Genomic DNA, 115343 nt, shown 5'->3' with positions numbered 1-115343 from the left:
TCTCGGTCTGTCTCAGCTGAATCCTGCCCAATTTCCGCTGGCGGCAGCAGCGTGGACCGGCAAAACCACAAATTTAGCACTCCGCAACCCCTCTTGACATTATTTTTCTAAAAAGTTAAGACATCTGTGCTGTTCATCACCCTTACCTATCACACCCAGTGAAATCACCAGTCGCCCCGTCCCTCTGGATGTGCCTGCTGCTACCAGCCGTAGCAGGTGTCCCCGAGCCGCCCAAAACCAACTCCTCCGCCCCAGTCGCTTCCGGAGAGCTGTCCAGTAGCCCCTTTGTCTTCAATGGCATGGTCGAATCCGACTTTGGCCAGGGTAGTGGGGTTGTCGCCGGACATCCGAAAGTTTTCTTCACCGCAGCCCATGTCCTGTTCGAGACCGAGATGTTCGGTTGGTCGTCGCCGCCGTTCTGGCATGGAGGCGGCAATTCGACACCCTTGCCGCCGGAAATTGTATCCGAGCCATCGCGCGGATTCTTCCGCTGGAGCAGCTATTCAGGTCACGCGCTGGCGGGCGGGCAGGATTCTTATCCCGCGTTTTCCAACGACATTGCCCTCGCTTGGGGCCTGAAGCCCTTCATCAACGGCGAACCGGCGAGCATCGAATTCAATGGCTACAAGAAGCTGAAGAAGCACGCGAACCCCTCGCGGATCACGGGCTTCCCCGCTTTCCTGGACTACGAACAGCTTGAGACTACCGGCCAGATGTACTCCACGGCCGAGGAGATCACCGTCTTCAAGGAAGATGCCGAAAGGTATCTCCATGCCACCCACCTCTCCACGGGCCCCGGTAATAGCGGCGGGCCGGTCTGGCTGGGAGAAGATGAAGGCGATTGGGAAGCCGCCGGCCTCCTCATCTCCGGTCGTCCTTCGGAAGCCGGCATCTACGGCTTCACGCCATCGATCAAGAGCCTCCTAAAGGCCACCTCACCGCTGGTCGGCGATGTCCGCAAGTCGATCAACAACTCCACCCGGAGCGTGACCACCAATGTGGGGCGCTACGTGCTGGCCAAGCCGAAGAAGATTCCGGACGGCGTGCACAAGTGGACGAAGATTCCCTTCAAGGTCCAGCGCTTCGAGCCGAACACCACGGTCTCCGTGGTGACCCTCGACCTCACCATCACCACGGAGCACGTGGGCGACCTGATGGTGGCTGTGATGTCTCCGACCGGTCACATCGCGATGGTCCACGACGGTGAAGGTGCATGGGATGACAATCTGGTCCTCGACAATTTCCGCGTGGAGTTCGACGACGACGATTGGGGTGACGTTCAAGCGATGCCGAACGGCACTTGGGCGCTGCTGGTGCAAGACCGCCTGACAGGCGACATCTGCACGGTCACTCGCCTCGAGCTTGAAATCAGCACCGACGACTCCATCGACAGAGGAGGCGAACAGCCTTGAAGGATCGTGTCAGGTGGCGCCCTTGGCTGGTCGCGGCTTTTACAGCCGTGGCGGTCTCGGGCGCCCTGTTCTTGCGGCTGGGCAGCCCTGCTCCCGCGCCGCAAGCAGCGGCCATCGCGCCGCGGGCTGCCGAAACGGCGGCCCCGCGCTCGGCCCGCGCACGCATACAAGAAGAGTGGCAGACGATCCTGTCCGCCTGCGAGAACGGCGCTAGCCCGGAAGATACCCGCCGCCAGCTCATCGCCCTGAAGCGCCGCTGGATGCAGGAAGATGATTTGCATCTGGTCGCAGAGATGTGCGGCCACCTGCTGCGCGGTGGCGCGGACGCGAAGACGGGCATTCCCTTTCAAGTCGGCGGCAGCTCCTTGAAGGGTTGGCCTACGATGCGTGTGTTCCTGCTGGATACGATGTGCATGGCCGATCCCGACCTGGCCTGTGCGATCGCGCGCGAGGTGCTGGCGACGACCGGCTCCGCGGAGGAATACGCGGTGGCGCTGAAGCCGCTCACCTTGAAAGGCCCTTGGCGCGCCTCCGATGCTGAACTCGAAGGCCACTTCGCGACAATGCTCAGCAAGCCCGAATGGCAGAGCAGCGATGGCTTGGCCGAAGGCTTGGACCTTGCCCGCAATCTCGGCACCTCTGCCGCAACCGAAACTCTCGCCGCCTGGCTGAAGACCTCGCCCCCGGCTCGCGAACTGGGACAGATGGCCATCCATGAAACCGCGGCCGAGCACCCGCAGCTTGTCGTGGACCTGATGAGCCACCAAGCGGGGATGCTGGAAGGACAACCCGCGCTGCGCGCCAGCCTGATCGCCCGCGCCTCAGTCTCTGAACAAGCGCAAGCGGGGATGGTGGAAGACTATCTTCAAAATCCCGCCGTATCCGTGCAGGAGAAACGCGAGTTCCTGAATCTCTATCCCCTGCGCAGTGCGAGCAGCGGCTACCGTCTCTATGGCAAGCCACCCGCTCCTTATGAGCATGGTGCCGTGGTGCAGGATGACCAAGCCGCCTTGGCTGCGGTCACCCGCTGGAAAGCGGATCCCGCGTTGGCGGAGCTGCTGCCCGATATGAACAAGCTCGAGGGACGCTTGCAGACCTGGGTGAAGCAGGCGGAGCAGGACAAGGAATAGCCGGCTAGCCAGCCTCTTCGACCTTGCTTGGGTTCGAAGCAATCCAAGCCATATCGGTTTCGATCAGTATGTGGTGACCGGCAAGATCCGGATACCTCGAGGACTCGAGGATCACGCCGTAGTAATAGCGGAGGTCGATCCGGGCGTGCTGGTCCCAGTCAAAATACTCGTGGAAGGCAATCACCGCCTCCCCTTTCAGGAGCATCTTGATCGGGTGGTCCCAATAGCCGCTCGCGCCCTTGTCGCGGGAGATCATGGCGGGAAAACCTCCGTCCGCAGGCTCAATCAGGAAGTATGACGTATCCTTCCAATTCTTGGCCTGCTGATAGTGGCCTTCTGGTAACCGGTACAGCACCAGCCTCTCGAAGAGAACTGTGCTTACCGCTTCGAAATCCTCGACGACGCCCCAATCCTGACTGGCCCTCGTGTCGAACGCGGTGTTCCGCAGGTGCCGAGCATGTTCCCGATACTCCTCGAATAGATGGGTTAGGTATTCGGCCATTTGCTGCCTCTCGCAATCGCCCGATCCAAGCCGGGCAAGTGCAGGACGACAAGCCTGTCTCCAAGTGGTCGACCTTCGCACTCCCACCTCCGCGAAGAGGGACGGCACGATCCAGCGGATCTGGCTGCGTGCGCCCTGAGGAAGAAACGAAAAGCCCGCGACCTCTGCTGGGAAGAGGTCGCGGGCTTCCCGTAATGGGAGCTAGGGTGAACAGCTAGGGCATCCCGGGAGGGATAGCTGGATCTTGGCTGCTGGCCACCGCCCGGATATTACGTGATCGCGTAGGGCGGTGAAGCTCGCAACGCTCCCGCTGAAAAAGGAAAAGCCGCGCTTTCTCGCGAAAGCGCGGCTCTGGGGACAGAACCCGTCATCCCCTTCGCCGGCGGACCAATGCCAGCAAACCGATACTCCCGAGCAAGGCGGCTACCGCGACCGACGGTTCCGGGACCGCGGTGGTGCTGAAGGAGCCGTCTCGCGCTCCGGGAGCTTGAAAATCTTCGACGCCGTTTGGGCTTGGCGTCGTTTGCACGTGATTCAGGCAAGAGCGATCGCAGGAATCAGCCCTGTCGTTTCCATCCAAGGCCCCGCTCGCACCAAACGCGCTTGAGGACAGGATGAGGATACACAGTACACCAACGGACACGGGCTGCTGCCAGGTCGTCATCAGAGGTTTTTAAAGGGAGGGAGGGTTTGGGTTTGAGGAGGTTTTCTTGGGAAACCTGTTTGCCATTACAAATTAGCACCGAACGGAAGTCGAGCCAAAATGTCAAAAGCGTCACCTGCAAATTGTCATAGGTTGCTTGGTATCAAGACGCCCGGCGTCGCTTTCGTCATAGCAGCCCCGCCAGCCTTCGCAGGTGGTTGACTGGTGGTCCGGGACATCTTTGCATGCGCGCATGTCCTTCATCGCCCTCCTCTTGTTGATCGGGCCGAACATCGGCTTCTGGATCGGCTTGATGGGGCTGCGAGGGAGTTCCCGCCGTGGCTCGTGGTGGTTGATGGCGAGCGGCATTGGCGCCTTCACGCTCGGACCGATCCTGGCGGCGGCGGTCTATTTCAACTGGTTCGGCCGGATCGGCCCTGGAGGTCCGTCGACGCCGCTGGAACCCTTGGACACCCTCATCATCGGTGGGGTGCTCGCGGTCCCCGTCGGCATGCTTCTCTTCGCTGCGGGCTTCGTCCTGCATGGCATGGAGATGGCCCGTGCCCAGCAGCGCGCAAAGGAGCTTGAGAACCTGGCCGCGGCGATGGGAGAGGAGCTGAACCGCTTCAGGGGGGCTTGAGTTCCCCATTCAGGGTCCGAATGCTACTAGATACTCCGTACTTGAAAACCCTTCCGGCCATTAGGCGGCACGAAGCGCGCCAGGAAGCGCTCCGCTTCCCGTCGGCGGTTGACGGCACGGCACTCCACGGGTTTTGATCGGGCATGGTCCTTCCAATGTGGTTCACCTTGAGCGCCTGGCTCACCGGCACCCTGATCGTAAGTGCCCTATGGCTTGGCGTGACCTGCATCGGCCGGGGCCGGCGCAGCGGTGCCTGGTGGACCATGATAAGCGGCGTGAGCCTGCTCACTGTCGGCCCGCTGGCCTGGGCTTACGGAAGCTACTTGATCGAACACACCCCAAGGCCTGATCCGTCGAAAGTGCCGTCCTACACCTACCTCGGCCCGAGCCCGAGCGGTGTCATGATGGCGGGCACCGGCGCCGCGCTGACCACCCTCGGAATTTTGCTCTTCGGAATCGGCTTCGCGATCCACGGCCAGAGCATGACCCGGACACGGGCGCGGCTGGTGGAACTGGAGCAGGTGACTGGAGCGATGTCGGAAGAACTAACCCGGATCCGGCAAGGAGGGACAAGGGCATGATGGACTCGATCGCATTCCTCGACCTGCCGGATGGCAGGCGGCTGACGGGCTACGGGCCCTTTCGTACGACAGACGTCGTACCAGCCTCCGGAGTGGCCTTTTACCGGAATGACTTCGGCCTCACGGCAGCGGAGCCCTGGTGGATTCCGGAGCGCTGGGAAATCGGCCAGCGCCCCGAGCCGCAAGTCACAGTGGAGGAGCTCATCCCCTGCGAATGGGAAGCACCCGATGCCTCGGCCTTCGCCGGAGTTTTCCAGGAAATCAGCGCGGCGATCCGGGCTGGGGCTTTCGAGAAGACGGTGCCGGTGGTGGTGGAGCGTGGCACCCTGGAAGCACTGCCGGGCCACGCGCTGCTGGAGACGGCCGCTGCCAGTGCCGCCCCACTCTTCGGCTATGGTTTCTCCGATGGCGAATCGGGCTTTGCCGGTGCTTCGCCGGAGACGCTTTTCTCCCTCGCCGGTGATACCTTGCGCACGATGGCACTCGCCGGTACCGCCCGCGCGGAGGAGCGCGAGGTGATGGTGGTGGACGAGAAGGAGATCCGCGAGCACGAGTATGTCGCGCAGGCCCTGGTCTCGAAATTGGGCGACATCGGCCGGGTGCGCCGCGGGCCGCGGGTGATCATGGAGCTCGGCTCGATCGTCCACTTCCACACGCCGATCGAGGTGGAGCTGGCCGGTGATGAAAGCCCCACCTCGCTGATCCGACGCCTGCATCCCACGCCTGCGCTGGGTCCCCTGCCCCGCACGCCGGAGACGATGGAACAGCTCATCGACTGGCGCCGCCGCGTGGGCACGCCGGAGGACTTCGGCGCGCCCTTCGGGGCGATCATGGAAGGTGAGTTCCACGCCATCGTCGCGATCCGCGGACTCTGGTGGGAGGGCTGCAACCTGCGACTGCCGGCCGGATGTGGCGTAATCGAGGCCAGCCGTCTGGTGAACGAATGGCGCGAGCTACGGCTCAAGCGCGAGGCGGTGAAGGCGCGGTTTGGATTCTAGCCGGTGAGCTTCCGGATTCACCTCGCGGCGGCGGTGAGGCATGCTCGCCAAGCGCAACGCGGGCTACAAATACCTAGGCTAGGCCGCTCCTGCGCGGGCAACAAAAAGCCCGAGGCTGGCGAAGCAACCTCGGGCATTTCAAGTTGGAATGGACTTGGGATTAGACCACCATGTCCTTGAGCGCCTTGAGCGGGCGGACCTTCACCGCGACAGAGGCGGGCTTGGCCTTGAACATGACTTCTTCCTTGGTGAAGGGATTGATGCCCTTGCGAGCCTTCACGGCGGGCTTCTTGATGGTCGAGATCTTCAGCAGGCCGGGGAGGACGAATTCGCCCGCGCCCTTGCTGTGAAGATGGCCGCCGATGATGCCGGTGAGGCTCTCGAGGGCTGCACCTGCTTGCTTGCGGGTGAGGCCAGTCTCAGCGGCGATCTGGTCGAGGATCTGGGTCTTCGAGTACTTGTCTTTGATGGGAGCTTGCTTTTTAGCCATGGCGACGCCGAGTAAATTACAGAGTTCTTGAATGTCAAGCCCCCGGGAGCTAGTTCCGCGAAGTACGTGAAAGCTCGTATCAGAGTCCCGACTGCTGAAAAGCACTGTTTTTTGAGGCTGGCGAGGCCCTCGGTGCGATTGAGAGAGTGTCCGGCCAGCGCTTGTCGGGTGCTTCCACAATGATCCCTTTCTACCTCCAACTCGCCGCCTGCGCCGCGCTGCTGATCGCCGCCATTTACCGCATCGCCACCGCTGGCAAGGAAGCGGCGAAGTCGCACCGCTTCCTGCTGCCCTTCATTGTGGTGGCTTTCGGCTTCGGGGTGATTGTGGCTTATTTGCTCGGGGCGGAGCTGTTCGTGGCCTGGTACAGCGGCGCCAGCTACTCCGGGAAGGGCTCGCCCCTGCAGCCGGGCGGCACGCTCGAGTGGCTCACTCCGGCCCTACCCTGCTTGCCGCTGCTGGTCGGCTTCGGGACCATTCCGGCGATCGGACGGAGACCGCTGGTGGTCGCAGTGCCGACCTTGCTTGCCTCCGTGCCGGCACTGATGATGATATTCCTCCAATGAACGCCATCACTCGGATCGTCTTGGCCTGCGGGTTCATGATCGCCGGAGTCACCGTCATGGCGATCGCATGGGAATTCATCTTCCCCGGGCGGATCTACTTCTGCACCGACGATGTCGGTTTCGGCTTCTTCACACCCGGCGAGTGGGTCCATGGCAGCATCGAGTATGTAAACAAGATCGACACGCTCCGATCCATGTCCGAGCCCGATGTGATCAAGGCCGGCTGGTCGGAGGGCGGCTTGTGGATCGCATGGTGGAGCATGCTCGCGGGCGCGGCGGTCTTCGCCTTCGTCTTCCCCTTGCTGCTGGGGCGCGCGGGAGGAGCGCTCGCCAAAAGATGATCTTCAGGATAACTAATTCACCATGTTCATCCGCGAAGACGCAAAAGACCTGGCCAAGGATCTGGCCGCCAAGGGCCTCAACAAAACGAAGATCAAGAAGGAGCTGGAGAAGCAGGGCATGGCCGGCCTGCTGCAGGACTACGACCTGGAGGTCATCATGGCCCAGGCGGGTTCCGCGCGTGAGATCATGCGCAAGTCGCCCGGCACCCTGATCTACCGGGTGGTGGGAGTGGCAGCGATCCTGGGTGGCCTCTGGATCATCTTCTGGATGTATGGCGGGAACTTCAGCAGCCGCGGGATCATGCTGCTGATTGCGGGCTTGGTGCTTACCTTCAAGCCGGAGTACGCCAACGACAAGCTGTGAGAAGATGAATGACCTCAGCCGTCCTGACTCAGAACGGGAACTCATCGCCGCCGCGTGGCCACTGGTGAGGCCCTTGACTCTCGGTCGGGCGGATCACGATGCCGCGACGGTGGCTGCGGCGATCCGCACGGCCACGGGAAACATCTACACCGGCGTGTGCATCCACGTGAGCTGCGGCATGGGCTTCTGCGCGGAGCACGCCGCCGCCGCGAAAATGATCAAAGCGCAGGAGACGCAGATCGAGATGATCGTGGCGGTGGCGGGGGATTGCATCCTCGCGCCCTGCGGCCGCTGCCGGGAATTCCTGATGCAGATTGATCCGCGGAATGCAGAGGCGGTGGTGCTGCTGGAAGGCGGGCGACGCGCGAGCTTGCGTGAACTCTTGCCAAATTGATTCGGCGAGGCAAAAGAAGCCGGGGATGGCACGGTGGCCAACCCCGGCTGAATAATTTACTAGATTAGCCGTACTTAGCTCAATCCCCGAAGAGATTGCCGAGGCCGCCGATCACCGACCCGGAATCCTTACCACTGGCATACATGCCGGTGATGCGCTGGGCGAGGCGCGAGAAGGGCATGCTCTGGAGCCACACCGAGCCGTGGCCCTGCAGGGTGGCGAGGAAGAGACCTTCACCGCCGAAGACCATCGACTTCAAATTCCCCGCACGCTGGATGTCGTAGTTGATGCCCTTGGTGAAGGCGACCAGGCAGCCGGTATCGACGAAGATCTTTTCGCCCTTCAGCTCCTTGCGCACCACGGTCCCGCCGGCATGCACGAAGGCCATGCCATCGCCATTGAGGCGCTGGAGGATGAAGCCCTCCCCGCCGAAGAGGCCGGCGCCGAGCTTCTTGTTGAAGGCGATGCCGAGCTGGGTGCCGAGCGCGGCACAGAGGAAGGCATCCTTCTGGCAGAGCAGCTCGCCGCCGTACTGGCTGAGGTCCACCGGCACCACGGTACCCGGGTAGGGCGCGGCAAAGGTGACACGCTTCTTGCCGCCGCCGCGGTTGGTGAAGTGGGTCATGAAGATCGACTCACCGGTCAGCGCGCGCTTGCCCACGGCCATGAGCTTGCCCATCAGGCCGGTGTCCGGCGTCGAGCCATCGCCCATCTTGGTCTCGAAGGAAATGCCATCGTCCATGTAGTTCATGGCACCACCTTCGGCGATCACGGTCTCGCCGGGATCGAGCTCGATTTCTACCATCTGGATCGACTCTCCGATGATCTCGTAATCGATCTGGTGCGAGCGCTTGCCGCCAAGAGCAGCGCCGCCGGGTGGCAAGGGCGGAGGCGGCGCGCCTTGGCCTTGGAACAGCTCTGGCAACACCTTGGCCGCCGGCTCCCAGCCAGCCATGCCTTGGGTCCACATGAAGGTCGCGGCGGTGATGGTTCCCGCGCCGACGAGTTCAGGCAGGTTTTCATCGGAAGTGGTGGCGGTGGAACCGGAGGAGCTGTGGTAATGCCAAGTCTTCATGGTGCTGGGAAGGGTAGTAGGCGGAGGATGAGGTGCAAGAATGCAACGCGCGCGGGCGGTGACGATTACAGCTTGGCCCCGGATTTCCAATGGGCCCGCGAGACAAGGGTATGTAGTCCCGCGCTTTAGCCGGACGAAGCAACCAGAAGAGCGGGCCTCACCAAGTGCCCCCGGGTGAATGCACCACACCGGGGTAGCCAGCTCCCCGGACCTCTAATCGGGCCGCAATCCAAGGGCACGTAGTCCCGGCCTTCAGGCGGACGAAGCGACCCTCGACGCCTGCTACACCCTTGCACCTCTGGGATCCTATAGGTTATAGCACGATCATGTCCTACCAGTGGCGCAAGCTCAGCCCCGCCCAGCGGGAGGCTTGGCTTGCGCGCCGGAAGCTATTGAAGCGTCCTTGGCATCGTCCGCCTCATTTCGACCAAGGCAACATCCACTCTCACATCTCGGCTGCCTGCTATGAGCACCGTGATCATATCGGTTATTCGGAGGATCGTTTGGAGACCTTCTCGCGCATGCTTGTGGAGCATTTGCCCGTCCAACCCGTCGCTTGGTGCGTGCTGCCGAACCACTATCATGTCCTCGTTCCCAGCGCAGATATCCGCGCCACGGTGAAGCTGCTCGGCGAACTTCACGGCAAGACTTCCTTTCAATGGAATGGCGAGGAAGATACCCGCGGACGACAGGTGTGGCATTCCGCCTCAGATCGCGCGATGCAGAACAGCGATCACTTCTGGGCGACGATCAACTACATCCATCACAATCCGGTGAAGCATGACTATGTGGAATCCTGGCTGGATTGGCCATTCTCGAGCGCCCTGGATTTTCTCGAGTCGGAGGACCGGGAATCGGCGGTCAGGATCTGGAAGCAGTATCCCGTGCTGGATTACGGGAGAGGCTGGGATGACTGACCGGCGCGCCTGAAGATCCTCTGGGGGGAGCATTCACCCGGGGGCCCGGGGTAAAGACAGCTCTTCACTTACTTCGTCCGGCTAAAGCGCGGGACTACGTGCCCTTGGAAAGCAGCCGCTCCCGTCACAAGAGCTGCGTCTCCGCCAGCAGGTGATAGGTCCCCTGCTTCTCGATCAGCTCGGCATGCGTGCCGCTCTCGACGAGCTTGCCGTGATTCATCACGAGAATGGTGTCCGCATGGCGAACGGTGGACAGCCGGTGCGCGATGACGAGGCTGGTGCGGCCTGCCATCAGGCGCTCGAGAGCTTCATTCACGAGGCGCTCGCTCTCGGTGTCCAAGGCGCTCGTTGCCTCGTCCAAAAGAAGGATCCGCGGGTCCGCCAGGATCGCGCGGGCGATGGCGATGCGTTGCCGCTGACCGCCGGAAAGCTTCACCCCGCGCGGGCCGACGGTGGTGTCGTAGCCCTCGGGTAGCTTGGAGATGAATTCGTGAGCGTTCGCCTGTTTGGCAGCGGCTTCGATCTCCGCAGAGCTGGCACCGGGGCGGCCGTATTCGATATTCTCGCGGATCGAGCCGCCGAAGAGCAGGACCTCCTGCGGCACCACCGCGATCTGCTTGCGCAGCGCCGCCAATTCGAAGTCCGCGGCATCGTGGCCATCGAAAAGCACTTGGCCGCTTTCCGGGCGGTTGAAGCCGAGGATCAGCGAGAAGACCGTGGACTTGCCCGCACCCGAGGGACCGACCAGTGCAACGCGCTTGCCCGGCTCCGCGGTGAAGGACAGCTCGTGCAGCACCGGAGCCTCCGGCCGCGAGGGATAGCGGAAGCTTACATTGTCGAAGGCCAGCGCGCCTTCGAGCCTGGCGATCTCGCGGCTGCCGCTGCTTTCCGGCTTCTCCGCCATGATCTCGCGCAGGCGCTCGGTCGCACCGGACATCGCCTGGAGCTGCGAGACGACCTCAGGCATAGAGCCCAGCGAAGCGCCGACGAAGACGCTGAAGATGATGAAGCCAAGGAAGTTGGTCTGGTCAATCGCGTGGCTGGCCAGCATGTGCGAGCCATACCAGACCACGCAACCGATGGTGCCAAACATCACGAAGATGATGAAGGACAAGAAGGCCGCGCGTGCCGCGGCGCCACGCAGCGCCACGCCCAAGAAGCGGTCGAGCGCCCGATCGTAACGGGTCTTCTCGAAGCCCTCGTTCGAGAAGGCTTTCACATCAGCAATGCCCTGCACGCTCTCCTCCATGACCATCCCGGCCTCAGCGAGTGAGTCCTGGGCATCGCGCGAGAATTTGCGGACCTTGCGCCCGGAGATCGCCACCGCCAGCACCACAAGGGGCACGCACGCCAGCATCACCAGCGAGAGCTTCCAGGACAAACAGAAGACGGCGATGACGCTGCCAGTGAGAATCACGCTGTGGCGCGCGGCCTGCGGCAAGGTGTTCAGAAAGGTCTCACGGACCGTCACAAGGTCGGCGGAGACGCGATTGCTGATCGAGCCCGAGCGCTGGTCCTGGAAGAAGGGCACCGGCAACTTGAGCAAGTGCCCGAAGAGATCGCGACGCAGGTCATTCAGCGCGGACTCCCCGGCCCGCGAGAAACCGCGCACCCGCAGGTAGGCGACGAAGGCTTGGACCGCGAGGATCCCCATCAGCCAGAGGATCTTCTCGTCGGCCTTCTTGCGGGTGGCCACCGCGTCCACGCCCTTCCTCCACGCATCCGCCGGGTCGCCGACGAGATCTTTCAGGAACCAAGGAAAGGCCAACGAGAGCCCGGCGGTCAAAAAGAGCGCGATGACCGAGGGAATGAAAATCCCCCGATAGGGCCGCACATAGGAAAGCACCCACGCGAGTCCACCCTTGATGTCACTTCTCTTCTTCTCCGCGCCCGCCTTCGCCTTCGGCATGGCGGGGATGGGAGACGTGGGAGCGCGGCTTTGCAAGCCGCAAGAACTTGGGAATGTGCCCTCAGGGACAGGTGTTCTCTGGCATCCTTGGAAGGCTAGCCGAGTGGGGCGTCGGATTGATTTTGCAGGGAACTGCTGCCAATCCGCCCGGAAACTTGCAATGCTGGCGAAGAAATGAAGCCAATGTTGGTCATCATTGTGGCATTTTGCCTATCACTGCTCTTTAGCGGTGGGATGGTCTGGGTTGCTTGGCAGCATTCCCCGACAGAAATATATGAGGGCGGGAAGATGGACTACGCCTATCTTGCCACGATTTTTGGAACGTGGTGGTTTCTTTCGATCGGATTCCTAAGTCCTCCAATTCTAATTTGGATGATTGTTCGATCTAGAAATCTCAAGTTCAAACCTTGGGTGCGTTTCAGATGAAACCGGCCTTAAGTTAGCGCCATTCTTCCTATGTCCCCTAGGGACATAGGAAGCCGTTGAAACCATCCACAAGACCACGCTCACTTCGCCACCGCCCCTAGACGACCGCTCGCCTCGCGGCGCGCCCACGCATCCGCCATGATCGTGCTTTCCAGCGACGAAGCCGGCATCACCTCGTGCGCGTGCATGGTCTCAGCGACCACTCTCCAGATATCCGGGAAGCGGATTGCTCCGGCGATGAAGGCATCCACGGCAATTTCGTTCGCGGCATTGAAAACGGCAGGCAGGGTGCCCCCGGTAAGACCCGCGTCGCGGGCCAGCTTGAGTGCGGGGAAGTCGGCATGGCGCGGTTCCTCGAAGTCGAGCTTGGCCAGCTTGACGAAGTCCAGTGGCTTCAGCCCACCGGCCAGGCGCTCGGGCCAAGTGAGCGCATACTGGATCGGGAAGCACATGTCGGTCGTGCTCAGTTGCGCGAGCACCGAGCCGTCAATGAACTCGACCATCGAGTGAACGATGCTCTGCGGATGCACCACCACATCGATGCGCTCCATACCGATGCCGAAGAGCCACTTGGCCTCGATCATCTCCAGGCCCTTGTTGAAGAGCGTGGCGGAATCGATGGTGATCTTGCGACCCATCTCCCAGGTGGGATGCTTGAGGGCCTGGGCGAGGGTGACCTCCGGCAGCTTCTCCGCAGGCAGGCAACGGAAGGGTCCGCCGGAAGCCGTTAGAATCAGCCGCGAGACTTCCTTCTCACCGCCGCGGTGGCCGTCGAGGCACTGGAAGATCGCGTTGTGCTCGCTGTCCACCGGGATGAGTTTCACGCCCTTGCGCGCGGCGGCGGCGGTGACGACTTCACCCGCCATCACGAGAATCTCCTTTGAGGCAACGGCCAAATCCTTGCCTGCTTCGATCGCTGCCAATGCCGGCCACAGACCTGCGGTCCCGATAATGGAGACCAGCACCATCTCCGCGTCTTCGAGCGTCGCGAGTTCCGCGAGGCCCTCAGGCCCGGCGTAGATCTTCACGTCGGAAGGGACGGCGGCGCGCAGTTGATCGAGCTTCGAGATATCGTAGAGCGCGGCATGCTTCACGCCGGTCTCGCGAACCTGCTTGGCGAGGGCATCCACGCTGCCATTCGCGGCGAGGCCGATCAGCTCAATGCGCTCCGGCAGCAGTCGCGCCACTTCCAGGGTCGAGCAGCCGATCGATCCCGTCGAGCCTAACAGCACCACCTTCTTGCGCCTTCCGGCGGCGTTCAGAGCGACATCCATTTGAGATAGAAATACAAGACGGGAGCGGTGAAGCAGAGGCTATCGATCAGGTCGAGCGCGCCGCCGATGCCCGGCAGCATGTGGCCGGAGTCCTTCACATTCAGGCTGCGTTTCACCACACTCTCCGCGAGGTCACCCACAACGGCCAGCAGGCAGAGCACGATGCTGAGAACAAGGACATTCACCCAGCCACCCAGCACATGCAGCCCCGCCGCAAAATGCGGCATGTCGTCCTGAAAGAACCCGTAGAGCCCGCAGCCCGCGAGCAGGGCAAAGAAGATCGCGCCACCGAAGCCCTGCCAGGTTTTCCCCGGGCTCACATGAGGGATCATCTTGTGCTTCCCGATCATGGAGCCGACGATGTAGGCGCCCATGTCGCTGAACTTGGTCACTGCGATCATCCACAGCAGGACCATCGCGCCGGGAACCTGGCCAGGGCCAGGAACGAGGAAGACAATGCGCGCGGCGAAGTTGAAGAGAAAGGCGATGTAGACGAAGCCGAGGACATTGCTGGCTACCGCCTGCAAGGGTTCCGAGCCGCGGATCGGGTGACGGAGTTGCAGGATGAAGGTGCCGGCAAGGGCGGCGAAGATAGCGATGCCATCGATCCACTCACGCAGGGCGAGGAATTTCGGCAGCATGCAATGGGACAGATCGATGCCCTCTCCGCTGAACGGCGCAGCGGCAAGGCCGCCGGTATTCAGGAGAATCCAGTAGAGCGCCCCCGAATACGCCACTGCCAGTAGCATGCCGTAGCGAGGGAAGCACTTCACCCCACCCGCCTTGAGCATCTGGAAATACTCCAGGGTGGAAATCAGCGTGAGCACTCCGACCAGCCCGACATAGGCCCATGCCTGGCGGCTGGCGAGGGCGATGGCGACCACGGCCCAGAGGCCCAGCGTGCTGGCGCTGCGGCGCAGGAAAGTCGTTCGTTTTGAATTATCCGGCGCGGCTTGCGACATCCGGGCGCATCCAAGCCCGCCGGGGGGCAGGAGGCAAATTCAATCCACCGCGCAACCTTGGCGAAAAAACCGGGTTCCCCTGCCATCAACGGCGGATCGGCCACCCGCCCTTGGAAAGATCGCAGATCAAACTGAACCAACCCATAGAACCGATAGACCGATGAAGACCAAAATCACATGGATCGCCCTCGCCCTCGCTGCCGGCACCCTCGGCGTCCACGCCCAGGAAGAGGGTGGCCAACGCCGCGGCCCGGGCAACCGCCAGCTCCCGCCCGAAATCATCAAGGAGTATGACAAGGACGGCGACGGCAAGCTGAGCGACGACGAGACCAAGGCCATGCGCGAAGCCATGCAGGCCCGCCGCGCGGAGCAGGAGAAGAAGGATCTCGAAGAGTTCGACAAGGACAAGGACGGCAAGCTCAACGACGAGGAAACCAAGGCCCTCCGCGAAGCCCGCCAGGCCAAGCGCAAGGCGCTGATCGAAAAGTACGACACCGACAAGGACGGTAAAGTCAGCCCTGAAGAAGCGAAGGCTGCCACGCCGGAAGAGCGCATGGCGCTCCGCGGTGGAATGGGCCCGGGCGGCCGTGGCGGCGAAGGCGGCCAAGGCGGTGGTCGTCGCGGTGGTCGCGGCGGCGAAAACCAGCCGAAGCCGGAAGAGAAGAAGGCAGGCGAATAATCAGCCAGCCCCTTCGTCAGGCGGACCAATCGAATAACGGATTTATCCCCGGAATTCCCTGACTCATGTAGCCCGGAGGCGCAACGCCTCCGGGTTTCTTGTTGATCGGAAGAGTGGCCAGGAAGGTCGCAAAAACGGACACTCCCTGCTGTGGATCCGGGTGGCCTGATTCTGGAGCACCCGATCAAAGATCCAGCTCCACCGACTTCAGCGCGATGTAGAGCGAATTCGAGCGCTCTAACCGCGGCTGGAGCAGGGCCCGCTCGGAGGCAAGGCGGCGGCGTACTTCCAGCAGGCTGCCGGAGTAGTCGCGGAAGAGGAAGCGGATCGCCTCGCCGTGGTGGGCTTTCAAGCCATCCGCAAAGGTCGGGGCACCGGCGAGCAGGCGCTCCTTGTAGTTCGCGGTGATGCGGGACCCGGTGACCCAGGCAATGACCGCCGCGAGGAAAAAGACCGCCACCGCGGCAATCAGGAGGCTTAGGGCGATGTGCTGCGAGCCGAAGGTACCGCAAGCCCCCGCGCCAATGACCAAGAGCAGGCCGATCGCAGTGAAGCCCTTGAGCGAGGAATTCCGGCGCCGGACCAGCGGATCCAGCACGCCGCGCACCCGCAGGCTGGCAAGCGCCTGCGGCACGGCCTTTTCCAAGCGGGCGACAAAGCGGGTGACAATTCCCTCGCGGGCTTCGCCGGCAATCGCACAGGGGCCGGGCTCAATGCCCATGCGCTCGCGGATCTGCGGGCGCACGCTTTCCCATTGCTGATTGCAGGCATCCACCAGGCGCGCGGCGTCATCCCGGCCGAAACCGATGGCGACTTCTTGCATCCGGGCGGCAAAGGCGGTCTCCACCTCTGCGGCGGTGCCATCCCCGCTGAAGAGGCGGGCCAGCGACCGCCACCACCCGAGCCGCGAGCGGAGATTGCGGAGCACCCGGTCAACCTCGCTGCGGTAGCGCTCCAGCGCCGCACCCATGGCCTCCGGCGCGGCCAGCAGCGAACTGTCGCGCAAGGCGTCCATCTCGCGCTCGATGTTGCCGAGAAAGTAGGAATCGTCCGCCATTCCGCGGCGCTGGCCGTCGAAGTGATTTTCCAGCCGCCGCAGGGTACGGGCGGCGTGGTGCCAGCCATCGTGCAGCACCTGGCGACGGTCCATCGACTCGCAGATGCGCTCGGAAATGTAGTTCTCGAAGTCGGAAAAGCGGCTGCTCCGCCACTGGTCCGAGTTGAAGGGCTCGGCCCGCTTGGCCTCCAGCGCGTGACGGGCGGCGACCGGGAAGATCGGGATCTCCTTGCCAAGCCGCTTCAACGAGAGATCCCGCATGTGCCCGAGGATGATCGGGATATCCTGCGGCTGCTTGAGATCAATGCGCTGGACCACCAGAGCGGTCCGCTCCAAGGCCTGCGGCGAGAGCCGCGAGACAGCATCCCAAGTCGCGGCGGTCCAAGGATTCTCCGCGGTGAAGACCACCAGGATCAGGTCCGCATGCTCCAGGAAGGGCTCGGAGATCGCAGCGTGGCCGTTCAGCTTGCTATTCGTGCCAGGGGTATCGAGCAGGTCGAAATTCCGGAGGTAGTCCAGTGGCCGGCGGAGTTCCACCAGTTGCTCCTGCACCGGATTATCGCTCTCCACGCCACCATGGCGGTAGAGCCGGACCTCCGCAGTCAGCGGCAGGGAGCTGGTGGGGCAGATCTCGGTGCCGGCGAGAGCATTCAGCACGGAGGACTTGCCGGCATTCACCTCGCCGATGGCGGCGATCAGGATCGGCCGCGCCAGTACGGGAGCCGGGCGGTCCGGCTCATCCTCCAGCGCAACTTCCCGGGACAGATCACCGATCCATCCGAGCAGTTCCGACAAGCGGTCCCGCACCGCGAAGTAGCGTTCGCCGGGCATCACGAATCCTGGGCCAGTCCGCGATTCACTGACCCGCCGTGGTCGGCTCTGGCTCCGGCGCCGCAGCCGAAGCCCCCCCCGCAGCCGGGGCTGCCGGAGCGGTGGACATGGCGAGCAACTGCGAAACCGTGACGAATTGATAGCCCTTGCGCAGTAGGCCATCGAGCGTGGCTGGCATGGCGTCCACGGTGCCGCCGTGCAAGTCGTGGGCGAGGACGATCGCCCCCGGAGTGGTCCCTGCGAGGATTCGGGAGGTAACCGCAGCCGGACCCGGGCGCTTCCAATCCAGCGGGTCCACAGACCAGAGGATGGTGGGGTAGCCAAGCTCCGCGTGGATCCACTCGCGCTGTCGCTGGAGCAGGGCACCGTAAGGCGGGCGCATGGTCCGCGGCTGGATGCCGGTGGCGCGGGCCACGGCGTCGCGGGTCTTGGTGAGTTGCTCGCGCACCGCGGAATCGCTCATCTTGCTGAGGATCGGGTGGGAGAAGCTGTGGTTGCCGATCTCGTGGCCTTCCGAAACGGTGCGACGCAGCACGTTCGGATAGAGGTCCACGTTCTGGCCGATCACGTAGAAGGTCGCCTTGATGTTGCGCTCGCGGAGCATGTCCAGCAGGCGCGGGGTATTCGAGGGATGCGGACCATCGTCGAAGGTCATCGCAATGTACGGCTGGGTCACCGCCACGCGGGAATAGGTGATCCCGGAGCCGCCGGAAGCCGGCAGGTTGTTCGAGGGATTGCGCGGCACCGGACCCTGCACCTTCGGAGTGCGGTAGCTGGTATTCGGACCGGTCTTGGCCGGGGCCGAGGCCGGATCGACCTTCGCGGTCGGGGCGGTATTGCCCGCTTCCGGCTTGGCCGAGGAAATCATCGAGCAGCTGCTCCCCAGCACCGTGCTCATGGCCATGAATCCGCGGCGGGAAAGAGTCGGGAACAGCGATGCGTCTGGGGCTTCGTTGACGGAAGAAGAGAGGAGCTTGTAGCCCAGCGTATCGAGCGGATTTTTCATGGGGAAATTGGCGACTTGGGGCGGGAAAACCGGCGGAAGATTAGCCTGAGGGGGCGGGATGTCACGCCTGCATTTCCAACAGCTTGACCACAAAGAAAGACTGAAGGATCGGGCTTGGCGGCACCTTGAAACCCAAGCCTCTGGGAGCTGGATCGTGATGCACGGGACGAGAGGATTTACCGCGATAGCACGGATATCGCGGAGGGGAAGATCCGGAGTTCTCCGCCCCTGCGGTCCGCGGTCCATCCCAGTCACAAGAAGCGCGAGAGAACCGGGCGCAGCTTCTCCTTGGTCTCGGGGGGCCAGAGGGAGGGCGGAGTCATGATGGCGCCGTCGAGCGAGCGGTGCTCGGGCCAGGTAGGCTCGAGCGGGATCGCGGGGATGGCGCTGGCGATAATGCGCTTGGCCATGGCGACATTCGCGCTCAGGTGGCCCATCACCGCCTCCGCGGTGACCGGCTCCTCCTCGATCTTCCAGCAATCGTAGTCGGTGACCATCGCCAGAGTGGCGAGGGCGATCTCCGCCTCGCGAGCCAGCTTGGCCTCGGGGAGATTGGTCATGCCGATCACGTCGAAGCCGAGCTTGCGGTTGGTCTCGCTCTCCGCGCGGGTGGAGAAGGCGGGACCATCCATGTTCACATAAGTGCCGCCGAAGTGAACCTTGGCCCCCTCCCCTTCCGCGGCCTCCAGCAAGATGCGGCGCATGCCCTCGCTGATCGGGTCCGCGAAGGCCACGTGGCCGACGATCCCCGAGCCGAAGAAGGTGTGCTGCTCGCGGCGGCTGGTGCGGTCGAAGAACTGGTCCGGCAGGACGATGTGCTCGGGGTGATATTCCTCCCTCAGGCTGCCGACGGCGGTCACGCAAATCAAATAGCGCACCCCCAGGGAGCGCAGGGCCCAGAGGTTCGCGCGGTGGTTGATCTCGGTCGGCAACAAGCGGTGGCCACGGCCATGGCGGGGCAGGAAGAAGACCTGCCGCCCGGCCAGAGTGCCCTCGACAATCAGATCCGAAGGTGGACCAAAGGGCGTCTCCACCGAGTGATTTCCCGCCTGCTCGAAGCCGTCGATTTCATAAAGACCACTCCCGCCGATGATGCCGATGGCTGCCATGCGGATGGTCTAGGGGCCTGAAGCGGTGGCGTCGAGTAGATCACGACGAATCACTGGACCTGCTCAAACTGCCCGGGCGACTTCTCAAAGCTCATCGTCTTCTCGTGGAGCTTCGACCAATATTGGATCACCACCGTGACCTCACCGCCTGCCGCGGAACCTTCGACCAGGAATGCAGGGTTCACGTTCTCGATCTTCTTGCCGCTGGCAATCACGTCGATCTTCGCGACTTGCAGGGGAATGGGCGCGACCGAGCGGCGATCGCCGAACGGACTCGCCACCACTTCTTCTTTTGCGGCACCAAGCTTGGGATCGCGGATGCGCACACTCAACTGCTCCTTGTCGCCGAAGGGATTCATCTGATCCACCTGAACTTCGAAGGGTCCGATTGCCGATTTCCCGCTCTTGATGTCGCCGCCCTTGGTGCCTTTGAGCTGCAACTTGGCATCGGCGGTTTTCAAGCCGGACCCGAAGACAGCCTGGACTGTCCCTTTCAATTGGGAGCTCTTCAGTTCGTCGGCGGAATGATCGCCTTCGATGAACAAGCGGAACTTCACCTCCCGCAAGCCACCGGCGCTCTTTGGCGTCGCCGGTGCCGGGTCGGCCTCTAACTTCCGCTTCGCGGACTTCCACTCCGCTCCGCCATCGACCTTGAAGCTGGCAACGGTCTCCCCCGCCGTTCTGATCCCCGCGAGGTTCTCGCCTACGGCCAAAAACCCGAAGGTGGCACCCGTGGGTGCTTCCTGCCCATCCGCAGCAAAAGGATCGTTCTCGCCCGGACGGGAACCCGAACCGTAGTCGTAGCGGATCTTCGCCACAGTGCGGGCCTTGAGCTTGGCTGCACTCTCAGGGGCCAGATCCAGCTCCTTCAGGGAAACCGTCTTACCTGCCCGGGTGACAAATTCGCCTGTCTTTGCCCCATCTTTTTCCTCGGCCGTGATCAGCTCTAGTTCGGCTTCCTTGCCGTCCTTGTTGGTCCATTTTTCAAAGTCCGCGGCGGCGGTTGTGACGAGGATGAGGCTGGCCAAGAGGAGGCGGGGGATCATCAGAAAACCCTGAGTGCTCCGGATTCCGGATGTCAAGAAACCCTAACTAGAAGAGCCTCCGCAGTTCACAGAATTTTCATGCTGGTTTTGTAGCATTTCAGGAATAAGCTGCGTAGAACATTCCCGTGCCTCCGGGCATCTCATGCAAAGCCACTCTGCCCCCGAACGGGATTCTCCCACCCGGCTCCAAGCATTCGTGTTCCACCTGAAGACCCGCGCTTTGCAGGTCAGGCGGGGCTTGCTGGAGCTTTCTTCGCGGCCGCCTCATCACGGACCGGCCACCGCGCTGATCGATCTGCCGGTGGTGGCGGAGAAGCGGGGGCCGCTGTGGCGGGCGCTGACGCCGGCGGAGTTTCCGCTGACGGCGGGCAAGGTGGAGAACCTGCGGCGGGCGCTGCGGGAATTCCACGGGGTCGAGGTGCCGGCCGGGCAGGTCTTCAGCTTCTGGCGGCAGCTGGGGCGGACGACCCGTGCGAGGGGCTTCACCCATGGCCGCGAGCTGCGCGAGGGTTGCCTAGTGCCGGCGCTTGGCGGCGGGCTCTGCCAATTGAGCGGCCTGCTCTATCAGGCGGCGCTGGCGGCGGGCTTGGAGGTGGTGGAGCGGCATGCGCACTCGCGGGTCGTGCCGGGATCGAGCGCGGAGCAGAATCTGGATGCCACGGTTTTCTGGAACTATGTGGACCTGCGCTTCCGCAGCGATGCGCCGTGGCGGATCGAGGCTGAGCTGAGCGCTTCAGAATTGATCATCCGCGTGCGGGCTGCACGGGCGGGCGTGGTGAAGGCCGCGGTCCCCGCCCCTGCCGTGCCGCGTGAGGCACCCTCCGGGGATTGCCTGACTTGCGGGATGATCGAGTGCTTCCGCCATCCGGCGGCGACTTCGGCGCATGCGGCGGCACTGGGGCACTCGGCATTTTTGTTAGACGGCGTCTGGCCGGAGTTTGACCGCTGGTGCCGCGGGCACTCGCGCGAGGGTGACCGCTGGTTCACGCCGCTCGATGGCCGCCGCTGGAACAAGCCGAACTACAAGTGGTCGCCGCCGCCGGGGGTGAGCACGCGGCATGCGACGCTGACGACGCTGCTGCGTTCCTTCCGCCAGCGGCGCTTGCCGGGGCAGGGTGCGGTGCGGCAGCTTGCCTTGTTAGACGGAGAGGCCGCACTGGCGCAGCGCTACGCGGAGATGCTCGATCCGCAGTGCCGCCACGTGGTGGTTTCACAGAACTTGCTGCCGCATTTGTGGAAGACCGGTGGACTGGGTGGCCGCAGTTTTGATGTGCTGGTGAACCGCTGGCCGATGGAAGAACTGCAGCGCCGGCTGGATCAGGCGAAGCAGGCACACCCGGAATCGACCACACTGGGCGACTTCCGCGCCGATCCGGAATTGCTGCGGGCCGAGCGCGAGGCACTCGCCGCTGCGGCGCGCCTGGTCACGCCGCACCGTGCGATTGCCAAGCACTTCGGCACGCGGGCTTGGTTGATCGATTGGGAGATGCCGCAACTGCAGGAGCGCAAGCCGGCGGACAAGCCGATGATCTTCTTCCCGGCCTCACGGCTCGGGCGCAAGGGCGCCTTCGAGCTGGCCGCGGCTTTCAAGGAAGGCATCGATGCCGAGCTGCGGATCCTGGGCCGTGCGAATGAGGGCGCGGCGGATCCCTTCGCGGGCATGGAGACTTCGCAAGGAAGCGCGGCGGACCTCGCGGCGGCGAGCGTGGTGGTGCTGCCGGCCTGGATCGAGCACCAGCCACGGCTGGCATTGCTGGCGCTGGCAAGCGGAGTCCCGGTAGTCGCCACGGAGGCCTGCGGACTGCCGGAGCATCCACAGCTTCACCTTTTGTCCTCGCCGGATGCCGCTGCCTTGCGGACAGTTCTCGCGGCGGTCCTGCAACCCGCCGCCGAGGTCACATGCGCCGCTTGCTGACAGCAATAGGGAGAGCCGCTTTGAAAGCCGCGCTGCCGATTGCACTCCTTTCGCCTTGCACGCCGGGGCAGGAAGTGGCGCAGGATCCCTTCGTGGTCGAGACCTGTGATAGTGGCACCCTGCCCGGACCGGAACGCGCCGCCGCGGCTGCAGCCCGGGTGAAGCCTGAGCTGGAACAAGCGCTGAAGGAGAAGGGCCTACACCTCGGTGACCCGGTTTTCCTGCGCGCCTTCAAGGAGGAGAACCAGCTTGAGCTCTGGGTGCTCAAGCGCGAGACCGGGAAGTACGATTTGTTCCGTACTTGGCCGGTCGCGCGGAAATCCGGCGTGCTCGGCCCGAAGCTCGCGGAGGGCGATGGCCAGGTGCCGGAGGGTTTCTACTTCGTCCCGCGCGCGGGCATGAAGCCGGACAGCACCTTCCACCTCGCCTTCAACATCGGCTACCCGAACGAATACGACCGTTTCCACGAGCGCACCGGCACCTTCATCATGATCCACGGCAATGAGGTCTCGATCGGTTGCCTGGCGATGACCGATGCGAAGATCGAGGAGATCTACACGCTCTGCGATGCCGCGCTCACGGGCGGGCAGCAGTACTTCCGCGTGCACATCTTCCCCTTCCGCATGAGCGCGGAGCGCCTCGACAAGGAGCACGCGAACCACTGGTATTCCTTCTGGCAGGAGCTCAAGGAAGGCTACGACTCCTTCGAGAAGAACCAGGTCCCACCGGAGGTCACGGTGGAGTTGGGGCGTTACCGATTCAAGTAAGTCGTCTCCCTGCGATTTCAGAGCTGCTCCTCCTCGACGACCGTTCATGCGCTACTACATCGCCCGCCGCAGTTCTGATCCCAAAGTCTTGGGTAACAACAGCGGCATCAAGCAGGCCAACATCAAACGGGCGGGCTTTCGCGACCCTTTGGAATACGACCGCCTGATGGCGGATCTCGGCTCCAACCACTATTGGGAAGTCCGCGATTCGATTCCGGGTGGCAACTATCAGGTTCAGGGCGTGGAGATGTGGAAGAAGTCCAAACTCACCGACTTCCTCCAATTCGGGCCTCACCTCATGTTTTGTCCCTTCCTGATTTCGCCAAAGGTGCAGCGGGTCCTTGACGGCTTCAAGGTAGCGGGCGCGACCAGCTTTCCGGCGGAAGTGAGGAAGGGAGAAGGCTCATGGCCCTATCATCTCTTCTACATCCTGCCGATGCCTCTCGGGATGATCCAGTTTCCAGCGTCCGCCTTTTATGAGGGGCTGGCCCTATCCGGAAACCCGACACTCGTCTTCCAGGACGAGGCGGAGTTTGCTTCCGCGCGAGCCAAAACCTCGCTGAATATTCGCGAGCTTGTCCTCAAACGCGAATTTGCCGACATGGATTTCTTCGCACTGCCAACCACAGATTTGGTCGTATCAGAAGCCCTTAAAGTGGAACTTGAGGAGAACCACGCGACATCAGGGCTCAATCTCCTGCCCGCATTCGGAATCGTGCCGTGGCCGGTGATCTCGGTAGGCGATTGAAAAAGTGCGGGCCTTACCGCTTCAAGTAGCCGCCGGGAGCTCGCCCTTCAAACAGCGCAATCACGCTCGGCCGGCAAAGCACGATGATGGTGAAGACCCCGAGCGCCGTACCGAAGGGGAATTTCAGGCAGGAGAGCGCGGCGACCACGATGCAAAAGCCCCGGCACTTCCGCTTGTTGAGGCATATTCCGCAGACAACCGGCAACAGCACCACACCCAGAATGCACAGCACCCAAAACAGCGTGGCAGCGCCTGAGGCGTGAAGTCGGCCAGTCCACTCTGACACCACACATTTGATCAAGGGCAAGGCGCCGAATGCGTAAAGGCCACCCGCGATGAAATAGGACAGCGACAGGATCCGCAAATGGTTCGCGTCCGTTTGAGCCCGGTAGGCCTCGGCTGCCTGGGGATCGTGCACGAGGTCAGCGCACCAAAACTTCACGGGCTCCGCCAGTGCAAAGCGGCCCGCGCTTTCCACTCTAACGCCTTGGGGAGAGGGAGCGATCAAACAGCGCGATCACGCTCGGCCGGCAGAGCACGATGATGGTGAAGACCCCGAGCGCCGTGCCCAAGGGGAAGCTCAGGCAGGAGAGCGCGGCGACCACGATGCAGAAGGTCCGGTTCTTCCGCTCCAGCAACCAGCGGCCGCAGAGGAAGTCCAGCAACACCACGACCGCCGAAAACAGCAGCATCACCACGCCGAAGCCGCCGAACAGCCAACCGACTTCCGGAGGGACGCCGGCACCCTGGGCATCCAGGCTACCCTGCATCCCCGCGTCCCCCATGAACTGGGCTCCGGCGATAAAGAAGACCAAGAACCCGAGCGTGCCCAAGACTCCCAGACCGGCGAAGATAAAGTAGAAGATCGCCAGTAACTTGAGGTGACTGGCATCCTCCTGGGCCTGATAGGGATTGGGCGGCGGCAGGTTTTCCATCCCGGTATCGCACCAGATGCGCCGCCGCTCAACCAGTGCAAAGCGCCCCGCGCTTTCTACCCATCCCGGTTTGACCTTCGCCGCCGGAGGGGCTAGAACGCCCCGCGGCCCATCAAAAAGCAATCAAAGCACCCGTAGCTCAGTTGGATAGAGCTCCCGCCTTCTAAGCGGGTGGTCACTGGTTCGAGTCCAGTCGGGTGTGCTTCTTCCGTCGGTGACTTCCCCCACCTGGCCGCGCCTCTTCCTCTTCAGGGCCAAAGGCCCGACCTATAGCGGCGGGTCTAATCAACGGCACAACCGTCGATGCCCCGATCCACACGGACGACCGCCTCTCACTCCCTCACAAGGTCGCTGGCTCGATCCTCTCTGGGCAAACGGCCCAGGAAAAGTATCGCCACAGGTCGAGGGCTGAAGGCCCGATCCAACCGCGGACGGCATCGCGAGACGGAGCTTGCTTTCGGCTATTTCATGGCCGCGGCGGAGAGATCCGCGCAGTCTGCGTTCAGCAACGCCTCCGCACAGAAGGGCACCGACCTTTTGTAGCTCATCGAATACCGCCAGCGAAAGAGCGAGCCGGACAAGTTCGTCATCTACAAACCATGAGCACCCTGCGTCTCCCGATGAATCCGCGTTTTCCCATCCTCGGCCTCGCCGGATGGATCGCACTGTGTTTTGTCGCTCCCGCGCTGGGTGCGTTTGCGATGCCCGACACCTGGTATGCATCGCTGCAGAAGCCTTCGTGGAATCCGCCGGCGTGGCTGTTCGGCCCGGTGTGGACCGCGCTCTACATCACAATGGCGGTAGCGGCCTGGCTGGTTTGGCGGCGCGGTGGCTTCGCTTTGCAACGGGTGCCGCTGACCTGGTTCCTCGTCCAACTCGCGCTCAATGCCGCATGGACGCCCCTATTCTTCGGCTTGCATCGGCCCGATCTCGCGTTCGCGGACATCGTGCTGCTGTGGTTGGCTATCATCGTAACGATCACGGTCTTCCGACGAGTGCATCGCGGTGCAGGCTGGTTGCTGGTGCCCTACCTCGCGTGGGTCAGCTTTGCTTCGGTGCTGAACTTCACCTTGTGGCGGATGAACCCGTAATCCATCGGACGACTTGGTCATGCATCGCCATCTCCCACGACCTCATCACCTCCCTTCACAATGAAAATCACGAGCTTGTCGCTTATCACCCTCCTCCTCGCGGGACCACTCCACGCGAAGCCGCTGAAGGTCTTCATCCTCGCCGGGCAGTCGAACATGGAGGGGCACGCGAAGGTCGAGACCTTCGACTATATCGGCGATGACCCGGCGACCGCGCCGCTCTTGAAAATGATGCGTGGGGCGGATGGGAAACCAAGCGTCTGCGAGCGTGCGTGGATTTCGTATTTCACCGGCCCCTACGATGGGAGTGCCAACGGCGAAGGCATTGGCAAGTTGACGGCGGGATATGGCGCGAGAGGCGATCATCCGACGCAGGACGGCGGGAAAATCGGGCCGGAGTTCACGTTCGGCCTCACGATGGATGCGGCGCTCGAGGAGCCGGTGCTCATCATCAAGACGGCATGGGGCGGGAAGAGTCTGCACACGGATTTTCGTCCGCCGAGCGCGGGACCGTATCAGCTCAATGATTACCAAAAGAAGCTCTACTACGGCCCGCCGGGGCACGGCGTCCCGAAGGACATGGATGTGTGGCTCGCCGAGAAGAAGAAGGACACGGGACGCTTCTACGGGCTGATGATCGAGCATGTGAAAAGGGTGCTCGCCGACCCCGCGCGCGTCGTGCCGGGCTACAACCCAGCGCAAGGCTACGAGATGGCGGGCTTCGTCTGGCTGCAAGGTTTCAACGACATGGTGGACGGCCACGTGTATCCGGATCACGGCATGCCCGGCCGCTTCGACCTCTATAGCGAGTGGCTCGCGCATTTCATCCGCGACGTGCGGCGTGATGTGGGCGCTCCGAAGATGCCCTTCGTCATCGGGGTCCTGGGCGTCGGCGGTGTGCACGCAGACAAGGACACCATCGAGTTTCGCAAAGCGATGGCTGCTCCTGCGGCGCTGCCGGAATTCGCAGGCAACGTCTTCGCCGTGGAGACCGCGCCGTTTTGGTCGGATGAACTCGACGCGATCGACAAGAAACGCGCGAAGGTAGCCCAGATGGAACATTTCCTGAACTCAAAGCACAAAGACCACGCCAACGCCGACGGCATGATGACCGAGGAGCAAAAGCGCGACTACCTGAAGAAATACGAAGCCGAGATCATCACCCCCGCCGAAGCCGCGTTGTGGAAGCGCGGCGCGTCCAACGCCGGCTACCACTACCTCGGCTGCGGGAAGACCTTCGCGCTAATGGGCCGGGCCTTTGCGGAAGCGCTGATCCAGAAGCGATGAGCGCGAAGGCATCGAAATCAAGCGACAACCCAATTCACTCACTGAAAGATATCACCGTGAAAGAACCGCTGATCACTCTTACCTGTGCCGCACTGTGAGGTCCTCAACCGGGCTACAGATTTTTATAAAATGCTCAAGGCCACTACCCACGCATCTCCCTCTTCAGGGCCAAAGGCTGGACCTATACCAGCCTGGGCCAACGGCCCAGGAAAAGCATCGCCATAAATCGAGGGCTGAAGGCCCGATCCAACAGAATGGAATAACGATGGAGCAGATACCCGAAATTCCGCTCGTTCCCTCTCCTCAGACGGATTCGGCCAAAGACGCGATCGGTTTCCGATGGGCGTCTCCAGTGGTGGGGACGCGGCACAAAGTTGGAGGCTTTCCTGATTGGCTTCAGGGAGATAATACTCCGCAATGCGATTGCGGTAAGCCAATGCAGTTCTATGGACAGCTGGATTCGATTGGCGATCGATTCTCTCTTGCTGATGTGGGCATGATCTACGTCTTTGTCTGCTCCGATTGCTGGACTACGAAAAGTGTCCTCCAAAGCGGCTGAGACGATGACTGCGGCAGGCACCACCGACCTTTTCAGGGCGAAAGGCCCGACCTAACAGAGTGGAATTCCGCTGACTTCACTTGGGTCAAAGCCCCTCAATGAAAGGATCCGCGTAGGGCCCCAGCCGCGGATCACCCTCCCGCAGCTCAAGAGCCGATAGAACCGGGACCAATTCCGCAGGATCGCCGTAAAGGACCGCTCTCCCGTAGGGCACCCGCAGGACCACGCCAATCCATTGCCTGGATGGAAGCACAAACGCCCACTGGTCCTCCTCGCCACCATAAGTGCGCATCCAATCCGTCTCGACGAAATGTGGTTCCCCCAGCATGGCACGCAATTCCTGGCGCTCAATGTGGAGTTCGGCCAAGGCCCAAGGCGGAGATGCAAAGGGTAGCGAAATTGGGGTCAGATTCATGGATTCCTTTTGGATCGCGACTGTCGCAATCGGATGACTCAACCCGTGGCTAGAACCCCACCTCCACCAACTCCCCAGAGTAGCTCACGCTCTTCCCCTCCCCCGAAGGCACCAACTCGCACCGAATCGTCTTCTCCCCCACCTTCCGCCCATACCGCCCAGCATCCTCCGGCTGGATCGTAAGCTTCCGCGCCTTGTCGTCCCAGCGGATCCCGGCAAGCGCCGCATCGCCCTTGAGATAGCCCAAGCTATCCCCATCATCCTCGTAGATCCGCGCGCTGCCATCCGCGCCCTCGTAGATCCGCAGGGTCAGCGGCTCATCCACTTTCTCCGCGGTGTATTGGCGGATCGGATCCACCGGCACGATTGCTCCCGCACGAACGAAAATCGGCATGGTGGCGAGATCCACCTGACGCGTGATCGTCGCCCCACCTTCGCGGCGCTCGCCGGTCCACCAATCATACCAAGTCCCGGCGGGCAGATAGACCTCCCGTGCGGTGGCGCCCTTTTCGAAGACCGGCGCGACTAAGAGGTCCCTCCCCCACAGGTATTCATTGCCGATCCCGCGGGCCTTCTGGTCCTCCGGATAATGCAGCCACAAGGCCCGCATGAAGGGCAGGCCCTTGTCCCGCGCTTCCCAAGCCAGCGTGTAGTTGTAAGAGAGCAATTGGTAGCGCAGCTCGGCATAGCGCTTGGCGATCGGCTCGATCGCCGGGTTGTTCAGCGCGGAGAGTTCCGGCGGGGTCTTGTCCTCGATCGGGCCGTGATGATCGAGGCCCCAGCCCCAGGGCAAACGCGTCCACCAAGTGCGGCCGTGCGCGCGGAAGGAAGGACAGAAGGCCGCGAACTGGAACCAGCGCGCGTAGAGTTCGCCGGTCAGTTCCGTCGTCGAGAGGAAGCCGGCGATATCCGAGCCCCAGTAGGGCGAGAGGCTGAGCGAATGATTGAGTCCGACCGCGATCTGCGCTTCCAGCGTCTTCCAGGTCGATTGGGTATCGCCCGACCAGACCCAGCCGCCCCAGCGCGCGATGCCAAGGTAGCCATTGCGGTGCAGGCTCCAAGGCCGCTGGTCCGGCGTGGTCGAGAGCGGCCCTTGGTAGTAGAGCTGGTGGCGCTTCACGCGCTCGTGGAGGTCGAACCAATCGCCTTCATCCGGCCACCAGGCATCCACGCCCATCTTCACCAGGGGCTCGTGCTGCTGCCAGTAGTCTAACAAATGGGATGGCCCGCGGGCCTCGCCTTCCTGCGGCGGGATATTGCCCTGCAAGGTCGGCAGCTTGTTGCGATCCCAAGGCACCATGTGCAGCACCACTTTCGCATGGCGGGCATGGACATCGGCGATGAACTCGGCGGGATCACGCTTCATGACCTCCGGATTGAACTCGAAGGAGGGCTGCGGTTTGTTCCAGCCGCGCGGCGTGAAGCCGGTGCCGAGGTAGATGACCGCATCGAGCGGGATCTTCTTCTCGCGGAAGCTATCGACGATGCCGAGCATCTGCTTGTCGTCCTCCAGGGTGCGGTGGGACTGCATGTAGCCCAGCGCCCACTTCGGCGGCATGACCGCGGGCCCGCTGATCTCCGCGACATCCTTCATGAAGGCCGCGGGCTCCTTGGCATCGAAGACGAAGAGATCGACCAGACCCGGCACCATGCTGTCCATCGGCGGGATGCCCTTGCCGAGCTGCTTGCCTTGGTCACCGAAGTTCTGGCGCATTTTCGCCGGGTCCTGCTTCGCGATTGGCAGGAAGCTCCCCTGCTCCGGCTTGCTCAGATCGATGCGGCCCCAAGGCGAGCTGAAGAAGAGCCCCCAGCCACCGGTGCCCACCAGCAGCGGCACCGGATTGCGCGAACCATAGGCATCGGACTGCCAACGCGGCTCCATCGTTTCCAAACGGCCGCGGCGGTCGAACTCAACGGGTTCCTTTTTCCAATCGCGGTCCTTCGGCGGCAGCGGTCCGCCCTCGCCGAGGCCGAGCACCGGCTGGTCATCGAGATGGAAGCGGACATTGCCATCGGGATCGAAGACGAGTTCCTGGATGAGATCGCCTTGGGGGCGGCGGACGCGGAGGGTGAGAGGCTCGCTGCTCACCTCGATCTTCAGATCTCCGGCAGATGCCTGCACCGGTGCCGTGATCTCTTTCAAGCGCAGCACTGGCTCCGGATAGGCACGCTCCGGCAACAAGGGACCTTCGGGAAAATCCTTCGTGTAGCTCAGCGGCTTGAGCGTGATGCGCAGCGCGCGGGCACCGGCAACACGAACATCGAGTTCAGCAGGCTGGCCAGCGGTGGTGAGCACCGCAGCCTTCGCATCGTGCGTGAGCGCGAAGACGACGGCGAGGCTTTGAATGAAGAATAAGGAAAGTCTCATGGGCGGCACCGTCGATTCACGTTTCAATAGAATAGAGCCGCGGATTCCGGGCAAGGTTTGGTTCTGACCGCAGCATCATCGTCTCGTGTCCAACAAACAGGACGGCCCACTGGGTGCGCCGGTCTTTAGCCGGCCGAGCGGTACCCGACGGCCCGCTCTATCTGGCTTACTCATCCTCCGCGGCAGCGCTATCCGCCCGTCCCGTCTCTTACGTTACCACTCTTTTGAAGGGGAGATTAGGCAGGCTTTGATGATGAGTTCGCTCGACCATCCAAGCCGGCTAAAGCGCGGCGCTCCCAGTGGGGCCGTCCGTTGTTGGTAACCTTGGGATGACCCGGCACCTCATTCTTATCCCATTCATCCTATCCATCCCGGTCCCTTCTTGGACCTAAATGCCCAGGACCGCCGCAGCGGCTTGCAACGCCGCTCTCCCTACTTCTCCTGCTTGTAAGCCAGGGGCGAAACCTTGTCCCGGTAGATCTCGCCCGCGGGTGTCAGCGAGCCGTCCTTGCGTTGCACCATGCGGCCGTCCTCGACCCAGTTGTAGAGGGCGTAACGCTCCACGAAGGGCGTCTTGTCGAGCATCTTGATCATCTCGTCCACGGCCTTCGCCTGGTCCTTCTCGGTCGGATCCTTGCCGCCGGTCCAGTTCGCGCCGTTGTTCCACTCGGTAATCCAGATCGGGCGGCCGGTGCGTTCGTGGATCTCCTTGATGAAGTTGTAGAACTGCGCCGCGGCTGCCTTGCCATCGCCTGGATCCGCGACGGCGCGGTAGTAGTGCACCGCCACGAAGTCCACGCGCAGCTTCGCCGCATCCGCCTTCTTCATGAAGTCGTAGAGCCAGCCCAAGCCGCCATCCGACACTGCGGGCGAGCCAAGCCGCAGGCCGGTGGCCAGCAACTGCGGCCACGCGGCGATCGCTTCATCCGTGGTCATCTTCGCCTGGTCCGGGCGGTCCGGTTCATTGAAGCCGAGCAGATGGGTCGAGCCGCGCGCCTTCCAATCCTGATCGAGGCCCGGCCAGTCCTTCTTCTGCTTGATCGGCACATACTCCAGCTCCGCGGTGGAGTTCTGGTTGAGGTTCCAATTGTAGTACCAGCCGACATTCAGCTTCTGATGGATGTCACCGGCGATGCCCTTCTTGCTGGTCCAGTGCCAGGGGAAGATGCGGACGAAGCGGACCTTGCCATCCAGCTCCTTGCCCAGATCCTTCACCTCGAGGTCCTGGTCCTGCGCGACGTAGTTCTTGCTGAAGCCGCTGCCGTTCTCGTTTTCCGCGAGCGTAGCCATGTAGCCATGCTTGAGCTTGAAGGATGTGATCGCACCCTTCATCGAGCCCAGCTTGCTGTCGTTGTACTTCACGTGGCACTCCAGCGACATCGATGGCCCGCTGAGCGACTTGCCATCATACACGGTCATCGCCGGGAACTTCGGTCCCTGTGGGATCACCACGCAGCCGGACTCATACTGTGCCACGCGGACGTTCGCGTTCAGCACCGCCGGCTCGTAGTTCACCAGCAGCCGGTCCATGTAGGTGGAGATCAGCTTCGCTGGCGGCAGGTCATCCACGAAGAGCCAGGCATCCGGCGAATCGAAATTGTAGGCGCTCTTGCCAAGCATCTCCGCCTTCTCGTGGACGGACTTGTTGCCCGTGAGCACCACCTTCCGCACCGCCGCGGTTTGCGCCGGGGCGACGGCGACCATCAGGAAGGACAGCAGGAGGGGCAGGCAGCGCATGGAGGGATAACCTGTAAGACAGGCTCCGGTTGCTCAAGGAACGAAAGTGCCAGCCCCCCGTTCGTGGGGGTGGCGTGGAAATGACGGATTCAGAATTTCCGAATGACGAATTCGGCATTCGTCATTGTCCGGGCAGTTTCAGCCGGGTACCGCCGAAGACATAGTCATTCCCCTTCCGGCTGAGGATCCAGATGAAGAAGATGGCCAACCAGTAGGCGCCAAATTCCAGGAACTTGAGGGAGTAGTTCATGGCTGGGCCGGTCGAATTCCCGTCGCAGCCGCAGGCGATATTGAGGTTCTCATGCCACGCGTGGCCGACGCCGAAGGCAAAGACCGCCACCAGGCCCGCCATGACCCAGAGTGCGCCGCGTTTCCACAAGCCGATCACCAAGAGGGCCCCGGAAATGATCTCCACCCAAGGGACAGTGTAGGCCACCACTGCATCCAGCGGCGGGTGGACCAGCTTGTAGTTCGCCACCGCACGGGTGTACTCACTCAACCCGGCCACGAAGATCTTCTTGTAGCCGCTATACACGAACCACCCGCCCAGCACGACGCGCAGAGCCAACGCCACATAGGCGGCGGGATCGGGTGATTTTCTGGGTGGCACGGTCGTTCCTTTAACACATTTTAACAATCCAGCCAAGTCCGGAAGCGCCGTGACTTCCCGTTTGGCCTGCGGCGGCAATGATGTAAACTAGCACGATCATGCCCCGTCGCTTCGCTTTTTCGCTATTGGCCGCAGCCTGTGCCTTCAGCTCGCCTTTCGCCCATGCCATTGAAGAAGGCGACTACGCCTTGAAGACCGGCGATGTGGTCTTCCAGAGCAGCAATGGCGAGCAAGCCGAGGCGGTCCGCAAGGCGACCGGCTCGCGCTTCACGCATTGCGGGGTGGTCTTCGAGCAGAATGGCGAGTGGAAGGTGCTGGAGGCTCCCAGCCGGTGAAGGTCACGCCGCTGGCCGAGTTCCGGAAGCGCAGCCTGCCCGGAACCTTCCAAGTCCGCCGCCTGAAGCAGGAGCTCAGTCCGGAAGCGATGGCCGCCGGCCGGGAGTGGGGCGCCAAGCAAGTCGGCCTGAACTACGACAAGCAGTTCCGCTGGGACGATGAGACCCTCTACTGCTCCGAGCTGGTCTGGAAGGTCTACAAGAAGGCTGGCGTGGAGCTCTGCCCCACCCGTCACTTCCGCGACTACGCCCTCGAATCCGAGGAAGTGAAGGCCATGATCAAGGAGCGCTACGGCTCCGAGGACAAGCTGCCGCAGGAGGAGCCGGTGGTCTCACCAGGGGATCTGGCAGATTCGCCGCTGCTGCGGGAGGTGCTGATTCAGAAGAGCTAGACGAGAAGAGCGGCTTGCAAAGCCGCTCTCCTAATCCAAATCAACCCGGAGCCCCGTTCTGGATGATATCCAGGAAGCTCTGCGGCTCCAGCGAGGCACCACCAATGAGGGCACCGTCGATGTCCGGGCAGGCCATCAGCTCGGCGGCGTTGCTCGGCTTGACCGAGCCACCGTATTGGATGCGGATCTTCGCGGCGCTGTCATTGCCGAATTGCTCGGCGACGAGGGAGCGGACGAAAGCGTGGGCTTCCTGCGCTTGGGCGGCGCTGGCGGTGACGCCGGTGCCGATGGCCCAGACGGGCTCGTAGGCGATCACGGTGTCGAGCAGGTCGCGCTCCGTGAGGCCTTGGAGGCCAGCGCTGACCTGGGTGCGGAGAACCTTCTCCAGACGGCCGGTTTCGCGCTCTTCGAGAGTCTCGCCGATGCAGAAGATCGGCTTCATGTTCAGCTCGCGGGCCTTGCGGACCTTGGCGTTGATCACCTCATCGGTCTCGCCGTAGATCGCGCGACGCTCGCTGTGGCCGAGGATCACGTAGTGCACGAAGAACTCCTTGAGCATCATCGCGCTGACCTCACCGGTGTAGGCACCGGAGTCAAACTGCGAGCAATTCTGCGCCGCGAGGGCGATGCTGGAGACATTCCCCATGATTTCCGCAGCCTTGGTCAGGGACACGAAGGGCGGTGCGATCACGATATCGCAAGGAAAGGTCCGGTTCTGGACCTTGGAGAGGAAGCTGCGGGCGAAGTCCTCCGTTTCGGAGGGCCCCTTGTTCATCTTCCAGTTGGCGGCAAAGATCGGCTTGCGGAACATGTGCGGACTGATGGGTGCGGATGAATAGCGGGATTCGGGCCAAGTCAAGCCTCAGTCAGTGCGGCCACGCCGGGAAGCACCTTTCCTTCAAGCAATTCCAGCGAAGCGCCGCCGCCGGTGGAGATGAAAGTCATGTCGTCGTCGAGGCCGTACTTGTTCACGGCGGTCACGGAATCGCCGCCGCCGACGATGGTCACGGCGTCGGCCTTGGCCATGGCCTCGGCCACGGCCTTGGTGCCCTTGCCGAAGCTATCGATCTCGAACACGCCCATCGGGCCGTTCCAGATGATGGTCTTGGCCTTGGCCACTTCCTTGACGAATTCCTCGATCGCGATGTCGCCGATGTCGATGCCTTCCCAGCCATCCGGGGTCTCGCCGCCCTTTTCGTAGGCGCCGGTGCACTTGGTTTCGGCACCTTCCTTGAATTCCTGGGTCACGCGGGTGTCGGCGGGCAGCAGGAACTCCACGCCCTTGGCCTTGGCGGTGGCGAGGATCTCAAGCGCGAGGTCCAGCTTGTCGGCCTCCACGCGGCTGTTGCCGGTCTTGTAGCCCTGAGCCTTGCGGAAGGTATTGGCCATCGCGCCGCCGATCAGGAAGGCATCGGCCTTTTCCATCATCTTGGAGATCACCTGAATCTTATCGGAGACCTTCGAGCCGCCCATGATCACCAGGAAGGGGCGCTCGGGGTTCTGGAGCTTGCCGTCCAGGTATTCCAGCTCGCGCTCCATCAGGAAGCCCATGGCGCTCTTGGGGATGAAGTGGGTCACGCCTTCCGTGGAAGCGTGGGCGCGGTGGGCGGTGCCGAAGGCGTCGTTGACGTAGATCTCAGCCTTGCCAGCCAGAGCCTTGGCGTAGTCGGCCTCATTGGCCTCCTCCGCGGGGTAGAAGCGGGTGTTCTCAAGGAGAAGGACTTGGCCGGGCTGGAGGGCGGCGCGCAGGGCCGCGGTTTCCTCGCCAATGCTGTCCGGAGCCAGCTTAACTTCCTGGCCGAGGATCTCGGCGAGGCGGGCGGCGGCGGGGGCGAGGGAGAATTTCGGCTCCGGTCCGCCCTTGGGACGGCCGAGGTGGGAGGCGAGGACCAGCTTGGCGCCGCCCTTGAGCAGATGCTGGATCGAGGGCACGGCCGCCTGGATGCGGGTGTCATCGGTGATGGTGCTGCCGTCCAGCGGGACATTGAAGTCCACACGCATGAGGACTTCTTTTCCGTTCACGTCGAGGTCGCGGATCGAGAGCTTGGCCATGCGGCGGGGTAGCTGCCCGAGGCCTTGCAAGTCAAGCATCGCTTGGGTGCGTTCCCGTCGGATTCCTCATCGCGGAAGATTTTTGTCCCATCCGGGCTGGATCCGGACACTTTGGTGCGAACGATGGAGATTTATTCCGAAATTTCCGGGGCGTCCGATGGGGAGCTCCTGCGGAACTGGCTGGAAGGCCAGCGGGAGGCGGCATTCCGGGCGCTGGTGCGGCGCTACTCCGGTTTGGCGCTAATGACCGCGCGGCGGAGCTGCGGTGGGGATGACTCCTTGGCGGCGGAGGCGGCCCAGCTCACCTTTATCCTGCTGGCGCGCAAGGCGCCGGAACTTCTGGGCTGTGCCTCGCTGGGCGGCTGGGTGCATCGCACGGCCCTGCTGCAGGCCCGCAATCTCCTGCGGACCGCGCAGCGCGAGCAGCGGAAGCGGAGTCAGCTGCTCCACGCCTCCATGGGTCCGGGCGCATTCTCGGCCGGAGACCGCTGGCAGGCGCTGCAACCGATGCTGGATGAGTCACTGGAGGCGCTGCCCGCGAAAGACCGCGAGGCGCTGCTGCTGCGCTTCTACCGGGCGCTCGGCGTGCGGGAGGTCGGCACCGCGCTGGGGATCTCGCGGGAGGCGGCACAAAAGCGGATCGACCGGGCCTCGGAAAAGCTGCGGGCCCAGATCCTGCGGCGTGGCGGGTCGCTCGCCGGGATCACGGTGACCTCGCTGGGGACGACCCTCGCGGCTGGCTTCGGGGCGGAGGCGCAGGCCGGGGCGGCACTGCCGCTGGCGGCGGGTTTTGCGAAGACGGCATTGGCAAGCGCGGGAGCGGCATCTTCGTCCACCGGCACATCACTTTTCCTAAGCAGCATGGGCATGAAGGCATCATCGATGGTCGCGGTGCCCTTGGTGGCGCTGCTGGTCGGCGGCGTGTGGTTCGCCAGCCAACGGCTGGCGATCGGCAAGCTGGAAGAGGAGAACGCGGCGCTGGCCGGGAAAATGACGCTAGCCAGCGGCGCCGCGAGTACCGCCGCGAAGCCCAAGACGCTGCTGCCCACCGCGCTGGACCAGCGGCCGGTGGACTGGAAGGCCGTGGGGGCGGCCTTGGCACAGGTCGGCGCGCCGAAGGGATCACTCCGCTACCTCAACGATTCCCTGGCTCTGCGGGAGCAGATCCGGGACATGAACCGGGAGCAAGTGCTGGAAGCGCTGGCGGAGGTGGACGCCTTGGTAGTCAAGGCGAGCTTCATGCACGATGACGATGTCGGCGAGATGACCTTTGCGTTCAATGCGCTCTACGCCTCGCTGGCGGCGAAGGATCCCCGAGCGGCTATCGAGCGTAGCATGGCGAAGGACCGGCCGGAACAAGTGCGCTACAAGGTGATCCTTGAGGAGTGGGTGAAGAAGGATGCTGCGTCTGCCGGAGAATGGGTGGATGCCCTCTTTGCGGAGAAAAAGAAGGGCGACTCCAAGGCGCGGAATGAAGCGAGGAGATCCGCCAGCGAGCTCTTCTACGCGCTGCTGCGGGACCACCCGGAAGACGCCAGCCGACGCGCAGCAGCGCTGCCCGAGGGCGAGCGGACCCTGCTGCTTCGCCAGGACTTCGAGGTGCTTGAACTGCCGGAAGAAGATCAGGCAGCCTTCGCCGGAATCCTGCGCGAGCACTTCGGGGATTCTTCCCGTCAGGCCGCGATCGCGCGGACCTTTCTGGGACGCGTTTACACCGACAAGTCGCAGACCCTGAGCTACGCGCAGTTGGAGAACTATCTCCAGCGGATCGAGGCGCGGCCGGATGAGATCGCAGCCTGCATCCGGGGACTAGCGGAAGCAGGACGCTTCGAGCGGAGCGGCAGCGGACCTGCGGGCTTGAAAGACATCGAGACGCTGCGGGCTTGGACGGAAGAGCACACAGCAGGGGAAAGGCCGAAAGTGATCGCGGCAGCACTAAGCAATAGCCTGACTCCGGCGAACTATGCGGAGCTGGCTGAATACGCGCTGGAACGTCATGCGGCGGGAGATGGCGACGCCGTGTTCCGGCCCTTCTTCCAGCCTCCCCTTTCCCGTAATCGCCGCGAGCTCGCGCAGAGGATGCTTGAGAAGGTCACGGACGAATCCTTGCGGAGCGAAGCTCAGGAGGGCTTGTCGCGATGAAGCGCATGCAGTCGGCCAGAAGGGTTGCGGCGGCGCTGCTTGTGCTATCGGCGCTGGTGCTGGCCGCGGCGTGGCGGGATCAGGGGCGCTTGGCAGCCCTGCAGGCGGAGCAGGCGGCACTGCGGGAGCGGGCGGAGCAAAGCAGCTTCCGGCAAGAAGCCGTGGGCCTCGCACTGCCGGCCAAGCTCGCGCTGCGGCCGGATCCGGAGGCGGAGGGCCGGCGGGTGGCGGCCAGCTTCATCGCGCACGTGCGGGAAATGGAGGCGCTGCAAGACGCAGCCTTGAATCGTCCGGACAAGGCTCTGCGCGAGCAGATGATCTCGCGCTTGGATGAAGTGGTCCGGCTCGATGGGCAGCAGTTGCGGATCTTGATCATCGAAGTGCTGGCATCCGGCGAGATCGATACCCGGCAGCGGGAAGATCTGATCGCTTACGTCTTCCCGAAGCTGCTCACGAAGGATCCGCGGGCGGCCTTCGGGCTTTTGTGGGAGAAGCCGGACCTGGATGCCATGTCCACGCTGGGCAAGCCCATGCGCCGCGTTTGGCTAAGCTACGCCATGAGCCAGTGGGCGGAGCAGGAGCCACAAGCTGCGCTGAGGTGGTTGCGGGAACATTCTCCCGGCCCGGATGCCGGAGTAGAGAACCTGCCGGACTTCACGCGCTCGGTGATCTACGGAACATCTCGTAGCAATCCGCGACTCGCGATGGAACTCGCCCGCGAATACGGCTTGGACAGCACAGAGATGGTCACGAGCATGCTGCAAGAGCATGGATACACCCGCACTCCCGAGCAACGCACGGAGGCCCTGATCCTCCTGCGCGAGTGGACCGCGACCACCACTGAACCGGCAGAGGCGCGGTGGAAGCCGGTGACGAATATGATGAGGGCGCTGGCCTTCGGCACCGCTCGGGAAGGTTACGAGCCGACCATGGCTTGGATCGAGGCGCAGAACTTCTCTGCCCAGGAACTGGTCACCATCGCGGAAGATGGTTTCGGCCCTGACGGCTACTATCGGGTGCGGGACGAAGACCGCGGCCGATGGTCGGAGTGGCTGGCAAAGGTGCTGCCGCCGGACAAAGCGAGGAAACCGATTCAAGAAGTCTTCAATGGTTGGCTGGGGGATGATCCCGAGGCTGCGAACCGCTGGCTGAGCGCCACGCCCGAGAGCCCGGCGCGCAGCGTGGCGATGGGCGTGCTCGTAGAGCGAACCATCTACACGAACCCGGAGGAGGCGCAGCGTCTCGTGTTTGCCTTGCCCGAGGGGGCGGATCGGGCCGAGCTGCTTGTGAAACTCTATCGGAATTGGCCCGGGGGCAGCGAGGAAGCGAGAGCCGCCGCGGAGAAGATGGCGGAGGTTTATGGGGTGGGACGGTGAGAGGCGGAAAACGAAGGGCGAAGTGAGTGCCGCCTTGGCGGAGGACAAGAAGCGGACTCGGCGGCCCTGTGGAGAGCGGGAATCGAAGGTGTGGGATCTATAGCTCAGCCCTGCCGCGCCCCGGCCAGCGCCGCCGGATCCGCCGCGATATCCGGCACCGCTCCGGGAATCACTTCCACAGCCACCACGCAGACGTCGTCATCGTGGTGCTTGCGTTTCTGGAAGGCGGCCACTTCGCAGACGATCTTGGCGGGCATGGCGGCCAGCGGACCATCGAGCGCTTCGTCGAAGGTGGTGACCAGGCGCTGGATGCCGAAGTCCTTGCCGCTGGGGTTCTCCGCTTCCACCACGCCATCGGTGTAGAGCAGGAAGACATCGCCGGCGCGGATCGGCGAGGTGGCGGTCTGATAGACGGAATTCCCCAGCAAGCCCAAGGCAGGCTGGCGCTGGGCGCCGCTCCAGAGGAGCTGCGGCGGATTACCGGTGCTGCGGCGGGCGCGCAGCGGCGAGGGATGGCCGGCCACGGCCCAGCTCACCTTGCAGTCCCGGGTGTCCATCACCATGAAGAAGGCGGTCACGAAGAGCGTCTGGTGGCTGCGTTCGATGACCTCGCAGAGACCGCGATTGAGCAAGCCGAGGAAGGCCCCGGGATCGGCGGCGGCGCTGACATGGTTGCGAACCAGCGCGCGGAGGATGGCCGTGACCAAGGCGGAGCGCGCGCCGTGGCCCATCACATCCGCGATGAGGACGCCGGTGCGGTGCTCGTCGAGCTCGACCAGATCGAAAAAGTCGCCACCGACGGTCGAGGCAGGCTGATAGAAATGCGCGAAGCCAAGGCGCAGGGGGTCCTTGGCGAGGTGGGCCGGGGTTTCCGGGAAGCTGGTCGGCATCAGCGCGTTTTGGAACTCGCGGGCCATTTCGAGTTCCTCGCGGATCAGCGAGGTCTTGGAATCCACTTCCGCCTCCAACTCGCGGTGGTAGCGCATCACCTTGTCGGTCATCGCGCCGAAGTCCTCGGCCAGCTCTTGCACCTCGTCGCCGGTGTGGATCGATTGGATGCGCTGGAGGTCTTCCTCGGCGGTCTTGCGCAGGGCGAAGGCCTCGTGATCGGCAAGATTGCGATCATTCCTGAGGCGCGCGGTGGCTGCGACCGAGCGGGCGGCCTGGCCGAGCACCGCGATCGGCGTCAGGATCTTGCGGCTGACCAGAGCGTAACCGCAGAGCAGGCAGAAGAGGGTGGCGGCACCGGCACCGAGTCCGATCAAGGAAATCTGCCGTCGCAGGGGCGCGGTCACGGTGGCCTTGGGCGAGGAGAAGAGGACGTAGCCGCCGGGCTCGAACTTCCGGCGGTCCACGCTGCGCGACTGGATCGCCGCAAAACCGGTCATCCGCTCTTCGCCGCTGCCCGCCTTGGTCAGCGCCCAGCCATGATGGGCCACGCGGATGGTCATCAGCGACTCCGAATCGATCGAAGTCCCAAGCGCTTGGTAGCCGGCCTCTCCCGAGCGGGCGAGGATGCGGCCATCGGGCAAGAGGATCTCCAACTGGCCGTCGTCGCGATCCCGCGAGGTCCGCAGTTGCTGGAAGAGCGGAGTGACATCCAGCACCAGCTTCGCGACGCCTTTCAGCTCACCGCTGCGGTGGATCGGCAGCACCACATCCAGCGAGAAGACGCCCGCGCTGTCATCGAAGTGCAGCACATCCGCCCACATGCTGCCCTCCGGCAGGTTGCGGCCGACGGTGAACCAAGCCTCGTCCGACTGGTCGTAATCACTGGTCTTGCGCGAGGCAGCGGCCAAGCGGCCCTGCGGATCGGCGACCATGACTTCGGCCACGGCCTTCCGCCCGGCGGTGAAGCGCAGCAGGCTCATCGCGCCGGGATTGCCCAGGATCTGGCGCAGCAGCGGGTCGTCCTCCTTCTTGGATTCCCACTGCTTGTCGATCTCCTTGGGCTCGGGAAGGCCGGCGGTGTGATCCTCCGCCAGGTAGTCCTGGAGCGAGGGATCCGCGGAGACCCAGCCCCAGAAGCTGCCGGATTGCGATTCCACGGCGCTCTCCAGGGAGCGCGAGAGGGCGCGCGCCTCGGCCTCATACTCGCGGGCCTTCGACTTTAGCAAATGATCGAAGCCCCAGGTCTGGAGCACCACGAACCCCACCGCCAGGGGCAGCAGGGCGGCGATGGCCAAAGCCAAAGCAAACTTCGCCCGCAGTCCCATGGATCGCAATTTCACTAGTGGCACATTAGAACCCGAGATCTTCGGTACGCCAGCAGGTTTTCGGTCAGGAGGCTCCCGCAGGAGCCGAACCGAATCCCACGCCTGTGTGAAGGGTTCTTCACGGCTTTCCACTAGGACAGGCAATGCCTGCCGTGGCAGCCTGCGGACCTTTGGCATGAAGTCCTCCACATCCACCATTTTCCGGCACCTCCTGTTCCTCGCCGTTTTACTCACACTGCCGCACGCGACGGCCGCCACCACCATCACCTTCAACGAGCTTGCCGACGGATTTTCCGTCACCAGCCAATACCAGAACCTCGGTGTGGTTTTCGCTTCCGAAGGAAATGGCGTCTACGCTTCGACCTTTGGCCAGTCCTTCCCGACCAATGTTATCATCGGAACCCGCCCCGGACAGGTGACCGATTCGGCATTGGTGGAGATCCTCTTTGTCGATCCTGCCCATCCCTCAAACCCCGGGATCTGCAATTTCCTGAGCGTGGATTTCAAGGATCTGCAACTCGCGGGTAACGGCATGTATGCCTACGACATCAACGGTAATTTCCTTGGCAGCGCCCTGAGCACGCGAACCACGGACAATCTGGGATCGATCATCACCGAGACCCTCACTCTTTCCATTCCCGGCATGCACCGGGTAGTGCTGGACGGAACGGGTGGCCGCGGCCAAGGGGATGTGGCATTCGACAATGTGACCATCGGCACGGTCGTCCCCGAGCCAGCCTCCGGGGCGGCCTTGGGGGCGAGCGCACTGCTGCTCCTGCTTCACCGGAAGCGCCGGGAATGATCGGAGCCCCGGATATCGGCAGACCTGCGACCAGCGTTCTCAAACCGGGACTTCCGCGACGTGCCTCAGTTTTTTCTGAACTAGGCTTGCCAAGCGGCCGTGGATAGTGGTGTCCGCCTTGGGTGTCCCTCGGCTGTCGTACTATTGACGTGGAATGGCGGCTAGACTCTGAGGAACGCCCGCTTCTTCCACAGGAAATAGAGCAGCAGCCACTCGATCAGCAGCACGCCGAGGATCAGCACGACCTCCTCCCACTTCCCGCAGTAGGAGGCGATGCCGCCGAAGAAGAAGTGCGAGATATCCGGGAAGGAGACGATTCCTTCAAGCAGGTAGATGGTGAGCGGGTTCATGCCGATCACCTCCAGCGGGAAGCTGAGCTTCTGGTTCGGGTGGAACTCGATCGCCAGGTAGAAGGCGGCGAAGGTCCAGATGCTGATCCCGGCGGCGAGCAGGTTGAAGGTGGAATTCCAAGCCGACTTGATCGGTGGATAGCCGAAGTGCCAGCAGAGCCAGCCGGCGAAGAGCAGGGCCGTGCCGGCGAGCAGCAGGTGGCCGGCCGCAGTGTGGGAGGGGCGGCCCCAGCCCTTCACATAGTCGCCGGTCATCACGCCGCCCAAGGTCAGGGCGGAGGCGGAGATGGTGCAGAGCCAGCCCTCGGGGTCAAAGACCACCCCATGCAGGCGGCCTGGCAGCCAGCCGCGGTCGAACCAGCCATTCACGACGCCTTCCGGGGTCAGCACGCCTGCGCCAACGCCGGGCACCGGGAAGAGCAACTGCAGCGCGGCGATCCCTAGCAGGATGAACAAGGCCCAGGCCGCGCGGCCCTTCCAGGTCTTGGTGAAAAGGTAGATCGTGGCGGCAATGCCGTAGCCGATACCGATCTGGCCGAGCACGCTGGCGTAGCGCTGGTGCGCGAAGTCGAACTGCAGGCCGTGGTTGTAGACGATACCTAACAGGACGAGGATGAGGACCCGCCGCCAGACTCCGGCAAGGACGCTGCCACGCGCCATTCCGCGGGAGAGCCGCTGGCCCAGCGCATAGGGCACGGACATCCCGGAGAGGAACATGAAGAGCGGCAAAATCAGGTCATGCAGCCGCAGGCCCTCCCATTTCACGTGGTCGTTCTGGAGCGCGAAGGAATCCAGCCAACCCACGTCCGTGACTTCAGCCAGAAGCTTGAAGAACTCGGCCAGGCCGATGATCCAGAGCATGTCGAAGCCGCGCAGGGCATCGAGCGAACGCAGTCGCGGGGCGGGTGCGCGGGAATCAGCCATCACGCTGCAAGGCTCGCGGGATGAGAGGGGAAAGCAAGCCCGGCTTTGCCAAGCTTCCGCCCCGCGGGCAGGAAGGAGCTGAAATCTAACGACCTGCGTGACCCGGGCCGCTCGTCCGGCTTGGAAAAGGGCCGTGGTAGTGGAATTGACCCGGCGGCCGATTCCGCGGACAAAGCCGGGCGTGAAGTGCGAGAGCTGCAGCGGACGCCTGGAAGGAGCGATGACCTTCTGCCCCTTCTGCGGGGTCCGGCAGGATGTGAACCTGCGGCAGATCCACTTCCGCGACCTCGGCACGGATGCCGCCCTCCCCTGCCCCGAGTGTGAGACCCCGCTCTCCGTGATCGAATTCGACGTCGAACCGAAGATCCGGATCGAGCGTTGCGGGACCTGCTTCGGCGCGTTCTTCAACCCCGGCGAGCTGGAGGCGCTGCTAGACGCGCAGACGAATCCGCTGGTGTGGATCGATCCCGTGCAGCTCCAGCAGATCGCAAAGGACTTCGGCTATACCCACCAAGTGGTCTACCGGAAGTGCCCGATGTGCGAGGAACGGATGAGCCACCTGAATTTCGGCGGCTCGAGCGGGGTGATCCTGGACCGCTGCGGGACTCACGGGGTCTGGCTGGAAGGCAGCGAACTGCGGCGGCTGACCGAGTGGTGGCGAGCGGGTGGCAAACACCTGCACCAGCAGAACGAGGCGGCGAAGGCAAAGATGTTCTACACCAAGCCCAGTGGCGGGTCGGATCGCGTGCCGATGATGGGCACCACGGAGCCCGAACAGGAATCGAAGTGGGGCGAAAAGGTGGACACCGGCGTGAGCATCGCCTGGGTGATCGCGGCGATCGCGTCCTTGTTCTTGGACTGAGTCCCTTCCCCCTCCGGCTACTTCTTCCCTTCCGAAGGTGCCAGGAAGTTACCGTTGGTCATACCCTCCATCATCTGGGCGGCCCCGCGCATGATCTTGCGGGTGGAGGTGATCTGGGTCTCGAATTCCTCGAGTGTCATGATCCCCTTCTCCCCGGCCTCGGTTTCGGCCTCCTTGGTCGATTTCTTGGCGGCGAGGGCGTCCTTGTAGGCCTTGCCTTGGGCGTCATCGAGCACGCGGAGCAATTCCTCGATGAAGATCGGATCATCCTCCGCGCTTTCGCTTTCGGTGCCGTCCAGAGCGAGGTTCAGGGCATCCTTCGGGAAGTCGAGGGACTGCCGGGCTGAGTCAAACTCCGCCTTGGTGATCTCCCCGCGCTTCAGGGCATCAGTGAGAAGCAGGGCCTCCACGAGCGACTCGGGCGCCTTCTTCAAGTCGGCGATCAGCTTGCGGGCCTCATCGGTCTGGCGCTTCATGGAAGCAGCCTGAAGCTCGCTGATCTTGGCCTTTTGCTCGTCGGTGAGGGTAATCGACTCGGCCGCCGCGCCAAGTGCTTCGCCAGGATCGTGGAACATCGCGTCGCCGAGCTGCGACTGGCTCGCGAAGTCCATGATGACCATGAGATCTTCCGTCATACCGATCACCTCATTGCTCAGGTGACCGGCGAGCTTGGTACGGGAATCGCCGTACTTCTCGCTGAGGCGGGCGGTGGCGGCGGACTTCGACTTGGCCCGGGCGGTGGTGCCCCCGGCATCCGCTCCGGGAGTGGCTTCCCCGGCACTGGCCGGGACCGGAGCGGATGCGGAGGCAGAAGACGGAGCGTTCTTATCCTTGGTAAGGGCAGGAACGGCAACGGCGGTAACTCCGGCAAGAAGGAGGAGTGCGGCGGCGGCGGAAATGGCTTTGTGGCTCATGATGATGGCGAGGATACTGGTGGAACTGGTAGCAGTGGCCGCCACGGCGGTGGCGGTGCTCAGGGCGGTACTGGAAAGGGATGCGGAAAGGCCAACCGGCGCAGGCGCGACGGCATGGGCCGGCAGGATGGTGGCGAGCACGGCGGAGGTGGTGGCGATACCGCGCTTGGCGAGCAGGGCGCGGAGCTTCTCCATCGCGCGATCAAGCCGCTTGCGGGTCGCCTCCTCCGAGAGGCCGAGCAGGCTGCCGATCGCGCTGTGCGACTTCTTCTCGTAGAAGCGCAGGACCACGGCGCGGCGCTCGAGCTCGGGCAACTCGTCGATCAGGGAGTCGATGACCGGTTCGAGTCGGGACCAATCGGGCGTCGGTTCGGGATTCATCGCGGGAGAGAGGGAAAAGGAATGTTCGCGGTGCTGGCGGGCCTGCTCGCTGCGGACCAGATCGACGGCGAGCGAGCGCGAGGTGCGGTGGAGCCAGGCGGCTAGCGGCACGCTGGCGGGAACGGCCGCAGGCTTGGCGGCAAGCTTGCTGAAGACCTGCTGGGCCACGTCGCGCGCCAGATCGGCATTCCCCGTCACGCGGCTGGCCACGCTGAAGACGAGATCGCAATGGCGGTCCACCAGCCGCCGGAACGCCTGCTCCGAGCGGGTGGCGGCGAAATCGCGGATGAGATCGTGGTCGGTCATGGCGTCTTACAAATATCATTCGGAGGCCCTCGGGGGAACCGGACAAGAATCCGGAAGTTTTTTCAGGAGACAGCTCCGGCCCCATCTCCCGCCGGCTTTCATTCGACACCCGCCATCCGAAACGCCATACCGCCCGCGGATGAAGATCACCCGCACGCTCGCCTCCTGCCACACGCCAGACGGCGGGCTCATGGTCCTGCAGGAGCACGATGGCCAGCACTACCTGAAAATCGGCGGCGTGCAGCTGATGAGCACCACCGCCAGTGCCTCCGAGCAAACGATGGCCGAGCTCGCGTGCGGCGGCATGCCCGCCACGAAGCCACGCGTTCTCATCGGCGGCCTCGGCTTCGGCTTCACGCTGCGGCGGGTGCTGGAACTCTGCCCGGCGAATGCGATCGTCGATGTCGCGGAGCTGCTCCAGGAAATCATCGACTGGAACCGCGAGCACCTGCAATCCGTCAACGGCCTGCTGCTGGATGACCCGCGGGTGCAGATCCACCGCAGCGACGTGCATGCGCTGCTAGACGGCAAGCAGCGCTACGACGCGATCTTGCTGGACGTGGACAATAGCCCCGATCCGCTGGTGCAGAAGGGCAATGCCCGCCTCTACAACCGCAACGGCCTGCTGCGGGTGAAAGCCGCGTTGCAGCCGAAAGGCCGCGTCGTCTACTGGTCGGCGAACCGGGACAAGCACTTCGCCGAGTCGCTCGGCCGCGTCTTCAAGAAAGTGGAATGCGTCGGGGCGAAGGCATATCCACAGGCGAAGAAATTCACGCATACCTTGTTCGTTGCGGACCGGGAGTGAGCTCTACAGGTGGAGGCCCCAATGATTGATTTGAAAGTGCCGCTTTGATTGAATGGGCTTCGGAATTCATGGACGAAGCAAATCCCTCCTCCCCTGCCCCATCTACCCAAGTCCCGCGGCATCCCGTGTCGGCCATGCGCATCACGCTGCTCCTGCTGGCCGGAGCCGTAATCGGCACCATCGTGGGCATGGTGGTCTCTTATGCGATGCCTAAGATCTACCAAGTGCGGGCCCGAGTCGAAGGATCGGTCCACGCCAGCCACGATGCTCAGATCACGCGCTACCGAGCCGAGTTGCTGGTAACCAAATTGGGTCTGGAGGGTCGCTGGCGGACCACCCGCGACAAGGCCACGGAAGAAGTCCAGAAGACGACCCACCTGGAGCCGGATCAAGGCGGGGTGACCATCACGGCCCGCTACACGAATCCGCTCGATGCTCTCACGATGGCAAGGGAAGTGGCGGTGATTCTGGATACTCCAGCGCGCGAGAAGGAATCGGCGGGGATGAAGCCGCCTCCGAAAAGGGCAGAATTTCGGCCGAAGAGCGAGGAGGAACAGTCGAAGCTGTGGGACATACAGGATCTTGAGTCGCTGCTGGAACACCAAGCGGTGAAGGCTGGCTTCGAAGGCACCTGGGGCCAGATCTTCCACGCCCTCGACCAAGATCCGATCCTGGTCGAGTTGGCGAAGGACGAGGATTTCTCGCGACGCCTCGCCAAGCTGAGGGAGCTATCTGCCGAGCTGCATTACGAGGACCCACCCGATGAGCCTAGGCGCAGCGCACACTGGAACACCTTGATTGAGCCTCTCCCCGATCGACCGGTATCGCCGGATGTTTCTGCCATCCTCAATGGATTTCGCCTGCTGGGGATGGCTCTAGCGGGGCTGCTTATTCCGGTCTTGCTACGGTGGAAGCCAGAGAAGCTCCGGCCGGAACCGCAGGCACCGCGGCCGCCAGCGCCGAGAAAGCGCAGCACAGTGGAGAACGACGACCCTTGGTAAGTCAGTCAGGGGGCCGAGAACACCAGGCGATACGCACGCAACTCCTGCGTGGGCGCATTCACGCGGACCTCGCGGGAGACGAAGCCACCACCGAGATCCGTGTCGCCACCCAGCGCGGTGATGTCCGAGATGAGCACCTCTTCCCAATCGTTCCAAAGATCATCCGAGCGCTGGAGGGTATAGGTAAGCGCCGGCTGGGCTCCATCCATGCGCATCTTGAAGGTGAGCACGGCGTAGCTCTCCTCGCCCTCCTGGATGAAGACGCAGCTCATGAGATTCGGCGCGCCGTCGCTGAGAGCCGGGTTCAGGCCGTGGGCGAATTCCTCGAGGTTGGTGTAGCCATCGTGATCGGGATCCGCGTTCTCGCCCCACACCGTGGCCTCGGTCTCGGGCGTGAGCGGGGCGAGGGCGTTGTAGGTCCATACATCGAGGGCGGAGGAAGCCTCCACGGTGACCTGCACGATCACGCTGTCGCTGCCGCCCCGGCCATCGGCGACTTGCACCGTGAAGCTATCGCCACCGGTGTAGCCGTTCGCGGGATGGTAGAAGATGGCGGCGCTATTGCCGTTGCCCTCGACGCTGGCGCTGCCATGCGAGGCTGTGTTGGAGACCGACCATGCGAGCGGATCAGCATCGCCGTCGGTGGCCTGTAGGCTGAGCTGGAAGGCGGAGGGATAGCTATTCTGCGAGATCGTGAGCTGGCGGGCCTCCGCTCCGGCGATGACCGGCGGCGTGTTAGGCGCAGGCTCGATGGTGAGATTGACAGTGATCGTGTCGGAGCCGCCTTGGCCATCGGCGACGCGCACTACGAAGGAATCGCCGCCGGTATAGTTGGTGGCCGGCGTGTAGCTGAGATTGACCGTGCCGCCGGTGGCAGGTGCCACTACGCTCGCGCTGCCGTGCGCCGCTTGGGTCTGGATCGACCAAGTGAGCGGGTTGCCATTCGCGTCCGTGGCGTTGAGACTGCGACTGAAGGTGGTCGGGCTATTGTTCGCCGAAAGGGTGACAGAGATCGCATCGCCCTGTGCGATGACCGGCGAATCATTCGTTGGGATCAGGAAAGCGCGCATCACCGCCATGTGCTGCATGCCGGTCGCGCCGCTGTCGGTGGAAACTACCGGAGGGACGGCGGACAGCGGCATGTAATCGCGGCTATCGAAGACCAGGCCGTTGACGTGGGTGTTAGAGCCGATGACCAGCGGCGTGGCATAGGCCGCTAGGTTGTTGCTCGGCATCACCCAATCGTAGGGGCTGGTCTGGCCGCTATTGGTGTTGGAGTTGTTGGCTTGGTCCGCCGGCCACGGCGCCGTGGTCTTCACCACTGCGGAGAGGGTCTGGATGCAGGCCTCGGTGCGGCTGTAGGTATTGCAATCGCCGCCGATGACCAGGAAATCGCCCGTGGTTAGATTGGCATTGATCAGGCTGACCAGGGCCGTCGCCTGATTGTTGCGCCGGGTCTCGTTGTCGCTGCCGCTGGAGGCCTTCAGGTGCACACTAACCGCCAGGAGGTTCTTGTCCCCGGGGAGGTCGATCTTGGCCCAGGCAAACTCGCGGTCGCTCAATTCCACATCATCCCAAGAGCCCGAATTGAGGATCGGATAGCGGCTCACGATGCCATTCGGGATGTTCTTCGCACTCTCGACGTAGTAGGAGAAAGCGCTGCCGAATTGCTCATTCACCCAAGCGCGGTACTCGGCGGCCGACTTGCTCCCCACCTCCATCTCCTGGAGCAGCGCGACGTCGGGCTTCAGGCCCTGGAGGATGCGATTGCCCGGGTCCTCATAGGCTTGGTTGCTGCCGCTGGAAATGTTCCCGGCCAGGATCCGCACCACCTCGTCCGCACGGGAAGCCGCGGCAAAGAAGCCAAGGCATGCGGTGGTTAGGGCAACAGCGCGGAAAAACACGCGGGACGAAAGCACCAATCGGGCCACGCGGGCAAGATGGGAGCTGTGACCTTATCGGATTGCGTGGATTTACAGCGCCAAGTGCCCGTACAGCGTGCAATTTCCCCGCGCTTCCCTTTTCCTCCGCCGCCCCCCACCCTGCGCCCGCCGATGATCCACCTTGATCCCTCCAAGCTCGCGAACCCGAACTCGAATGACGAGGTCCTGAGCGTTTTCCTCGACTACCTGATCGAGACCGACGTGGAGCCCTACGATCACCAGGAGCAGGCGATCCTTGAGCTCTTCGCGGGGAACAACGTGATCCTCAACACGCCCACCGGCTCCGGGAAGTCGCTGGTGGCAATGGCACTCCAGTTCAAGGCGATCTGCCAGAATCGCCGCTCCTACTACACGGTGCCGATCAAGGCGTTGGCGAATGAGAAGTTCCTCTCGCTCTGCCACGTCTTCGGCCCGGAGAAGGTCGGTATGATCACCGGGGATGCCACGGTGAATCCCGGCGCACCGGTGATCTGCTGCACCGCGGAGATCCTCGCGAATCTCGCGCTGCGCGAAGGCGCGATGGCGCAGGTGGACGACGTGATCATGGACGAGTTCCACTACTACTCGGACCACTCGCGCGGCTTCGCCTGGCAGGTGCCGCTGCTTACGCTGCCGCAGGCGCGCTTCCTCCTGATGTCCGCGACTCTGGGCGAGACAGCCTTCTTCGAGGAAGGGATCACCAAGCTGACCGGCGTGCCGACCGTGCTGGTAAAGTCGGATCAACGGCCGGTGCCACTGGAGTTCGACTACAGCGAGACGCCGCTTGAGGAAAAGGTCGCGGAGCTGGTCGAGAAGGACCGCGCGCCGATCTATCTGGTCCACTTCACCCAGCTTGCCTGCGCACAGACGGCGCAGAACCTGACCAGCTCGAACTTCTGCACCAAGGAAGAGAAGCAGCGGATCGCCGAGGTCCTGCACGACGCAAACTTCCGCAGCCCTTACGGCAAGGAGGTCTCGAAGCTGCTGCGCCATGGCATCGGCATCCACCACGCCGGTCTGCTGCCGAAGTATCGCATCCTGGTGGAGAAACTGGCGCAGCGCGGCCTGCTGAAGGTGATCTGCGGGACGGACACCCTGGGCGTCGGCGTGAACGTGCCGATCCGCACCGTCCTCTTCACCCAGCTCTTCAAGTACGACGGCAGCAGTACCAAGACCCTCACGGTCCGCGACTTCAAGCAGATCTGCGGGCGCGCCGGCCGGCGCGGCTTCGACAATATCGGCTATGTCGTTTGCCAGGCGCCGGAACACGTGATTGAGAACGTGCGGCTGGAGCAGAAGGCCGCGAAGTCCGGCAAGAAGAGCTTCGTAAAACGCAAGCCGCCGGAAAAGGGCTTCGTCAATTGGGATGAGAAAGGCTTCCGCCGCCTGATGGATGCGCCGCCGGAGAAGCTGGTCTCCAGCTTCCAGATCCTGCACTCGATGCTGCTGAACGTGCTGGGCCGCCAGCATGAGGATGGCTGCGCGGCCCTGCGCAAGATCATCAACGACAGCCATGAAACCGCCGGGAAGAAGAAGGCGCACCGCAAGCGCGCCTTCCAGATCTTCCGCGGCATGGTGGAGGGCAACATCCTGCGCATCATCCCCCGCGCCGAGCGCCACGGGCCGGTGAAGGTCGCGCTGAATGTGGAGCTCCAGGAAGACTTCTCGATGAACCAAGCGCTCGGGCTCTACCTGCTCGATGCCATCCCCCTGCTCGACCGCGAGGCCCCGGACTATGCGCTGAACGTAATCTCGCTGGTCGAGGCCATCCTCGAAAACCCGGAGGTGATCCTGCGCCGCCAAGTGGACATGCTGAAGGGCGAGCTGATCAACCAGCTCAAGAACGAGGGCGTGGAGTATGAGGAGCGGATGGCCCGCCTGGAGGAAGTCGAGTGGCCGAAGCCCGGCAAGGATTTCATCTACGACACCTACAATCGCTTCGTCGCGGAGCGCCCGTGGATGAAGGAGGCCGCGGTGCGCCCGAAGTCGATCGCCCGCGAGATATTCGAGCACTGGCAATCCTTCGAAGACTACGTGAAGACCTACGGCCTGGAGCGGAGCGAGGCCGTCCTGCTGCGCCACATCTCGGAGGTTTACAAGGTCCTCTCGCAGACCGTCCCGCCGATGACGAAGACCGAGGAACTGGTCGAGGCCGAGGAATACCTCGGTGACCTCCTGCGAACTGTGGACTCCAGCTTGATCGACGAGTGGGAGAAGCTGCGCAACCCTGATTACGTGCCGGAGGCCGAGAAGCCCGCCGAGCTGCGCAAGCACGTCGCCTACACCCGCAACCGCCCCGCCTTCACCCGCGCCCTGAGGAATGCAGTCTTCACCCTTGTGAAGGCCTTCGCCGAAGGCAACACCGCCGCCATCCTCGCCCAGATCGAGCCAACCGACGGCGAGGGCCAAGCGTGGAACGCCGCGCGGATCGAGGCCTTGTTAGACGACTACTACTCCGACCACGAGCGCATCCGCCTCGATCCCGAAGCGCGCGCGACGAAGCATTCGCGAATGGAGGAGGAGAAGCCGAGGCTCTGGACCTACGAGCAAATCTTGGTCGACCCTGAGGAGCACAACGATTGGTCGCTTCACCTTAGCATCGACCTTGATCGCTGCGATGCGGAGGAGCGGCCGGTGCTGCAGTTGGTCGATATCTCGCGCTTCGCCTGAGCAATTGGGAGCGCGGCTTTGAAAGCCGCTCGAGCGGTCCCTTGCAGCCCCACCTCGCCAAGATACCAGCACACTTCAAGCTCCGGAGGGAGCCCAGCAAGCAGCCGGGGCTTGGAACGAAGCAGGAGCGCAAACCACCGGTTAGCACGACAAGGATATCGAAACCCCGATTGGAACAAGAGCTATCCCTGCCGCAGCTGCCCTCGAATCTTGGCCAAGTCGGCACGCCGGGCGATGACAAAATCATCTTCTCCATGCAATTCGGCGAACAAGCCGACGCCCTCTTCCACATAGGGCAGCGCTTCGGCAAAGCGGCTTTGGTCCACGAGCGTCATCCAGAGCATCCAAAGGTAGCTTGCCAGCAGTTCGTCCCTGCCCTCCGAGTGCTCCACATAAAATGCCAGCGATTTTCGCGCAGCCCGCTCCGCTGCCGGAAAGTCCCCGATCTGGCGATTCACATACGCCACGTAGTTCCAGCCGTTGGCCACCTCTTTCGCAGCCGCTCCGTAATCTTCGAGCAGCCGTGCCACCTCCTCTCTCAGCGGAAGCATCGCGGCAAAATCGCCCTGCTGCTTGAACTCGTCCGCGCGGTGGCGCAGGTCGTTCACTTTATCCCAAGGAATCATGGAGGCGGAAATTGGACTAGATGGCCCACGAATACCGCACAAGAACAGCAGAGCTCAATTTGAACAACTAGGTCCCGCGCAACAGGTGGCAACACTAAGCAGCCCCGCATACCTTTGCAAACCACCGATCAGTTGTAGATGCCATCAGGCCCCTCCGCCATCCCGTAGCTCCCCTGCTCCCATGTCCCCTCCAAATTCTTGAGCAGTGATTCCATGCCTCGGTTTGGATCATGGACCACAATCTTGTTCTCGGCGACCATCCTCACCGAAACAGGCTCAACCTTGTGACTCTTCGGATTCCTCAGCGCCTCCATATAGGCGGAGAAGGTCAGAGGCTTCTTGATTCCCAGACGGTGGAAGGCGCAGGTTCGATGGATCGCCGTGACCGCATCCGCCGGGATCTCCGGACCGATCTTGATTCCGGGCTCAATCAGAAAAGGCCTGAGCGCGGACCCGAAGTAGCCGAAGGTGGCTATCGAGATGATCGATACTACCGCGATAAAGGTTCTACGTTTCATTCGCTTCAACGGCTCACTGCACTGCCCCCCTTCTCTCAAGACGACCACTCTTCCGTCAAAAGGGTTCCGAACTTGTATCGAACAAACCGCGACAGCGTATCCCAAGCCTCGGGAACCGGACACCGCTTCTCGGTAATGTTGGCGTCACCATGGTAATGGCGATACACAAACTCGAACTCTTGGGAATCGGGCAGGAATGCTACGCGAAGCACATTCTCTTGCCAGTGGCGCGTGGGCGCATTGGAAATGAGAAGCGCGAACATGGAGGTGTTGCGTTCAAGCTCCGATGCGGTGGGGGCCGCTGCAAGGCGGCGCACGAGAGCACGCATTGGCTCCCAATTTGGAGAACGAAGAACCAACTGCTCGTACATGTCCGCGATCTCCTGCCAAGATCGCCTGCTGTGAATTTCTTCGTCCATGAGATGATGGCAGAATTCGAGTAGCACCGTCATCATTCCCAAAAACACATGACCAGCAAGCTCCCCGTATTCCCGCGGCTTTCAAAGCCAATCTCCCAACCAAAAAACACCCCGCCTCTCACAAGGCGGGGTGCTTTCAAAAACAAAACTGCTTCTAACTAGCAGCGGAGAGAAGGATCAGATCCCCTTCTTCACCACGTCGGTCAGAAGGTCGATCACGCGGTTGGAATAGCCCCACTCGTTGTCGTACCAAGCGACCAGCTTGAAGAAGGTCGGGTTCAGCTCGATGGACGAGCCGGCGTCGAAGATCGAGGAGTGCGCGTCGTGGATGAAGTCGGTCGAAACCACTTCGTCTTCGGTGTAGGCGAGGATGCCCTTCAGGTAGGTCTCGGAAGCCTTCTTGAGGGCCGCCTTGATCTCACCGAGCGAGGTCGCCTTGGAGGTCTTCACCGTGAGGTCGACCACCGACACGGTCGGGGTCGGCACGCGGAAGGACATACCGGTCAGCTTGCCCTTCACTTCCGGGCAGACCAGGGCGACAGCCTTGGCGGCACCCGTCGTGGACGGGATGATGTTGATCGCAGCGCTGCGGCCACCCTTCCAATCCTTCTTCGAAGGACCGTCCACCGTCTTCTGGGTGGCGGTGTAGGAGTGGATGGTGGTCATCAGGCCTTCCTCGATGCCGAATCCTTCCTTGAGGAGGACGTGGACCACCGGGGCGAGGCAGTTCGTGGTGCAGCTCGCGTTGGAGATGATGTGGTGCTTGGCAGCGTCGTAGAGCTCGTCGTTGACGCCCTGCACGAAGGTGCCGTCTTCACCCTTCGCCGGAGCGGAGATGATGACCTTCTTGGCACCGGCGGTGAGGTGGCCCTTGGCCTTCTCGGCATCGGTGAAGAGACCGGTGGATTCGATCACGACTTCCACGCCGAGTTCCTTCCACGGCAGACCTTCCGGGCTGCGGGCGGAGACGACCTTGATCTCGTGGCCGTTCACCACCAGCACGTCATCCTCTTCAAGCTCCGGCTTGGACTTCTTGGAGGAAACGGTGCCGTTGAATTTGCCCTGCGTGGAATCGTACTTCAGCAGGTAGGCAAGGTTGTCAGCCGGCACGATGTCACCCACGGCGACAACGTTGAAGGTGGTTCCGAGATGGCCCTGCTCGACGAGGGCACGGAAGACGAGGCGGCCGATGCGCCCGAACCCGTTGATGGCGATGGTGGTTGGCATGATGGTAGATCAGGTCAGATCGTGGTGGCCGCAAGGGCTGCGGCCGGCCTTTCCCGGCGTGTCCTTCGCGCCGGGGGCGGGATGATGCACTTGCTCCCCCGTGCGTCAATGCCCCCGTCAGTCAAGAAGCTGTTACAAAAAGGAGCATCAGCCGTGCCGGGAACTCACAGAGCCTCAAATAGCGCCGAAACCCAATCAAAAGCAGATTTACCCACAGATTCCCAAGCCGGATGATTACCCGGCGACCGCGTCTTGGCTGAACTCCGGACAGCCGCTCCGGATATGGACAACCTTCCCATCGAAAGGCCCGCCTGTAGCAGTGCAGCAGCCGTAATCCAAGAGGGCGAAGTCCCCATCCAAATGGACAAATGAGCGGCAATCCCGGCACTTGCCCGGAGCAGGCTCAAGCCGCGGAATGCCCCAGCGGGCGGCAATGGCATCAGCCCCCTCCGACACTGTCGTTTCCACAGAACTCAGCCCCTTGGCCTCGCCGTGGTCCAGGGTTATCCGTCCCGCCTCGACTCCCAGCCATCGCCCGTCGGGGAGCCGAATCGACCACTCGGGATCACGACGGGTCATCACCATGGTACGGAGACCCTGACCGTTTGAGAATTCCACCAGCAATTCCCGGATCCGCCCGGCGAACGAGATGGCTGTCATCAGGCTGCCCTGGAGCGAAGCGATGCCAGCGGCGATTTCTCCGCGGCTGTCCGAGCTACCAAAGGCCACAGCCCTCTGCGTCTCCACCCGCCAGTCCTCCTCGATGGCAATGCAAGCCTCGCCATTGCCCCGCCCGCCCGGACGCGACGGCGGCCCGAGGACTCCCAATTCCAGGAAAATCGCCGTTCCGTAGCCTTTCCACAGCAAGGAGACCTCAAGCCCGATCAGGGGGCGAACCAGCGCTTCAAATTCTTCCTCTCCCACCAATTCCTCAGCCATGCAGCACCCAAGGAATATCGCCGACCCAGCGGACCGGCGATCAGAATCCTTGGCTGGAAGCCCGGCACCTTAAATCGGTTCCACCGTCAGGTTCTTGAACTCGACCTTCATCTTCACGCCCGGATGGACCTGCAGACCCAGCGGGCCGGTTTCCTTCGCGGTGTCGGAGACGTATTCGATCACCTGCTTGCCGTTCAGGGAGACCGTGTAGGTGTTCCCCTTGGCCACGATCTTCATCTTGTTCCAGTCGCCGTCCTTGAGCAGCTCCTTCACCCCGGCGGCGGTCTGCGGGTACTTGCCCTTCGGCCCGATGTAGGGCGAGCAGGTCATGTCCACCTTCAGCGAGCGCGAGACACCGATCTGGATCTGATCCGCCTCGCCGCGCAGGAAGACGCCGGAGTCGATATCGCCGGAGAAGCGGAACTCCAGCTCCACGGTGAAGTCCTTGAACTCCTTCTCCGTCCACAGCACCGAGCCCTGCTTCTTGTCATCGCTCTCGCCCTTCAGGACGCCGTCCGTGGCGGTCCAGTATTCACCACCTTTGACCTTCCAGCCATCCAGGTTGGTGCCATTGAAGATCTTTTCAGGTTCCGCACCGGCCAGGCCGGAAAGGAACATCGACGCGAGAAGCAAGTAACGGGTCATCATGGGATTTACGGAGTTGTCGGACAGGTCTTTCCCGAAAATGAGCGGGATTCTTTCAAAGTTCACCAGTGATTTTCAGGACCGCCACAGGCGTGCGCCGCGCGTCCTCCGGCAGCTTGATTACCAATGCCTCCGGACTTCCCGAGAACTCCAGCTTCGAGGCACTACCGAGCAGGCTAACTCCGGAGGCCTTCGCCCCCGCGAGCGCCTTCACCCGGACCTCCGCGCCGGAATTCCCCGGGACGAAAAGGTACAGCGCGCCGCCCTTGGTGGTGAAGCGCAGCTTGTCCTCGCCGAATTGCTTCCACGGACGGCTGCCATAGATCGCCTCGCCATTGGTCTCCAGCCATTTGCCGATTCCCAGCAGCGTCGCCTGCTGCTCCTTGGGAATCTCTCCCTCCGCCGTCGGCGAGAGATTGAGCAGCAGGTTGCCGCCCTTGCTGACCGTATCGACCAGTTGAGAAATCACCCGATCCGCACCGGTGATCTTCATGCCGGTGGTGTAGCCCCAGGTGCTGCCGATCGGCTGGTCCACTTGCCAAGGTCCCGGACGGATCCCCGCGGGCGAGCGGTTGCCGATCTTCTCGAAGTCGATGATCGAGCCGATCTGCTTCAGGTGGTCGCCGCTGGGTGCGTAGGCCAGCCCCTTGGTGCTGATGGAGACCTCCCTCCCCCACTCCTTCGCGCGGTTGTAGTAGTGGGCCGCCACCCGCAGCTTCAGCTGGTCGAGCTCGCGGTTCTTGGCACCGTTCGCACCATTGTCGAACCACAGCATGTCCGGCTGGTACTTGTCGATCAGCTCCAGATTACGCTCCACCCAGTCGCCCAGGAAGCGGGCTTGCGCCGCATCGCTCTTGTCCGCCACGTGGTAAAACTCCGCCCACTCCGGGTCGAAGAGATCCGCCTTCTGCGCCTCCAGTCGCGCGCGGATGCTCTTCTCCGGCTCGATGAAGGTGAAGTTCTCGATCCCGTGGTTCGAGACGCCGAACTTGAGGCCCTCCTTGCGCACCGCCGCGGCGAGGTCGCCGATCAAGTCGCGCTTCGGCCCCATGTCCTTGGCGTCGATCTTCGTGAGCTTGCTGTCCCATAGCGCGAAGTTGTCGTGGTGCTGGGCAGTGGGGATCACATAGCGCGCACCGGATTTCCGGAAGAGCTCCGCCCAAGCCGCAGGATCGTAGTTCTTGCAGGTGAAGCGCGGGATGAAGTCCTTGTAGCCGAACTTCTCCAGCGGGCCGAAGTGCTCCTCATGCCACTTCGCCTGCGCGGAGTACATGTGCTTTTCGTACCACTCATTGTGATAGGCGGGCACGGCGTAGAGCCCCCAGTGGAGGAAGATCCCGAACTTCGCGTCCTCGAACCATGCCGGCGGCCGGTAGTTCTTCGCCACGGACTCCCATGTCGCCTCGCAAGGTCCCGGAGCCAGCGGCGTGGAGACTTGGGCCAGTGCGGCCTTCTCGATCGCAGGCGTCGTAGGCGGCCCCATCACGCCCGGATCGAAGTGCCTGGCGTACTCCTCCTGCGCATGACTGGCCGCCGGAAGGGCCAAGGCGGCGATGACGAACGGGAGTCCGAGTCTCATGCCAGCATCATCCGCAATCCCATGATTCCGCCAACTACCCGAGCGGGTAAGCAAGAGTGGCGGAGCTATCTGCGTTACACAGCGGCTCCTTGCACTCCCGCGGGGCCTGCCTAGCCTGCCACCGATGAAACCCCAGATCCTTCTGCCCGCCTGCGTCGCGCTTGCCCTGCCCGCCTTCGCCCAAGTGCCCGGCCCCACCGCCCTCGAAACTCCGCCGGTGATCAAGGTGATGGACAAGGCAGTCGATGACCGTGAGATCTCGGGCGCGGTGACCCTCGTCGCCGACAAGGAAGGCGTGGTCTTCACCTCGGCCAATGGCTACGCCGACCTCGACTCGAAGAAGCCGATGGAGAAGGACTCGATGTTCTGGATCGCCTCCATGACCAAGCCGATCACCGGCACCGCGGTGATGATGATGCAGGAAGCCGGCAAGCTCTCGGTGGATGATCCGGTCTCGAAGTATCTGCCCGAATTCAAGGACCTCAAGGATGCCGAGGGCAAGCCGGTGGAGATCACCATCAAGCAATGCCTGACCCACAGCAGTGGCCTGAGCGATGTGCGCAGCCCGGAGAGCGATGACGTGAAGACCCTGAAGGAGCTGATGCCGAAGATCGTGGCCAAGCCACTGAAGTTCGCGCCGGGCAGCAAGTGGGAGTATTGCCAGTCCGGCATCAATGCCGCCGGCCGCATCGTCGAGGTCGTCTCCGGCGAAGACTATCCCTCCTTCTTGCAGAAGCATCTCTTCACCCCGATGGGGATGAAGGACACCACCTTCTACCCGACCGAGGAGCAGGCCAAGCGCATCGCCAGCTCTTACAAGCGCACGGATGGCGGCCAGCTTGAGAAGACTGGGCTGCTGTTCCTGGCCAACAAGCCGGTGACCAGCAAGGACCGCTACCCGCTGGCCAATGGCGGCCTTTTCTCCACCGCGGATGACTACGGCAAGTTTACCCGCATGATCCTGCGCGGCGGCGAGCTCGATGGAAAACGCTACCTCAAGGAGGAATCCGTGAAGCAGATGACAACCATTCAAAGCGGCGATCTGAAGACCGGCTTCACCCCCGGCAATGGCTGGGGCCTCGCCTGGTGCGTGGTCCGCGAGCCGCAGGGCGTGACCGCCAGCGTCTCGCCCGGCACCTTCGGTCACGGCGGTGCCTACGGCACCCAGGCATGGATCGACCCGGTAAAAGGCCGAGCCTACGTGATGCTCGTGCAGCGCGCGGATTTCCCGAACTCCGACGGCTCGGACCTGCGCAAGGCCTTTCAGGAAGCGGCGGCGGGATTGTGATCCTTGCGCGTCGTGACTTCAGGTGGCATCGCTGTCGGCCTTGTCCACCACACCCGCACCCGCCCCCACACGCAAACGCCTCCTGCTCGTCGGCTGGGACTCGGCCGATTGGAAGATCATCCACCCGATGCTCGATCGCGGGGAACTGCCCGCGCTGCAGTCCCTGATCGAAGGCGGCATCTCCGGCAATCTGGCGACGCTTGAGCCGCAGCTCTCACCGATGCTGTGGACCTCAATTGCGAGCGGCAAGATGGCCTACCATCACGGCGTCGCCGGCTTTACCGAAGTCGACCCTAACAGCAGCCGGGTGGTGCCTGTCTCCGCCACGACGCGGAAGTGCAAGGTGCTCTGGGAGATGCTCGGCGAGCGCGGCTTGAAGAACCATGTTGTCGGCTGGTTCGCCACCCAAGGCGAGCGCGACTTGAACGGCTGCATGGTCTCGAATCTCCATGCCCATCTCAAGGACGTGGAACCAGACCAAGACCCCGCCGACTGGCCACCGCCACCGCCGGGCACCTACTGGCCGCCCGAACTTGCGGCGGATCTCGATGAACTGCGGGTCAGCCCCCACGAGATCGATCCCGAGCAAATCCTCCGGCTCTTCGTTCCGCTGGCCCACGAGGTGGACCAGAGCAAGGACCAGCGCCTTGCCTTGCTGGCAGAGCGCCTGGCCGAGGCTTACTCGGTGCAAGCCGCCGCCACCTGGCTGCTGGAACATCGTCCGGACTGGGACTTCATGGCGGTCTATTTCCGCGCGATCGACGAGATCAGCCACATCTTCATGCCCTACCATCCGCCACGGATGGAGAGCGTGCCGGAGCGCGACTTCGCCATCTATCAGAACGTGGTGGCCATGGCCTACCGCGCCCATGACCTGATGCTCCAGCGCCTGCTCGATCTCGCCGGTCCGGACACAGCGGTCATGCTGGTGAGCGACCACGGCTTCCACAGCGACCACCTGCGCCCCGCCTACACGCCGAATGTACCGGCGGGCATCACTGTCTGGCACCGCCCGCAGGGTGTCCTCGTCGCCAGCGGGGAAGGCTTCCGGAAGGACTCGCTGGTCCATGGCGCACGCCTGTTAGACATCGCGCCAACCATCCTGCATTGGTTCGGCCTGCCGGTCGGCGCGGACATGGAGGGCCGGGTGCTGCAGGAAGCCTTCGAAGAAAGCCGCCCGGTCGAAGCCATTCCCACTTGGGAAGATTCCGGAAAAGTGCACCGCCAGGCAGCAACCTTCAGCGCCGCCGAGAGCCAGGCCCTGCTCGATCAATTCGTGAAGCTCGGCTACATCGACGAGATTTCCACCGACGCCGAGCAAGCCGCGGCCGACACCCGCCGCGAGAACTCATGGAATCTCGCCCGCGCCTGCATCTACGGCGGCCGCTGGGAGGAAGCACTCCCCCTGTTAGAAGACTGCCACCACGGCTTCCCCGAGCGCAGCGACCACGCGCAACTGCTCGCCCGCTGCCAGCTCGTTCTCGGACTCTTGGATGAAGCGGAGCGGACCACCGGGGTCGCCCTTGCCAATGTCGGGCACCGCGGTGGCGCGCGCCTGATCCAAGCCTACATCGCCCTCGAACGGAAACAGCCGGCCCACGCACTCAAGCTGTTAGAACAAGTCCGCGAGGAAGATCCGGATGCGCCTCTCCTCCTCAACTACCTCTCGCAAGCCTACCTGGCCCTGCGCAAGTGGCCGGAAGCGGAGGAATGCGCCCGCAAGATCCTGGCAACCAACCCGGCCGAGGTCCAAGGCCACCTCGCCCTCGCCCGCTGCCAGCTGCACGCCGGTCGTGCGGAGGAAGCCGCCGCCGCCGCGATGGATGCCGTCGCCCACGACTACGCCAACCCGCGCGGCCACTTCCTGTTAGGTTCCGCCTTGCTACACTCGGGCGACCTCGCCCATGCCGAGACAGCATTGCGCAATGCCGTGCAGATCGGCGGCGCCTTCGACCTGGCGAGCGCCTGCCGCATGCTCGCCTACCTGGAGCGTCTGCGCGGCGTTCCCGCCGGTAGCAGCGACTGGTTGCTCCGCTCCCGCGCGGCGCGCAAGGACCGCGATAGCGGAGATACCGCACGCATCAACCGCCTGCGGGAAGAGATCGCCGCCCGCCAGCAAGCCCGCGCAACAAGCCTGCTCCGGCCTCCACTTCCTACCGCCATCCCGATCCACAGCGGCCTCGAACTCCTGATCGTCTCCGGCCTGCCCCGCTCCGGCACCTCGCTGATGATGCAGATCCTCGAAGCCGGCGGCATCGAACCCATGACCGATGGCCTCCGCGAAGCCGACAGCGACAATCCCGCCGGCTACTACGAGTGGGAAGCCATCAAGTCGCTACCCTCCGACCCCCACCTGATTGCCCAAACGCAAGGCAAGGCAGTGAAGGTCATCTCAGCACTACTGCCGCACCTGCCGCCAACCCACCGCTACAAGCTCATCTTCATGACCCGCCCGGTGGAGCAGATCGCCCGCTCGCAACAAACGATGATCCGGCATCGGGGCGAAACGGAAGCCAGCGATCCCGGCAGCATGCAGTCGGAACTCGCAGGCCATTCTAACAAACTGCTCTCCGCCCTCCGCCTGGCACCAGCGATAGATCTGTTAGAAATCCCCTACCCCGACCTGGTTGCGGACCCGGCTCCATGGCTCGCGAAGCTCGCCGACTTCCTGCCTTTGCCATTCGACGCAGGAAAAGCCGGAGTTGCTGTTAGAAGCGACTTGTTCCGCAATCGCTGACCGGAATAGCGCGGAGTTATTACGTCTTCGCGTAGGCTGTTCTCGTTGACCTGATATTTCGGGGCAGTTAATTTCCCGCTCTTCCACCCTCTCCGATGCAGCATTCCTCGACCTCCTCGCGCCTCCTTTCCTACGGCTCCCTGACTCTCGGCACGACCGCCCTGCTCTCCGGCAATGCCGACGCGGCAACAGTAGTCAACGTCAACGCCACCAGCTACAACACCGGCTTGGCCAATATCGGTACGGTTAGCCTCAGCACCACCAGCTTCACGTTCCCGGTCCCGCCTTACACCCCGACCTACAAGGGCCGGATCACCTTGGGAGACAACTTGGTAGGCACGGCCGAGGCACCCTTCCAGCGTGCCGGCTCCGGCGTATCCTTCGCGCCCGATACCACAACCGATTCCTCGCTGATCGAATATTGGAATGGCGGCACGGTGAATGGTGCCGTTCTTGGCAGCGACAACTGGCTCTACGCCGTCAGCAATACGGATTCCTCCCAGCGGGTCTGGCTCCAATTCAATTTCAATATGACCACCAGCACGGCGGTCACAGGCTCGATCATCAAGGCGGTCTTCCCGAGTTCCATCGGTGAGCTTCCCACCGCCCAACTCGCTTCCTCCGCGGTGCCCGAGCCCTCCGCCCTCGCCCTGCTCTCCCTGGGTGCCGGTGGCCTCGTCCTGCGCCGCCGCCGTCGCGCCGCTTGATCCGCACCCGCCACTCATGATCGCGGCCAATGACCGCCCTCTGATCTTCCGCCCGGCCTATCCCGATGAGATAGGCCGGGCGCTTTTTGTCGAAAGCCAGCAGACATGGCCCCACCCGGGGACCTTCTTCTTCCTCGCGGTGGAGGATGGGGAGCCAGCCCGCATCGTCGGAGTGATCCGCTGCATGCGCCGTGCCGCAGGCAAGGACCACCCCGCTTGGATCGACTTCCGCCTGATCGCTGGCCCCGGAGGCGAGATTGCAGGCCACGAGGCCGAATTTCTCAATGCCTTCCTGAGCTTCGCCAGCCCCGGCTTCCACGGCATCCTGCGGCACCTCACACCGGTAGCCGCAGACAGCCCCTTGGATGTGGCCCTGGGTGCCGCGGGCTTCTCCCCGCGCTACCGCGAGTATCGCCTGGAAATTCCCTACCAAATCGCCGCCGACCGGGGTGTGGAGGTGCATGCTCTCATGGCGCGAATCCCTTCCCCACTCCGCGCGGCACAAATCATCCCCCTCCGCGATTGCCAAGTGGAGCAGGCCATCCCGCTCCTGACCGCATCCCAGCTCATGAGCGAGAATGAGATTCGCTCGATCTGGGAGTCCGGCGAGCGCGCCCGCCTCGACCGCGAGGCCTCGGCCTGCCTGGTCCACGCTGGTGAAACTCTAGGCGTGATCCTCTGCGCGGATGCCGGCCCGGACCTCCGCGTCATGGCCATCGCCGGGCGCGAGGACATCCCCGGAGCTCGCCGCCGGGTCATTCCGCTGCTCACCCACCACATGTTCCACGCCACCGCCGGATGCGGCTACCAGCGGGTAATCTTCCGCGCGAATGCCGAAACTGCCGTGCAAACCCGCAACCTCGCCCACCGGGCTGGCGGGTCCACCCTTCTGGAACTCCGCCGCTGGGTGAAAGAAATCCACTGAGCCTCAGTGGGTCCCGCTCATGTCCGGGCCGCTTGGGGTGCATGCCAGACTCCCATCGGCGGAAACGCGATTTCCCCTGCTCCCGGCATGCCATCTGATAGGCTACGGGAGATGACGCAGCCGCCGTCCCCGCCATTGCCAAATGCTAGCGCCCCGGGCATACCGGAGCCCATGGCGGTTGCGGCCACACCCAAGAATACCCTTCCCACCGACTACGCCCGCGGCCCTTGGGACGAAATGCTCGGCGCGGACGGTCGGGTCAATCCCTCGTGGTCCCACGTGGCCGCATGGCTGGGTGGACTCACGCCCGAGCAGGCCGGCGCCACCGGCGGCGAGATCCGCCGCCTGCTGCGCGAGAATGGCGTGACCTACAGCATGCACGGCGAGGCCGATGGCGAGCACCGCGCCTGGCAGCTCGATGCCGTGCCATGGGTGGTCTCCGAACAGGACTGGCGGACGGTCGAGGCTGGCCTAATCCAGCGGGCCGAGCTGCTCGACCACGTGCTGACCGATCTCCACGGCGAGCAACGCCTGATTTCCGGCGGCTGGCTCCCTCCCGAACTCATTCACGCCCACCGCGGCTACCTGCGCCCCTGCCACGGCATGCGCCTGGCCTCGAAGCGACAGCTCATCCTCTACGCCGCCGATCTCGCCCGCGGTCCGGATGGCCGGATGTGGATCGTCAACGATCGCACCCAGGCCCCCTCCGGCAGCGGCTACGTGGTGGAAAACCGCGTGGTCATGACCCGCGCGATGCAGCGGCTCTTCCACCGCACCGGTGTCCGCCGCATCGCGGGATTCTTCCGCACCCTGCGCCAGACCCTGGAGTCCTTTCCGGCCCATGCCGGTGCACGCGAGCCTCGGGTGGTGATCCTCACTCCGGGTCCACTGAGTGAAACCTATTTCGAGCACGCCTTCCTCGCTTCCTACCTCGGCTACGCGCTGGTTCAGGGTGATGACCTGACCGTGCGCGACGGCAGTGTCTGGCTGCGATCCCTCGGCGGCCTTGAGCCGGTGGATGTGATCATCCGCCGCGTCGATGCCTGGTTCTGCGATCCGCTGGAGCTGAAGGAGGATTCACAGCTCGGCGTCCCGGGCCTGTTAGAAGCGATGCGCGCTGGAAACGTCGCGATCGTCAATCACCCCGGCAGCGGCGTGCTGGAGAATCCCGGCCTGATGGCCTTCCTCCCCGGCATAGCCCGCCACCTGCGCAATGAAGAGCTGATCCTCCCCGCCGCCGCCACCTGGTGGTGCGGGGAAAAGCAGGCCCGCGAGACGGTCCTCGCCCGCCTCGACAAGATGGTGGTGAAGTCGATCCACCGCGCGCCGACCTTCGGCACCGTCTTCGGGGCCACGCTTGATGCCAAGGACCTCGCTGCCCTGCGCGAGCGCATTCTCGCCGCACCCGAGTGTTACGTCGGCCAAGAGCAAGTCGGCTTCTCGACTCAGCCTTGCCTGAATGGCAGCACCATCGAGGCCCGCCGCGGTGTGCTGCGCGGCTTCGTCACCTCCACGCCGGATGGCAACTACATGGTGATGCCCGGCGGACTGACCCGCATCGCCGCCTCGCCGGATGCGCTGGTCGTCTCCAGCCAGCTCGGCGGTGTCTCGAAGGATACTTGGGTACAAGGTGTCGATCCCGAACCCTTCGTCAGCCTATGGAGCGAGACCGAGCAATCGCAGCCCGAGCTGGATTCGCGCAACGTCCCCAGCCGCTCCGGCGAAAACCTCTACTGGACCGGCCGCTACGCCGAGCGCGCGGAGGGCACCGCCCGCCTGCTGCGCCGCGCGGTCATCAGCTTCGTGGAAGCGATCGGTGATGATGAAGCGCAGCTCAGCCGCCACCGCGAGATCCTGATGGCTGGACTCGTCGGCGTGACCAATGCCGCGCCAATCGACGCCGCCAAGAATGCCTCGGTGGTGCGCGACGAGGAAGAAGTGGCCTCACTGCTCACCGACCCGCTGCGTCCCGGCTCGCTGCCCGACAACCTGCGCTCCTTCCGCAATGCCGCCTATGCTGTGCGCGACCTATGGTCGCCGGATTCCTGGCGCGTGATCGAGGCGCTGATCCGTGAGTGGGTCGATGGCAAGGCACCGTCGAACCGCCGCGAGCTCGACCACTACACCGATCCGCTCAACCGCCTGATCCTTCACCTGACGGCCCTGCTCGGCCTCAATCTGGAGTCCATGACCCGTGATGCCGGCTGGCGCTTGCTCGACTCCGGCCGCCGCATCGAACGCGCCCAGTTCCTGCTCTCGGTGATCCGCAATTTCCTGGTGGAAACCCGCCCCGCCGGGGAGGAGCAACTGGTGATGGAAACCGTATTGGCCGCCTCCGACAGCCTGGTGACCTACCGCAAGCGCTACCGCACCCATCCGCGGATCGAGCTGGTGCTGGAGCTCCTTCTGCTGGAGCCGAACAACGCCCGCTCACTGCTCTATCAGATGCAGCGCCTCAGCGCGAACATCGAGCAACTGCCCCGCCAGCTCCAAGGCGCACGCCTCACGCCGGAGCAACGGATCCTGGTGGATACCTCCAGCCGCCTGCGGCTCGCGGACATCTCACAGCTGGCACAGGGCAGCAACGGCAGCCGCAAGAAGCTCGAAGCCTTCGTCGGCAACATGAGCAACTCGCTCTATCAGCTCTCGAATTCCCTGACCCTGACCTATTTCCGCCACGCGGAGAGCCCGCATTTCCTCCGCGGGTGATGAAGCGCAAGACGAAGATACTGGGTCTGAGTGCGGCAGGATGTTTCGGTCTCCTGGGCTTGGGCGCCCTTGTCGTGGTGCTCGGCGTATTGGGCCTCTTCTCGATCACCGGCAGACCTTACTTCGATACGCCCCGGGATAAGGCCGCGCTCCGTTCGATCTGCACACCCTATCGCGATATCCCTGCTGCCATCGAGGTGCAGCGCAAGGCCCTTGGCCGCTATCCGAAGGAATTGGCCAACTTCGATCCCTTGCTTCCCGGGGCCAAGGATGCCCTGCGGATCTTGAGAAGCAGTGAACTGGTCTATAGCTGCCCCGGCGATGATCCGGACCAATACTCGCTCTACGACAAGTTGAACTGGGACGGTGCCTTGGTTTATAAAAGCAGCGACCCGCGATGGGTCTACGACGCAGGCTTTGGCGATGGCACGGGCATCTGGCCCATAGATTGATTAGATTTCCGCGCTCCATGCACTACAAGATCCGCCACCGGACCAGCTACCGCTACGACGTCCCCGCGAACCTCTGCCACAATGAGGCGCGCTTGCGGCCGCTTGATCTGCCGGGCCAGCGCTGCCTCTCGTGGAAGCTGACCATCGGGCCGGAGCCGGAGTTCCATCGCAGCCGCCGCGATTCCTTTGGCAACCACATCGACTACTTCTCGATCCAGCGCCCGCATCCGGAGCTGGTGATCACCGCGGAGAGCGAGGTGGAGGTGCTCTCGCACGGCCAGCTCGCCCTCGGTGCAGGCGGTGCCTGGGATAAGGTCAAGGAGACCCTCCTGAATGCCAAGGACCCCGCCTCGCTCGATGCCCGGGCCTTCACGCTTTCCTCCCCGCTCATCCCCGTGCTGCCAGCGCTCGCGGATTTCGCGCGCCAGGACTTCACGCCAGGCCGCTGCATCCAGGAAGCGGTGGCGGCCTTCAACTCGCGGATCTACCGCGAGTTCAAGTTCGACCCCGACTTCACCACAGTCGCCACCCCGGTCGAGGAGGTCTTGGAAAACCGCCGCGGCGTCTGCCAGGACTTCGCCCAACTGATGATTGCCTCGCTGCGCTCGCTGGGCCTGCCCGCGAAGTATGTCTCAGGCTACCTCGAAACCCTCCCGCCACCGGGCAAGCCCAAGATGGTCGGCGCGGACGCCTCGCATGCCTGGGTCTCCGTGTTCGTACCCGGCCAAGGCTGGACCGACTTCGATCCCACCAACGACGTCCGCCCCGGCGAACGCCACATCACCGTCGCCACCGGCCGCGACTACCGCGATGTCTCACCGCTGCGTGGAGTCACCGTGGGAGGTGCGAATCATCACCTGAAGGTATCCGTGGACGTGACGCCAGTGTGAGAGGCTAGTAACAAAGGGACGGCTCTTCCTGGGAGCGTGAATTCCCCCTACTTCACGGCCTCCCCATACACCCCACCCTTCTCCTCCACCGGCAGCTTCGGCTTCGACGCTTGCGGTCGATCCTCCGCCAGCCACCGGTTCCCCTCGAACACAAAAGTCTCCGGAGCGGTCCCCTCACTGATATTCAATTCGGTCCCCACCTGCTCCCTCCGGAACGTGATCTTGTTGTTCATCACCTTCACATTCCGGCAAGGTGCAAAGCCCTCCACCCGCGTCTCCTGAAGCACGCGGAAGATCCACTTCTCCGGCCGCAGGATCGTATTGTTAGAAAACTCCGCGCCATCCACCCCGGTGAAAGCACAGGCACACATCCCACCCTCGATCGTATTCCCGCGGACGATGATGTCCTTCGCCTCATACTTCGCCCCCGGTGGCCGGAAGTAGTCCAGGCCCGTCGAACCGCCGACTTGGATCGGCCGCTCGCCCGCATCCTTGAACGTACACATCTCGATGATCACCTTGCTGCACCCACCTTTGAACTGCGGCCCGGTGTGCTGTGAGAAACCCTCCTTGCCGCTGATGCGGCAACCGGTGATCACCGACTCCGAGCAGCCCACGAAGTCAATCGCCTGGCCGCCCCAGCCGCTGATTTCACAGCGCTCGATGCGCAGATCCTGCAAGCCGGAGCACTTGATCCCATCGAAATTCCCTTGGGGCCCGATGTCCTCAACCCGCAGGTCCTCGATTACCACGCCCTTCACCGGCTCCTCGCGCTTGCCGCCATCGTCGATATTGAAGCCATTCCCCGTCTGCCCGCGGCAGTGGAGATAGCGCAGCTTCAGCCCCTGGCAGCGCGAGAATTGCCAAGCATTGCTACCACCCTTGAACAGCGGCGGCGACTTCGGATCCAGCGCCTCCACGGTGAGATTCGCGACGCCACCCACCGAATTTCCACCCGGATATTCACCCGGCCCGATCTTCAGCGTGTCGCCGTCCTTCAGCTTGCCAATCGCTGCACTCAACTCCGAGGGGTTCTTCACCACAACGGTTTCCGCAGCCAGCGGCGCGATAAAGAGGAGCGGCAGGAACAAGCGCATCCGGACCATACGCGGCAATTCGCTCACCTGTAACAGAGATTCGCGTTCCACCAAACGTGGTCCGTAGTCCCGCCTTGAGGCGGACGAGGCAGTTCTTGCGGCGGATCCACACGGAGGGCCCTCGGAAGGCGCAGGCAGTCGGGGTAGCCTCGTCCGCCTCAAGGCGGGACTACTTACCCTTGCGATTGAGGCCGCCAGAACTTGCTACCTCAGCGCCTTCTTGGCCGCCTCCCACTCATCGTCCATCTCGCTCTCGGTCGCGGCTTCCAAGGTCTTCCCTTTTTCCTTGAGGCGCCGCTCCATCTCGTTGAAGCGCCGCTCGAACTTCTCGTTCGCCGCGGCCATCACCACCTCGGGGTCGAGCTTGCGGAAGCGCGCGAGGTTCACGACCGAGAACAGCAAGTCGCCCAACTCCTCGTCCACCGCCGCCAAATCCTGCGCGTCCACCGCACCTTCAAGCTCCACGATCTCCTCGCGGATCTTTGCCATCACCCCGCATTGGGTCGGCCAGTCGAAGCCGACCTTTGCGGCCTTTTTCTGTAACTTGGAGGCGCGCAGCAGGGCAGGCAGACCCTTGCCGACACCGTAAAGGTAGGGATGCTCGGAGGTCCCCTTCTCGCCGCGTTTGATCTCATCCCACTGCTGGAGCACTCCATCCGTCGTGCTCACACCCGAATCGCCGAAGACATGCGGATGCCGGCGCACCAGCTTCTCGGAAATCCCGCGCGCCACGTCGTCGAAGTTGAAGGTGCCTGACTCCTCCGCCAGCTCGCTGTGGAAAACCACCTGCAGCAGCAGGTCGCCCAGCTCTTCCTCCATGTGCTTCATGTCGCAGCGCTGGATCGCATCGACGGTCTCGTAGGCTTCCTCGATCAAGTTGGTCACCAAGCTGCCGTGCGTCTGTTCCGCATCCCAGGGACAACCTCCCGGCGCCCGCAGGCGGTGCATGATCGCGCGCAGGCGCTCCATCTGGCGGCCTGGCTCCTGGCAGGCGGTCATTTCAGCGTCGGTCATCTCTCAGCGGTCTTTGCGGGATTCACCGGCCTCCTTGAGGATGGCCTGCTCTTCGGAGGTGAGGCTCTGCATGCCCTCCTTGTTGATCTTGTCGAGAATCCGGTCCACCTCGTTGGAGGTCGCGATATCCAGGTGCGTGCGCGGCCGCAGCTTCGACTTCTGGCGCGGCTTGCGCTTGAATTCCTTCGGACGGAGGATCTTGTCCTCCTCCGCCGCCACCGCCATCGTCCGCTTGCCCAAGAGCGCCGGGAAACGTGTCAGCAGGAAACCGAGGATCGCACCGCCGAGGTGACCGGCCTCGCCACCCGAGTTTTCGAACATCTCCTTGTTGTGCACGATCAGGTCACCCGCGATGACCACCAGCGCGAGGCCCATCAGGAGCAGCGCAAATTTCCGGATCGTGAGGGTGATCGGCGGAAACAGCAGGTGCACCTGGGCGTTCGGATCGATCACCGCCGCACCGATCAGGCAGCCGTAGATCCCTGCCGAAGCGCCCACCAGATAGCCACCGGCGGACACGATCCCGATGGTCGACAGCAGCGTGTAAAACAAGGCCCCGGCCGCCCCGCAGAGCAGGTAGAAGGCAGCGAAGCGCTTGCTGCCCCACCAGTTTTCCAGCCACGGCGCAAAGAAGTAGAGGCCGATCGAATTGAAGAGAATATGCGCCGGATTGGCATGCAGGAACTGGAAGCTCACCAACTCCCACACCCGCCCCTCCCCAAAAGCGCTCTCCGGGGCGAAGGCTCCCCATTCAGTGATCTTCTGGTTAAGAAAGAGCCAGTCGACCACGAAGATCACGATGTTCGCGATGAACAGGAACTTCGACACCGGCGGCATCGGCGGCCTGCCACCACCCGCATAGCGTGCTGCTTCGTCGCGAAAGTAGTCCCTGTCGGCGGTGCCCATCCAAAGCAGGGGGTAGCACGGGCTTCCCCTCACGGCAAGGACCAGCGCGGGAAGCTTCGCCTCGGGGTAACACCGTACCCGGGTTTCGACGCCCCTAAGCCTCCTCCGCCTGACTCTCCGCCTCCTCCAGCGACTTCACCAGTTCGCCGAAGACCTCCGGCTCCTTGCCGCGGTCGGGCGAGCCTTTCAGGCAACTGGTGAACCATTTCTGGAGCAGCGTGCGGCGCCCCGCGGGGAAGTGCCGGACCAGACTCTCCTCACCGGAAAGATCCAGCTCCGCCTTGTCGCGGCGGCCGTGCGCCCGGGCGGTAATCCCACGGTGGCGCAGCAGCATGGAGTCCAGCAGCACCCAGGGAAAATTAGGGCTCTGCGGTGGCCCGGCTTCCAGCGCCTGGCCATCGCTCTGAATCTTGCCGAGGCTCACGCCCTTGATCCGCAGCTCCGGCAGTGCACCGCCCTTGAAGAAGGCCGCGGAACCACCCACCACCGCGCCGATGGCGGCGCCCACGAAGAAGCTGTGGCCACCCACGCCGAAATCGATCACCGCACCCGCCGCCCCACCGGCGGCAGCACCCGCCGCCGTGAGTTGGCCACGGCTCAGGCCCCACTTCCGCCAGGTCTCCGCGACCGCTAGGTCCAGTCCGTTGTGCTTGTCCGGGTTGATCTCCGGCTTCAGCAGGTGATGGCGATAGGTCTTCAGCAGGCGCTTCAGGCAATCCTGCTCGATCTCTCCGAGCTTCTTGAAATAGCGGGCTTCCAGCTCCGCCCGCTTCTTCTCGCCGCGCGAGGGCACGCTGCGGTCGCGCAGGTCAATCGGCTCGCTCACCCGCAAGGTTAGCGACTTTTCCAGGAAATCCAGGATCGCCTCCGCCGCTTCCTCGCGGCGGTCGCCCATCTCGTTCTCCATCGCATTGATCACCCGCTCGATGTGCTTGCGATGATGCTCCTCGATCTGCAGTAGCGCCTCTAACAAGCGCCGCCGCTCATCGAAACGCGCCTCATGCGCATCGAAGGTACGGACCAGATTGAAGGCAGTGCCAAGCCGCTCGCGCCACTCGCGCTCCAGCTCGGGATTCGGCTCGCCCTGCGGATTCAGCAGCGCCAGCCGCGGCCGCCCGGTCCAGCGCAGGATCTCGATCTCGGCCAGGAAAGTGTCCCGCAGCGGCTTGCAGGGATCGACCACATAGATCACCCCGGAACCTTCCATCAGCGGCTCTAACAAGCGCACCTCGTCCGGAAAGCGCTGGCGGCACTCGCGGGTGAAGCGCGCGATCTCCGTCGGCCCGGGCACACCCTGCCCCGCGAGCTTCTGAATCTCGCGCATCGCCTCAACTGGCTGCTGAAAACCCGGCGTATCGAGGAAGCGCATCAGCTCCTCGTCGTCGTAGCGCACCGGCAGCGGCAGCACGCCGGTGGTCTCCCCGGGGGTCGAGCTGATCCGCAGCAACTCGTCGTCGTCGATCTCCAACAGGGTCGCGAGCGTCGAGGTCTTGCCGGCGTTAACGCGGCCGACCACCGCGAAAGCGGGGATGTCGTCGCTCAGCCAGGTTCCCATGCGCGGTCCTCTTCGTGGATGCTGAGCTCAACTTCAAGGCCCTTCTGGCCATCGAGGAAGGCTTCCCATGCGGCGCGCTCCTCAGCCGTGGGTTCGCCGGGCCGCCCGGTCTTGTCGAAATCCGCGACGTAAATGACGATCCGGCGGACTCCGCCGGCCTCCAGCACCCGGCGGATCGTCTCCTCCATCCGCCGCGGCGCGAGCGACCAGCCCTCGGCCACCAGAATCACCCCCGCCCGGGCCTTTTCCAGGGCCTTCTTGGCCCCGGCCTCGCGCCCGGCATCGAGCACATCGAGCGTTTCCCAAGCCACCGGATTCATCCGCAGATGGCGCAGGAAAAAGCCCCGCAGCGCATCCCGGTCCGGCGAAATCCCGCCCAAATCCAGCACCAGCGCGCCATCCGCCGGGCCTTCCGGCTCCGGACCACGCCGCGCCCCGGTCAGCACCCGCCACAGCTTGCGGTGCAGCGGCGCTTGGAAAACCGGATCCTTCAGGGCCCGCCATTCCTGCACCTGTGCGAAACAATACAGCAGGAAGCGCGGCAGGATCCCCCAGAAGGCGAGCGCCAGCATCAGGAACCACATCCAATTCTCGCCCCCGCCCGCCCAATCCGCACCGCGCCGAGTGCCAGCGACATTCGGCACGAAATGCGGCATCACGCTGCTCCACGGCGCGGAAAGCAACTTCACCGCGCCCTCCAGCAAGCGCTGCATCGCCGTCTGGGTCGTAGTTTCCCAAAAGAAGCCCACCCGCTTGAAAAAGATCAGGCAGGCCAGCCCGAAGACCGCTCCCAGGTGGAAATCCATCGCCGCTCGCTGGACCTTCCCGGCGATCCGCCAGCCGAGCGCCTTGGCCAGCTCCGGATTGCCCTCGATCCGCGCCAGCATCTCGCGGCCCTTCTCGCCCGAAAACCTCCCCGCCAGCTTCTTCAGCGCATTGCCCGCCAGACCCGCCCCCACCGGGCGGAAGATCCACGCCGCCAGCCCAACCAGCAGCACGACCCACGGCACAAACAGGGTGACGCAGAGGAAGACCACCACATGGATCCCCTCCCGCTGCGGATTGAAGCAGCCCCAGGCCGCCCCGAAACCGGTCACCAAGAACAGCACCGCAAACAGCCGCCCCGCCCAATTCAGCGCCGAGACCCAGCTCGCGCCCGGCCCACGGCCGGGCACCGCCTCCTTCCACTCCTTGAAAGTCCCGCTCCGCGACTCCCCGGCGCTCAACTCATCCGGGCGCGAACTCCCGTCCCAAGCCGCCAAGGCGACTTCGAAGTCGATCAGTTCCTCCAATTTCCAAGGCCCGCCGGAGCCGCGCATCGCGGGCAGTGTCAACGGGGAGACTCACAGGGCCAAGCCCGAAGAATGCCCCACCGGGACGCCCCTTTCAACGAGCGACTCTACCGCCGGGTGCGCGGAGCCACCGGCCCGCAGAACGGTCCCTGACTGCGGGCAGCCCATCAAAGTCGGCAGCAAAGCCACGGCTCTATCCACTCCTACCCCGCAATACCGCCTGCAATCGTGGTCGCTTCTGCGGGCCGGTGGCTCCGCGCACCCGGCGGAAGAGCCGCCATCATGATTGGAAATGGAAAGCTGTGGGCAAGCGGCAGGGCCGGGGCCTAACAACAATGAACGCCCCCGCGGATGGGGTCCGCTTTACTGGCCGCGGCCAGGCAATACCACTCGCGTGATCTTACCAGAAAAGTAGAAGGCCGCAGGCTGCTTGCGAATGTATTGAATCACACACTCATCGATATCCACCTTCTCCTGCAACTCTCCGAACGCCTCGTCGACATCATCGAAGGAGGGCTGAAAACGATCCAGTTGTTCGTTCCGTTCCAGGCGATCAAACGATGGCGATCCTCCCATTCGCTCGGCGGAGATCCGGAGAATATCGGCAGCGCGCGAAACACCGAATTCCGCGAAACCTTCAAGAGCATCGCTCCAGACAATCCCTGCTGAGTTGGAATAGAACTGCCAGTGGCCACCGTTGCTAACCTCTTTCAGGTACCAACGCACGGCGAAGACCAAGCGTTGCGGCCGCGAAAATGCCTCCAAGCTCTTCTCATAAGCGACCGGACCGTCGTAAATGGTCGCGATCCACCAAACCGGATGAATGATTGCAGCAGGATCCCCGGCCGCGATCGTTGCATCCTCTACAACTACCTCCACCGTTTCGCGTCGAACCATGTTGTCTCTAGGGTTGAATTTTCCAAGTCGGATGGCCGCTCCAATCCAATGCAAGCGCCGACCTCCGCACGCACGGATGAGGTCGGTTCTCGCATTTAAACATTTCCTTTCGTCATCTCCCCATCACCTCAATCAGATTGGAGATCTCGGCGTCAACGAACGACTCTTTGAACGCGGAGTTCTCCCGCGCGACCTGCACCAGAGACACGCCGGATCTGATTCGCCTGCGATCCTCCCTTCGCAACGCTTTCTTATCGGCGCTACGCGCCTCACGGCTCGCAATGGAAGATACTTTCGGCATGTCGCTCAGCACCTAGGAATAGCGCTCGGCCATATGGCTGTCAACGAGCCCAGACTACCTCCTCTTAGCTGACTAGCCGAATCACCTCACCACCCCCGGATTCCACTCACTCGTCGTCAGCACGCCATCACCATTGTCATCTAGCAGAATGAAGCGCTCCTGGATCGGCGGCTTCGCGGCGTTCTGGGCATAGGCGTAGCCGAATTCAGTGAAGGTGAGCTGCCCGTTCGCGTCGAAGTCGGCCAGTTGGAAAACCGTGTAGTTGTTCGGGAAGGTCTCGCCCTTCCGGAACTTCACATATTCCGCCAGCGTCACCGCTCCGCTCTGGTCCACGTCCGCCTCCAGAAAGTCCCGCCGGATGCTCACCAGCGAGACATTCGCTTTCGAACTGCTCCGGAATTCCTCGAAGTCCAGCGCCCCATCGATCGAGACATCGGCCAAGTAGAAGACCCGCTCCACCGCCTTCTGCGGCTGGATGACGCCGGTGAAAATCAGGAACTCGTTCACCTGGATCGAGCCGTTGCGGTTGAGGTCGGCCTTCTTGAAGAACTTCGCCTGCGCCTTGGGGGAAAGCCCCGGCCGGAGGGTCGTGCTGAACTCCGGGGCACTCAGGCTACCCGAGAGGTCGAGATCGGCGGCAGTGAAGGCGCTGGTGTCATACCCGCCACCGGCGACTGCAAAACCGCAAGGAATCGCCACGACGGCAGCGATCGCCAGCAAGGCTCGGACGGGAAGATGGAATCCCATGGCCTGAGGCCCTTAACAAGGGCGGCGGGTGAAGACGAGAAATTCTCCTTTATCGGACCGCAAGCATCCGCGTTTTTCTGTGTCCTGACCCATTTGGGTAGCTGTGTTGTCTGACAGATTCTGCCAGCATCCCGCGTCCTTGGATTCCACGACTTCATGAGAAAAACCCTTCTGCTCCTGGCCCTCGGCCTGCAACCGCTCTGCGCCGAGCAATTGCTCACCTACGACAACCGCCCGCTCGGCAAGGCCGACGAGCCGCTGATCATGAGCACCTATCTGCCGGACCCGGGGCTCGATGCCGCGGTCTTCGCGCACCATCACAACAGCGGCCCGGCCCCGAAATACAACCCGACCAAGGGCGAGGACGTCCCGGGCGAGGAGAAGCCGATCGCGGCCGTCGCGGCGGCCTATGCGGTGAGCTTCGGCCCAGCGCTGGCCTACACCTTCGATAGCACCGAGTGCCGCCCACTCTATGCCTGGCAAGGCGGCTTCCTGGACATGACCTCCTACTGGGGGGACCAGCAGCGCGGCTCGCGCGTGTCCTTCGACTACATCCCGCGGCTGGTGGGCAACATGTTCTACAAGACCTCCGGCAAGCATCCGGTCTCGATCGGCGGCAAGAACGTCGATGAACTCGGCGGCCCCAGCTACGTGGGCTACAAGCTCGAGAAGGGCGTGCCGCGCTTCCAATTCAAGGCCGGTGGCCACCTGGTCTCCATCATGATCAAGCCCTCCACCAAGGAGCAGTCCTACGAGGCGGAGGTCACTTGCGATCCCCCTGCTCCACTGGCGTGGAAGGAAGACGGAGTCAGCGCCGAGGGCAACGGCAAGCTCAGCTTCACCTACAGCGGCAAGACCCTGGCCAGCTATCAGGGCTACAAGGTGAAGATCGACCTGCGGAAGGCCAACGCGCAGGCCGGTGAGCAGCTCTTCAACAACTACGGCTGCATCGCCTGCCACTCGCTGGACGGCTCGAAGGGCCACGGTCCCTCGGTCGGCGGACTGGCCGATAGCATGGTCGAACTGGAAGGCGAAGGCGTGAAGCCGGTGAAGGCCGACCGCGAATACCTGCTGGAGTCGATCAAGACCCCGAACGCGAAGATCGTGAAGGGCTACCCGCCCAACTACATGCCACCCTTCGGCATCCCGGATGTGGAATACGATTCCCTGGTGATGTTCATCCAATCCCTGGCCAAGCCCGAGTGAAACCGCGAGCCATGAAAACCGAAAAGCACACGGATCAACCTTCCATCACTCGCATGAGCACCCGCCTTGTTGTTGCCTCACTGGCTCTCTTCACCTGCCTCGCCTCAGCAGCAGACTTCGATGACTGCTACAAGATTGAGGACATCAAGCTTCCGGACGGCGTGCCGCCGGAAGTGGGTGGGATCGACTTCGCGCCGGATGGCAGCTTCTTCGTCGTGCTGCGCCGTGGCGATGTGCTGAAGGCCTCGCCCTCGAATGATGCGAAGGGCTTCGACTGGCACCTCTTCGCCACCGGCTTCCACAATGGCTGCGGCATCGATGCCGTCTCGCCGACCAAGATCCGCATCACCCAGATGGCGGATATGATCGAAGTGGAGGACACCGACAAGGATGGCAAGGCGGACAGCTACACACGCTTCGCTTCCGGTTGGGGTCTGAGCGGAAACTACCACGAGACTAATACCCTGACCAAGGACGGCAAGGGTGGCTACTTCCTCTCGATCGGCACGGCCTCGCACGCCGGCCCGACTTTCGAGCACGTGCTGGGCGAGTATTCCGCCTTCGGGCGCCGCGGCCGCAACTACTCCTCCGTGAAGTGGAAGGGCTGGATCCTGCACGCCGATGCCCAGGGCAATGTCACCCCGGTGGCCAGCGGCTTCCGTATGGCCAACGGCATCTACACCGATCCCGATGGCAACCTCTGGTCCGGCGACAACCAAGGCGACTGGAAGGCGATCACCCCGCTCTACTTCGTGGAGAAGGGTCATTTCTACGGCCACCCGAGCAGCCTCAACTGGGACCCCGCATGGGCCGGCAAGGACCCGATGCTGACCTTCCGCAATGACATGGACGCCTACAACAAGGCCCGCACCAAGGCCGTGGTGGAGCTTCCTAACAAGGAGATCAACCGCTCCGCCGGAGAGCCGATGGAACTGCCGCGCAATGGCTCCTTCGGTCCCTTCGCCGGACAACTGCTGATCCCCGACAACAACGGCGAGCGCATCTCCCGCGTGATGCTGGAGAAGGTGAACGGCCATTTCCAAGGCGCCGTCACCCAGTTCATCCAGAACCACGGCCTGCGCTCCGGCAACCACCGCCTGCGCTTCTCACCGGATGGCAAGCAGCTCTACGTCGGCCAGACCGTGCGCGGCTGGGGTACCCCGGCCGAAGGCTTGCAGCGGATCACCTGGAAGGGCGGCGTGCCCTTCGACATCGAGAGCTTCAAGATCACCAAGAAGGGCTTCAAGCTGACCTTCACCAAGGACCTGCCCGACAAGCTCACCGACAAGAAGAGCTGGGACTTCTCCTCCTTCACCGTGCAGCCGAAGTGGACCTACGGCAGTGACAACGAGAACGAGCGCAAGCACGAGGTGACGGACTTCAAGGTCACCGGCAAGCGAAGCGTGGAAGTGGAACTGCAAGACTTCGTCGCCGGCAAGATCTACCGCCTCGACCTGCCGAAGGACCTGAAATCCGCGGACGACAAGAGCCCGCTGCAGAACCGCCTGGCCTTCTACACGGCGAATGAACTGCCGAAGTGAGATTTCCAAGTCTGGACTGATTCCTGCCGGTGTCGCCATCGAATAGCGACACCGGCATCTCGCCTCACTCGAAAAGCGCCTTCGTCATTCTCCAATCGATCATGAAATCGCAGGCGATATATTGATGAAGGAGCCCGATCATCCAGAACGCGGCTTGATAGCGGGTCTTTGATGTCTTGTGACGCAAGATTCGCTGGGCAACGAACACGGCGGCCCAACCTCCAGCGAGCTCGGCAAGGTGAAGCACGTGTTCTGGAACCCGCCAGTAACCCTTTTGCGCTCTACTCTTGTCATCGCAGTTAAGAAGGAAGGCCACCCCGGAGACCAAGCAGAAGTAAACTGCTACCACACGCCAATCGGTATCGCGGGCGAGACAATAAACCGCGACCGCCGGGACGAACAGGAAGACGAGATAGAAAAAAGTCGCTATGATTCCGAAGCGCCGGCGCCGCTTCGGTGGACCTTTCGGCCCGCCTCGAGGCCCACGCTGCGGTCGATCAGTCGGCTTACGGATGTTGGATGGCTGCATCGAAGTGACTCCGATCACCCCTCCCCAAACTCCTCCAGCCTCCCCGCGATCGCAGCAGGCACCACGGCGGTCACAAGGATGTCATTGTCCTCATACTCCGTGGACAGCACCTTCGCATCGCGGTGCAGCATGCCGATGAGATCTGCGCGGCTTTGGGGAATCCGGTAGCGCCTGCGGCGCACGCGGTCGGCCATCACCTCGGAGCATTTCTGCAGGAGCACATCGAGCCCCTGCCCGCTGGCCGCGGAGATGGGCAGCGCGTCGGGATAAAGCTGGTGGAGTTCCGCAAGACGATCGGGATCGGCGACAAGGTCGATCTTGTTCAGCACGGTGATAGTGCGCTTGTCCACCGCACCGAGTTCGCCGAGCACCTCAAGGGTAGTCGCATGGAACCGTTCAATCTCCGGTGAGGTCGCATCCAGCACGTGGATCAGGAAGTCCGCGAGCACGGCTTCTTCCAAGGTCGCCTTGAAGGCCTCCACCAAGCGGTGCGGCAGGTTGCGGACAAAGCCGACCGTATCCGTGATGAGCAGCGGTTGGCCATCGGGCAGCTCGATCTTACGCGTCGTCGTGTCGAGCGTGGCGAAAAGCATGTCCTTCGCAAAGACATCGGCGCCGCTGAGCTTGTTGAGCAAGGTCGACTTGCCGGCATTGGTGTAGCCGACGATCGCACCGTGCGGCGTTTCCATTTTCTCGCGCTCCTTGCGCTGGGTCGCGCGCTGCTTGCGCACGTCCTCCAGTTCGCGGCGCGCGCGGTCGATGCGGACATTGGCCATCCGGCGGTCCACTTCGATCTGCTTCTCACCCATGCCGCGGGATGCGGCTCCGCCTCCGGCAGTGCCGCCCGAGCCACCCTCACGGTCGAGGTGACCCCACATCCGGGCTAGCCGTGGCAGCGCGTATTGCATCCGCGCCAGCTCCACCTGGAGGCGGGCCTCCTTGGTCTGCGCGCGGCGCGCGAAGATATCGAGAATCACTTCCTCGCGGTCCAGCACGGTCATGTTCGCCGCCTTTTCCCATTCGCGTTGTTGGGACGGGGCAAGCTGATTGTCGAAGACGAGGCAGTCGCACTCGTGGGCCTTGGCAAGTTCCGCGATCTCCGCCGCCTTGCCGGTGCCGCAGAGGAATTTCCGGTGCATCTCCCGGCAGCGGACCAGCAGGGTATCCACCACGCCGATGCCGAGGGTGCCGACCAGCTCGCCAAGCTCGACCAGCAAGGCCTCCGATTCCACCTCCTCGCGTGGGTCGAAAAACAAGCGCACCAGCAGGGCGCGCTCGACCATCTCGGGCTTCTCGCGGACTTCAAACATACTTCTGGGGGGAACTTGGCACTGCGGGAGGCAGCTTGCGAAGGGTAAAAAACAACGCGGAGAATTGCCCCCCGGAAAACAAAGCGGGCGGCACCTCCCTCGCAGGAAGAAGATGCCGCCCTATCCGGGGGAAAAGCCGTTTTGTTTGTCAGCGCTCGGAGCGCAACCATTGTTCGTGGCCCCAGAGGCCCCAGACCACACCGGCCAGACCGGCAGTCAGCAGGACAAAGGGTGCCAGCATCACCAGCTCGCTCATGGTGTGACCCATCGACGCCGCGGCCTTGGCCGTCATGAATTGCTTCATCACGATCACCCACAGGCGACCGATCAGCAGCAGCATGGCACCGAAGGCGAGCAGCGAACCGCCCCAGGATTGGTAGCGGCGCGAGAGGCGAACCGCGCCGAGACCCAGCAGGCCCAGGCCGATCACGCCGCAGGCATCCATCAGGAAGCCGTTTTTGATCACGAAATCAACGAAGGGGCTCATGAATGGAAGAGGAGGAAATTGGAACTTGGACCGGAGCGGCGGACTTCTCGGTTTCGAAGACCCCGGCGTGGATGGCCAGACCGAGGCCGAAGACCAGCCAGCCGCCATTCATCGTCACCAGTTTGATGACTTCCCAAGCGACCGCGCTCGCAGCATCTCCAACGACGATGCCCGAGGCCGGAATCGCCATCAGGACACCACCTTGGTAGAGCGGCACGATTACTGAGTAGCCAATCGCCAGCATCATCGCGCCGCCCATCAGGAGCCGGGGGGCCCAGCCGGTCGTGCCGCGGGTGATCCGCCAGGCGGTGAGCAGGAGGAATACTCCCATAATGATCAGGAACACGGGCCGCATCGCGCTGATCGACGCGAGGGGCAAGACATCGGGGGGTAACGTCATACCGTTAGATTGGCATGAGCACAACTCGTTGAGCAAGAGTTTATTAAATAGGACAATCCGACTTCCAATAATAACAAATAAGCAAGCTCACCCGATGAAATACATGAATTAACACTTCGCTTATCTTAGAGAGGCACCTTGCAATCCGCATGGTTGCTCACGCCGAATCTGGCGGGCACGACGCTGAAAAGCCCACTTGGAGTCCACTTGTAGTGGTAATCCCTACACCTACCGCTCGGACCCGCTCCACCCTACGCGATCGCGTAGGTGTGAATAAGTGTGTGAAAAACCCGCCGCAGGGGCGCCGATCCCCGTCGGCAAACGAGTTAGAGGATCTCAATCCCGCTCTTCCTCGAACTGAGGTCCTGCGTTCCTCTCCGTCTCAAGGGAAACATTCCAAACGCCGGCCTTGCCGCAGGCCTCCGCCACGGCGGCGATTCGCTCAAGGGTAGCGGCAGCATCGCCGCGAATCATCACTGCGAAGTCCTTCTCTTGGGCAATACGGGCTGCGAGTTTCTGCTGCAGGACATCAAGGGCGAGCTTCTGGCCTTCGAAGCTGAGACCTCCGTCCGCCGTCACCCGAATAATCACGGGAGCCTTGCGCGGAAGCCCTGCCGCTTGCGGCGGAGGCGGTGCCAGCGGCTCCATTTTCACCTCGGCCCTCCCCCCGGTGAACCAGAGGAAGTAGAGGGCCTTGAAGACGAGGAGGAAGAGCTGGCTCATGGGATCGCCTGCTAGGTTGAACGCTGTGGCAGAAATCCTCAAGTGGGATCGGCAGGGCGATTTCCATCCGCCCCCAGCTTCACCCGCGTCTCCTCATCGATCACCAGTGGCTTGCCCTGATTGTCCACCCGCACGGTCGTCATCTTGCCGAAGGCATAGACCTCGCCGTCCTTCAGCACCTCGAAGATCCAACTCACCGAGGCCGCGCCGATCCTCTCGATTCCCAACTGCACCTCGATCTTGTCGCCGAAGCACAGCGGCCGCTTGAAGTCACAGGACACATGCACCCGCGGCCAGCCGCCGAGTTCCCGGTCGATGACCGGAATCCCCTGCCCTGCCAGGAAGGTGTGCTCCGCCTCCTCCACATGCCGGAAGATCTTCGGGAAATGCAGCCACGAGCTGCAATCGGTATCCGCGAAGCTGACCTGCGAGTGGTGGATATGAACGGGATTGGTCACGGCAGACCCTAGCTCCGAAATCCGTCCGGCGGCAAGGGGCATGGAGCCTGGTGAACACCTGCCCGGGGGTCGCGAGCCGGACGGAGAGGTCAATTTACCGCGTCCGGCGATTCCGACCTCTGCCTAACTTCTTGATATGATTCCCGGAGCCCTCTATCTGATAGCAACCTCCATCCCCCCGTGAAACTCATCCTCACCGGCCTGATGGCCTTGCTCCCTGCCGCCGTTTCGCGCGGTGCTGTATTCCCTTTCGCCGAGTATCATCTCGGTGAAGCGGGAAGCTTCAGCCCCACTTATCCGACTCCGCTAAACAGCAACGGCTTCAACCGCCATTTCAACCGCTTGTCCGGCATCAGCAGCGGCCAGCAATGGGCGCTCGCCAACGCGGTGCCGGCGGCGGCCACCGGTTCCACGGCCGGCGTGGATACGAGCGCTGCCGGGAAGCAGGGTACCGACTTCTACTCCTACCCCGGAGGCCCGGTCTACCCGGGAGGCCCGGTCTACCCGCCAGGCCCGCCCTCGCCCATTCTCGGCCTGCCCAAAAACAATTTTGCATTCGGCATATTTGCGCGGGCCCCGCAGTCGAGTCTGACCGTCGGCGGCAATGTATTTGCCACCGGGTCCTGCGCCCTGTCCTTGAGCCCCCAGGGATGGCGCGCCCAGGCCGCCACGAACGTTTTCATCCCGGGTCAGGCCGGGAATTTCACGGCGGATACGTGGGTCCATCTCGCCTTGATCCGCGCCAACAACGAGACCCGCTTTTACATCAACGGAGTGGATCAGGGCATCCCCGCCACCGCCGAGCCGTCCCACAATTTTCCCACCCTCGCGGGATCGCCTTCTCTCGATGATTTCAATGGCATGATGGACGAGGCGCGGATCGTCACCTTCAATCCGGGTGAGCCGGTGGCGAACATTCTCGCAGCGCTGCAGGCGGGGACTTCTTGCACCGCCTTCATCAACGTCGGCAGCGAGGCCGCGGTGAAGCAGGCGAACCTGGTGCCGGCGGAAACCTCGATCTTCCGGATAGGCGGCACAGTGCGGGATGTGGTGCAGGTAATGGATGCCGGCGGCTTCTCCGTAGGAGGTACGGCACCTGAGAAACACCGGATCCGGGTCATCGCGGAGGGGCCGATCGCCGCCGGCCGCTATCCCCTGATCAGCTATTCCGGCGCGATCGGCGGCCAGGGGCTGGCGGGGCTTGAACTCATGCCGCTGCCGGGCCGCACCGCCGCCACACTGGAACTCAACGCCGCCAATACCGCCATTGAGCTCGTCGTCGGCGCTTCGCAAGGGATCACTTGGACCGGTGCCGGCAGCAATCTGTGGGATGTCTCCAGCGGCGGCAACTGGGTGCTGGAGGGCACCGGCACGGCCACCTCGTATCTGGAGGGCGACGCTGTGGCCTTCAACGATTCCACCGCGGCGACGGACAACAGCGTGGTGATCCCGGAGGCAGTGGCGCCGTATGCCATGAAGGTCGATGGCAGCGAGAACTACAGCTTCACCGGCGCGGGCATCACCGGCAGCACCTCGCTCACCAAGACCGGCAGTGGCACCCTGACCTTGGCCAACGACAACAGCTTCACCGGCCCGGTCGCGATCAACGGCGGCACCCTGCGGCTCGGGAATGGCGGAGCGACAGGAAGCCTTGGCAGCGGGTCGCTGGCCCTCAATAACTGCCAACTGCTGGTCGACCGCAGCGGCGATGTAACGCTTGCCTCCGCCGCGTTCTCCGGCAGCGGCAGCGTGGGCATCAGCAAGACCGGGCCCGGGCGGCTGATCCTTCCCGCCTCCACTCCAAGCTTCACGGGAGCGGTCACGCTCAACGCCGGGGAGATTGTCGCGAAGCGCAGCAATCCCTTCCCCTATGCCAGCCTCACCATTGCTCCGGGTGCCTGTCTGGATATGACCGGGTTCGGATTCGCGAGCGCCGTCACCGTAAGCGGTCACGGCGTGGATGGCCAAGGTGCCATCAAGGGGGATGTGAGCGCCAACAGCGGCTTCTACCTCGCGGGAGATACCACCATCGCCGGGGGCTTGAGCGCCAGCGGCCTTCGCTCCGACTGGGACGACAGTGTCATCTCGCGACGCAGCGTGAGCGCCAATTACAAGCTCAACCTTCGCGGCAGTCTCAGCCTGAGACTGACGGATTTCAACATCAAGGACCTCGATATCGACGGGGGCTCCATGATCCTCGGCGAGGGCACCGTGGTTTCCGGCAGCCCGGCGGATGTGGTCACGATCCGGAACGGCGGGGGCCTCTACATGAGCTCCCCTTTCCCGGTCTCACAGCAATTGTTGACCTACCAGAAGCCGACCTTCGCCAAGTCGCTGGTGCTCTACAACGGCACGATCTCGGTTAACGGCGCAAACTCCGGCTACATCTTGCCCGGCGATATCCAGATCAACGGCCCCACCACTTTCATTGCCGAGGCCAGCCATCCCCCGACCTCGGGGGGCTCCGCCATGACTGCCGTTTTTCTCACGGTGAAGGGAACGGTTTCCGGCAACGGCTCGCTGACCACGGACGGCTATGGCGGGGTCACCCTCAACAAGGCACCGGCCTACACCGGCGACACCACTATCCACACCCAGGTCCATTCCCTCTACCCCCAATACATCCACAGCTATTTGTCCCTTGGCGGACCCGGCTTGAACGACAACTCCACCGTGCGCATCGACCATGGAGCCAACCTTAATCTGTACTTCGCCGGCACCGATACCGTCGCCAAACTCTTCTACGCTGGCATCCAGCTCCCGGCCGGGGTCTATCCCGCCGCAGCTTCCTACAATGGCGGAGGCGTCGCGGGATCCGGCACCCTCACTGTTGCCAGCGGCCCCACCGATCCGCCCTACCAACAGTGGGAGACCCTCCAAGGCATTCCCGGCGCGGGCGCGAATGTGGATTCGGACGGCGACGGCATCCCCAACGGCATCGAGTTCGTCATCGGTGGCGATCCCAGCGGGCCGAATTCCAACTCGCGCTCACTGCTACCGGTGATCACTTCCACCGCCACCAGCTTTCAGGTGGTTTACCGGCGGCATTTCATGTCGGCCCTGGGGGGCTATCCAGACAAAGTGAGATACGGCAGCAACTTCAGCACCGACTGGGCCACCGCCGAGAACAACGTCGCCGGCGTGACCATCAACACGGAGCCCGACGCCTTCGGCATCGGGGTAGACCGGGTCACCGTCACGATTCCGAAGGCAGGAAAACCGAAGCTTTTCGTGTGTCTCCAGGCGGATATCCAGTGACCCTTTGCCAAGGTCGCAGGCCCCCGGGCGTGCACTAGCCTCAGTAGCGCTTCACCAGCAGCGAGGCATTGTGCCCGCCGAAGCCGAAGCTGTTGCTGAGCGCCACGTCCACCTTTGCTTCGCGCGCGGTGTTGGGCACCACGTCCAGGTCGCACTCGGGGTCTTGCTCTTCCACGTTGATGGTCGGCGGGACGACACCGTCCACGATCGACATCACGCTGGCGACCAGCTCGATGCCACCGGCCGCGCCGAGCATGTGGCCAGTCATGGACTTGGTGGAGCTGACCATCAGGCCATTCGTCGCGTAGTCACCGAAGGCCAGCTTGATCGCGCGGGTTTCGGCGATATCGCCGAGACCGGTCGAGGTCGCGTGGGCGTTGAGATACTGGACGTCTTCCGGGTTCAGCTTGGCGTGTTTGAGCGCCATGCCGATCGCATAGGCCGGGCCGCTGCCATCCGGGGAGGGCGCGCTGAGGTGGTGCGCATCCGCGCTCACACCGTAGCCGACAAGCTCGGCATAGATCTTCGCGCCGCGCTTCTTGGCGTGCTCGAGTTCCTCGATCACCACCACACCCGCACCTTCGCCCATCACGAAGCCATCGCGGTTCTTGTCGAAGGGACGCGAGGCCTTCTCCGGCTCGTCGTTGCGGGTGCTCAGCGCCTTCATGTTGGCGAAGCCCGCGAGACCCATCGGTAGGATCGTCGATTCGGCACCACCGGCCAGGAAGGCATCGGCATCTCCGAACTTAATCATGCGCCAGGCTTCCCCGATGTTGTGGTTCGAGGTCGCGCAGGCGGTGACGATCACCATGTTCGGGCCGTAGAGACCGTGCTCCATGGAGATGATGCCGCTGGCGATGTTGGAAATCATCATCGGGATCGTGAAGGGCGAGACGCGCTTCGGTCCCTTGGTCAGGCAGACTTCGTGCTCGCGCTCCAGCGTGCCAAGGCCGCCGATGCCGCTACCCACCATCACGCCGAAGCGGCGGCGGTCGACCTGTTCCAGATCCACGCCGCTGTCCCCGAGCGCCATCTTCGCGGCGGCCACGGCGAACTGCACGTAGCGGTCGCTGCGGCGGGAGTCCTTGGGCACATTGAAATAGGAATCCGGAGCGAAGTCCTTCACCTCCCCGGCGATCTTGCACTCGTAGGGTGCCGGATCGAGCAGGGTGATCGTGCCGATGCCGCTGCGGCCTTCCTTCATGCCATCCCAGGTGGACTGGAGGTCATTGCCAAGGGGGCTGATGCAACCGATGCCGGTGATGACGACTCTTCTTTCGCTCATTGGATCTGAATGATGAATGGGGCCTTGGGTGGCGGATTTCGGGCGTCCTTAGATGCTACCGGGATGGGTGGCAAGCCTCATCCCAAGCTGCGGTTGCGACCCCGCTCATTGTCAGCACCGCAGTGCGGACATTGGAAAATACGCCCGCGGCCCTCGTCTTCAACCACCAGCAGGCAGAGCCGGCAAGAAACCCGGCGCTTCAGCGAACGGCGCTCCGCATTGCGGTGCGACCAGCGCGAGATCCACGAAAAGAAGGCCACCAGCACCATCGGCGCGCCGATGGCCCATGCCGCCAGTTCGGTGAGGGAGAGCTCGATCATTGCGCGCCAGAGATTTCCACGACGGTGCCGCCGCCGTCCTTGTCGCCATTTTCGATCCGCGCCTGACGCAGCCAGACTTCCACGGCATCAGCCCCCGCGGCAGCCTCCGGGGGGGCAAAGACAGTGCTCACCCGGGTCACCCGGCCGGCGGCATCATAAGTGATCAGGTAGCGGTTGCCGGGCAGCGCTCCGGGCGGCGGCGGGACCGCGGAGGCCTTGGCCCGCATCCCATTGGTCGCCAGCACCAAAAGGCCCAGCCCGGGCTGCGGATTGGCCGGAATCACCGGGGGATCCGCGGGCGGCAGCTCGGGCAATACACCCGGAGAGATCTTGGCCTCGGCCTCCTTGGCAGGGTCCGGCAGATCCACGTGGACCGGCTGGTAGCTGGGACTGTAGCGATAGCCGGGGGTCCCGGCAGCCGCCAGCCCCCGCTGGATCAGGGCCTGCACGGCGGGATCCTTGGAGGGGTCCTCCCGCACCGGGAAGGGACCGGCTTCGGTCGCCAGGGTCTTGAGCGCCTGCCAGTCCTCGCCCGGCGGCACCACGATCAGGGATGCGCGGCGCTCGGCATGCCGCGGCCCTCCACCGCCGACCCGGACCCGCACGGTCGCGGCCAGTCCGGCAGTGATCAGGGAGACCAAAAGGAAGGCACCGAGGAAGCCCATCGAATTCCCCACCGGCAACCGCCACTGGAAGACCAAGCCGAGCTGGCGGTCACGAGTGATTCGCTTGTGGCGTAAACCGAACATCAGGAGGGAGTTAGCGCCGCTTGGGGACGGCAGTGGCGGGGGCCCCTGCATCCTCCGGCGGCTGGCCGAGTACCCAGACACGGAAGCCTTTTTGCAGCGCCATCTCCGCGACGCTCTGCTGAATCTCGACCGGCACGCCCTTCTGGACTTGGAGCAGGACCGTGCTGGCAGGGCTCGACTCGTCGCCGCGCCGGGCATCCAGGCGTTCGGAAAGCTCACTCAGCGAGACATCTTCCCGCTCCAGCCAGTAGGAGGGAGGAGTATCGCGGTTCGCGGCTGTCACCGTGATCACCGTGGCATCGGTCGGCCGCTCCATCTGGTAGCGGGACACCGGCAGCTCCATCGCCACGCCATACTGGCTGACGAAGGACGGCACGAGCATGAAACAGATCAGTAAGGCCAGCAGGTTGAACGCCGGGACCACAAAGAGAAATCCCGGCCGCTCCGGCAGCGTGGACTCCAGCTTCATCACTTCTTGCTGCGTTCTTCCCGGCGGCGGGCTTCAAGTTCATCCCGCATCGAGACGATTCCGGTATCTGCGCGGGCGTCGCAAATCATATTCACCATCTCGATCCCGGTGCGCTCGATGCGGTGGAAGAGCCGCTTCGCCCGGCCGAGGAAGTAGAGGTAGAAAAGGTAGGCGGGGATCGCGATCGTCAGGCCCACCGCGGTGGTTACCAGCGCCATCAGAACCCCGGAGGCCAGCTCGGAAGTGCCTGCCGCCGCCCCGCTCCGCTCGGTCATCCGCTGAAAAGTCTCCGCCAGGCCGAGGACCGTTCCGAGCATTCCGGTCAGCGGGGCCAGCACGGAAACGGCGAGGATCGCCCGGAGGTTCTTCTCAATCCGCGGGACCTCCAGCTGCCCAGCTTCTTGGGCGATATCACGCAGGTCCGGGCGCTCCATCGAGTGCCGCAGCAGGACCGAATGAGCGACCCGGGCGACCGGGCCGGGGGCGCGGGCCGCTTCGTGGCTAGCCTCGGCGTAAGCCTTGCGGCGGACGTGGTTCGAGAGACCGACCAGCAGGTCGCCCACATTGATGCGGGCGCGGTGGAAGAAAAACAGCCGCTCGATCACAAACACCGCCCCGAAAAATGCGAGGGCCGCCTGCAGCCAGAGAATCGGGCCGCCGTTCTCCAGGAGGCCCGATGGATCGAAGAAATCGCTCGGCATGGCGGAGGTCTATAAACGATGGTTTAGGATCTGCAAAGCCCGATGAAAGATTTGGGTGGGAGGGATCGGCCCAGGGGAAATTCCCGTTAAATCCAGTTCATCTAGAACGCACCCTCGTCGAAGACCACCCGCAGGAATTGCTGGGCCTGCGGGCCAAGCGGCAGATGCAGGCGGATCTGGTCGCGTGTGTCATCGAGGGGCAGGACCTCACGCTGGAGACCGGTGGCGGGAAGCCATCCAGTGAGATCCACTGAAACCTGCGGGCGATCCGCGCCAACCGGCACGCTCCGCCTTCGTGGGTAACTGAGGATCAATTCGGTAGCATTGCGCTCGCTGGTGAAAAGTGGGGCTGCGACCAACGGATTGCCGCCAGTGACGAACTCGAGCCCGTTTACAGTGCCGTCGCCATCCGGGTCGTCTCCCGGCTCCCGTTGATTGGCAAGGCTCTCCGCAGGGAAAGCGGTGGCCGCCCACGCGGCATAAGGCGTGACGACGGTGAAGGTCAGGGTCGTAAGCGCAGCTTCGCCTGTGGGATTGATGGCCATGAAGGTCATTGCGGAGGCCCCCGTGGTCTGCCCGGGCTGAGGGGACCAGCGCATGTTCAAGGTGCGGGTATTCGAGTTCGCCCCGGAGGGCACGGAAGACAGGAGGCTGAGGCCGGGAGGAAGAGCCCCAAAGACGATATCGGTGGCATCCGAAGGTGTGAGTTCTGGATCAACGGCCGCGATCTGGAAGTCTGTATTCTGGCCGATGTAGCCGATCACATTTCTCCCTGCGGGCAGACTCGTGAAGGCAGGCGGAGCCGTAGCGTAGCCAAGAAAGCTGAATACCATGTCCACAGAGGAAGTGCCCTCGCCATCATCCAGGATCACCTGCACGCACTGGCGGATCGCCGCGGCTTGGGCAGGCAGCGTGAAGACTCCGGTGCTGGCATCCAGCGTGGCACCGGTGGGAATCGGAGTCGTCAAGGAGCTCTCCGGCGTGGTGGCGAAGCGATAGCCGAAGCTATCGCCATCCGGATCCGAAGCCGGAATGGCAAAGGACAACGGCGCACCGGTGGGAGCGTATAGCACCTGAGCCGGTAGATAGACCCGCGGCGAACTCCGGACGGGGACATTCTCCGCGAGGATCACCTGGGCGCTCAGCCGCATGTCGATCCCGCTGCTGCCGTTCGCCGGCAAAGGAGCGGGACGGCAGCAAGTGGAAGTGAATGCGGTGAAACTGCCACTCCCGCTGAAGGTATAGGTATGCGGGAAGACTCCGCTCGTCACCATCTTGTCACGGGCCGCATCGATCGAGGTGACGACCAGATTGACGGCGGTAAGGCCCGCATCGCCGAAGTTTAGTAGGGATCCCGTGTTGATCGTATCGCCAACATTTACCGCAGGATAGAGACCACGCCGGATGGTCCGGGTGACCTCGACATTGACCGTCTTGGGTCCGGTCTGGGTCCAGCTCATGGTGCCGCCCCAGACACTCTGGGCACTGGCGACTGGAGCAAGTGCGGCGCAGAACGCCGAAAGGAGAAGGAGCAAGATTGCACGCCTGAGGAAGGCGCTGAGCGGGCAGCGGGGGATCATAGGACCGAGCGGGGGGAAACTGGCCAAGAGCAGCAGACCGGGAGCGCGACGGCTGGGCCGTCCACGCCCCGGCTAGAAAAGACCGGCTCGCCAAGGACTCTTGCCCGCGCCGTGACAGCGCGGGTCAGATATCAGGAGAAAACTCCCGCATATCAAGTCAGCAGCGACCCACGGCGGGGATGGCATAAGCATCCCGCCTTTTCAAGGATATTGGTTAGAGCGCTGCCTAGCGCTTCTCTCCAAGCGAGCCCTTGAACTCCCACTTCTCGCCGAAGAAGCCCGCGGCGGGGATCGCTCCGGGGTAACGGCTGTTCGCCGGGGTATTCAGGTCGATCACCGCCCAGTCTGGCAGCTTCGGAGTCTGGCGGGCGTTGTTGAGGTAGTCGTACTCGCGGAAGGTGAAGCTGCTGTTGAAGACCACGTAGCGCTCGGGGTTGAGCGGGTTCGGGTAGATGCAGACCAAGGCGTGGTCCGCGGCGGGGAAGCTCTTCTCACCGGCTTGGATGTTGCCAGCATCCCACTTCAGAGGCAGTTGCGGGCCGACCTTGGCCATGAGGGCATTCGAGGTGGGATCACCCCAGAGGATCAGGTTCGCGGAGCGGATGTCTTCCTCGGTGACTGCAGTGTCGTCCTTGATCCGGACATCGCCGCGGAACTGCTTGCGCCATTCGCGGATGGCGCGGTCGAGCTCGGCGCTCGCCCAGGCACCGGCCTTCTCGTTCGCCGCCTTGCCAGTGGGGCGGACGAAGATGAAGGAGTCCATGAAGGCGTCGTCGATAGGGCCTTGGAGGTCGCGCTTCTTGCGCAAGCCCTCGGCCTTGTCCGGGGCTGCGCGCCACTTCCCATCGGCCTGGCGGACGAAGCTCATCCGCAACGAGCGGTCCGAAGGCCGGGTGATCTCCCCCTCGATGGCGCTCTCGTATCTGGCATCCTCACCACCGGCGGCATCCCGGATATCGACCCCGAAGGAGCGCCCGATTTCCTCGGGGAAAGTCCCGGGATCAAAACGCAGGGTGAAGGCGCCGACATTTGTCGCATCGATGAGGAAGCCCGCCGTCGAGAAGGAACCGCGGATGGAGGCGGGCTGCCAGTGCTCGCCGAGCGCATCGATCTCGATCCATGCATCACGGTTCGTCTTCAGCGAGTAGGTCTCCCAGTAAACCTCACGTGGCACCCGCCTGCGCCCGCCCTCTGCGATGGTGTCGATGGCGTCGGCTACGATGGCCTTCGCGCCCTTCTCGTAGCTGTGTGCTGTCTTCGGGCCGATAACATGGCGCAGGAAGATCCCGCTGTCGTTCGCGCCGATGATCCCGGCCATCCGGTCGGCCGCTTGCTTCTGCTTATCGATCTCTCCACTGTAGGCGACGGTAGGACAATTCACTAGGTTCCGCGCCACCACAGTGGAGTCATAGAGATTCCACAGAGTCCGCTCCCACGCATAGGGCTTCAGCGCCTCGCCTTGGAAGTTGTTGAGGAACTCCTCCGTCTCGCTGAAGCCCGCGCCGGGATTCGCCGCGCACCACTCCCAGGCATGATGGGTCGCAATGTGCCAGCAGGCCGCACCGCCAAGGGAGAAGCCGCGCACGATGATGCGGTCCTCATCGATGCGGTAGTCGCGCTTCACGACATCGAGCGCTTCGAAGAAGTCGGTCTCGCCGGCGAAGCGCTGGCCATTGCAGTAGCGGCCGTAGGGATGAAGCACGAGGGTATCCTGCGGCGTGAACTCGCCCGCCTGGGTCATGCGTTGATGGATGAAGTCGAGCTCGCTGAGCTTCTCGCCGCGACCGTGGAACCAGCTATCGAGACGCCAGCGGTGGGGAGAATTCGCACTGAAGGAGGGCGGCACGACCAAGCCGAAGGGCTGCACGCTGCCATCAATCTTCGAGAGGTAGCCGCGTGGCACCAGGCCGATCTGCTCCAGCCACGGGGTCTTGCCCTGGATCAGTGCCTCCAGGCGGGAGAAGCCTTGCTTCAACTGCTCCGTGGCCCACTCGCTTTGCTTGGCCTCGTAGAACTCGTCGTAGCGCAGTGCCCAATCGACCGCCTTGTGGAAGATCTGGACGTCGGGGAGATAGGCGAGCACAGGCTTCCCCGCTAGGCTCGTGCGGGCGGCCTCGATCGCCGCGCCGAGGCGGGCGGTTTCGGCTGTTAGGGAGGCGCGCTGATCGTCCGGGATCGCCACACCCGGCGGCGGGATCGGGCGGACCTTGTCGGCGAGGTTGTCCGCGGCGCCGTCGGCATGCAGCACAAGCGTGGAGGAGCCTAGAACGAGAAGGGCAGCAGGTAAGGCGAGGCGGCGCGTGAGCATGACAAAGGGATGGGCAGGTCGAGATCACGATACGGGAATTTGCGCGCGGTCTCGCAGGGAGATTTGCGGCCCAGCATCCACTGCTACAAACCGGCACCACCTCGATCGTTGTCATCCGCCGGTGGAGCGAGCATGTTAAGGCTACTCTAGGAATTCCGGGAACCTTCCTTCCCTTCCACCATGAATAATCCTTCCCTCCCGCTGTGGCAGAGGCTCCTGACCGCCGCTGTCCTTCTATCAGCCCTTTCAGGCTTCGCTTCCACCGCCTCCGCGAGCTTCCATCTCATGCAGATCGAACAGGTGATCGGCAGCGTGAATGGCAACACGGCAGCCCAAGCGATCCAATTGCGGATGAGATCGTCGGGGCAGAATCTGGTGAGTTCCACCAGCCTGTGGGCGGCCGATGCGGCAGGAGGCAACCGGGTCTTACTCTTGAACATCGCGTCGGATGTCGCGGTCTCTACTTCAGGCTCGCACATCCTGCTGGCGACATCAGCCTTCACCACCGCAATGCAGGCCACCCAGCCGAGCTTCGCGCCGGACTTCACGCTGGCCACTCCGATCCCTGCTTCCTATCTTGCGGCGGGCCGCCTGACCTTCGAGGTCGATGGCGGGACCGTGGCCACGCCGGGCACGATCTACTGGTCCCTCTCTTGGGGAGGTGCCAACTATACCGGCCCCAATACCGGTGACCTCACCAACGACGCGAACGCGAATTTCGGCCCGCCCTTCGCTGACCCACTGCCAAGCTCCGGAGCCCAGGGCATCCACTTCACGGGTGCCGCGACCGCGGCAAGCACGAGCAATCTGGCCGACTACGCGCTGACGGCGAATCCTGCAACGGTCATCAAGAACAATGGCGGCTCCTTCACGCTTCCTGTCGCCCTGACCGCACTGCAGGCGTGGCGGCAGACTTACTTCGGAACCACCGCGAACGCTGGCAACGCGGCGGATGACTTCGACTTCGACAAGGACGGCCTGGTCAACCTGCTGGAATTCGGCTTCGGCCTCGATCCAACCAAGGGCAACTCCGTGCAGCTCCCCCAGGGCCAAGTGAGCGGGAGCAATTTCACGATCAGCTTCACTCAGCCGGCAGAAGTATCGGGAATCACCTACGGAGCGGAAAGCTCCGCCACCTTGCAAGCCGGGAGCTGGACGCCGGTGGCGGATACCGGGAGTGGCAATCAACATGTCTTCAGCATCGCCACCACCGCGGTAGAGGGTTTCATCCGGCTGAAGGTGACCGCGCCGTGAGGAGCCGCCCCATCACAACCCTTCCCACATCGACTTGAGCGGTACGACGCTGAGCGACTGGAGGGTCACCGTGCCGCCGCTGGCGCTCATGGAAATTCCCGCAGCACTCGGCTGGAAGTAGCGGGTGCAGGAGAGCTCGCCGCCATTGGCGAAGGACTCGACCGAGGCGCGATCCACCAGGAACTCCACGCTCGTGAGCTGGCCTTGGACGGCATTGGCCCCGGTCCCGGCATTCAGCGAGGTTGAAGTGAGCGTGACGTTAAAGCCGCGGAGATTGAAGCTGAACGTCGCGCCCGCAGGGATGCTGAGCTGGGCACGGATGCGATAGAGATCGCCGCTCGCCGCCAGCGGCATCTGCTGGCCGGCCGTGAGGCTGAGGTTGCTCCAGCTTTGCCCGGGATTTTCCAACAAGGAGAGCTCGGCCACCGGCTGGCGGAACAAGCGCAGGCCGCCGGGCGTCTGCTGCAAGGTCATCTCACAAGGAAAGGACACCTGCTGACTGAAGGGCATGCCGGGGAAATCCGAGCCGCGCATCCAGGCCATCTGAATCCGACGGCCGTCGCCGGTCTCGGTGTTGTTGAAGCTCTGCGTGGCGTAGAAATTGGTGCCGCCGAAGTCGCAGAGCATGCGCGGCGTTTCCTCGGTGAATTGCGTGCCGCTAAAGGTGCCGAGCGAGTAGGTGCTATCGGCATGAATGAGAGCCCACTTCTTGACCGCGGGGTTGCCGGCCAAGGGGATCTCGAAGAAATCCGGGCACTCGAAGGCGTTGTTGATCGGGTGGTTCTGGTTGGTCCAGTGCAGCAGGTCGGGCGAAGTGAAGATGTGATACTTGCCGCTGCCATACATCACCATCACCCACTGGTTGCTGGCAGCATGGCGGAAGACCTTCGGGTCGCGCTCGGGGAAGCTCAGGATGGGATTGCCCACGTAGTGGGTCCAGCTGCGGCCTTTATCGAGGCTATAGGAGATGCAGTGGCTGTTGTTGTCGTTGCGCGACCAGAAGGCGACCATCGGGGGGTGGGCCGGATCGGCGCCGAGGCCGGAGGTGTTCCCATAGTCGATCACACAGGATCCGGACTGCACGCCGCTATCAAGCTGCTCTTCCCAGAAGGCGGGCTCCAGCTCCGTCCAGTGGACGAGGTCCGTGCTGACCGCGTGGATCCAGCACTTGTTCCAGCGCTGGGCGAAGAGGTGATACTCGCCCTCGTAGTAAACCAGCCCGTTCAAATCATTCAGCCAGCCCTCCTGGCGCATGCCGGGATTGAGGCGGTCCATCGTCCACTGCCGCGCGGTGAAGTGCAGCTGCGGGCGCAGGCTTTCCTGATAGAGCACGCCCTTGTCGATCGGCAGCACCGCGGGCGTATCCGTCTGCTCGATCCGGCCGACATTGACATGCCCCCAACCGCCGCTGGCTTCATCCACGATCTCGATCCTCGCTGTCCGGCCAAGCCATGGGCCGACATCCCAAGAAGCGGGATTCAGGTAATCGCTGTAGCGGCCGGTGGCGCTCTTCATGATCTTGCCATCGACGAGTAGATTCAGACAGGCGTGGCGCTCGTAGTCACCCCCGGCGATGCTGAAGGAAATGTAGCGGCGTTGGATCGTGAACTCCGCGGAAATCAGATGCCCTTGCGGCCCGTCGCCCTGGATCTCGCTGCTGGCCACACCGCCATCGGCATTCTGGATCTGGAGCTGGGTGATCAAGGGGCCATTGGCCGGACCTTGGCTGAAAGCGGTTCCGGTCGCCGTCCAAGTCGGGCCGTAAGTGCTGCCGTCGAAGTTCCCGATACTGAGATCTTCACCGCTGTAGGCGCTGACCTCCACGCGCAGGAAGCCGCGTGCCCCCTCCCCCGCCATGGCGAAACTACGGTACTCGTAGTTGGCAGGAGCCGGCGGCAGCCCCGTGGTGACGGTGGCCACCGGGGTGACCGCCGCACCGGAGCTATCGAGATCGCGGCTGCCGCGAACCGTGTAAAGGAATCCATCCCGCATCGCCGCGGGCGCAGGCCCTGCCGTGAAGGCCGGCGTGCCGCTGCGAACCGCGATGGTCAGGACCGGAGTCGTGGCGGGCACCATGTAGCAGGCGCCGGCATCACTCCCATTCGCCGCCGTTCCACCCAGGGCGAACTCCAGCGCATTCGCCCGGCCATCGTGATCAGGATCGGCATCGGGACCAATGACCGCGGGATCACTCTGCCCCGGAAAAGCCGCCGCGATCCATTCCTCGAAGGCCGTGCCACCCGTCCTCACCAACGCGATCTGGCCGCTGCCCTGATAGTGGTAGTCGAGCTGATAGCCGCTCGGCATGCCGCTCACCGTCGCAAAGGGCGCGGGCTGCGCGCCGCTGTAGCTTCCGATAACCAGGGCCGGGGCAGTAGGTTGATTCACGCTGCTGATCGCCAGGCTGCCGGCGCTGATATCGAGATCTCCCGTGACCACCAGTTGATCGCAGGTGTTGCCACTGACCTGGCAGGCATAGGTGCCCGCAATCGTCGTCGGCCCCGCACTGAAGGTCCCGATCACCACGCCCGGGTTGAGCGTGGCACCCGCTGCTACCGTGAGCGCTCCGGTCAGCTTTCCATTGCCGCCTAGAGTTCCGGCGGAGACCTGCGTGGTGCCGGTGAAGGTGTTCACTCCGTTCAGCAGCAGGCTTCCCGCTCCACTCTTGATCAGGCCTCCGCTGCCGGAGAGCGGCGTATCGATGCTGAGGCTGTAGCCGTTGCTATCGAACTTCGCACCACCCGCTTGCAGGGTAATATCGCTGCTGCCGAAGTTGTTGAAGAAGTTGCCGGAGATCGCGGCGTTGGCCTTGATCAGCCCGCCATTGAGTAGCACCGAGGCAGTCCCGGAAGTTTTGTAGAAGCCAGGTGTCTCCAAAGTCCCGCCATTCAAGGTGAGCGTGCTGTTGCCGCGGAAGGAGATGCCCGCGCCACCGTCGTCGCCATTGTAGGAGTGCACCTTGAGCGTGCCGCCATTGAGCGTGATCGCGCCGGTGGATCCGGAATTGCCCAACCAGATCTGGCGGGCGGCATTCACCACCGCATTGCCGCCGATCGTCAGCTCGCCCTTGGAGCCACTGCTATCGGTGCCGACTATGAGATAGGTTCCCGACTTCACCGTGCTGTCGCCGCTCACGTTCATCGCGCCGCGCACCCCGAGCTTGCCGACCACCAGGCTGCCAGCGCTCGTGACGGTGGCGCTGTCCTTCACCGTCAGGTTGCCGCGGGTCGCATTGCTTCCGATCAGGCCGACCGCGAGCTCATTCCCGGAGCTGAGCTTGCCGGAGTCCTGGACAGTGATGCTCGAGTTGAAGTTGCCGGTATTCACCCCGACATTGATGTCCTGCGTCGCGCTCTTGAGCTCGGAAGTGCCACCAATGATCAAGGTGCCCGTGCCGCTGGCATCACGACCGATGTTCGTGGTGCTGTTGGTGCTGACCACGGCATTTCCGCTCAGGGTCAAGGTCCCGGTGCCACCACGCGAGCCGACCCAGAACTCACCACCACCGCTACTGGTCAGTGTGCCGCCGCTAATGGTGTAGCTTCCGGTGCCCGTGCCACCATTGGCATTGTCCCCGCCGATCGAGACCTGTGAGGTCGACGTGATGGCACCGCCGCTTTGCGTGATCGAGCCCGTGCCCGAGTGATTGCCAAGAAAGAGCGTGGTGACGCTGAAGCTATTCCCGCCGGCGATGGTCGCGGTGCCGCTATTGGCGATGTTCGCGGAGTTGGCGGAGGGGACATTGCCGCCCGCCCAGTTCGAGCCGGTGCCGAAGGGTCCGGTCGCGCCGCTCCAATCGATCGCAGCGGCGACCATCGGCAACAGGGTGAGAACTCCCGCCGCAGCGCGGAGGAAGGGGCTGGATTTCAGGTCGAGCATGGGTTCGCGAACGCCCCTCAAGGTCCGCGTGCCCGGGTGAAACCGGAAGGAGGGAATGGGGCCGGGGGAAAAGACCTGTCTTTACCAATTCGGGGTGAAGCTGACCGGTTGCGACAAGAGCTGCCTTTCGGTAGGGCGGCTCTGGCCTCAGGCCGCCCCGGGCGGTCCACGCGGACCTCAAACCTCTTTTACGCTCGAGGGTGATCCCCTCATCGCTCGCGGCGCGCTGAGGCCAGCGCGCCCTACCGGGCGGAAGACGATCCTCACATCGCAATGGCTTACTTCTTCGCCCAAGAATCCCGCAGCGCCACCGCACGATTGAAGACCGCCTTTTCACCGGTCTTGTGATCATGCCTATCCGCGACGAAGTATCCCAGCCGCTCAAACTGGCAGATCCACTCGGGCTCGGCCTCTAGCAACGCAGGCTCGACCCAAGCTGAGATCGTCTTGAAAGAATCCGGATTGATCACGCTGACAAAGCCGCCCTCGGCCCCATCGGGATCTTCCACGGTGAAGAGGCGGTCGTAGAGCCGCACCTCCGCGGGCACGCCGTGCTCCGCACTCACCCAGTGGATCGCGGCGCGGCACTCGACACCGGCGGGAGCATCCGCGCCCTTGGTGCCGGGCAGGTATTCGCAATTCACCTTCACCACCTTGCCAGAGTCATCCTTCTCAAAGCCGGTGCACTTCACTATGTAGCCGCCGCGCAGGCGCACATGGCGATCCGGGCCGAGGCGATAGAACTTCTTCTCCGGCACTTCCATGAAGTCGTCCGACTCGATCCAGACCTCGCGCGAGAGCTTCACCTGACGCGTGCCCATGGCGGGGTCCTTCGGGTGGTTATCGAGTTCAATGTCCTCGCTCTGGCCTTCCGGCAGATTCGTGATGACCAGCTTCAGCGGATCGAGCACAGCCATGCGGCGTGCCGAGGCGGTATTGAGATAATCGCGCACCTCGAACTCCAGCAGCGCCACATCGGTGATGCCGTTGAACTTGGTGATGCCCACCTTGTGGCAGAAGTTGCGGATCGCGGCGGCGGGATAGCCGCGGCGGCGGATGCCGGAGATCGTGGGCATCCGCGGATCATCCCAGCCGCTCACCAGGTTCTCCTTCACGAGCTGGAGCAGCTTGCGCTTGCTCATCACCGTGTAGTTCAGGTTCAGCCGCGCGAACTCGATCTGGCGCGGCTTGGCCGGCACCGGGCAATTGTCGATCACCCAATCGTAGAGCGGGCGGTGGATCTCGAACTCCAGCGTGCAGAGCGAGTGCGTGATCTTCTCCAGCGCATCCTCCAGCGGGTGCGCGTAGTCATACATCGGGTAGATGCACCAGGCATCGCCGGTATTGTGGTGTTCCGCCTTCAACACGCGGTAGATCACCGGATCGCGCATCACGATGTTCGGCGAGGCCATGTCGATCTTGGCCCGCAACACCGCTTCACCTTCCTCAAAGCCACCGGCGCGCATCTTCGCGAACAGCTCGAGGTTTTCCTCCGCCGAACGATCGCGATAGGGCGAAGGCGTGCCCGGCACGGTCAAGTTGCCGCGCGTGCTCTTGATCTCATCCGCCGTCTGCTGATCGACGTAAGCGAGGCCGTTCTTGATGAGATGCACCGCGCACTCGTAGTAGAACTCGAAGTAGTTGCTCGCGAAGAACAGGTTCTCGCCCCAATCGAAGCCGAGCCACTTCACGTCCGCCTTGATGCTCTCGACATACTCGGTCTCCTCCTTCTCCGGATTCGTGTCGTCGAAGCGCAAGTGGCAGCGCGCGCCGATGCCCGCATTCTCCTGCGCGATCCCGAAGTTCAGGCAGATCGATTTGGCGTGGCCGATGTGCAGATAGCCATTCGGCTCCGGAGGGAAGCGCGTGATCGTGGTCTCATGCTTACCGGAGGCAAGGTCCGCGGCAATGATGTCGCGGATGAAATCGGACTTGGGAGAATCGGACATGAAGGGAAAACGGAAAGGCAGTGACCGCTGCCGGTCTATTCAATCGTGAATCGGGAAAGGTCGTCGGCGAAGGGCTTCAACTCCCCAAGCTCGTGGAAGAAGATAAAGATTCCGTCGCCATACGCGGAAGCATCAGAAGCGTCGGGCAAAATCACCAGTAGATCCCCGCCACCATCGGCAGCGATGGCCAGCGCATCATCGGGAAATCCACCCCACTCCTTCGCCGACTTGGTCTCGGCCAGGATGTGGTTGCAGGAGCGGCTGAGGCGCTTGCGGTCCGAGGCATCCTTGATCGGATAGAGCTGCCAGGTGTCGTCCTCATCGTTGGACTCCTTGAGCCAAGCAGTGCCGCCGTTGCACGCCATCATCATGGAGCGATAGACCGGCGGAAGACGGAGCCCGAGCTCAGCCTCCGTCAAGACGACCTGCGCTTCTGAAATGTCGAATGCCATGGCGACCTGATTTCACCGAGCCAAGAGACTCACTTCCCAAGCTCCTCCAGCAGCGCCTGGTTCAGGCGAATCCCCGCTTCGAAATTCTCCACCGGGAAGTTCTCATCCGGCGAGTGGATCTGCGAGTCAGCAAGCGCCAGGCCAAGCAGGATCGTATCCACGCCGAGGATATCCCGGAAGGCCTGCACGATCGGGATGCTACCGCCTTCGCGGATCAGCACCGGCTCCTTGCCGAAGGCCGTCTTCAGCGCGCGCTGCGCGGCTTGGCCGAAGGGCGCGTGCGGATCGGTGTAGAAGGGCTTGCCATCGTGGCCGCCGACGTAGAGCAGCGAGACACCCGGCGGGCAGTGCTTGTCGAGGTGAGCCTTCACCTTCTCCATGATCACCGCGGGGTCCTGATTCGGCACCAGGCGGAAGGTGAACTTCGCGAAAGCCTCAGCCGGCAGCACCGTCTTCGATCCTTCACCCTGATAGCCGCCACCGATGCCGTTGATCTCGGCGGTAGGGCGTGCCCAGGTGCGCTCGGCTGAGGTGTAGCCAGCCTCGCCGTGGGTCTTGGAGGAACCACTGTAGCGCAGGAAATCTTCATCGCTGGTGCCCGGCAGCTTGGACCACATCTCGCGCTCCCAGTCTTCCAGCGGCTTCACGTCATCGTAGAAGCCCTCGACCTGCACGCGGCCATCAGCATCGTGGAAGGTCGCGACCAGACGCGCAATCTCGGTGGCGGGATTCCGGATCGCGCCGCCGTAAATCCCGGAGTGCAGGTCACGCGCCGGTCCGCGGAGGATCACCTCGCAGGCGGCGATGCCACGCAGGCCGTAGCTCAGCGTCGGCTGGCCGGGGGCGACCATGCCGGTGTCGGAAATCGCGATGATGTCGCACTTCAGCAGCTCGCGGTTCGCTTCCAGGAAGGGCGCGAGGCTCGGGCTGCCGATCTCTTCTTCACCCTCGAAGAGGAAGGTCAGGTTCACCGGCAGTTCGCCCTTTTCCTTGAGCGTCTTCTCCACCCCTAGGATGTGCGCGAGCATCTGGCCCTTGTTGTCGGTCGAGCCGCGGGCCCAGATCTTGCCCTCGCGGATCTGCGGCTCGAAGGGCGGCGTGGTCCAGAGATTGAGCGGATCCACCGGCTGCACATCGTAGTGACCGTAAATGAGCACCGTCTTGCGGCCGGGCTTGTGCTCGTTCTTGGCCACCACCACCGGATGCCGCGGCGTCTCGTGCAGGGTCGTCGCGAGGCCCATGCCGGTGAGCTTGGTCACGATCCACTCCGCACAAGCGCGCACGTCCCCCGCATTCCGCGAGTCCGTGGAAACACTGGGGAAACGAAGAAAGGCGAAGAGATCCTCAAGCTCCGGCGTCATGCGCGGAATCCAAGCGGTCCCCTCCCCTGCCCGGCAAGGCGAATCCGGGGAGATGGGGAAATCGCCACGATAACCGGAAATCGGTCATATGAGCCCGATAGGGCCTATGCAGCTCCACTTCCGGGGCGACCCCGCGAAAGCGAGGATGCATGACACAAGCCCAAAATCCACCCAAGAAACCCAAACCCGTTTTCGTTCCTGCCGCAGATGAGCGACATGGAGTCCGAACACGACTACGAACCGGCCTACGTCCCGGCCGTCCAGCCCAAGAAATCCTTCTGGAGCCGGCTCGGCGGCGGGGCCTTGAGCATTTCGATCCTCGTCCACGTGATCATCCTGATCGCCGGAGCCTTCTGGGTATTCAAGATCATCAGTCCTCCCGAGAAAACAGTGGATTTCATGCCACCCGCCGGTGGTGGCGGCTCTCCCGAAGGCGAGACCCAACAGAAGGCCCGCCAGAAGATGATGACCCAAAATCTCGCCCGCGTCGCAGCCATCGGCGCCACCAGCTCTGCGATCACCCTGCCCGAGCCTGACCCGACCTCCAACATGGCCAGCCTCGGCGAGCTGAGCGGCGGGTCCCTCTCGAAGGGCAAGGGCGGCAGCGGCACGGGCGGCGGTCTGGGCAGCGGCAATGGCACCGGCGTCGGATCCGGCATGGGTCCCGGCCTCGGCGGCGGCGGCAAGGGCAACCCCTTCGGCATGATCGAGGCCAGCTCCAGCACCCTCACCGGGACCTTCTACGACCTCAAGCAAACCAGCAACCGCGAGCCCACCAACATGACCGACGACGAGATGCGCCTGACAGTGCGCGAGATCGTCGACAAGGGCTTCAAGGAAAAGGAGTTTGATAAATACTACCACGCCACGCAGAAGCTGTATCAGAACAAACTCTTCATGCCCCTCATGAGCGCGGATGGGGCGCCCGCCGCCTTCAACTGCGAGAAGGAAGTGCAGCCGCGGCGCTGGATCGTGGTCTACCGCGGCACCGTCAAGGCCCCGAAGACCGGCAAGTTCCGCTTCGTCGGCGCCTGCGATGACCTGCTCGTGATACGCTTCAACAATCGCACGATCTTCGACTACGGCTACACCCTCGGCTGCACCGGCACCCACATGTTCGGCCGCGCGGCGGACGTAGACGGCACCAACAACAACGAAGAGCTGGCCAAGGACATCCGCAAGATGGGCCCGATGAAGGTGCCGATCCAATTCTACAAGTACGACACCTCTCCGAACTACAACGACAACATCGGCGGCTTCGCCGTTGGACCGGAATTCCAAGTCCGCGCCGGGCAGAGCTATCCGATTGAGATCCTCATCGGTGAAATTCCCGGCGGATTCTTCGGCGTCGGGCTAATGATCGAAGAGATCGGCGCGAAATACGAAAAAGCCTCCACCGGTTCTCCGATCCTGCCGCTCTTCCGGACCGACGATTCACTGCCCGATCCAAACCTCAAGGGCGCCGCCCCGCAGTATGCCCCGGACGGCCCGATCTGGAAGCAAGCCGGCAGCGGCGCAGGCCTTGGTTCAGGGATCTGATTTGATCTGACCTTTTCGATTCGTGGGAGCGGGTCCGGACTACATCCGGTCCCGCTCTTCTTTGATCACCGCACAGGCATCAAAAACCGCGAACATCACCAGGAAGACCGCCTGCGCGCCACACACCGCCCAATAAATCAAGAAGCGCCACGGGTCCTTGCTCAGCCATTCATTGATCCCCCACAGACCGAAGGCGAAGAACGCCATCATCGAGAGCAGGAAATAGCTCATCATCCGCCGACGCATCACCCGGTCATGGAGGATCGCCCGGGCCAGGCCCTTGTTCTCCGACCACCGGGATGCGGGTTTCTTACTCATCGGGCGCCAGTTTTGGTCACGAGCTCGCAAACGGCAAGCCGGGTGTAATACCCCCGCGTCTCAGCTCCCCCTCGCCTTCAGCCGGTCCAGCAGGGCATTGCCAAGGATCAGCGCCGGCAGCCCCAAGGCCGCGAGCTCCAGGTAAAACCACTGCGTCGGCTTCACATCCACCGACGCCACCAGTTGTTGCGCGATCTGCTTGCCCACGTCGTCGTGCGGGCCTTTCTCGGCGCCGGGATCACGTTGCTTTTCCAAAACCTTTTCCATCTCCCGTTTGGCGGGGAACCCGAGCGCCGCCTGCGTCAGTAAAAAAGCCAGAGCAAAGACACAGAGGATCCCGCCACCGCGTTCGCTGTCCTTGTCGCCCTTGACCAAGGCGGCGAAGGAAATCAGCAGCGCCGAAGCCACCGCGATTAAGGCCGCCGCCGCGAGATAGGAGGTCCCCAGGGACTCCTTGCGTTCCGAAAGCCTGAATTCTCCCGGCTGCTGTGGGGTAGACGGGGCCGCCGAGGTCGCCGAACCCACGATCATCTGCACCCCGGTCTGGCTCCCCATGCGCCTGCCGTTGCACTCGATGGACACCCAGGGCAGGAAGAAAAACACCAGCGCTGCCAGGGCGGAGACAATGTTGAGCTTGGGGATCATTCCCCAGTTAGGACAACAAATGCCCTCGAATCAAGGCATCCCGCTTCGCCTCACAACTCGGCAAATGGATGATCCCCGCCGCAGCGCCACGGTCTTCGCAAACTCCAAAAGAATCCGCCGCCCCGCCTCTCAAGCAGCCTCAATATGCACCAACTGCGGCTTCGCGACCGGTCTGAAGCCAGGCACTGCCTCCACCCGAGCATCCCCGATGATCCGCCCGGACAGCTCCTCATAGAGCTTGATGTAGGCCTCCGCCGTATGCTGCGGCGAAAAGGCCTCGCTGCTCTGCCGCATGATCCGCGCAATCTCCCGCTCGCGCTCCTGCTCGGGCCGGATGAAGAAGCGCACCGCCTCATCGATCGCCCAGCGCAGGCCGCCGCAGTCGTGCGTCTCGAAGACGAAGCCATTGCCCCGCTGATTCGCCGCATCCAGATGCAGCACAGTATCCTGCAGGCCACCGGTGCGGTGCACGATCGGCAGGCTGCCATACTTGAGCGCCACCATCTGCGCGAGACCGCAGGGCTCGTAAGCCGACGGCACCAGCACGAAATCCGATGCGGCATAGGCCTGCCGCGACAGGCTTTCCTCGAAACCGCACACCGCCACCCGCTTCTGCAAACCGTGGAAGTTCACGATGTGCTCGAAGTGCGGCTTGAAAGGTCCATCCGCCACGAACACGACCTGCAATCCGAGCGAAGAGTAATCGTTCACCACCTGGTAAAGGATATGCGCGAGCAGCCCGCAGCCCTTCTGCGTAGGATCCAGGCGCGAAGGCCAGAATAGCATCGGCGCGCTGGCATCCTCCTCTAGGCCCAGCATCCTCTGGAGCTGAAGCTTGTTTGCCAGCTTCCCAGCCCGGTGATCCTCAGCTCCGTAGCATTGGGCGATCCGCAAGTCATGCTCCGGCGCGCAGGAAGGATCCGGTGCATTCAAAATGCCGGATGCCGCACCGCAATGGCTCTTGCCGCGCAAGACATCACACAGCCCCCACCCGGCCACGTGCCGGCCATCCATCATCTCCTGCAGGAAACTCGGGCTCACCGTGTTCACATGATCCGCCGCATTCATCGCGGAAGCCATCATGCTCACCGGATTCGAATTACGGCTCTCCTCATACGAATGTGGGTAGTGCCCGAAGTGAAGATTCTGCCAGAACCGCGCCGCATCGATCCCCCGGTCCTCCGCCTCCGCCATGGTGGTGATCTCGTCGTGAAGATTGTGCACCGTGAAGAGACTCTTGATCCCCATCGCCTTCGCCGCCGCGGGCACTAGGCCGGTCATCCAATCGTGACAGTGGACGATGTCCGGTTTGACCGCAGGCAGGATGTTCTGAATCACATCGCGCTGGAAGGCCAGCGCCGCCCGGCGGTTCGCCTCCTGCGAGCCATCGTAAACCGAGCGGCGATAAAAGAACTCGCGGTCCTTGCACAGGTAGAGGCGGCGCGACATCGGCGCATCTGGAAAGAGGCTGCGGAAGTGCGGCATGGCGACCCGCACGTCGATCCCCCGCGCCGAAAGCTCATCCACCAGCAGCGTGCTGATGTCGGCCAAGCCGCCCGCCTTCGCCCGCGGCCCGGGTATGCCGTTGCGACCGAGGTAACCGCTGCCATTGAGTTCGGGGGTAACGATCAGGATGCGCGGACGGCGCAGCCGGTGCTGCCTTTCTCTCCTCTCCGGTGAATGAACTTCAGGACTGGAGAGGTGGGCGACTTTGGCGATCATGGACGTAGGCGTGAGGAAAAGTTGCAGAGGATTCGCCCGGGTAAGACAGAGGGCAGCCGTGAGGGCTGAAATCGGCGAAAACGGGCGTGCGAGTAACTTACTAGCGGGCCTCGTGCCATCTTCACGCAGGGGCTGTCTTGGAAGCATCCAAGACTCGCAAGACCTTGCCATTGGCCCAGCTACGGAAGGTGACCAAAATGCCAAGATGAGTCACGTCAATTTATCGAATCTCCACCGGTTGCAAAACCCCACGAACGGCGATGCAGGATGCAAATACTTCCGGCCCTCCAAGGGTGAAACCGGTTTGATCCAGCACCACCGATCGAGTCGTTTCATTCATCCTGCAAGAGCAAGTCCATGAACCGTAATCCCATGCATCATACGTTTGTTTAGTCTTGGCTCATCACCACCAGCGCGTAGGGCGGCAGCGTCAAACCACCGACCACCCCTGGATGTCCGATTTCTCCCTCACGGCCTTCCACGCAAATCAGATCGGCATCGCCGAAGTCGGAGCTGTAGCCGGTCCAGTCGGCATTGAAACGGACCATCCATTCCCCCTCGGCCGGCAGGGTCAGTTCGTAGAAGTCGTGCTCGCGGTTGCTCAGGTTGAGGATCACCACCGTGCTGTCGCGCGGGCCACCTTCATGCCAGCGGTGCCAGGCCAGCACCTTGTTCTCCGCATCGCGGTGGAAGACATCGACATGCTGGCCGGTGAGACCGCGGCTGAAGCCATCCAGATTCCGCCGCAAGCGGATCAGATCGCGATACGCCAGACGGATCCCGCGGAAGCGCCGCGCCTTTTCCCAATCCAGCGGATCCTGGTCATCGAACCAACCGTCCTCCAGGAATTCCTGTCCTTGGAAAAGCATCGGCACTCCGGGTGAGGTTAGCACCACCCCCGCTGCCTGCAGGGCGCGCCGCCGCGCCCACACGCTTGCCGGGTTTCCCGGATCGATCTCGGACACGAGCCTCTGCTTGCCATTCGCCACCTCGTCGTGGGACTCGGAATAGATCACCCGCCGGAAGGCATCCTCGCTATTCTGCGGAATGATCGCGGAGACCATCGCGCCGACATCACGCGAATCGTCGTCGGGATTCTCCAGCACCGCGCGCACCGGATGCACAAAGCAAGCATCCCACTGGGTGTCGAAGCCCGCGCCACCATCCTCCACCCAAGCGGTAAGCGCAGCGTTGCATCCCAAGTCTTCCGCCACCGAAATGATCCGCGGCGAGTGCAGCTTCAGGTCCTTGTTGATCCATTGCAACACCTGCCAGCCATCCGGCAGGTCTACAGACTCATGATGCTCCAAACCCTTGGTGCGGCGGATGTAGCTGACAGCATCCATGCGCAGCCCGTCCGCGCGGAACTCTTCGATCCACATCAGCGCATTATCGCGCAGATACTGCCGGACTTCGTGCCGGCCGTAGTCCGGACGCGTGTGCCCCCACGGCGTTTCCGCCTTCCAGTCATTGTAGAAGTAGATTCCGCCCATGCCGTTCTCCGACCACGCGTCGAACTGCCACATGTCGAGCGAATCAGGACCGAAATGATTGTACACCACGTCCAGCAGCACCGCGATCCCGTGGCGGTGTGCCTCGCGGATCAGCGTCTTGAGCCCATCCGGCCCGCCGTAGCTCGCCTCCACCGCAAAGGGGTTGCAGGGATTGTAGCCCCACGAAGTCTCACCGGGGAACTCGGTCGGCGGCATCAATTCGATCACATTGATCCCCAGATCCTTCAAGTACGGCAGACGTCGTATCACACTCTCAAAGGTGCCGGTCCCGCGCTTCTTCTCCGGACAAAAGGTGCCGACGTGGAGCTCATACACCACCGCCTCGTGCAGGTAGGGAATCTCCCACTCCACATCCTGCCAGTCGAAGCGGTCGCGGTAGATCACCCCATTGCCGGTCTCGGGATCGATCATCCGCGCACGCGGATCCACCTTCAGCAGCGTCTGCTTCCCGCAGCGCAGGCAGAACTTGTAATGCTCGCCATCCTTCAGCCCGGGAACGGACACGCTCCAGATCCCCTCGCCCTCTTCCTTCGCCAGCGGGATGCCCGGCTCGGCCCAATCGTTGAAGCTTCCGGTAACATGCACCGCCTTCGCATGCGGTGCCCAGACTCGGAAGTCGGTGCCGTCATCATGCGGCATCGCGCCCATGCCGGGACGCTGGGATGGAGCGGGCTTGTTGCCTTTGCGGCTGGAGCGGCAGGGGCCGGTGCTGGTGACGTTCATAAGTTCTCACCTCCCTCAGCAAAGCCTGTGCCCTCGCCCATAAGCCCCTGACTTCAATACCATAGCAGTTTCCAAGCATGCGGAATGCATGCGGTGCGGGATGCACCCGGCCGCGAAATGCATGATCCCTCCGCATGGAACCAACCACGCTCGCCGCTTGCACGAGTGCAGGCCAAGGGCGAAGCTGAAGAGTGAAGAAAGACACGCTCATCCCCGCACGCGAAATCTTGGCGGCGCACGAACAAGCGGCTGCTGAAGTAACCCAGCTCCGCCGCAAGGGCATCCATTGCCACATCGAGGAGCACGCCGCACCGGGAGGCCATTGCCTGGACGTGGTGGTGGATCGCGAGGGACCGGTCGAAGCGGTGCCGCCACCGCCGCCACAAGTCCGAACCAAGCGCAGGCGTTTCTAATCCTTCAGCTCATGGACCCCTCCCCCTGCATGGACCTGAGTTCCGGGCACGCCTACTGGCGCGAGAAGAACGGCATCCTCGCGAACTACCCGCCGCTGGATGAAGACGTCGCCTGCGATGTGGCCATCCTCGGCGCCGGCATCACCGGTGCCCTCATCGCCGAGGCCCTGAGCGCCGATGGCCACGAAGTCATCGTGCTCGATGGCCGCGATGTCGCCACCGGGAGCACCAGCGCCAGCACCGCCTTGCTGCAATATGAGGTCGACACCCATCTCATCGACCTCATCGCGCAATACGGCACCGATGCCGCGCGAACTGCCTACCTCGCCTGCCACGATGCCATTGATCTGTTAGAAGAACGCGTGGTCAGCCTGGGCTTGGAAGCTTGCAATTTCACCCGCAAGGACAGCGTCTATCTCGCTTCGCGCCCGCGCGACGTGCCCGTCCTGCGAAAAGAGGCGGAAGCGCGGCGCCAGGCCGGCATCGAAGTCCACGAATGGTCACCGTCCGAAATCGCGGATCACTTCAGCTTCCAAGGCCATCTCGCCCTTCACTCGCCGCAAGCTGCGGAAGTGGATGCCTACCGCCTCGCCCATGGCCTGCTGGCTGAGCTTGTGCGCCGCGGCGGCAAGATCTTCGACCGCACCCGCGTCACTGCCGTGGAAATCGATGCCGCCGGGCTCATCCTCCGCACCCACCGCGGCGGCAAGGTGCGGGCCAAGCGCCTCGTCGTCGCCATGGGCTATGAGACCGAATGCCTCTTCGACACCGCTAAGCTCGTGACCCTACACAGCTCCTTCGCCCTCGCTTCCGAACCTTTGGAAGAAGCGCCAGGCTGGTGGCGGCGCTGCCTGCTGTGGGAGACCGCACGCCCCTACTTCTACCTGCGCGGCGATGCCGATGGCCGCGCAATCATCGGCGGCGAGGACCTGCCTTTCCGCAATCCCGCCGCGCGTGACCACCTCGTTCCCCGCAAGACCAAGCGGCTCGAAAAGCGCTTCCACGACCTGTTCCCGCAAGTCCGCATGGAGAGCGCCTTCTCTTGGGCTGGCACCTTCGGCGAGACGAATGACGGCCTCGCCTACATCGGCAGCTACCGCAAGCATTCCCTCTGCTACTTCGCCCTCGGCTTCGGCGGGAATGGCGTGATCTACAGCGTCGTCGCCGCGGAGATCATTCGAGCGGCACTCCGTGGCAAGGAGCACCCGTGGGCCGTGCCATTTCGCTTCGACCGCTAGGCGGGGCCACTTCGGATACAAATGGAAAAAAGCCGGACCGATGGAATCGGATCCGGCCATGCTAGGGCGGGGAAATTGTGACAAGATCAATGCGTCGCCTCTTCGTTTACGCCCGTGCCGAAGAGCCCGCCGGAAGCGATCTTGGTCAGCGCCTTGTCAGCGTTCCCTTCCTCCTCGATGGATTTGGTCAAGATTCGCGCGTCCTCATCGAAACCGAGGCACTGGGCGAACGCACGGGCCACACCATAGGCGGCGATCTCGTAGTGCTCCACGCGGTTGCCCGAAGCGATCAGCACCGCATCGCGCACGTTGCCCGGACTGGTGTTTTCCACATGCTTCTTGGCTTCCTTCACCAGGCCGCGCATCGCATCGCATTCCTCGCCTTCCGCACGCATCCCGTGGCTTTCGAAGATCTCCTGCAAGCGCGCCTTCTGCGTCCGGGTCTCATCGAGGTGATGGTTAAAGGCATCGCGGAGTTCCTCATGGCTGGCATTAGCAGCCATCTCGGGCAGAGCCGCGATCAATTGCGTTTCGGCGCTGAAGAGGTCGCGGAGTTGATCGAAGTAGAGTTGTTCAAGGTTGGTGATCATGGTGGGCCCTCTTTCGCAAGAAACGTGCCGCCGACAGAATCGCTTGCCATCAAGCCTTTGCGCTGCGCCGCCCCGTCATTCGGATGCACGATGCATCTCCCGGCACCGCAGCCTGCAATCCACCCGAGATATGAAACCCGTTAACTGCGGAGCCTCTCGCTCTCGACCTTCCGGGCGCAAAGGAAAGCCCCCGGAACTTGCGTTCCGAGGGCCTTCCGGATAGCGGGCGACCAACTCCCCCCAGACTCAGTCGCCACTTTTCCTGAATTAACTTCCTACCGAAACGCTTGATCGCAAGGGGAAAACCACCGCTGCTTCATCCGTATTTCCACTGACACGCCGATCATAAGATCGCGGCCACCAGCGCGGGATCCTTCATCACTAGATCCCGACAGGATGGCCATGTCTCCACCGCTTGGTGCAGCGCCGCCTTCGCATCGCCATGCTGGCCGCAGCGGAAGAACTCACGCGCCAGCGTGGCGTAGAAGCCCGCCGCCATCATCCGCTCCAGAGCCCCCATCCTGCCCAAGTTGCCCGCGATCTGCACCCCGTGCTGCCACTCCTGCAGCGCCACGCAGGCCCGCAATTCAAGGCGCAATACCTCCGGCGTCAGGCGTATGGACTGCGGAACTTCGTCGAGTTCCTCGATCACTTCCGGCCACAGTTCCAGTGTTGCATAGCCCTCGGCCGCGCGAAATCCCATGGCGGACCGTAGAGCGCAAGCGCGCCCGGTCAAGGCGCACCCCCCTAACAGTCGCGCCTTCGCCCTTCGCGATTTGCAGTAGTCACCCTCCGCATGGATCCGGGCTTCCGCAACGGGAGATTTCCCGGAGGACGCATTCTTTTCCAATCCGCATGCCAGCTGCTGGATAGTCCGTGGTGGGAGGCATTCCGCTTCCCTCACCGTGACCACAAGGAGGATATCATGAAGACTACATGCACTCTCGCGATCATCGCGACCCTTGCGGGCGGAACCATTTTCGATTCCGCCGCCGAAACTCCGATGCGTTCGAAGGATCTCCCGGCAACCATCGCCGCAGAGCCCGGGCTCACTACCTTCACCAGGCTGGTGAAGGCCGCTGGCCTCGAAGCGACCCTGCATCGCAGTGGTCCTTACACCATCCTGGCACCCAACGACGACGCCTTCCGCATGCTGCCGGCAGGCACACTCGAAAAACTGCTGAAGCCGTCGAACAAGCAGCGGCTGGCAGATCTGATCGCCTACCACATTGTCCCTGGAGACTTTCCCTCCGCAAAGATCGACACCGAAGAGCACGCAACTCTTCAAGGCAGCAAGCTGGTGCTGAACCATGCCCTCGGAACCATCTGGGTCGGCCGCGCCGAGGTCATCAAGAAGGACGTCGAAAGCGGCAACGGAACAGTCCACATCATCAACATGGTCCTGGAGCCCGACCGCGAATAGATAACCGATCAAACGAATGCCCAAGCAGGTGGCTGACAGGCCAGCTTGCTCGGGTATTTTTACTCTAGCAGAAATGGCACGCCTCTCCTTGGTAACGTGCATTTTACACGCCGGAGTGCAGGCCATCGCGCAATGCCGCACCCCGCGCGACCTTCGCCCAAACCACCAGCACAACCCAAGTCGCTCTGAATCAAGCGGCAGACCCTTTACCCAAGGACGGCGCGCGGATTGCGATGAAGGTTTTCATCAACCCTTAATCGAACATGACTGCTACCTTCGACGAATGCATCGAGGTCTCGAATAGCCTCCTGCGCGGTGAACTCTCGGCCGTGGAAACTTACACACAGGCTTTGGGCAAGTTCCGCCGCGAACCGGAGCGCTCGCTGCTGATGTCGATCCGCGCCGACCACCAGGATAGTGTTGTGCGCTTGCGTCGCCACATTGATGACATGGGGGTGCAGCCTGACGAAAACTCCGGCGTCTGGGGCCAATTCGCCAAAGCCGTCGAAGGCTTTGCCAAGGTCTTCGGCCAAACCACCACCCTCATGGCTCTGGAAGCTGGTGAGCTCTCCGGTGTCGACGACTATATGGTCGCCCTCGACGACCCCGAGATCATGGATGAGATCAAGCAGGAGATCCGCGACGTCCTGCTCCCCCGTCTCGAGCGCCACCTCGACTCCCTCCGCCGCGTCCGCGCCAAATAAGCCGGGCGCTCGAATACCCGATTTTCTAGGGCTGGAAATGGGCACTCTCCGCAAGGAGGGTGCCCTTTCTTTTGCCGCTCAATCTCAAATCTTAAAATGTGAGATCTTTCTCACCCTTGGAGCAACGACTGCGCCCCCTCAATCTCCGATCTGAAATCTCAAATCTCGAATTTCAAATCGCCTCTCACAGATCACCGATCACTCGGCACCCTTTGCTAATCTCTCCATCAACCCGCGCAAATCCCCAGGACTCACTGGCTTCACCAAGTGATAGTCAAATCCCGCTTCGCGCGACTGCCGTTTGTCCTCCTCGCGGCCCCAGCCGCTGAGCGCGACCATCGTCACGCCCGCACCACCGGGAAGCTGCCGGATACGCCGCGCCGCCTCAAAGCCGTCCATCCGCGGCATCCCCAGATCCATCAGGATCAGTTGCGGCATCTTTTGCTCCGCCACTGCCACCGCCTCCTCGCCGTCATAGGCCACCTTCACATCCTTGCCTTCCATCTCGAAGAACATTGCCAGGATATCCGCCGTGGTCTTGCCATCATCCACCACCAGCACATGCCGCAAGCCGCCATCACCGGCCGGGCTTTCGGCCCCGCCATCCACGGCTGTTAGGGCCAGCTCCGCACACAGGCTCTCGGCGGGCAGTCTCACCGTGAAGCGGCTGCCTTTCCCGACTCCTTCGCTCACCACCTCGATCGTTCCCCCGTGCAGTTCCACCAGCGACTTCACCAGCGTCAGCCCGATGCCCAGGCCATCCTGTCGCCCGTGATCATCCTGTTCAAAGAGATCGAAGATCGATTCGCGGCGCTCCGCCGCGATTCCCTCCCCGTCATCCACCACCGCGATCCACGGCCGCGTCCCCTCATCCACCCCGTGCAGCAATTGGATATGCCCGCCCGGCGGCGTGTATTTGGCCGCGTTCGACAGCAGGTTGGAAACCACCTGAGCCATGCGGTGCGGATCCACCTCCACCTGCACCGCCACCTCGGCCTCACGCATCTGGAAATGGTGGTCGTGCTGCAGGATCACAGGCTGGGCCGCCTCCACCGCACTGCGCAGCACCTCATCCAGGTTCACCTGCTCCTTCTTGAGCACGATCTTGCCGGTGTTGATGCGGGACATATCTAACAAATCATCGATCAGGTGAACCATTTGCCGGGTCTGGCGTTCCATCATGGCGGCTACCCTCACGACGGTCTCAGATCCGGGGGTCGAAGATCGGATGACTTCGAGCCCCGTCAAGATCGGCGCGAGGGGATTGCGCAATTCGTGGGCAAGCGTCGCCAGGAAGCGGTCCTTGCGGTGCTGGGCCTCGCGCTCCTCGGTAATGTCGGTGTGGGTCCCGAACCACAGGCGGAGCACTCCCTCCCGATCGCGCACTGGCAGCATCTGGCAGAGGTGCCAGCGGTAGTCACCGTCCGCCCGGCGGAGGGTAAAGGCCTCCCCGAAGGGGGTCCCCTTGCGGATCGCCCTGTCGAAGGCCGTGGCCATTCCGTTTGTCTCTCCGTGGAAGCTCCTCCAGTCCTCGGCCGCAGCGCTTCCACGCTCGCCGCCGGTGTAGTCATACCAGCGCTGGTTGAACCAAAAGATCTTCCCATCCGGCTGCGCCATCCAAGCCAGTTGCGGGATCGAGTTGGCCAAGGTCCGGAAGAGCTCCTCGCTCTGGCGCACTGCACTCTCCGCCGATTTGCGCTCGGTAATGTCGGTCATCGAGCCGATGTAGCCCGCAGCCTCCCCCTGCCGCGGCAGGGCGGTATCCAGAAACCAGCGGAACTCCCCGTCACTCCGCCGCACCCGGTATTCGATCGCGGTGCCCGGTGGCCGCCGGCGCGCATCCCTCAGCAGCTCCCCGGCATCCGCCCGGTCCTCGACATGCAGCCCCTCAAGCCAATCGTCGGTCAAGTCACCGCCCGGCGGCAGCCCGGTGAAGTCATACCATGAGGGGCTCAGGTCGGAGCAGCGGCCCTCCTCATCCGCACTCCAGATCATCACCGGCGCCAGATCGCCTGCCCCCGGCTCAAGGGGACCGCCGTCATAAGAATCTGGAAGAACTGGGGCCATGACTGCTGTGGTTGGGATGGGACGGCCTCTCGGGATTCTGCAACGGCGGCCTGCTGCCTCCGGAGCGGAATGCACCCCTTAGGCGGCACCCGCCGGGTGAGGCCGGATCGGTGGCATTTCAAGCAACCACGGGGATATCCGGGCCTTCACGCCCCTTTCTCCTCCGCGTTTTCTTGGCTTATGTGATTCGCTCACATTGTGGAATCCGCAGTCGCTATGCCACCCGCAGCCCCCGCATCCTTGCCGCCGCGGGATTTCCGTGCATGGTGTTAGGTTTCCATCCCCCGTATTCCCGTCACATCATGAAAACGACACTTGTCCTGTTCGCCGTCCTTCTCGCCGGCGTCGCGTTCTTCGACCTCCGGGCGCAAAACCCCGGCGGCTCCACCTCCAGCGGCGCCAAGGTCGCCTATCCCTACGGTCAGGAGTGCATCCTTACCGTCGATCCCACCGCCGAACGCACCATCCAAGTCTCCACCCAGGCCACCCCATCCGGCTTCCAGCAGGACGGCACCCTGCGGGGA

General features: G+C 63.2%; 102 protein-coding genes, 1 tRNA gene and 1 pseudogene. 43 read left to right on the top strand and 61 right to left on the bottom strand.

Going from position 1 to position 115343, the window contains the following annotated elements; translation table 11 throughout:
* Positions 1–158 precede the first annotated feature (158 nt).
* A complete protein-coding gene (locus tag BV071_RS24625) occupies positions 159–1412 on the top strand; it encodes a proprotein convertase P-domain-containing protein (protein ID WP_265594831.1) in 1254 nt (417 codons plus the stop codon).
* Between the two features lie 47 nt (positions 1413–1459).
* The gene (locus tag BV071_RS24620; protein WP_035612811.1) at positions 1460–2542 is read left to right on the top strand and encodes a hypothetical protein; all 1083 of its coding nucleotides are present in this window, start codon (positions 1460–1462) and stop codon (positions 2540–2542) included.
* A gap of 4 nt (positions 2543–2546) precedes the next feature.
* On the opposite strand, the gene BV071_RS24615 is transcribed toward BV071_RS24620, so the two are convergent.
* Positions 2547–3044: a hypothetical protein gene (locus tag BV071_RS24615; protein ID WP_035612808.1), complete on the bottom strand. Its 498-nt coding sequence runs from the start codon at positions 3042–3044 to the stop codon at positions 2547–2549.
* A gap of 896 nt (positions 3045–3940) precedes the next feature.
* Between BV071_RS24615 and BV071_RS24610 the strand changes: the two genes are divergently transcribed.
* From BV071_RS24610 to BV071_RS24600, 3 genes are all read left to right on the top strand, one after another.
* Positions 3941–4327 (top strand): hypothetical protein, encoded by a 387-nt coding sequence (locus tag BV071_RS24610; protein ID WP_035612805.1) that lies wholly within the window; start codon positions 3941–3943, stop codon positions 4325–4327.
* Between the two features lie 155 nt (positions 4328–4482).
* Complete coding sequence (locus BV071_RS24605; RefSeq protein ID WP_035612803.1) at positions 4483–4908, top strand: hypothetical protein; 426 nt, start codon at positions 4483–4485, stop codon at positions 4906–4908.
* Positions 4905–5906, top strand: coding sequence for a chorismate-binding protein (locus BV071_RS24600; protein WP_052573855.1), 1002 nt, complete (start codon positions 4905–4907; stop codon positions 5904–5906). The genes BV071_RS24605 and BV071_RS24600 overlap by 4 nt, the downstream gene beginning before the upstream one ends.
* 160 nt (positions 5907–6066) lie before the next feature.
* Here the strand turns inward: BV071_RS24600 and BV071_RS24595 are convergent, their stop codons facing one another.
* Positions 6067–6396 carry an HU family DNA-binding protein gene (locus BV071_RS24595; RefSeq protein ID WP_035612800.1) on the bottom strand — a complete coding sequence of 110 codons (330 nt, stop codon included), beginning with the start codon at positions 6394–6396 and terminating at the stop codon, positions 6067–6069.
* A 179-nt stretch (positions 6397–6575) separates the two neighbouring features.
* Here BV071_RS24595 and BV071_RS24590 point away from each other — a divergent pair, with 179 nt between their 5' ends.
* Genes BV071_RS24590 through BV071_RS24575 form a run of 4 tightly spaced genes read left to right on the top strand, consistent with a single transcriptional unit; the run spans position 6576 to position 8061 of the window.
* Positions 6576–6962: a hypothetical protein gene (locus BV071_RS24590; RefSeq protein ID WP_035612797.1), complete on the top strand. Its 387-nt coding sequence runs from the start codon at positions 6576–6578 to the stop codon at positions 6960–6962.
* On the top strand, positions 6959–7303 hold the full coding sequence (locus tag BV071_RS24585) for a hypothetical protein (protein WP_035612787.1): 345 nt from the start codon (positions 6959–6961) through the stop codon (positions 7301–7303). Before BV071_RS24590 ends, BV071_RS24585 begins: the two co-directional genes overlap by 4 nt.
* Before the next feature lie 22 nt (positions 7304–7325).
* Positions 7326–7667: a hypothetical protein gene (locus BV071_RS24580; RefSeq protein ID WP_035612784.1), complete on the top strand. Its 342-nt coding sequence runs from the start codon at positions 7326–7328 to the stop codon at positions 7665–7667.
* Between the two features lie 4 nt (positions 7668–7671).
* The gene (locus BV071_RS24575) at positions 7672–8061 is read left to right on the top strand and encodes a cytidine deaminase (RefSeq protein ID WP_035612782.1); all 390 of its coding nucleotides are present in this window, start codon (positions 7672–7674) and stop codon (positions 8059–8061) included.
* A 79-nt stretch (positions 8062–8140) separates the two neighbouring features.
* Here BV071_RS24575 and BV071_RS24570 read toward each other — a convergent pair whose 3' ends face one another.
* On the bottom strand, positions 8141–8944 hold the full coding sequence (locus BV071_RS24570) for a TIGR00266 family protein (RefSeq protein ID WP_343123410.1): 804 nt from the start codon (positions 8942–8944) through the stop codon (positions 8141–8143).
* A gap of 54 nt (positions 8945–8998) precedes the next feature.
* Positions 8999–9136, bottom strand: a pseudogene (locus BV071_RS36165) (GYF domain-containing protein); the annotation flags it as partial.
* Between the two features lie 326 nt (positions 9137–9462).
* Between BV071_RS36165 and BV071_RS24565 the strand changes: the two are divergent.
* Positions 9463–10053: a transposase gene (locus BV071_RS24565; protein ID WP_035612779.1), complete on the top strand. Its 591-nt coding sequence runs from the start codon at positions 9463–9465 to the stop codon at positions 10051–10053.
* Between the two features lie 124 nt (positions 10054–10177).
* Here BV071_RS24565 and BV071_RS24560 read toward each other — a convergent pair whose 3' ends face one another.
* From BV071_RS24560 to BV071_RS33635, 3 genes are all read right to left on the bottom strand, one after another.
* On the bottom strand, positions 10178–11962 hold the full coding sequence (locus BV071_RS24560; protein WP_035612777.1) for an ABC transporter transmembrane domain-containing protein: 1785 nt from the start codon (positions 11960–11962) through the stop codon (positions 10178–10180).
* 506 nt (positions 11963–12468) lie between these two features.
* Positions 12469–13662, bottom strand: a complete 1194-nt coding sequence (locus BV071_RS24550; protein ID WP_035612771.1) for a 1-deoxy-D-xylulose-5-phosphate reductoisomerase — start codon at positions 13660–13662, stop codon at positions 12469–12471.
* Positions 13647–14624, bottom strand: a complete 978-nt coding sequence (locus tag BV071_RS33635) for a CDP-archaeol synthase (RefSeq protein WP_052573854.1) — start codon at positions 14622–14624, stop codon at positions 13647–13649. The genes BV071_RS24550 and BV071_RS33635 overlap by 16 nt, the downstream gene beginning before the upstream one ends.
* Before the next feature lie 160 nt (positions 14625–14784).
* Here BV071_RS33635 and BV071_RS24540 point away from each other — a divergent pair, with 160 nt between their 5' ends.
* Positions 14785–15303, top strand: coding sequence for an EF-hand domain-containing protein (locus BV071_RS24540; protein ID WP_052573853.1), 519 nt, complete (start codon positions 14785–14787; stop codon positions 15301–15303).
* Positions 15304–15487: 184 nt separating this feature from the next.
* Here BV071_RS24540 and BV071_RS24535 read toward each other — a convergent pair whose 3' ends face one another.
* The 4 genes from BV071_RS24535 to BV071_RS24520 form a co-directional block, all read right to left on the bottom strand.
* The gene (locus BV071_RS24535; protein WP_035612768.1) at positions 15488–17191 is read right to left on the bottom strand and encodes a dynamin family protein; all 1704 of its coding nucleotides are present in this window, start codon (positions 17189–17191) and stop codon (positions 15488–15490) included.
* Positions 17192–17216: 25 nt separating this feature from the next.
* The gene (locus BV071_RS33630) at positions 17217–18197 is read right to left on the bottom strand and encodes a polysaccharide deacetylase family protein (protein WP_052573852.1); all 981 of its coding nucleotides are present in this window, start codon (positions 18195–18197) and stop codon (positions 17217–17219) included.
* Positions 18198–18448: 251 nt separating this feature from the next.
* Positions 18449–19306, bottom strand: coding sequence for an S-methyl-5'-thioadenosine phosphorylase (mtnP, locus tag BV071_RS24525; protein WP_035612765.1), 858 nt, complete (start codon positions 19304–19306; stop codon positions 18449–18451).
* A 50-nt stretch (positions 19307–19356) separates the two neighbouring features.
* Entirely contained in the window at positions 19357–20352 is a 996-nt protein-coding gene (locus BV071_RS24520; RefSeq protein ID WP_035612761.1) for a hypothetical protein, read from the bottom strand.
* A gap of 196 nt (positions 20353–20548) precedes the next feature.
* On the opposite strand from BV071_RS24520, the gene BV071_RS24515 reads away from it, so the two are divergent.
* The 3 genes from BV071_RS24515 to BV071_RS24505 are packed head-to-tail and all read left to right on the top strand — an operon-like array spanning position 20549 to position 23782.
* Complete coding sequence (locus BV071_RS24515; RefSeq protein ID WP_052573851.1) at positions 20549–22267, top strand: VanW family protein; 1719 nt, start codon at positions 20549–20551, stop codon at positions 22265–22267.
* Positions 22268–22287: 20 nt separating this feature from the next.
* A complete protein-coding gene (locus BV071_RS24510) occupies positions 22288–23034 on the top strand; it encodes a murein L,D-transpeptidase family protein (protein WP_265594830.1) in 747 nt (248 codons plus the stop codon).
* Between the two features lie 46 nt (positions 23035–23080).
* The gene (locus BV071_RS24505; protein WP_035612758.1) at positions 23081–23782 is read left to right on the top strand and encodes a hypothetical protein; all 702 of its coding nucleotides are present in this window, start codon (positions 23081–23083) and stop codon (positions 23780–23782) included.
* A gap of 13 nt (positions 23783–23795) precedes the next feature.
* Here BV071_RS24505 and BV071_RS24500 read toward each other — a convergent pair whose 3' ends face one another.
* Entirely contained in the window at positions 23796–24200 is a 405-nt protein-coding gene (locus BV071_RS24500; protein ID WP_265594829.1) for a hypothetical protein, read from the bottom strand.
* 61 nt (positions 24201–24261) lie between these two features.
* Complete coding sequence (locus tag BV071_RS24495; protein ID WP_052573850.1) at positions 24262–24717, bottom strand: hypothetical protein; 456 nt, start codon at positions 24715–24717, stop codon at positions 24262–24264.
* A gap of 128 nt (positions 24718–24845) precedes the next feature.
* Here BV071_RS24495 and BV071_RS24490 point away from each other — a divergent pair.
* The 3 genes from BV071_RS24490 (at position 24846) to BV071_RS24480 (ending at position 27095) form a co-directional block, all read left to right on the top strand.
* Positions 24846–24919, top strand: a tRNA-Arg gene (locus BV071_RS24490).
* 397 nt (positions 24920–25316) lie between these two features.
* Complete coding sequence (locus tag BV071_RS24485; protein ID WP_035612752.1) at positions 25317–25808, top strand: TspO/MBR family protein; 492 nt, start codon at positions 25317–25319, stop codon at positions 25806–25808.
* A gap of 60 nt (positions 25809–25868) precedes the next feature.
* Positions 25869–27095: a sialate O-acetylesterase gene (locus BV071_RS24480; RefSeq protein ID WP_035612749.1), complete on the top strand. Its 1227-nt coding sequence runs from the start codon at positions 25869–25871 to the stop codon at positions 27093–27095.
* 644 nt (positions 27096–27739) lie between these two features.
* On the opposite strand, the gene BV071_RS24470 is transcribed toward BV071_RS24480, so the two are convergent.
* The 4 genes from BV071_RS24470 to BV071_RS24455 all read right to left on the bottom strand — a co-directional run bounded on the left by BV071_RS24470 (position 27740) and on the right by BV071_RS24455 (position 32784).
* Positions 27740–28069, bottom strand: coding sequence for a hypothetical protein (locus tag BV071_RS24470; protein ID WP_265594828.1), 330 nt, complete (start codon positions 28067–28069; stop codon positions 27740–27742).
* A gap of 49 nt (positions 28070–28118) precedes the next feature.
* Positions 28119–30437 (bottom strand): TIM-barrel domain-containing protein, encoded by a 2319-nt coding sequence (locus tag BV071_RS24465; protein ID WP_052573849.1) that lies wholly within the window; start codon positions 30435–30437, stop codon positions 28119–28121.
* Positions 30438–30869: 432 nt separating this feature from the next.
* Positions 30870–32174, bottom strand: a complete 1305-nt coding sequence (locus BV071_RS33625; RefSeq protein WP_052573848.1) for a glycosyl hydrolase — start codon at positions 32172–32174, stop codon at positions 30870–30872.
* Between the two features lie 121 nt (positions 32175–32295).
* Complete coding sequence (locus BV071_RS24455; protein ID WP_265594827.1) at positions 32296–32784, bottom strand: DoxX family protein; 489 nt, start codon at positions 32782–32784, stop codon at positions 32296–32298.
* A gap of 98 nt (positions 32785–32882) precedes the next feature.
* Between BV071_RS24455 and BV071_RS35710 the strand changes: the two genes are divergently transcribed.
* Together BV071_RS35710 and BV071_RS35705 are read left to right on the top strand one after the other, a co-directional pair.
* Positions 32883–33119: a hypothetical protein gene (locus BV071_RS35710; protein ID WP_052573846.1), complete on the top strand. Its 237-nt coding sequence runs from the start codon at positions 32883–32885 to the stop codon at positions 33117–33119.
* Positions 33116–33511 (top strand): YiiX/YebB-like N1pC/P60 family cysteine hydrolase, encoded by a 396-nt coding sequence (locus tag BV071_RS35705; RefSeq protein WP_052573845.1) that lies wholly within the window; start codon positions 33116–33118, stop codon positions 33509–33511. The genes BV071_RS35710 and BV071_RS35705 overlap by 4 nt, the downstream gene beginning before the upstream one ends.
* Before the next feature lie 40 nt (positions 33512–33551).
* Here BV071_RS35705 and tpiA read toward each other — a convergent pair whose 3' ends face one another.
* Together tpiA and BV071_RS24440 are read right to left on the bottom strand one after the other, a co-directional pair.
* The gene (tpiA, locus tag BV071_RS24445) at positions 33552–34322 is read right to left on the bottom strand and encodes a triose-phosphate isomerase (RefSeq protein WP_035612740.1); all 771 of its coding nucleotides are present in this window, start codon (positions 34320–34322) and stop codon (positions 33552–33554) included.
* 44 nt (positions 34323–34366) lie between these two features.
* On the bottom strand, positions 34367–35563 hold the full coding sequence (locus tag BV071_RS24440) for a phosphoglycerate kinase (protein ID WP_035612934.1): 1197 nt from the start codon (positions 35561–35563) through the stop codon (positions 34367–34369).
* Positions 35564–35686: 123 nt separating this feature from the next.
* Between BV071_RS24440 and BV071_RS24435 the strand changes: the two genes are divergently transcribed.
* Both BV071_RS24435 and BV071_RS24430 read left to right on the top strand, forming a co-directional pair.
* Positions 35687–37705, top strand: coding sequence for a sigma-70 family RNA polymerase sigma factor (locus BV071_RS24435; RefSeq protein ID WP_035612737.1), 2019 nt, complete (start codon positions 35687–35689; stop codon positions 37703–37705).
* A gap of 5 nt (positions 37706–37710) precedes the next feature.
* Positions 37711–39081, top strand: a complete 1371-nt coding sequence (locus tag BV071_RS24430) for a hypothetical protein (protein WP_265594825.1) — start codon at positions 37711–37713, stop codon at positions 39079–39081.
* A 104-nt stretch (positions 39082–39185) separates the two neighbouring features.
* On the opposite strand, the gene BV071_RS24425 is transcribed toward BV071_RS24430, so the two are convergent.
* Entirely contained in the window at positions 39186–41312 is a 2127-nt protein-coding gene (locus tag BV071_RS24425; protein ID WP_265594824.1) for a SpoIIE family protein phosphatase, read from the bottom strand.
* A gap of 160 nt (positions 41313–41472) precedes the next feature.
* Here BV071_RS24425 and BV071_RS24420 point away from each other — a divergent pair, with 160 nt between their 5' ends.
* Complete coding sequence (locus tag BV071_RS24420; protein WP_035612726.1) at positions 41473–42099, top strand: PEP-CTERM sorting domain-containing protein; 627 nt, start codon at positions 41473–41475, stop codon at positions 42097–42099.
* Between the two features lie 161 nt (positions 42100–42260).
* On the opposite strand, the gene BV071_RS24415 is transcribed toward BV071_RS24420, so the two are convergent.
* Positions 42261–43373: a DUF5009 domain-containing protein gene (locus BV071_RS24415; protein WP_035612723.1), complete on the bottom strand. Its 1113-nt coding sequence runs from the start codon at positions 43371–43373 to the stop codon at positions 42261–42263.
* A gap of 181 nt (positions 43374–43554) precedes the next feature.
* Between BV071_RS24415 and BV071_RS24410 the strand changes: the two genes are divergently transcribed.
* Complete coding sequence (locus tag BV071_RS24410) at positions 43555–44235, top strand: zf-TFIIB domain-containing protein (protein WP_052573844.1); 681 nt, start codon at positions 43555–43557, stop codon at positions 44233–44235.
* A gap of 17 nt (positions 44236–44252) precedes the next feature.
* On the opposite strand, the gene BV071_RS24405 is transcribed toward BV071_RS24410, so the two are convergent.
* A complete protein-coding gene (locus BV071_RS24405) occupies positions 44253–45836 on the bottom strand; it encodes a sigma-70 family RNA polymerase sigma factor (protein ID WP_035612720.1) in 1584 nt (527 codons plus the stop codon).
* A 139-nt stretch (positions 45837–45975) separates the two neighbouring features.
* Here BV071_RS24405 and BV071_RS24400 point away from each other — a divergent pair, with 139 nt between their 5' ends.
* The gene (locus tag BV071_RS24400; protein ID WP_035612717.1) at positions 45976–46641 is read left to right on the top strand and encodes a hypothetical protein; all 666 of its coding nucleotides are present in this window, start codon (positions 45976–45978) and stop codon (positions 46639–46641) included.
* 134 nt (positions 46642–46775) lie between these two features.
* Positions 46776–47642 (top strand): hypothetical protein, encoded by an 867-nt coding sequence (locus tag BV071_RS24395; protein ID WP_035612714.1) that lies wholly within the window; start codon positions 46776–46778, stop codon positions 47640–47642.
* 5 nt (positions 47643–47647) lie between these two features.
* On the opposite strand, the gene BV071_RS35700 is transcribed toward BV071_RS24395, so the two are convergent.
* Complete coding sequence (locus BV071_RS35700) at positions 47648–49546, bottom strand: Ig-like domain-containing protein (protein ID WP_052573843.1); 1899 nt, start codon at positions 49544–49546, stop codon at positions 47648–47650.
* Between the two features lie 150 nt (positions 49547–49696).
* Here BV071_RS35700 and BV071_RS24385 point away from each other — a divergent pair, with 150 nt between their 5' ends.
* Positions 49697–52234, top strand: coding sequence for a DEAD/DEAH box helicase (locus tag BV071_RS24385; RefSeq protein WP_035612711.1), 2538 nt, complete (start codon positions 49697–49699; stop codon positions 52232–52234).
* 182 nt (positions 52235–52416) lie between these two features.
* On the opposite strand, the gene BV071_RS24380 is transcribed toward BV071_RS24385, so the two are convergent.
* The 7 genes from BV071_RS24380 to BV071_RS24350 form a co-directional block, all read right to left on the bottom strand.
* Entirely contained in the window at positions 52417–52860 is a 444-nt protein-coding gene (locus BV071_RS24380) for a hypothetical protein (protein WP_035612708.1), read from the bottom strand.
* Between the two features lie 128 nt (positions 52861–52988).
* Positions 52989–53378, bottom strand: coding sequence for a hypothetical protein (locus BV071_RS24375; RefSeq protein ID WP_035612706.1), 390 nt, complete (start codon positions 53376–53378; stop codon positions 52989–52991).
* A 35-nt stretch (positions 53379–53413) separates the two neighbouring features.
* Positions 53414–53797 (bottom strand): hypothetical protein, encoded by a 384-nt coding sequence (locus BV071_RS24370; RefSeq protein WP_265594823.1) that lies wholly within the window; start codon positions 53795–53797, stop codon positions 53414–53416.
* Between the two features lie 177 nt (positions 53798–53974).
* Positions 53975–55024 (bottom strand): type I glyceraldehyde-3-phosphate dehydrogenase, encoded by a 1050-nt coding sequence (gap, locus tag BV071_RS24365; protein WP_035612698.1) that lies wholly within the window; start codon positions 55022–55024, stop codon positions 53975–53977.
* A gap of 234 nt (positions 55025–55258) precedes the next feature.
* Positions 55259–55963, bottom strand: a complete 705-nt coding sequence (locus tag BV071_RS24360; protein WP_035612695.1) for a DUF3027 domain-containing protein — start codon at positions 55961–55963, stop codon at positions 55259–55261.
* Between the two features lie 69 nt (positions 55964–56032).
* On the bottom strand, positions 56033–56611 hold the full coding sequence (locus BV071_RS24355) for a DUF1080 domain-containing protein (RefSeq protein WP_035612692.1): 579 nt from the start codon (positions 56609–56611) through the stop codon (positions 56033–56035).
* Positions 56612–56663: 52 nt separating this feature from the next.
* Entirely contained in the window at positions 56664–58187 is a 1524-nt protein-coding gene (locus BV071_RS24350; protein ID WP_052573842.1) for an alpha-L-fucosidase, read from the bottom strand.
* Between the two features lie 124 nt (positions 58188–58311).
* On the opposite strand from BV071_RS24350, the gene BV071_RS24345 reads away from it, so the two are divergent.
* From BV071_RS24345 to BV071_RS24315, 7 genes are all read left to right on the top strand, one after another.
* Entirely contained in the window at positions 58312–59475 is a 1164-nt protein-coding gene (locus BV071_RS24345) for a serine hydrolase domain-containing protein (RefSeq protein WP_052573841.1), read from the top strand.
* 40 nt (positions 59476–59515) lie between these two features.
* Positions 59516–62212: an alkaline phosphatase family protein gene (locus tag BV071_RS34905; RefSeq protein WP_265594822.1), complete on the top strand. Its 2697-nt coding sequence runs from the start codon at positions 59516–59518 to the stop codon at positions 62210–62212.
* Between the two features lie 95 nt (positions 62213–62307).
* A complete protein-coding gene (locus BV071_RS24335; RefSeq protein ID WP_035612686.1) occupies positions 62308–62919 on the top strand; it encodes a PEP-CTERM sorting domain-containing protein in 612 nt (203 codons plus the stop codon).
* Positions 62882–63844 carry a hypothetical protein gene (locus BV071_RS24330; protein ID WP_265594821.1) on the top strand — a complete coding sequence of 321 codons (963 nt, stop codon included), beginning with the start codon at positions 62882–62884 and terminating at the stop codon, positions 63842–63844. Before BV071_RS24335 ends, BV071_RS24330 begins: the two co-directional genes overlap by 38 nt.
* Positions 63845–64015: 171 nt before the next feature.
* Positions 64016–66553: a circularly permuted type 2 ATP-grasp protein gene (locus BV071_RS24325; RefSeq protein ID WP_035612681.1), complete on the top strand. Its 2538-nt coding sequence runs from the start codon at positions 64016–64018 to the stop codon at positions 66551–66553.
* Positions 66553–67005, top strand: coding sequence for a hypothetical protein (locus tag BV071_RS24320; protein ID WP_035612678.1), 453 nt, complete (start codon positions 66553–66555; stop codon positions 67003–67005). The genes BV071_RS24325 and BV071_RS24320 overlap by 1 nt, the downstream gene beginning before the upstream one ends.
* A 17-nt stretch (positions 67006–67022) precedes the next feature.
* On the top strand, positions 67023–67895 hold the full coding sequence (locus tag BV071_RS24315) for a transglutaminase family protein (RefSeq protein ID WP_035612675.1): 873 nt from the start codon (positions 67023–67025) through the stop codon (positions 67893–67895).
* A gap of 47 nt (positions 67896–67942) precedes the next feature.
* Here BV071_RS24315 and BV071_RS24310 read toward each other — a convergent pair whose 3' ends face one another.
* The 7 genes from BV071_RS24310 to BV071_RS24275 all read right to left on the bottom strand — a co-directional run bounded on the left by BV071_RS24310 (position 67943) and on the right by BV071_RS24275 (position 75704).
* Positions 67943–69019, bottom strand: a complete 1077-nt coding sequence (locus tag BV071_RS24310) for a right-handed parallel beta-helix repeat-containing protein (RefSeq protein WP_265594820.1) — start codon at positions 69017–69019, stop codon at positions 67943–67945.
* Positions 69020–69196: 177 nt separating this feature from the next.
* On the bottom strand, positions 69197–70006 hold the full coding sequence (gene mazG, locus BV071_RS24305; protein WP_052573839.1) for a nucleoside triphosphate pyrophosphohydrolase: 810 nt from the start codon (positions 70004–70006) through the stop codon (positions 69197–69199).
* Between the two features lie 3 nt (positions 70007–70009).
* Positions 70010–70912 carry a rhomboid family intramembrane serine protease gene (locus BV071_RS24300; RefSeq protein ID WP_035612672.1) on the bottom strand — a complete coding sequence of 301 codons (903 nt, stop codon included), beginning with the start codon at positions 70910–70912 and terminating at the stop codon, positions 70010–70012.
* Positions 70913–71006: 94 nt separating this feature from the next.
* Positions 71007–72467 carry a GTPase/DUF3482 domain-containing protein gene (locus BV071_RS24295; RefSeq protein ID WP_035612669.1) on the bottom strand — a complete coding sequence of 487 codons (1461 nt, stop codon included), beginning with the start codon at positions 72465–72467 and terminating at the stop codon, positions 71007–71009.
* The gene (locus BV071_RS24290; RefSeq protein ID WP_035612666.1) at positions 72452–73801 is read right to left on the bottom strand and encodes a DUF2868 domain-containing protein; all 1350 of its coding nucleotides are present in this window, start codon (positions 73799–73801) and stop codon (positions 72452–72454) included. Before BV071_RS24290 ends, BV071_RS24295 begins: the two co-directional genes overlap by 16 nt.
* 321 nt (positions 73802–74122) lie before the next feature.
* Entirely contained in the window at positions 74123–74656 is a 534-nt protein-coding gene (locus tag BV071_RS33610; protein ID WP_052573838.1) for a DMP19 family protein, read from the bottom strand.
* Between the two features lie 382 nt (positions 74657–75038).
* On the bottom strand, positions 75039–75704 hold the full coding sequence (locus BV071_RS24275) for a hypothetical protein (RefSeq protein WP_265594819.1): 666 nt from the start codon (positions 75702–75704) through the stop codon (positions 75039–75041).
* A gap of 156 nt (positions 75705–75860) precedes the next feature.
* On the opposite strand from BV071_RS24275, the gene BV071_RS24270 reads away from it, so the two are divergent.
* A complete protein-coding gene (locus BV071_RS24270) occupies positions 75861–76910 on the top strand; it encodes a cytochrome c (protein ID WP_035612657.1) in 1050 nt (349 codons plus the stop codon).
* Between the two features lie 53 nt (positions 76911–76963).
* Positions 76964–78451 carry a hypothetical protein gene (locus BV071_RS24265; RefSeq protein WP_265594818.1) on the top strand — a complete coding sequence of 496 codons (1488 nt, stop codon included), beginning with the start codon at positions 76964–76966 and terminating at the stop codon, positions 78449–78451.
* 64 nt (positions 78452–78515) lie between these two features.
* Here the strand turns inward: BV071_RS24265 and BV071_RS24260 are convergent, their stop codons facing one another.
* From BV071_RS24260 to BV071_RS24235, 6 genes are all read right to left on the bottom strand, one after another.
* Complete coding sequence (locus BV071_RS24260) at positions 78516–78980, bottom strand: DUF1294 domain-containing protein (RefSeq protein WP_265594817.1); 465 nt, start codon at positions 78978–78980, stop codon at positions 78516–78518.
* Between the two features lie 14 nt (positions 78981–78994).
* The gene (hflX, locus tag BV071_RS24255) at positions 78995–80290 is read right to left on the bottom strand and encodes a GTPase HflX (protein ID WP_035612653.1); all 1296 of its coding nucleotides are present in this window, start codon (positions 80288–80290) and stop codon (positions 78995–78997) included.
* A gap of 148 nt (positions 80291–80438) precedes the next feature.
* Positions 80439–80777: a hypothetical protein gene (locus tag BV071_RS24250; RefSeq protein WP_035612650.1), complete on the bottom strand. Its 339-nt coding sequence runs from the start codon at positions 80775–80777 to the stop codon at positions 80439–80441.
* Complete coding sequence (locus BV071_RS24245) at positions 80761–81177, bottom strand: hypothetical protein (protein WP_265594816.1); 417 nt, start codon at positions 81175–81177, stop codon at positions 80761–80763. The genes BV071_RS24250 and BV071_RS24245 overlap by 17 nt, the downstream gene beginning before the upstream one ends.
* 336 nt (positions 81178–81513) lie before the next feature.
* Positions 81514–81900, bottom strand: coding sequence for a biopolymer transporter ExbD (locus BV071_RS24240; RefSeq protein ID WP_035612641.1), 387 nt, complete (start codon positions 81898–81900; stop codon positions 81514–81516).
* Positions 81901–81938: 38 nt separating this feature from the next.
* Entirely contained in the window at positions 81939–82400 is a 462-nt protein-coding gene (locus BV071_RS24235) for a thioesterase family protein (RefSeq protein WP_081886207.1), read from the bottom strand.
* A gap of 138 nt (positions 82401–82538) precedes the next feature.
* Here BV071_RS24235 and BV071_RS24230 point away from each other — a divergent pair, with 138 nt between their 5' ends.
* Positions 82539–85616 carry an autotransporter-associated beta strand repeat-containing protein gene (locus BV071_RS24230; RefSeq protein WP_035612638.1) on the top strand — a complete coding sequence of 1026 codons (3078 nt, stop codon included), beginning with the start codon at positions 82539–82541 and terminating at the stop codon, positions 85614–85616.
* A 40-nt stretch (positions 85617–85656) separates the two neighbouring features.
* Here the strand turns inward: BV071_RS24230 and fabF are convergent, their stop codons facing one another.
* From fabF to BV071_RS24195, 7 genes are all read right to left on the bottom strand, one after another.
* A complete protein-coding gene (gene fabF / locus BV071_RS24225; protein ID WP_035612635.1) occupies positions 85657–86901 on the bottom strand; it encodes a beta-ketoacyl-ACP synthase II in 1245 nt (414 codons plus the stop codon).
* Positions 86902–86978: 77 nt separating this feature from the next.
* Positions 86979–87221, bottom strand: coding sequence for a hypothetical protein (locus BV071_RS24220; RefSeq protein WP_035612632.1), 243 nt, complete (start codon positions 87219–87221; stop codon positions 86979–86981).
* Positions 87218–87970 (bottom strand): hypothetical protein, encoded by a 753-nt coding sequence (locus BV071_RS24215; protein ID WP_265594815.1) that lies wholly within the window; start codon positions 87968–87970, stop codon positions 87218–87220. Before BV071_RS24215 ends, BV071_RS24220 begins: the two co-directional genes overlap by 4 nt.
* A gap of 10 nt (positions 87971–87980) precedes the next feature.
* On the bottom strand, positions 87981–88439 hold the full coding sequence (locus BV071_RS24210; RefSeq protein ID WP_035612625.1) for a biopolymer transporter ExbD: 459 nt from the start codon (positions 88437–88439) through the stop codon (positions 87981–87983).
* Positions 88439–89140 carry a MotA/TolQ/ExbB proton channel family protein gene (locus BV071_RS24205; protein ID WP_052573834.1) on the bottom strand — a complete coding sequence of 234 codons (702 nt, stop codon included), beginning with the start codon at positions 89138–89140 and terminating at the stop codon, positions 88439–88441. Before BV071_RS24205 ends, BV071_RS24210 begins: the two co-directional genes overlap by 1 nt.
* 101 nt (positions 89141–89241) lie before the next feature.
* Positions 89242–90675 (bottom strand): hypothetical protein, encoded by a 1434-nt coding sequence (locus BV071_RS24200; protein ID WP_265594814.1) that lies wholly within the window; start codon positions 90673–90675, stop codon positions 89242–89244.
* 271 nt (positions 90676–90946) lie between these two features.
* Positions 90947–93028: a hypothetical protein gene (locus BV071_RS24195; RefSeq protein ID WP_035612620.1), complete on the bottom strand. Its 2082-nt coding sequence runs from the start codon at positions 93026–93028 to the stop codon at positions 90947–90949.
* A gap of 180 nt (positions 93029–93208) precedes the next feature.
* Here BV071_RS24195 and BV071_RS24190 point away from each other — a divergent pair, with 180 nt between their 5' ends.
* Positions 93209–94282 (top strand): hypothetical protein, encoded by a 1074-nt coding sequence (locus BV071_RS24190; RefSeq protein WP_035612617.1) that lies wholly within the window; start codon positions 93209–93211, stop codon positions 94280–94282.
* A 12-nt stretch (positions 94283–94294) separates the two neighbouring features.
* On the opposite strand, the gene BV071_RS33605 is transcribed toward BV071_RS24190, so the two are convergent.
* The 4 genes from BV071_RS33605 to BV071_RS24170 form a co-directional block, all read right to left on the bottom strand.
* Positions 94295–98161: a GH32 C-terminal domain-containing protein gene (locus tag BV071_RS33605; protein WP_052573833.1), complete on the bottom strand. Its 3867-nt coding sequence runs from the start codon at positions 98159–98161 to the stop codon at positions 94295–94297.
* A 278-nt stretch (positions 98162–98439) separates the two neighbouring features.
* Positions 98440–100110: a glutamine--tRNA ligase/YqeY domain fusion protein gene (locus BV071_RS24180; RefSeq protein WP_035612613.1), complete on the bottom strand. Its 1671-nt coding sequence runs from the start codon at positions 100108–100110 to the stop codon at positions 98440–98442.
* Between the two features lie 35 nt (positions 100111–100145).
* Positions 100146–100562 (bottom strand): SMI1/KNR4 family protein, encoded by a 417-nt coding sequence (locus BV071_RS24175; protein ID WP_035612610.1) that lies wholly within the window; start codon positions 100560–100562, stop codon positions 100146–100148.
* 29 nt (positions 100563–100591) lie between these two features.
* Positions 100592–101923: a dipeptidase gene (locus BV071_RS24170; RefSeq protein WP_052573832.1), complete on the bottom strand. Its 1332-nt coding sequence runs from the start codon at positions 101921–101923 to the stop codon at positions 100592–100594.
* Between the two features lie 207 nt (positions 101924–102130).
* Between BV071_RS24170 and BV071_RS24165 the strand changes: the two genes are divergently transcribed.
* Positions 102131–103462: a hypothetical protein gene (locus BV071_RS24165; protein WP_035612604.1), complete on the top strand. Its 1332-nt coding sequence runs from the start codon at positions 102131–102133 to the stop codon at positions 103460–103462.
* A gap of 39 nt (positions 103463–103501) precedes the next feature.
* On the opposite strand, the gene BV071_RS24160 is transcribed toward BV071_RS24165, so the two are convergent.
* The 4 genes from BV071_RS24160 to BV071_RS24145 form a co-directional block, all read right to left on the bottom strand.
* Positions 103502–103780, bottom strand: coding sequence for a hypothetical protein (locus BV071_RS24160; RefSeq protein WP_035612601.1), 279 nt, complete (start codon positions 103778–103780; stop codon positions 103502–103504).
* 60 nt (positions 103781–103840) lie between these two features.
* Positions 103841–104425, bottom strand: coding sequence for a hypothetical protein (locus BV071_RS24155; protein WP_035612597.1), 585 nt, complete (start codon positions 104423–104425; stop codon positions 103841–103843).
* Positions 104426–104554: 129 nt separating this feature from the next.
* Entirely contained in the window at positions 104555–106147 is a 1593-nt protein-coding gene (locus BV071_RS24150) for a glycogen/starch synthase (RefSeq protein WP_075090994.1), read from the bottom strand.
* Positions 106148–106536: 389 nt separating this feature from the next.
* The gene (locus tag BV071_RS24145; protein ID WP_265594813.1) at positions 106537–108384 is read right to left on the bottom strand and encodes an alpha-amylase family glycosyl hydrolase; all 1848 of its coding nucleotides are present in this window, start codon (positions 108382–108384) and stop codon (positions 106537–106539) included.
* A gap of 191 nt (positions 108385–108575) precedes the next feature.
* Between BV071_RS24145 and BV071_RS24140 the strand changes: the two genes are divergently transcribed.
* Together BV071_RS24140 and BV071_RS24135 are read left to right on the top strand one after the other, a co-directional pair.
* Positions 108576–108797 carry a hypothetical protein gene (locus tag BV071_RS24140; RefSeq protein WP_035612594.1) on the top strand — a complete coding sequence of 74 codons (222 nt, stop codon included), beginning with the start codon at positions 108576–108578 and terminating at the stop codon, positions 108795–108797.
* A gap of 11 nt (positions 108798–108808) precedes the next feature.
* On the top strand, positions 108809–110035 hold the full coding sequence (locus BV071_RS24135) for an FAD-dependent oxidoreductase (protein WP_265594812.1): 1227 nt from the start codon (positions 108809–108811) through the stop codon (positions 110033–110035).
* A gap of 86 nt (positions 110036–110121) precedes the next feature.
* Here the strand turns inward: BV071_RS24135 and BV071_RS24130 are convergent, their stop codons facing one another.
* Positions 110122–110625, bottom strand: coding sequence for a ferritin-like domain-containing protein (locus tag BV071_RS24130; protein ID WP_035612589.1), 504 nt, complete (start codon positions 110623–110625; stop codon positions 110122–110124).
* 343 nt (positions 110626–110968) lie between these two features.
* Positions 110969–111328 (bottom strand): hypothetical protein, encoded by a 360-nt coding sequence (locus BV071_RS24125; protein ID WP_035612587.1) that lies wholly within the window; start codon positions 111326–111328, stop codon positions 110969–110971.
* 222 nt (positions 111329–111550) lie between these two features.
* Here BV071_RS24125 and BV071_RS33600 point away from each other — a divergent pair, with 222 nt between their 5' ends.
* Together BV071_RS33600 and BV071_RS24115 are read left to right on the top strand one after the other, a co-directional pair.
* Positions 111551–112048, top strand: coding sequence for a fasciclin domain-containing protein (locus tag BV071_RS33600; protein ID WP_265594811.1), 498 nt, complete (start codon positions 111551–111553; stop codon positions 112046–112048).
* Between the two features lie 263 nt (positions 112049–112311).
* Positions 112312–112752, top strand: a complete 441-nt coding sequence (locus tag BV071_RS24115; RefSeq protein ID WP_035612585.1) for a DUF2383 domain-containing protein — start codon at positions 112312–112314, stop codon at positions 112750–112752.
* Between the two features lie 198 nt (positions 112753–112950).
* On the opposite strand, the gene BV071_RS24110 is transcribed toward BV071_RS24115, so the two are convergent.
* Positions 112951–114819, bottom strand: coding sequence for a PAS domain S-box protein (locus BV071_RS24110; protein ID WP_052573830.1), 1869 nt, complete (start codon positions 114817–114819; stop codon positions 112951–112953).
* 302 nt (positions 114820–115121) lie between these two features.
* On the opposite strand from BV071_RS24110, the gene BV071_RS24105 reads away from it, so the two are divergent.
* The coding region (locus tag BV071_RS24105) for a hypothetical protein (RefSeq protein ID WP_035612583.1) at positions 115122–115343 on the top strand (222 nt) is incomplete at its 3' end.

It is taken from the genome of Haloferula sp. BvORR071 (genome assembly GCF_000739615.1).
Classification (GTDB): Bacteria; Verrucomicrobiota; Verrucomicrobiia; order Verrucomicrobiales; family Akkermansiaceae; genus Haloferula.
Note: the sequence above shows the minus strand (reverse complement) of the source record. Positions and strands in the feature narration are given on the sequence as shown.

Coding starts and splice junctions, on each gene's coding strand:
- BV071_RS24615 (WP_035612808.1), bottom strand. CDS start 3,044: ATGGCCGAATACCTAACCCATCTATTCGAGGAGTATCGGGAACATGCT.
- BV071_RS24610 (WP_035612805.1), top strand. CDS start 3,941: ATGTCCTTCATCGCCCTCCTCTTGTTGATCGGGCCGAACATCGGCTTC.
- BV071_RS24605 (WP_035612803.1), top strand. CDS start 4,483: ATGTGGTTCACCTTGAGCGCCTGGCTCACCGGCACCCTGATCGTAAGT.
- BV071_RS24600 (WP_052573855.1), top strand. CDS start 4,905: ATGATGGACTCGATCGCATTCCTCGACCTGCCGGATGGCAGGCGGCTG.
- BV071_RS24595 (WP_035612800.1), bottom strand. CDS start 6,396: ATGGCTAAAAAGCAAGCTCCCATCAAAGACAAGTACTCGAAGACCCAG.
- BV071_RS24590 (WP_035612797.1), top strand. CDS start 6,576: ATGATCCCTTTCTACCTCCAACTCGCCGCCTGCGCCGCGCTGCTGATC.
- BV071_RS24585 (WP_035612787.1), top strand. CDS start 6,959: ATGAACGCCATCACTCGGATCGTCTTGGCCTGCGGGTTCATGATCGCC.
- BV071_RS24580 (WP_035612784.1), top strand. CDS start 7,326: ATGTTCATCCGCGAAGACGCAAAAGACCTGGCCAAGGATCTGGCCGCC.
- BV071_RS24575 (WP_035612782.1), top strand. CDS start 7,672: ATGAATGACCTCAGCCGTCCTGACTCAGAACGGGAACTCATCGCCGCC.
- BV071_RS24565 (WP_035612779.1), top strand. CDS start 9,463: ATGTCCTACCAGTGGCGCAAGCTCAGCCCCGCCCAGCGGGAGGCTTGG.
- BV071_RS24560 (WP_035612777.1), bottom strand. CDS start 11,962: ATGCCGAAGGCGAAGGCGGGCGCGGAGAAGAAGAGAAGTGACATCAAG.
- BV071_RS24550 (WP_035612771.1), bottom strand. CDS start 13,662: ATGGATGTCGCTCTGAACGCCGCCGGAAGGCGCAAGAAGGTGGTGCTG.
- BV071_RS33635 (WP_052573854.1), bottom strand. CDS start 14,624: ATGTCGCAAGCCGCGCCGGATAATTCAAAACGAACGACTTTCCTGCGC.
- BV071_RS24540 (WP_052573853.1), top strand. CDS start 14,785: ATGAAGACCAAAATCACATGGATCGCCCTCGCCCTCGCTGCCGGCACC.
- BV071_RS24535 (WP_035612768.1), bottom strand. CDS start 17,191: ATGCCCGGCGAACGCTACTTCGCGGTGCGGGACCGCTTGTCGGAACTG.
- BV071_RS33630 (WP_052573852.1), bottom strand. CDS start 18,197: ATGAAAAATCCGCTCGATACGCTGGGCTACAAGCTCCTCTCTTCTTCC.
- mtnP (WP_035612765.1), bottom strand. CDS start 19,306: ATGGCAGCCATCGGCATCATCGGCGGGAGTGGTCTTTATGAAATCGAC.
- BV071_RS24520 (WP_035612761.1), bottom strand. CDS start 20,352: ATGATCCCCCGCCTCCTCTTGGCCAGCCTCATCCTCGTCACAACCGCC.
- BV071_RS24505 (WP_035612758.1), top strand. CDS start 23,081: ATGCGCTACTACATCGCCCGCCGCAGTTCTGATCCCAAAGTCTTGGGT.
- BV071_RS24495 (WP_052573850.1), bottom strand. CDS start 24,717: ATGGAAAACCTGCCGCCGCCCAATCCCTATCAGGCCCAGGAGGATGCC.
- BV071_RS24485 (WP_035612752.1), top strand. CDS start 25,317: ATGAGCACCCTGCGTCTCCCGATGAATCCGCGTTTTCCCATCCTCGGC.
- BV071_RS24480 (WP_035612749.1), top strand. CDS start 25,869: ATGAAAATCACGAGCTTGTCGCTTATCACCCTCCTCCTCGCGGGACCA.
- BV071_RS24470 (WP_265594828.1), bottom strand. CDS start 28,069: ATGAATCTGACCCCAATTTCGCTACCCTTTGCATCTCCGCCTTGGGCC.
- BV071_RS24465 (WP_052573849.1), bottom strand. CDS start 30,437: ATGAGACTTTCCTTATTCTTCATTCAAAGCCTCGCCGTCGTCTTCGCG.
- BV071_RS33625 (WP_052573848.1), bottom strand. CDS start 32,174: ATGCGCTGCCTGCCCCTCCTGCTGTCCTTCCTGATGGTCGCCGTCGCC.
- BV071_RS35710 (WP_052573846.1), top strand. CDS start 32,883: ATGCCCCGTCGCTTCGCTTTTTCGCTATTGGCCGCAGCCTGTGCCTTC.
- tpiA (WP_035612740.1), bottom strand. CDS start 34,322: ATGTTCCGCAAGCCGATCTTTGCCGCCAACTGGAAGATGAACAAGGGG.
- BV071_RS24440 (WP_035612934.1), bottom strand. CDS start 35,563: ATGGCCAAGCTCTCGATCCGCGACCTCGACGTGAACGGAAAAGAAGTC.
- BV071_RS24435 (WP_035612737.1), top strand. CDS start 35,687: ATGGAGATTTATTCCGAAATTTCCGGGGCGTCCGATGGGGAGCTCCTG.
- BV071_RS24430 (WP_265594825.1), top strand. CDS start 37,711: ATGCAGTCGGCCAGAAGGGTTGCGGCGGCGCTGCTTGTGCTATCGGCG.
- BV071_RS24420 (WP_035612726.1), top strand. CDS start 41,473: ATGAAGTCCTCCACATCCACCATTTTCCGGCACCTCCTGTTCCTCGCC.
- BV071_RS24415 (WP_035612723.1), bottom strand. CDS start 43,373: ATGGCTGATTCCCGCGCACCCGCCCCGCGACTGCGTTCGCTCGATGCC.
- BV071_RS24405 (WP_035612720.1), bottom strand. CDS start 45,836: ATGACCGACCACGATCTCATCCGCGATTTCGCCGCCACCCGCTCGGAG.
- BV071_RS24400 (WP_035612717.1), top strand. CDS start 45,976: ATGAAGATCACCCGCACGCTCGCCTCCTGCCACACGCCAGACGGCGGG.
- BV071_RS24395 (WP_035612714.1), top strand. CDS start 46,776: ATGCGCATCACGCTGCTCCTGCTGGCCGGAGCCGTAATCGGCACCATC.
- BV071_RS24385 (WP_035612711.1), top strand. CDS start 49,697: ATGATCCACCTTGATCCCTCCAAGCTCGCGAACCCGAACTCGAATGAC.
- BV071_RS24380 (WP_035612708.1), bottom strand. CDS start 52,860: ATGATTCCTTGGGATAAAGTGAACGACCTGCGCCACCGCGCGGACGAG.
- BV071_RS24375 (WP_035612706.1), bottom strand. CDS start 53,378: ATGAAACGTAGAACCTTTATCGCGGTAGTATCGATCATCTCGATAGCC.
- BV071_RS24370 (WP_265594823.1), bottom strand. CDS start 53,797: ATGGACGAAGAAATTCACAGCAGGCGATCTTGGCAGGAGATCGCGGAC.
- gap (WP_035612698.1), bottom strand. CDS start 55,024: ATGCCAACCACCATCGCCATCAACGGGTTCGGGCGCATCGGCCGCCTC.
- BV071_RS24360 (WP_035612695.1), bottom strand. CDS start 55,963: ATGGCTGAGGAATTGGTGGGAGAGGAAGAATTTGAAGCGCTGGTTCGC.
- BV071_RS24355 (WP_035612692.1), bottom strand. CDS start 56,611: ATGATGACCCGTTACTTGCTTCTCGCGTCGATGTTCCTTTCCGGCCTG.
- BV071_RS24350 (WP_052573842.1), bottom strand. CDS start 58,187: ATGAGACTCGGACTCCCGTTCGTCATCGCCGCCTTGGCCCTTCCGGCG.
- BV071_RS24345 (WP_052573841.1), top strand. CDS start 58,312: ATGAAACCCCAGATCCTTCTGCCCGCCTGCGTCGCGCTTGCCCTGCCC.
- BV071_RS24335 (WP_035612686.1), top strand. CDS start 62,308: ATGCAGCATTCCTCGACCTCCTCGCGCCTCCTTTCCTACGGCTCCCTG.
- BV071_RS24325 (WP_035612681.1), top strand. CDS start 64,016: ATGGCGGTTGCGGCCACACCCAAGAATACCCTTCCCACCGACTACGCC.
- BV071_RS24320 (WP_035612678.1), top strand. CDS start 66,553: ATGAAGCGCAAGACGAAGATACTGGGTCTGAGTGCGGCAGGATGTTTC.
- BV071_RS24315 (WP_035612675.1), top strand. CDS start 67,023: ATGCACTACAAGATCCGCCACCGGACCAGCTACCGCTACGACGTCCCC.
- mazG (WP_052573839.1), bottom strand. CDS start 70,006: ATGACCGACGCTGAAATGACCGCCTGCCAGGAGCCAGGCCGCCAGATG.
- BV071_RS24300 (WP_035612672.1), bottom strand. CDS start 70,912: ATGGGCACCGCCGACAGGGACTACTTTCGCGACGAAGCAGCACGCTAT.
- BV071_RS24295 (WP_035612669.1), bottom strand. CDS start 72,467: ATGGGAACCTGGCTGAGCGACGACATCCCCGCTTTCGCGGTGGTCGGC.
- BV071_RS33610 (WP_052573838.1), bottom strand. CDS start 74,656: ATGGTTCGACGCGAAACGGTGGAGGTAGTTGTAGAGGATGCAACGATC.
- BV071_RS24275 (WP_265594819.1), bottom strand. CDS start 75,704: ATGGGATTCCATCTTCCCGTCCGAGCCTTGCTGGCGATCGCTGCCGTC.
- BV071_RS24270 (WP_035612657.1), top strand. CDS start 75,861: ATGAGAAAAACCCTTCTGCTCCTGGCCCTCGGCCTGCAACCGCTCTGC.
- BV071_RS24265 (WP_265594818.1), top strand. CDS start 76,964: ATGAGCACCCGCCTTGTTGTTGCCTCACTGGCTCTCTTCACCTGCCTC.
- BV071_RS24260 (WP_265594817.1), bottom strand. CDS start 78,980: ATGCAGCCATCCAACATCCGTAAGCCGACTGATCGACCGCAGCGTGGG.
- hflX (WP_035612653.1), bottom strand. CDS start 80,290: ATGTTTGAAGTCCGCGAGAAGCCCGAGATGGTCGAGCGCGCCCTGCTG.
- BV071_RS24250 (WP_035612650.1), bottom strand. CDS start 80,777: ATGAGCCCCTTCGTTGATTTCGTGATCAAAAACGGCTTCCTGATGGAT.
- BV071_RS24245 (WP_265594816.1), bottom strand. CDS start 81,177: ATGACGTTACCCCCCGATGTCTTGCCCCTCGCGTCGATCAGCGCGATG.
- BV071_RS24240 (WP_035612641.1), bottom strand. CDS start 81,900: ATGAGCCAGCTCTTCCTCCTCGTCTTCAAGGCCCTCTACTTCCTCTGG.
- BV071_RS24235 (WP_081886207.1), bottom strand. CDS start 82,400: ATGCCCCTTGCCGCCGGACGGATTTCGGAGCTAGGGTCTGCCGTGACC.
- fabF (WP_035612635.1), bottom strand. CDS start 86,901: ATGAGCGAAAGAAGAGTCGTCATCACCGGCATCGGTTGCATCAGCCCC.
- BV071_RS24220 (WP_035612632.1), bottom strand. CDS start 87,221: ATGATCGAGCTCTCCCTCACCGAACTGGCGGCATGGGCCATCGGCGCG.
- BV071_RS24215 (WP_265594815.1), bottom strand. CDS start 87,970: ATGTTCGGTTTACGCCACAAGCGAATCACTCGTGACCGCCAGCTCGGC.
- BV071_RS24210 (WP_035612625.1), bottom strand. CDS start 88,439: ATGAAGCTGGAGTCCACGCTGCCGGAGCGGCCGGGATTTCTCTTTGTG.
- BV071_RS24205 (WP_052573834.1), bottom strand. CDS start 89,140: ATGCCGAGCGATTTCTTCGATCCATCGGGCCTCCTGGAGAACGGCGGC.
- BV071_RS24195 (WP_035612620.1), bottom strand. CDS start 93,028: ATGCTCACGCGCCGCCTCGCCTTACCTGCTGCCCTTCTCGTTCTAGGC.
- BV071_RS24190 (WP_035612617.1), top strand. CDS start 93,209: ATGAATAATCCTTCCCTCCCGCTGTGGCAGAGGCTCCTGACCGCCGCT.
- BV071_RS33605 (WP_052573833.1), bottom strand. CDS start 98,161: ATGCTCGACCTGAAATCCAGCCCCTTCCTCCGCGCTGCGGCGGGAGTT.
- BV071_RS24180 (WP_035612613.1), bottom strand. CDS start 100,110: ATGTCCGATTCTCCCAAGTCCGATTTCATCCGCGACATCATTGCCGCG.
- BV071_RS24175 (WP_035612610.1), bottom strand. CDS start 100,562: ATGGCATTCGACATTTCAGAAGCGCAGGTCGTCTTGACGGAGGCTGAG.
- BV071_RS24170 (WP_052573832.1), bottom strand. CDS start 101,923: ATGACGCCGGAGCTTGAGGATCTCTTCGCCTTTCTTCGTTTCCCCAGT.
- BV071_RS24165 (WP_035612604.1), top strand. CDS start 102,131: ATGAGCGACATGGAGTCCGAACACGACTACGAACCGGCCTACGTCCCG.
- BV071_RS24160 (WP_035612601.1), bottom strand. CDS start 103,780: ATGAGTAAGAAACCCGCATCCCGGTGGTCGGAGAACAAGGGCCTGGCC.
- BV071_RS24155 (WP_035612597.1), bottom strand. CDS start 104,425: ATGATCCCCAAGCTCAACATTGTCTCCGCCCTGGCAGCGCTGGTGTTT.
- BV071_RS24150 (WP_075090994.1), bottom strand. CDS start 106,147: ATGATCGCCAAAGTCGCCCACCTCTCCAGTCCTGAAGTTCATTCACCG.
- BV071_RS24145 (WP_265594813.1), bottom strand. CDS start 108,384: ATGAACGTCACCAGCACCGGCCCCTGCCGCTCCAGCCGCAAAGGCAAC.
- BV071_RS24135 (WP_265594812.1), top strand. CDS start 108,809: ATGGACCCCTCCCCCTGCATGGACCTGAGTTCCGGGCACGCCTACTGG.
- BV071_RS24130 (WP_035612589.1), bottom strand. CDS start 110,625: ATGATCACCAACCTTGAACAACTCTACTTCGATCAACTCCGCGACCTC.
- BV071_RS24125 (WP_035612587.1), bottom strand. CDS start 111,328: ATGGGATTTCGCGCGGCCGAGGGCTATGCAACACTGGAACTGTGGCCG.
- BV071_RS33600 (WP_265594811.1), top strand. CDS start 111,551: ATGAAGACTACATGCACTCTCGCGATCATCGCGACCCTTGCGGGCGGA.
- BV071_RS24115 (WP_035612585.1), top strand. CDS start 112,312: ATGACTGCTACCTTCGACGAATGCATCGAGGTCTCGAATAGCCTCCTG.
- BV071_RS24110 (WP_052573830.1), bottom strand. CDS start 114,819: ATGGCCCCAGTTCTTCCAGATTCTTATGACGGCGGTCCCCTTGAGCCG.